Source organism: Microbulbifer sp. MKSA007 (assembly GCA_032615215.1).
GTDB lineage: Bacteria > Pseudomonadota > Gammaproteobacteria > Pseudomonadales > Cellvibrionaceae > Microbulbifer.
In genome coordinates, this window is record CP128433.1 from 3,826,416 (window position 1) to 3,941,758 (window position 115,343).

Here is a 115,343-nt window from a genome sequence, read left to right on the forward strand (position 1 = left end):
GGGTTGTAGTGCAGGATGGAGTCGAACACAGACAAACGCGCGAACGGCTTGGAGAAGTCGTAGCTGCTGTCCTGGTATTCCACAGTGGTGGAGCCCAGTACATCTTCACAGATACCGCGCAGCATCTTCTCGGTGAGGTCCATCAGGTCATTGTAGTCCGCGTACGCCTGGTAGAACTCAAGCATGGTGAATTCGGGGTTGTGGCGCGTGGATAGGCCCTCGTTGCGGAAGTTGCGGTTGATCTCGTAAACCCGCTCAAAACCACCCACGACCAGACGCTTCAGGTACAGCTCCGGGGCAATACGCAGGTACATATCGATATCCAGCGCATTGTGGTGGGTAACGAACGGACGCGCGCTGGCACCGCCGGGAATAACTTGCAGCATGGGCGTTTCCACTTCCATAAACTGCTGGCCGTTGAGGAAGTCGCGGATGTACTCGATCACTTTGGAGCGCACGCGGAACACTTCACGGGCTTCCGGCGTGGCGATCAGGTCCACGTAGCGCTGGCGATAACGCATTTCCTGATCGGCGATGCCGTGGAATTTTTCCGGCAGCGGGCGCAGTGCTTTGGTTAGCAGGCTGTACTCTTCACAGTTGACGTAGAGGTCGCCCTTGCCGGATTTGTGCAGCGTGCCTTTTACGCCGACAATATCACCGATATCCCAGGCACCGAAGCGCTCTTTAATATCTTTCTGTGCCGCTTTATCGGCGTATAGCTGGATGCGGTCAGACACATCCTGGATCACCATAAAGGGTCCGCGTTTAGCCAGGATTCGCCCTGCTACGCACGCCCGTTTACCCAGTTCTTCCAGCTCCTCTTTCTGTTTATCGCCAAACTCAGCTTGCAGGTCGGCAGCGAGGTTCTCGCGGCGAAAACTGTTGGGGAAAGCATTGCCCTTCTCGCGCAGAGCGGAAAGCTTGGTGCGGCGCTCGGCGATCAGTTTGTTTTCGTCTTGCTGGATATCAGTCATGGTGATCTATCAGTTTTGTGATTGATATTGCCCCTCATCGACGAGGGGCGCGGTGAGAGTGGAGACTTTAAATCAGAGGCCGGCTTTTAGGCTGGCTTCGATAAATTGGTCCAGGTCTCCGTCCAGTACTGCCTGGCAGTTGCTGGTCTGGACATTGGTGCGCAGGTCCTTGATACGCTGGTCGTCCAACACGTAAGAGCGGATCTGGCTGCCCCAACCGATGTCGGCCTTGCTGTCTTCCATGGCCTGCTTCTCTGCGTTGCGCTTGAGCATTTCCTGCTCGTACATTTTTGCGCGCAGCATTTTCCAGGCTTTATCGCGGTTCTGGTGCTGGGAGCGCTCGCTCTGGCACTGCACGACGATACCGGATTCTGTGTGGGTCAAACGCACCGCAGAATCGGTTTTGTTCACGTGCTGACCACCGGCGCCGGACGCGCGGTAGGTGTCTTCACGCACCTGGGACTTGTCGATTTCAATCTCGATATTGTCATCGATTTCCGGTGACACAAATACCGAGCTAAAAGAAGTGTGACGGCGGTTGCCGGAATCAAACGGCGATTTGCGCACCAGGCGGTGTACACCGGTTTCTGTGCGCAGCCATCCGAACGCGTGGTCGCCGGCGAAATGCACAGTGGCACTTTTGATACCGGCCACTTCCCCCGCGGAGACCTCTTCCAGGGTGGTCTTGAAGCCGTGGGCCTCACCCCAGCGCAGGTACATACGCAGGATCATTTCCGCCCAGTCCTGGGCCTCGGTACCGCCGGAGCCGGCCTGGATATCCAGATAGGCGTTGTTCTCGTCGTTCTCGCCGGAGAACATACGGCGGAATTCCAGAATCCCCAGCTGCTGCTGGAGACCTTCGATCTCAGTGGAGACCTCCCCTACGGAGTCCTCATCATTTTCCTCGACGGCCATTTCCAACAGTTCGCGGCAATCGGCGATGCCGGAGTCGAGGTTTTCGATGGTGTTGACCACCGTTTCCAGGGAGGAGCGCTCGCGCCCCAGTTCCTGTGCGCGGCTGGGGTCGTCCCAAACACTCGGCTCAGCCAGCTCCAGCTCTACTTCGGTAAGGCGTTCTTTCTTGCTGGCGTAGTCAAAGATACCCCCTAAGAACGTCGGTGCGCTCTTCGAGGTCTTTCAATTGATTGATGATGGGATTGATTTCCATGAACTTTCGGTGTCCGGACAAAATAAAAAGCGGCGCGCATTCTACCGCAGCGCGCGGGGGTCCTTCCAGTCAGATAGGGGCTGATATGGCGGCAAATCCTCTACTAGGCGGTCTGTCCCGAGAGCTTTTCCAGAATTGCGCAGTCTGGGGACTCATTGCCGGCGCAGCTATCGGCAAAGGCCCGCAAGGTTGCGCGCATCCCCAGCAGGGTCTGCAACTGCTCTTCGAGCTGCCCGAGCTTGTGATTGACTAGGTCTTTGGTCTCACGGCTGTGGCGCTCCGGGTTATCCCGCAACCCCAGCAGCGCCCGGACCTCCTCAGTGGTAAAGCCACAGGCCCGCGCGCGGCGCACGAAGCAGAGGGTTTCAACATCGGCAGTGGAGTAATCCCGATAGCCATTAGCAGAGCGGCCGGGCACCACCAGGCCAATATTTTCGTAATGCCGCAGGGCTTTTGCACTGAGGCCCGAATTCTCTGCGGCCTGGGAAATGTTCACGATTACCCCACTTCAGGTTTCAACTCAGGCACTGTTGTCCCGACAGGCAGCAAACTGATACTGCACTTTCTCGGCGGGGCTATATCCCAGCTCAATTGAGGCATCCAGGGCATCCATACCGATCAGGTGCATCAGGATATCTCCTGTGGGTGCGCCACATACGGAGGGGAACATCCTATCGGTGCGGACTCCACAGCGGGACTCCTGCACCTTCACCCCATTGTCACTCAACTTCGCCTGACTCTGCTGAAGGGTCATACCACCCCCTTCGCACTGCTTGCTGCCACTGCCGCGGTAAATCCACACCATTTCCCCTGGCCTCATAGTCGCTGCAGGAGGCGTGGGTGCAACTTCGGGTTCCGCCGCGCCGGGTGTGTTCTCAACCTCGTTCTCCATCGCTTTCTCCTCCCTCGACTGGCCGCAAGCCGCCACCGAGATAATCAGGGCCCATACCCATAAGAATGACAACCATTTTTTCAGCACAGAACATCCTCCATAAAGCGATAAATAGCCGTGTCAGGATAACGCCAACCAGACTCCCACCGATAGCATCAAAGTACCAGAAATCCGATTAACCAAACGCACATTTTCAGACCGCTCCAGTAAACGACTCAGGGCCTGGCCGCCACTGGCATAAATCAGCAGGCACAACGCCTCCAAAAGCAGCAATATCGCCAGCAAGACTGAGAGCTGGGGTACCAGGGGTTTGGTATCGTTAATAAATGGCGGTAATAACGCAATAAAAAACGCCCAACCCTTGGGATTGGCCACAGCTGTAACAAAACCCTGTAGTGCCAGCGCTCTTCGCGATGGTCGGCTAGCATCGACCGTATCACCCTGATCCATCAGAGCCAGCTGCCCCCGGGAGCGCCACATCTGCACGCCTATCCAGGCCAAATAGGCGGCCCCGCAGTATTTAAACAGCTGAAATAAAGTCGGATACTGAACCATCAATACCGCAGCACCGAGTGCAGAGGTAATCGCCACCGACGCAACACCGATCAACTCTCCCACCATCATCCACAGAGTCTGGCGCACGCCCAGGGTAATTCCCAGGCTGAGCGATAGCATCATGCAGAGCCCCGGTGTGACCGAGGCAAAGAAGCTTGCGGGAACAAAGAGTGCCAGTGTCGATAATTCCATTGATATTCCTAGTGGTGAGTACCGCTGTGGTTGCCGTAATGACTGACCAGCATCCCCGCCAGCATCAAACCACAACCAATTAACTCCGTGGTATTGAGCATTTCATTGAGGAATAGCCAGCCCGCCGCCAGGGCAAAAACTGCCTCCAGGCTCATAATTACGGTAGCGTGAGAAGGCGCGGCGTAGCGTTGGGCCAAGAGCTGGAAAGTAAACGCCAGTGCCGTGGAGAAAATCATCATATAGGCGATAGGCCAAGCCGCATCGATCGCCGATTGCAGTGTCGCCTCTTCGGTAAATAGCGAAGCTACGGCGGACAAAAGGCCACACACCAGGAACTGGATACAGGCGAGTCGCAAAGCGTCGTAGCGTTTTACCAGTCGATCTGCCGTCAATACCTGGATGGCAAAAACAAAGGCACTGGCAAATACCATTAAGTCGCCCACCAGCTGGGATTCTTCACTGAAGTCCGCCAACCAATAGAGACCGAACAAAGCGAGACCAATTCCCATCCAGGTCCAGCGATTGGTTTTATGCCCCAGGGACAAACCGATTACAGGCACCAGCAGTAAATAAAAACCGGTAATAAATCCGGCGCGGCCGGCAGTGGTATACAGCAGGCTCACCTGTTGCAGTGCCGCGCCTAGAAACAGCCAAAAACCCAACAGTGCGCCACCGGGCAGGCAGGCCCGCCAGGTGTGATTCACCGATTGCCCTTCGGCTTCACCGGGCTGGGCATCGCGACGGGAGGACAACCAGTAAACGATGGGGATCAGGATTAAACCGCCGAGAATAAAACGCCATGCGTTAAATGCCAGCGGCTCAATATCCGCCATGGCAATCTTTTGTGGCACAAAGGCAACGCCCCAGAAGAGAGCGGCTAATAACAGTAGGACTTCGGCCTGGACTTGTTTACGTTTCACTACTTTTTACTTCCAAACAACTTAGGAGCTGTTGCAAAAAACTCCGTGTTTTTCCCAACAGCCAAATACAAAGTGCGCCCTATACCGCTTCTAACAGGCTCACCATTAATTGCAGGGATTCCCGCCCGCGAAATTCATTAACATCGAGCTTAAAAGCCAAGCGCACTCTTTCCGTGGGCTGCGGCCACTGCTCGGTGTCCACATTAAAAGCAATAGCATCCAGCGCCAGTTGCGGCGCCTGGGGCGGCGCCACCACCATTTTTAAATGGCGCTCGCCGACGATGCGCTGTTGCAGCAACAGGAATTCACCGTCGAATACCGGCTCTGGAAACGCCTGTCCCCAGGGCGCACAAGCGCGCAACATGGCTGCCGTGTGCAAAGTGTAATCCCCAGATTCCAACTCACCGTCAGAGTCGATAACCGCGTGCAGCTGGTTTTCATTCAGGCGGTTGCGCACCACCTGCTCAAAAGCCTTGCGGAAAGCCTCCAGGTTTTCCTGGGGTAAGCTCAGCCCCGCCGCCATGGCGTGGCCACCGAACTTGCTGATCAGGTCCGGGTGAGAGGCGGCTACGTCACTCAGGGCATCGCGAATATGCAGCCCGGGAATCGAACGCGCAGAGCCCTTCACCAGGCCGTTATCACCCTCAGCAAATGCGATCACCGGGCGGTGGAATTTCTCTTTGATGCGGCTGGCCAAAATACCCACCACACCTTGATGCCAGTTGGCATCGTACAGACACAAACTCCAGGGAATTTCGCCCTCCAGGCGCAACTCATCCAGGGCCGCCATTGCCTCCCGCTGCATCCCCTGCTCGATCGCTTTGCGATCCCGGTTCAGGGCATCCAGCTCGCCGGCCAGCTCCCGCGCTTCACTGGGATCGCGGGTGAGCAGGCAGCGGATACCGGTGCCGATATCGTCGAGACGACCAGCCGCATTAATTCGCGGCCCCAAAATAAAACCAATATCTGTGGTAGAGAGCCTGCGCTGGTCGCGCCCGGCAACCTCCATCAGGGCGGCAATACCGGGCCGGCAGTGGCCGGCACGGATACGGGCGATGCCCTGATGAACCAGAATCCGGTTGTTGTGATCCAGCGGGACCAGGTCGGCCACAGTACCCAAGGCGACCAAATCCAGGTATTCGGCCATATTGGGCGGGGCGATACCGCTCTGCTCAAACCACCCACTCTGCTGTAGGGCCGTGCGCAAACGGCTGAGCAGATAAAAGATCACCCCCACCCCAGCGAGGTTCTTGCTGGGAAAGTCACAGTCCGGCTGGTTCGGGTTTACGATGGCATCCGCCTGCGGCAGCTCACTGCCGGGCAGGTGGTGATCCGTCACAATCACTTTCATACCAGCAGCTTTTGCCGCTGCCACGCCCTCGATACTGCTAATACCGTTATCTACGGTGATCAGCAGATCGGGCTGATAATCTTTGGCTACCTCGACAATTTCTGGAGTCAGCCCGTAGCCGAAGTCAAAGCGATTCGGCACCAGGTACTCCACTCCCGGCGCGCCCATTGCACCCAGGGCCAACACCCCCAAGGTGCTACTGGTGGCTCCATCCGCATCGAAATCCCCCACGATAAGGATTTTCTTTTGCCCGTGGATAGCATCCACCAGCAAGGCAACGGCAGCCTCCAGCCCTCGCATACTCTGCGGGCTCTGTAATTGAGAGAGGCTGTGATCCAGCGCTTCTTCGCTGACAATTCCCCGCCCCAACAGGACACGCTGCAATATTTTTGGTGTTTCAGAAGCAAAACGGCCAGTAGACAAATCCACTGGCCGCCGCTGAATTTTTGTACTCAATGTATTTCTCAGCAAACTAATAGCTAATCGGTTGCCGCTTATTGCACGACAGTGTGCCGATTAACTGCCTTCTGACAGCATCGTCGCCATATAGTCGTGTACTTGGGACAAGTTATTGGGCAATACCTTGAAGCGCTCCTCCCGCTGCCAGAGATCCTGCATATGACTCGGCAGGGGAATCTCTTTTTCTGGCAGGGCCTGGGCCACGGCATCGGGGAATTTTGCCGGGTGTGCGGTAGATAAGCAAACCATAGGCTGTTCGGTGGAGTGACCCACCTGTCGTGCGGCTTCAACCCCGATAGCTGTATGCGGATCAAGTAGATATTCACAGGAGCGGAAGGTCTCGCCAATCACTTCAACCGTGCGCTTGTCATCCACCCGGCTGGAGGAGAAAACTTCTCTCGCTTTGCCCAGGGCCGATTCACTCAAATGCATGGGCTGGCTGCGATCCGCGAGCAATTCAGCAACCGTCGCACCATCGCGACCGTAGAGATCAAACAGCAATCGCTCAAAGTTGCTCGACACCATAATATCCATACTGGGAGACAAGCTGTGCACCAGTGGTTTGGGAGTGTGGTCATTGCCGCTGATGCAGCGATGCAGAATATCGTTGGCATTGGTCGCAATTACCAATTGGTCGATAGGCAATCCCATCTGCCTCGCCAGGTAACCGGCAAAAATATCGCCAAAATTACCGGTGGGCACGGAGAAATTAACGGTTTTATCCGGCGCCCCCAGGCGCAGGGCAGCATAAAAGTAATAGACGATCTGCGCCATAATCCGCGCCCAGTTAATGGAGTTAACCGCTACCAGGCGGCGTCCATCGGGCAGGAATGATTGATCGGCAAAACTCGCTTTCACCATATTCTGGCAATCGTCGAAATTACCTTCGAGAGCGATATTAAATACGTTGTCCGACTGCACTGTGGTCATCTGGCGTCGCTGGACTTCAGATACACGGTTATGGGGGTGCAGAATAAAAATATCGATATTGTCGCAATGGCGGCAACCTTCGATCGCAGCCGAACCGGTATCCCCAGAAGTTGCCCCCATAACCACCACTCTCTCACCGCGCTTTTTCAGCAGGTGATCAAAGAGTTGGCCGAGGAACTGCAAGGCAAAATCTTTGAATGCCAGGGTGGGCCCGTGAAACAACTCGAGCACCCACTCATTGGTGTCTGTCTGCACCAGCGGGGCAATAGCCTTGTGGCGGAAGTGCTTGTAGGAACGTCCGATAATACCGCTCAGCTCTTCATCACTGAGATCACCCCCCACAAACGGCTGGATAATGCGAAAGGCCAGCTGCTCGTAATCAAGCCCCGCCATAGAGGCAATTTCCTCGCGAGAAAACTTCGGCAAATTCTCGGGAACATAGAGGCCTCCATCGCTGGCAAGGCCTGTTAGTACGGTATCGGCGAAGGAGAGAGACGGCGCGCTGCCGCGTGTGCTGACAAATTTCACAGTATTTCTTGGCTCTTATCGCTGGCTGGGGAGTTAATTGATTGGAGCACCGAGCCCGGGGTTATGTCACTCGGCGCCCGCGGGGTTTATCCGAGGCTCTCGACACGAATCCTGACGACTTCACCTTCGACCGTTTCCAAAGCCTCTATTTGTGCAACCGCTTGGCGGAGGCTGGCTTCATCAGCTCGACTGGTCAAAATCACCACCGGGACAAGTGCTTCACCTTCAACCGGTTCGTGCTGGATCAGAGCCTCGATGCTGATGCCCTGATCACTGCAAATGGTGGCCACCTGAGACATAACTCCGGGCTTGTCGTGGGCGGCGATGCGCAGATAGTAACTGGTGATAACATCCTCTTCCGGCAACACCTGGGTACCCCCCTGCTCTGCCAGGGCGACACCTGCTGCCGGTACTCGGTGCTCCGGCTTGGCCTCAAGAGTGCGGGCCACATCAACAAGATCGGCGATCACTGCCGATGCCGTGGCTTCATCGCCCGCACCAGCGCCGTAATACAGGGTTGGTCCCACAGCATCGCCGCTGACCAGCACCGCATTCATAACGCCGTTTACGTTGGCGATCAGGCGGCGCTGGGGGATTAAAGTCGGGTGCACCCGCAACTCCACGCCCTTGTCAGTGCGACGCGCAATCCCCAGATGCTTGATACGGTATCCCAGCTCATCAGCGTAGCGAATATCTTCACTACAGATCCGGCTGATGCCTTCGGTGTACACCTTGTCAAAAGCGAGCGGCATAGCAAATGCCAGGGAGGCCATAATTACCAGTTTGTGAGCAGCATCGATACCTTCCACGTCAAAAGTGGGGTCAGCTTCCGCATACCCTAAAGCTTGGGCCTGGGCCAGTGCTTCATCAAAACTTCGCCCTTTCTCACGCATTTCAGTGAGGATGTAATTGCCGGTGCCGTTAATAATTCCGGCGAGCCACTGCACCTGGTTGCCCACCAACCCTTCGCGCAGGGATTTAATAATAGGAATACCGCCAGCTACTGCCGCCTCATAAGCAATGGTGACATTGTGCTTTGCGGCCAGCTCAAACAGCTCGTTGCCGTGTTCGGCAATCAACGCCTTGTTAGCGGTGACAATATGCTTGCCATTTTCAATCGCTGTGCGCACCAGCTCCTTGGCTACCGTAGTACCACCGATAAGCTCCACCAAAATATCCACGTTGGGATTATTGGCGACATCGAAAATTTCCCGGGTAACGTTTATCTGGCTGGTATCACAGTGTGCGTTATCGCGGCGCGCACCTATTTGCTCAATGACCAGGGCGCGACCGCAACGGGCTGCAATTTCCCGCCCATTGCGCGCCAATACATTCACCGTTCCACTGCCGACAGTACCCAGGCCACAGATACCGATCCGCACGGCACGGGGTGCCTTTTTTACAACCACCTGAGCCTCCGCCTCCGCAGTCTCTTCCACTGTTGCGCTCACAATGTTCCTCCGCGCAACTATAAGGGCAGCGAACCAGACCGGGATCTACCCCGATTACATAGAAAGTGCCACCACAGGAAGTCGCGCAATAAATGCAAATAAAATTGACAAAAGATCATCAACCTTACCGAGCGGAACGTAAAAAAGTCAATATAATTGCGCCATAAAGGCACCGCTTCCAGCTAGAGTAGAGTCGAAACTTCTGTCACCCAAAATCACCTCTTGAAACCAACAGCGTCCTCAGTAGATGCTATAGAAGCATCTACTAGCATCAGGTAACAGCAACCTGCGAAATTGCATCCACCGCGCCTTTGCACAAAATAGGGGCGTACTGAATCCGGACTCAGATAGTGGTCGAGTAATGAAGAAAACCCTAATCCTTTATACAGGCGGAACCCTGGGAATGCGCCGAAGCGAATCGGGCTATGTGCCTGACGCCGACCTGGAAGGCGCACTGGGCCGCCTCTTACAAGATGTTATCGGCCAGCTTCCACAATACGATTTCCAGGCACTCGACCCACTGCTGGATAGCGCCAATATGCGACCAAAGGACTGGTATCACATTGCCAGCCTGATACGCGACAACTATAGCCAGTACTCAGGCTTTTTGGTGCTGCACGGCACCGACACCATGGCCTACACCGCCTCAGCACTGTCCTTTGCCCTACAAGGCATAGAAAAGCCCGTGGTCGTCACCGGTTCCCAGATTCCCTTGCGGGAGATGCGTAGCGACGCCTATAACAACTTAATTGCGGCGCTATTATTAAGCGGCTCCGACGATATCAGGGAGGTTTGCCTCTACTTCAACGGCAAACTTCTACGCGGCAACCGTGCAGTGAAGGTCAGTTCTGGCTCACTGGATGCTTTTAGCAGCCCCAATTACCCCTGTCTCGGGGAAGTGGGTATCCAGGTCAATATCGACCACAACGCCCTGCTGGTGCCCACCGGTGAACCGCAGTTTCAGATTCCCGCCAATGCCAATGGCGGAGTGATTTTACTGAAACTATTCCCCGGTATATCTCCCTCACTGATTGAAAAAATTTTAGAGAGCCGCCCCAAGGGCCTGATTATTGAAACATACGGCACCGGCAATGCACCGACTGACGACAGCGCATTTACCGAGCAGCTTGAGAAGGCCTCAAAGCTCGGCACTATTTGTGTAGCAGTGTCCCAGTGTTTGGAGCACCAGGTGGATCTGGGTAAATACGCTGCGGGCTCCGCACTGCTTGATGCCGGTGTTATAGGTGGTCTGGATATGACCAGCGAAGCCTGTTTTGTAAAGCTCAACCACCTGTTGGCAATGGGCCATTCCGATACGGAAATTAAAACCCTATTACAGCGCCCGTTGTGCGGTGAGTGCAATCACCCCAACTGATAAAAACTGAAACTATTGGCGAGGCCATATGGCTTCGCCTTTAAAAAGGCGATCGAGTGATTAACAGGGATTGAAGGGATAACCTCTATCCAGAAGCAAAATACCGATGAGCAACGATTTTTCGCAAAACCTCCGCCTTCTGTGCAGCTTCTACCCATCCATAGCCGAGGTGTGCCGGCGAATTGGGGTGAACCGTGCCCAGTTCAATAAATATCTCAACGGTAACACTCAACCCTCCCAGTATACCCTGGGAAAGATATGTCATTTTTTTGGCGTAGAGCCCCATGAAATCGTGATGCCCCACGAGCAATTCAGCCAAATTGTTCGCGTACGCAACGCGCCCGTCTCCGACAGCCTCCCCGCCAGGCCCTACAATCGCGATATTGATATTCTGATGCGGGAGTCCCAGGGGCGGGCCGATAAATATTTAGGCTTCTATTTCGAGTACCACTACTCCATGACCTTCTCCGACCATATTATTCGCAGCCTGCTGCATATTGAGTCAGATGGTGATGGGTATTATTTTCAGCGCTTCGAACGAATGCGCTACCCGGACAGGGATGAGTGGTATAAATCCCGCTATAAAGGCATGCTGCTCTTTCTTGCCGATCGTATTTTTCTGGTTGGCTATGAATCACTGACTCACAATGAAATCGCACAAACTATTTTATACCCTACTTATAAAAGCCGAGTCAGCTATCTATCCGGATTAAAGCTGGGAGCATCCGCCAGTGACAGGCGTGAGCCCGTCTGCACAAAAGTAGTTCTCGAATCTCTCGGTCACAACATCAGCATAAAAAATGCACTGAAATTATGTGGTGTTTTTGGTCCTGAGTCCGAAGAGATAAACAAAAACATCCGCGAGAATATTCGCGCAACCTCTACAGAAGGGCCGCAGAGTTTCTTTGCGACACCACTCTAAAAAATACTTCCCAATTAATTACTAAATTACCCCAACACGAGGCTTGCGGGAGGTGGAGATATTACCCCACCCCACACAGGCCCATACGATGAAGAGAAGAGAAACTGATGACCAACGATTTCCACACACTCAAACCAATGCCGGTTTTTAGTGCAGGTGCAGAAACCCGCTTGGAGAAAGACTTATTGGGTGAGCGCGAAGTACCGGCCGATGTCTATTTTGGCATTCAAACTTTACGCGCTTTGGAAAATTTCCAGATTACCGGAATTACCCTGAATCACTTCCCCAATCTGGTAAAAGCACTGGCGATGGTAAAAAAAGCTGCGGCCAGCGCCAATGGACAGCTCGGCTACCTGGAGCCCAAACTGCAAGATGCCATTGCCACTGCCTGTGACGAGATTATCGATGGCAAACTGCACGATCAATTTTTGGTAGATATGATTCAGGGCGGCGCCGGTACTTCTACCAATATGAATGCCAATGAGGTGATTGCCAACCGCGCGCTGGAATTACTCGGTCACAACAAAGCCGAGTACAAAAAAGTACACCCAAACAACCATGTAAACCTGTCGCAATCTACCAATGATGTTTATCCAACCTCGATAAACCTGGCCATTCTGCTCAGCTACAGCGACCTGGTTCAGTCCATGGAGAGCTTGTGCGTTGAGTTCGACAAGAAGGCCAAAGAGTTTGCCTCAGTAATTAAAATGGGGCGCACCCAGCTGCAAGATGCGGTACCTATGACTCTGGGCCAGGAGTTTGCCGCCTTCGCCGCTACTGTGCGCGAAGATGTCGACAGAGTTAAAGAGCTGGTCGCTCTATTCAAAGAGATCAATATGGGGGGCACCGCGATCGGAACCGGCATTAATACGGACCCGGAATATCGCCAGCTGGTTGTTAACGCGCTGTCAGAGATTTCCGCCATCGACTTTGTCTGCGCAGAAAACCTGGTGGAAGCCACTTCCGACATGGGCGCCTTCGTGATGTTCTCCGGCGTAATGAAACGCATCGCCGTTAAGATCTCGAAAATTTGCAGCGATTTACGCCTGATTTCCAGCGGCCCTCGCGCTGGCCTCAATGAAATTAACCTGCCGCCGATGCAACCCGGCTCATCCATTATGCCCGGCAAGGTCAACCCGGTTATTCCCGAAGTGGTTAACCAGGTTGCCTACCAGGTGATCGGCAACGACCTCACGATTACCCTGGCTGCTGAATCCGGCCAGTTGCAGCTCAATGTAATGGAGCCAGTAATCGCCTTTAACCTGCTACAGTCCATGCGCCTGATGACCCAAGCCATGACCACGCTTGCGGATCGTTGTGTGAGCGGCATCACTGCCAACGAAGAGCACTGCCTGCAACTGGTTGAGAACAGCATCGGCCTGATTACTGCGGTAAACCCGTTTATTGGCTATGAAAATGCCACCCGCATCGCCAAGCAGGCACTAATTACCGGTGCCAGTGTGAAGCAGTTAATCCTTGATGAGGGGTTACTGAGTGAGGAGGAACTGAACGATATCCTCGCGCCGGAGAATATGACCCAGCCGAGAAAAGTAGAAATTAAAAACCCTGCTTGAAAACAAAAACCGGCGGCCTCTCGGCTGCCGGTTTTTTAGCTATCAGCCGGGCTTAAATTCCCAGCTCTTTAAGCAGGCGATCCGGTGGTAAGTAACCGGGAACAACCCGACCATCTTCCATCACGATAGTCGGCGTACCGCGCACATCGATAGCCTCGTTGCCCAGCTTGTATTGAGCTGCCACCGGGTTTGTCTTACAGACATCCAAAGGCACATTTTCACGGTTCTTAAGTGCAGTCAGCGTCTTGTTGCTGTCTTCCGCACACCATGCAGTTGCCAGCTTGCGATACCCCAGGGAATTCAGGCCACCGCGCGGGAATGCCAGGTAGCGCACTTCGATACCGCGCTTGTTCAGCTCGGGCACATCCTGGTGCAGCTTGCGGCAGTAACCGCAGTCCACATCGGTAAATACATAAACGCTTGCCTTGGTTTCACCTTTTGGGGAGAAGACAATCATATCTTCTGTATCAAGGGCGCCCATAACCGCAGCGCGGCGCGTCGCTCTACGCTGCTCGGAAAGGTTGGCAACACCGCCAGCCTTCACCTGATAGAGATCGCCGTAAACAAAGTGATTACCATCAGCAGAGACGAACAGGGTCGTGTTGCCATCATCGACATCCACTTCGTAAAGCCCCTCAATTGGACTCTCCCGCACCTCTCCATAGGTTGCTTTGGGATTACTCGCCTCAAGGCGTGTCTTGATGGTTTTTACAACGTTGGTATCGACTTCTGCCAACGCTGCAGAGCCCACCAGACTGAGTAGCGCGCCAGCGATTGCCAGCGGCTTCTTGATAAGCGTCATTACCAATTGCTCCTTAAATTCTCATTGGGCTTCGACTTAATCATCGGCCTTCAGTTCCAGCCAGTATGGCAGCTCTTTGCCGCTGCGAACCTAATTGGCACGTTTTAACATATCCAGTCACCTTGGACTACGCAAAACACCGCAAGACGTGAGCGCTTTAGCGAAATTGACTGTATCCCCGCGCCAGGGGAAGCGCGTGTCCATTTATGTCAGTTAAGGCAAGCAGACCCAATCTGGGACACCAAATAAGCTGCTCCTAACCCACATACAAAAAAGGCCGAAGCGTACGCTTCGGCCTTTTTCTGCGATCAAGGAGAGCTTAATTGAGCTTCTCTTTGATACGTGCAGCTTTACCAGTCAGGCTGCGGAGGTAGTACAGCTTGGCCTGACGCACGTCACCGCGACGCTTAACCTTGAGGCTGTCAACCATCGGACTGTGAGTCTGGAAAGTACGCTCAACGCCAACACCGTGGGAAATTTTACGCACGGTGAAGGAGGAGTTCAGACCACGGTTGCGCTTACCGATAACCACGCCTTCGAACGCCTGCAGACGCTCACGGTTGCCCTCTTTTACTTTTACCTGAACGATTACAGTGTCGCCCGGTGCGAAGGGAGGTACTTCGCTCTTCAGCTGTTCCTGCTCCAGCTGCTGGATAATTTTGTTAGTCATTTGGATCGCTCCCAAATACAGATTGTGTAGCTTCTCAGCTAGTTCACCGAACTACTCGCGCCTCCCGGCGAATTCGGCCTCAATTTTCTTCGAGCTTCTGTTCCCGCTGGATCTCATCCAGCAACAACTTCTGCTCATCGCTCAGCTCCAACCCTTGCAATAAGTCCGGGCGTCGCTGTTGCGTGCGCGCCAATGCCTGTTTCAGGCGCCAGCGGCGTATTCTTTCATGGTTGCCGGAAAGCAAAACTTCCGGTACCGCTACTCCCCGATATTGTTCCGGTCGGGTGTAGTGTGGGCAGTCCAGCAGGCCAGAGGAGAAAGAGTCCTCAACCGCCGATTGGTTGTGTCCAAGTGCGCCGGGAATCAAGCGGGTAATAGCATCCACCATCACCATAGCAGCCAGTTCGCCACCGCTGAGGACATAGTCACCAATGGACCACTCCTCGTCGATCATAGATTCGACGATACGCTCATCCACACCTTCATAGCGCCCCGCCAACAACACCAGGTTGCCAGCTGCAGACAGCTGCTCCACTCCACCCTGATCGAGCTGTCGACCCTGGGGAGACATGTAGATACTGCGTACAGATTCACCATCTTCACCAGCCCAAGCTCGAGCAGCCTCGAGAGCCTGGTAAAGGGGCTCAGCTAACATCACCATTCCCGGTCCGCCGCCGTAAGGGCGATCGTCCACAGTCCGGTGCCTGTCACTGGTAAAGTCCCGAGGATTCCAACAGCGAACTTCTAAAAGGCCATCTTTCACAGCCCGTCCACTGACGCCATACTCGGTCAATGCGGCAAACATCTCCGGAAAAATGCTTACCAGAGCGATTCGTTTTGTCATCGCTCCTACGCCTTAAAAAGCCGGGTCCCAGTCGACGGTTATTACACCGACTTCCAGGTCAATATTGGTAATAAACTGATCAGGTAGATAGGGAATCAAGCGCTCGCGCTTATCCGCTCCACCGCGCACCACCATTACATCGTTGGCACCAGTTTCCATCATGCGAGCAACGGTACCAAAGTCGTGATCTTCGCCATCGAAATGGCTGACAACCTTCAACCCTTCGAGCTGGTGCCAGTAATACTCACCATGCTCAAGCTCAGGCATCAGTTCACGAGCTACAGCAATATCGCGCTGGCAAAGTCGAGCCGCCAAATCGCGGTCATCAATGCCTTTCACATGTACAATCAAGCCCTTGCCGTGACGCTTACCAGCGTCAATTTCGAGAGCTTCCCAACCTTTCGGCCCCTGCAAGCGCCAATTAGGGAACTGCAGGATGTTGTCCATCGGCTCGGTATAGGAGTGAACCTTGACCCAGCCGCGCACACCATAAACGGTAGTAACGCGCCCAACCGTGACCAACTCTTCGGAAGGTTTTCCGTTATCTGTCACAGGAGCACCACTTACGCGCAAATTAAGCAGATTCTTTCAGAAGCTTGCCGACGCGGTCAGAAACCTGTGCGCCACGACCCAGCCAGAAATCAACACGCTCGCGATCAACACGCAGACGCTCTTCCTGACCACGGGCAACCGGGTTGAAGAAACCAACACGCTCAATAAAACGACCGTCGCGAGATTTGCGGCTGTCGGTAACGGTCAGATGATAAAACGGGCGCTTTTTAGCACCACCACGGGCCAAACGAATGGTTACCATGTAACTTTCCTATAGGTTCAACACTAGGCAACCGCACTAAGCAGTCACCACAACAACTTTGCACCGGCAGCAGGGCCGGCAGAAAGGCGGCGTATTCTAATGTACCACCCCAGATTTGTATAGGGTCGCCAGGCCGCCCGGAGAACTGCGGTTCCCTACTTCTTTTTGAGGCCCGGTGGCAGGCCTCCGGGCATACCGCCCATACCGCCCATACCGCCAGGCATACCACCGCCCATACCGGGCAGGCCGCCGAGGCCGCGCATCATTTTACCCATGCCCCCGCCTTTGAGCTTCTTCATCATCTTGCCCATCTGCTTATGCTGCTTGAGCAGGCGATTCAAGTCCTGTAGCTGGGTGCCGGAACCGGCAACGATGCGGCGCTTGCGCGAACCGTTAAGAAGGTCAGGATTGCGGCGTTCGGCCGGCGTCATGGAGGAAATCAATGCGTCCATACGCTTAAATTCTTTGCCCATATCGGCCTGTTGTGCAGCCTGCGCTACACCGCCCATGCCGGGCATTTTCTCCAACAGGGAGCCAAAGCCACCCATATTTTGCATTTGCTGCAACTGATCGCGCAGGTCTTCCAGGTCAAAGCCTTTACCCTTCTGGACCTTTTTAACCAGCTTTTCGGCTTTCTCTTTATCAATCTTCTGCTCTGCTTCTTCAATCAGAGACAGAATGTCACCCATACCCAGGATACGGGAGGCGATACGATCCGGGTGGAAGGTTTCCAGAGCGTCGGTCTTTTCACCAACACCGATAAACTTGATTGGCTTACCGGTGACGTGACGCACGGAGAGAGCGGCACCACCACGGGCATCGCCATCGGCCTTGGTGAGAATCACACCGGTCAGCGGCAGCGCATCATTAAAGGCACTTGCGGTATTTACCGCATCCTGACCGATCATTGCGTCGATCACGAACAGGGTTTCCGCCGGGTCCAACTCGCTGTGCAGCTCACGGATTTCATCCATCAACTCGGAGTCCACATGCAGTCGACCAGCAGTATCCACAATCAGCACATCGGCAAATTGTTTGCGGGCAGCGTCCACAGCACCCTTGGCAATATCCAGCGGTTTCTGCTCAGCTGTAGAGGGGTAAAACTGTGCCCCCACTTCACCGGCCAAGGTCTCCAGCTGTTTAATAGCGGCAGGGCGGTAGACGTCCGCACTCACCACCATGACTTTTTTCTTTTCACGCTCCTGCAGGTATTTGGCCAGCTTGGCCACACTGGTGGTTTTACCAGCACCCTGGAGGCCCGCCATCAGGATTACCGCCGGAGGTTGCACGGCGAGGTTGAGAGGCTCTGCAGCCGCACCCATCACCTTAACCAGCTCATCCTGAACAATCTTGACGAACTGCTGGCCCGGGTTGAGAGCCTTGCTAACCTTCTGTCCTACCGCAGCGGTGCGCACTTGCTGAACAAATGCCTTAACCACTGGCAGAGCGACATCCGCCTCCAACAGCGCCTTGCGCACTTCGCGCAAAGTATCGCGGATATTGTCATCCGTAAGGCGCGCTTTACCGGTAACTTTCTTTAAGGCCGCCGATAAGCGGTCACTCAGGTTATCGAACATAAATTCGTCTCGATCTCTCCGTTTACGGACTCAACCCCAGTGCGGAGGGGCGCGAAATTAGGGGGAGCAAACTGCAACTCCCTCTCTGAGGCGCGGCAGTATAGCCCAGGTCTCGCCACAGCCGAAATATCGCAAGTCTTCCTTGTTTCAACTGGCTATGACACACTCCTGCCCTAACGCAATAATGAAGACACGGATTTACCCATGGCGGCTTTCGCCCACTGGACAGCTATCGCTCTCTACCTGGCCACAACCATAGTTGCAGGTGCGGCTCTGGCCCAAAAACAACAGCCGAATTCCAAACTGCTTCTCAGCCTTTTGGCGGGTGCACTTGTCACCCACGGAATATCCCTGGGACACGTTCTCTTTTCACCCGAAGGCTATCGCTTCGACCTGCTGGCAATGCTCTCGCTGATTTCCTGGGTAGTTAACTTTCTATTATTGATCCTGGCCGTTGGCCGGCCACTTACTCTACTTATTCTTATTTTCGCACCAGTGGGAGCCGCCACTGAATTTGCTGCATCCCATATTTGGGGCACCGTAACGCCACATCAACAGATCTCTGCCGGCATTGCGGTACATGCTCTACTGTCTATTTCTGCCTATTCACTGCTGACCCTGGCTACCCTTCAGGCGATCTATCTCTATTACCTTAACCAGCAACTGCACAACCACAGGCCGGTAGGCGCCACCCGTCTTCTGCCACCATTGCAGAGCATGGAGTCACTGCTGTTTGGCCTGATCACTTTCGGGCAACTACTGCTCACCGCCTCCCTGCTGACCGGTTTCGTCTTTGTTGGCAATTTGTTTGAAGAGGGGCCAATACACAAAACCATCCTCTCTATGGTCGCCTGGGTTCTCTACACCATACTCCTATGGGGACACTGGAGGTTGGGCTGGAGAGGCAATACCGCTGTGCGTTGGACCTTAAGCGCTTTCGCCGCCCTACTACTTGCCTATTTTGGTAGTAAGCTGGTTATGGAAGTCATTCTCCAGCGCGGGTAATCGAATATACGACTGCAAAGCTTGCGGAGGTCGGCAATATGTTCCAATATCTCCGCTTGGAAATAAAAAGAGTTCTCCCTTGAACGAGATGCCCACGGGCCTGCTATTCGGTTTGCTGGCCCTATTGATACTGATATCCGCCTTCTTCTCCAGCTCCGAAACCAGCATGATGGCGCTTAACCGCTATCGTCTGCGGCACCAAGCCAAAAGCGGGCACCGCGGGGCAAAGCGCGCCACCGAGCTACTCGCACGCCCGGACAAGCTGATCGGCTCAATTCTAATCGGCAACAATCTCGTTAACGTTCTTGTATCCGTAATCGCCGGCTCGGTATTCGCGCAAATTTACGGAGAAATACTCACCACCATAGTCTTGACTCTTGCCCTACTGATTTTTGCTGAGGTCACACCAAAGACTATTGCCGCTCTACACCCGGAAAAAATTGCTTTCCCCGCCTCATTTATTTTGCGCCCACTGCAATGGCTGCTCACTCCCCTGGTGCTGTTGATTGGTGGCATATCCAACGGCCTGGCGCGTATGTTGGGAGTCGAAACAAAAGCGAATAGCGAAGCGGAACACCTGGCCCCCGAAGAACTCCGAACCGTTGTATTCGAATCAGGCGCCCTGCTTCCCAGCAAGCACAAAGGCATGTTGCTCAACGTGCTGGACCTGGACCAGGCAACCGTTGAAGACATCATGATTCCGCGCAATGAAGTCATGGGCGTTGACCTGGAAAACAGCGCCGAAGAGATCCTGCAGCAGCTAGCGGAAAGTTCCTACACTCGCCTCCCCGTATATCGCGGTGACATCAATCGAGTAGTAGGCATACTTCACCTGCGAAAAGCGGCGCAAATACTGCGGGACGGACCAAAAAATTTAACGGCAGAGCGGCTCAACTCCTTCACTGATGAGCCTTACTTCGTACCCGAGGCAACACCACTCCCCACACTGCTGATGAACTTCCAGAAAACCAAGCGCCGCATGGGGCTGGTAGTTGATGAGTACGGAGAGGTAATGGGTATCGTTACCCTGGAAGATCTGCTGGAGGAAATTGTCGGCGACTTCACCGCAAGTCCAGTACCCAGCGATGACGAGGAGATAGTCGCTATAGAAGATGGCTGGTACATGATCGAGGGCGGCACTTCTATTCGCGATATTAATCGCACCCTTGGCTGGGAACTGCCCACTGACGGGCCAAAAACTTTTAACGGCCTGGCAATGGAACACCTGGAGAGTATCCCCGACGGCAATATCAGCCTGTACATCCTCAATTACCTGGTGGAAATTGAGGAGGTCTCAGACAAGATGATTACCCGGGCCAGAATCAAGCGAATCGACAAGTAACGCTACAGCCGTTAATCACTCAACTTCTTCTAGCAAGCGCCTTACCGGTGCAAAGCTGGTGCGGTGTATTGGAGTGGGACCCTGCAATTGTAAAGCTTCCATATGCGCCTTGGTGGGATACCCTTTATGACCTGCAAGGCCGTAACCGGGATATTCAGAGTCCAGCACTACCATTTCCCTATCACGGGTCACCTTAGCCAAAATAGATGCCGCCCCAATTGCAGCGACACGACCATCGCCCTTTACAACGGTATCGCAAGGGTAATCCCAGTTCGGTTTTTTATTGCCATCCACCAACACAAATTCAGGCTGCACGGATAGCCGTGCAACTGCACGATACATCGCCAGTAAACTTGCCTGCAAAATATTTAGCTGGTCAATTTCCTCAACTGTTGCACGAGCTATGGAGTAACTGAGCGCTCGCTCACAAATCTCATCAAATAACTGCTCGCGCTTTTTTTCAGTCAGCTTTTTGGAGTCGGCAAGCCCGGCAATTGGCTTGTTAGGATCAAGAATCACGGCTGCGGCAACCACATCACCAGCTAAGGGGCCGCGCCCAACCTCATCGACACCTGCAATCAAATCACCCTTGAAAGGGCAAACATAGGGGGGCAATTCTGTTTTACGACTCATAACTTATACTACTCGGCAGATTCGGGCTTAGCGTCCAGTAGCCCCACCACGGCATCGGCAGCCCGCTCAGAAGCATTGCGCCTCAACTGTTGATGCATTTCGAAAAACTCGCGCTCTAAATGATCCCCAAGAAGCGGATCTTCAAAGTACTGCATCACCGCCGCACCAAGATTCTCCGGAATAGCATCATTCTGCAAAATTTCCGGTACCAGTTCTTTTTGGGCAAGTAAATTTGGTAGCGAAACCCATGGGGTATGCAGCATCCGCGAGACGATCATAGACGTCAATCTGCCCAGCTTGTAGGTAACGACCATGGGCTTTTTAAGCAACATCGTTTCAAGGGTTGCTGTACCCGATGCAATGAGCACACAGTCTGCCGCAGAAACGGCCCGTCTCGATTGTCCCTCAAGTAAAGTGATAGGGAGTTCAGGGTAATCTTTAAGCTGCTCTTGAATCTCATCCATACGCTGCTTATTGGCAGCGGGAATAACAAATTTAATATCCGAGTGACGCTGGTGGCACCATCGGGCCGTTTGCAGAAACAACGGCCCCAGCATGCGAACCTCACCTCCACGGCTGCCTGGCAAAAGGGCAATTACCCGGTCGTCTTTCTCAAAGCCCAATGCTTTGCGTTCGCCGGCGATATCCACTTGCAGGGGAATTTCATCAGCCAAAGGGTGGCCAACAAAGGTCACCGGTACTTGGTTATCTCGGTAGAAATTCGCTTCAAATGGAAGCAGGGTCAACATGTGGTCGACAGCCCGCGCAATCTTTTTAATTCGACCCTGCCGCCAGGCCCAAACCGAAGGACTGACATAATGGACGGTGGGGATACCCTCAGCCTTGAGTGCAGCCTCAAGAGTCAATGTAAAGTCCGGGGAATCGATACCAATAAATAGATCGGGAGGGTTATCAGTAAAGTGGCGACGGAGAGATCTGCGGATTTTCAACAGTTCCGGAAGGCGCTTCAAAGGCTCTACCAGTCCCATTACCGACAGCCGCTCCATAGGAAATAAACTTTTAGCACCCAGTTCCAGCATGCGCGGCCCGGCAATCCCCTCAAACTCTACATTGGGAAGCCGAGTTTTTAATGCGGCCATTAAACCAAAACCGAGGATATCTCCTGACGCCTCACCGACAACGATACCAATTCGTATCGGCTTATTTTTTTCTGACACGCCTATATCCCTCCTCTTGGGGAGCTGTTTATGTTGGAATTAATTGGGAGTTGCATAAAGTGCAATCGGAGCTGCACCAAACAGCTCCAAAGAGAAGTGAATTAGCGAACAATGCCGCGGGTGGAAGATTGCAAAGACTCTATCCACGGCTGAATAACTGGAGATTGTTCGCGCAACTCCATCAAGGCCTGCAGCGCCTCTTGCATAGTAAGACCGCGACGATAAACGGTCTTGTAAGCTTTATTGATCAGGGCAATATCTTCTCTAGAAAAGCCCCGTCTGCGCAGCCCTTCTGAGTTAATGGTCTTTGCTTCGGCAGGGTTTCCGGCAACCATAACATAAGCAGGGACGTCTTTACCGATAGCAGCGCCCATTCCCAGGAAAGCATGCTCTCCCACAGTACAGTTCTGGTGAACCAAACTATAACCACTCAGAATCGCCCAGTCCTTAACAACAACATGACCGGCCAAACCACAGTTATTCACCATAATAGTGTGATTGCCAACAACACTATCGTGGCCAATATGGGCATAGGCCATGATCAGGTTTTCGTCACCAATAGTGGTCTCACCTCGGTCCTGAACGGTACCACGGTGGATCGTAACCCCCTCGCGAATCACGTTATTGTCGCCAATAACGAGTGTCGTCTCTTCACCACGATACTTTTTGTCCGGGGTATCCTGCCCTACGGAAGCAAACTGGTAGATTCGGTTGTTCTTCCCCAGTTTGGTCGGCCCACTAAGCACCACATGAGAGGCAATATCACAGCCATCACCTATCTCTACGCCGGCTCCAACAATGGTGTAAGCACCAATACTCACCCCGGAACCAATTACTGCCGTAGAGTCGACAATAGCTGTAGGGTGGATACTTGTCTGCATTCTGGGATCTACTCCTCGGCATTAATCGTACTGGGTAACCTGTACCCTTAAAACAAAGGCTACCCGGAAAATCCTGAATCTAACTCTCCAGCGAGCTTTACAGAATTACTGAACCTTTTTGACGGCACATAGGATATCAACAGAAGCTGCCAGCTCGCCATCAACACTGGCTTTACAAGCGAACTTCCAGATATTTCTGCGAACAGATACCGCTTCAGACTCGAGCTCAAGGCGATCACCTGGGATCACCTGACGCTTAAAGCGCGCCTTATCAACCCCACCGAACAGATACAGATATCCATCTTCCGGTTTTTTGCCAAACGTTTTAAAGCCGAGGATTCCCGAGACCTGGGCCAGGGCTTCAACAATCATCACTCCCGGGAAAATAGGCATTTCCGGAAAGTGGCCATTAAAAACTTCTTCATTTCCAGAAATGTTTTTATAGCCTTTTATATACTTCCCTTCTTCGAGTTCTACTACACGATCCACCAACAAAAAAGGATAACGGTGCGGCAGATACTCGCGAATTTCACGTACATCCATCATTCCAAATGCCCCCAGAAACCACTTCGGGGCGTAAAACGCCCCGAAAACAACAAAGCCAAATTAATTAATAACTAAAGTTCAATCGTCTGTCCCACTCTTTTGGGACAGTGCCTGAACCTGTTTTTCCAAATCTTTCAATCTGCGCGCCATTTGATCCAACTGACCAAAACGCACAGCATTACGACGCCAGGTAGAACTATCGGCAAAGGATAACGCTCCAGAGTAGCTACCAGTATCCTTTATCGACTTAGTAACAAACGTGTTACCCGACACCTGACTGCCATCTGCAATCGTTATGTGTCCGTTAATACGGCTACAGCCACCGAGAAGACAATGTTTCCCTATCTCTGCACTACCGGCAATTACGGCACACCCGGCTATGGCCGTGTAGTCACCAATCTTCACATTGTGCGCGATTTGGACCAGATTGTCGATCTTGACTCCTCGCCCAATCACCGTATCACCCAAAGCCCCACGGTCTATACAGGTATTGGCTCCAATTTCCACATCTTCGCCAATTTGCACTCCACCAAGCTGGTGAATTTTCACCCAGCTGCCTTTATTAGGCGCAAACCCGAAGCCATCGGCTCCAATAACCGTCTGGCTGTGAATAATACCGTGTGCACCGATAGAGCAGTTATGATGAAAAACAACGCCGGCATACAGGCGTGTTCCTGCACCGACTAAACTGCCCTCGCCAACATAGCAGTTAGCACCAACAATCGCTCCAGGCTCCAATTTTGCGTAGGCCTCGACCACAGAGCCGGGCCCCACACTGACACCAGCACCAATCTCTGCCGTGGGGTGAACTACTGCAGAGGGGTGAATACCAATAGGTGCTTCAGGAGTTGTATCGAACAGGGCTGTTGCTCGAGCAAAGGCCAAGTAGGGGTCCGCAACACATAAAGCCGTTACCGGGCACTCTTCAGCAAACTCTTCCGATACCAGCACTGCGGCAGCTTTGGTCGTTTTCAGAAAGCGTCGATAATTAGGGCTTGCAAGGAAAGCCAAGTGCTCTGCACCAGCATCCTGCAGTGTATTTAAACCCTGAACTTTTTGATTGGAATCTGAACCGGGCGCCAACCGCAAGTCGGCCCCCAGCTCTTGCGCCAACTGGGCAAGAGAAAAGCTATCTTTCATATAAGACTATCGACTTACTTGGCTGCGTTCATACGCTTAACAACAGCCTCTGTCAGGTCGACGCTGGGACTTACATAGTAGGCAGTATTGGAATCCAGCACTACGTCAAGCTTCTGCTCTTTAATCAGTGCGTCCAGGGCATCCCTGGCCTTTGGTCCCATAGAAGCCTGGATCTCTTGACCCACTTGAGCTTCCATTGCACGCAATTTTTTCACCGTTGTCTCAAAATCTGAGCGCTGGAAATTCATCTTGCGCTGGTACTCAGTCTTTTGCTCATCGGACCAGGTCACACTATTTTTCTTGGCATCTTCAGCCATTTTTTGCAGTTCAGAACGAATTGACTCGGCACTGCTCTGCAGCTTCGAATATTCAGAGCTGGTCTTCAAGGAGTTAACCTTGGTTTTCGCTGCATCTGTGCTCATGATCGCAGCTTGTAGGTTAAGTACTGCAACCTTGGTTTGCGCCAGCGCTGCGCCGGATAAGGTCATACCTGCAAGTAATACTGCAACAATTTTTACATTCTTAAGCACGTCGGTCTCTCCAATAGATTTTATTTTAATTGCGCTGATATACGCCTAATTCATTTTATCTGACAAATTTAGAAGCTGTTACCCAGAGTGAACTGGAATACTTCCACATCATCATCATCATTTTTCTTAAGAGCTTTCGCCAAGCTAAATGTCAGCGGGCCAAAACCGGTAATCCAGGTCAAGCCTATCCCCGCAGAGACATTCATCTTACCAAAGTCCACATCGTAACAGTTGATCTGGGTATCACCACAGCTGGTATCGAATACATTACCCGCGTCCACAAAGAAAGCGGTTTGTAAGGAACGCTGATCTTTAACAAAGGGCAATGGGAAGATTACCTCTGCACTGCCTTCGATCAGGATATTACCGCCAAATGGATCGGCATCATCGTAGGAGCTAACTACCAAATCGCCATCATCATCGACAAAATAACAATACTCAGTTATCTCCCCGCCCTCAGTGGCACAGCCAAGATCCGTATAAAATTCATAAGGCGTGGAACGAGGGCCTAGAGTGTTACGCTCAAATCCGCGTACGGAGCCAAAACCACCTGCGTAAAAGTTTTCAAAGAAAGGCAATTCATCAAGATCACCAAACCCATCGCCATAGCCCAATCGGGTACGCAGGCGCAAAGTCAGACTCTTAGTTAATGGTCGGAAGTACTGTCCGGTGTAAACCAGCTTGTAATATTCGAGGTCACTACCGGGAACGGTAAATTCCAAAGAGAGATTCTGTGAGGCCCCTCGAGTCGCTAAAACTCCCCTGTTCAAGGTAGAACGAGCGTAGGATGCTGTTAAGGCAACGTTATCAAACGAGTCTCCGTAACGATCGATAAATCCGTCAAAGGTAGTATTAAACTGACTATCGTCAATATCCATCGCAAGATCGAGGGTCTCATCTTCCGCAAGAGCTTCCAGAATCAAATCATAGTTATCTTCTGTAATTCCCTTCCGGGCGACACCATCAATAAGGCTTGGGCTTGATGCAATCTCCTGAACAGTACCTGAGCGGGTAGATAATTCGAGGTGGTTAAAGCTCACATTAAGGCCGACACGAGATATTTCCGACATCGGGTAACCAAAACTAACTCCACCACCATAAGTCGTGGTGTTGTAGTCAGAGAGGTTGACCTCGGAGTAATCATTCTCTGTGTAGAAGACATTAAAGCCGCGGCTCACACCATCCGGTGTGAAGTAAGGGTCAAGGTAAGAGAAATTCACAGAAGTCTGGTAGGTGGAGGCATTCATCCCAATACCTACGGATTTACCGGTACCTAACCAGTTGTTCTCCTGGATATTGGCTCCCAGCACCAAGCCACTGCTCTGAGCCCAGCCTATAGTGCCGCCGATCGACCCTGAAGGCTGCTCTTCAACCGTGTATTCAACATCAATCTGATCGGATGTACCCGGTACTTCTGAGGTTTCCACCTCAACTTCTTTGAAGTAGCCCAGGCGTTCAAGGCGGACTTTAGACTGCTCTATACGGGCAGAGGAAGCAGAAGCTGACTCCATCTGACGCATCTCGCGGCGCAAAACCTCATCTGTGGTGCGAGTATTACCTCGGAAGTTAATTCGACGAACGTAAGCCCGCTTGCCGGGGTTGATAAAGAAGGTAATTTTTACCGTTTTCTCTTCTTTATTCGGCTCAGGGATACCATTAACCTCAGCAAAGGTATAACCCTCATTCCCCAGGCGCTTGGTAATATAATCCGAGGTTGTTGTCATCCGAACCTGGGAGAAGGTCTGCCCTTCCCGTACCAGCAGCAAGCGCTTAACTTCTTCCTCTGGGACTACAGGATCACCCGCCAGGTCCACTTCACTAATGGTGTAAACATCGCCTTCATATACATTGACGGTGATAAATACACTCTCTTTATCGGGACTCAGGGATACCTGGGTGGAGTCAATTTTAAAATCCAGGTACCCACGATCCAGGTAGTAGGATTCGAGACGCTCCAGGTCGCCGGTCAATTTTTCGCGGGAATACTTGTCATCACTGCGCAACCACGACAACCAGCCGGTGGTTTGCAGCTCAAAAATCTCTCCAAGCTCTTCATCGGAGAACGCTTTATTGCCGACAATATTGATGTGCTTAATTGCGGCTACTGAGCCTTCATCAACAATTACGCGAAGCTCAACCTGGTTGCGCGGCAACTCTTTTACTTCAGTTTTAACACTGGCGTCATAGCGTCCCTGGCCAACATATTGACGCTGCAGCTCCTGAGCCAACCCCTCAAGGGTTGCGCGCTTGAAGATCTGCCCCTCTGAAAGGCCATTCTCCTGCATGCCTTTCAACAAGTCTTCTGTTGCAATCGCCTTGTTACCCGTAATTTCAATCTTGGAAATTGCAGGTCGCTCGCGCACAGTGATAACCAGGACACCATTCTCCTGGCCAATTTGAATATCCTCAAAGTAACCAGTGCGAAACAGCGCCCGAGTGGCACTCTGAATTTCCAGAGTCTCCACCTCATCCCCCACTCGCACAGGGAGAGCTGAGAATACGGTACCGGCAGAGACGCGCTGCAGCCCTTCCACACGGATGTCATCAACTACAAATGACTGTGCTAAAGCACTGAGAGGCAGTGCCAGACTAAGAGAAGCCGCTTTCAGGAAATGTTTCATCTACTAATTCCAGGTGTTTTTATTCGCAATCCAGGAGTTACAGCGCCAACTAGCGCCCCGCTCCCCCAGAATCAGAGGGTTGCCCCTCTACCATGTAATCAACATCGGGCCGGTCTGAGGTGCCGGACACCTTAGTTGTTTCAACTTTCACTACCTTCAAGTATCCAAGGCGCTCAAGACGCACTTTGGATTGCTCTATACGCGCAGAGGAAGCCAAAGCTGACTCCATCTGGCGCAGTTCACGCCGCAAGACTTCATCTGCGGTGCGAGTGTTCCCGCGAAAACTAATACGTCGCACATAAGTGCGCTTTCCCGGATCAATAAAGAAGGTAATTTTTACTGTACTCTCGTCTTCATTGGCCTCAGGAACACCATTCACTTCGGCAAAAGCGTAACCTTTGTTGCCCAAGCGTTTAGCAATATAGTCTGAAGTGGTCGTCACCCTCGCTTGGGAAAACCGCTGACCTTCTCGCACCAATAGCAGGCGGTTGATTTCCTCCTCCGCTACTATCGGGTTTCCAGCAATTTCCACCTCACTAACCGTGTAAACACCACCCTCAACCACGTTAATAGTAATGAATACACTCTTCTTGTCCGGCCCTAGAGATACCTGAGCCGAATCAATCTGGAAACCAAGATATCCACGATCCAGGTAATAGGACTTTAAGCGCTCCAAATCACCAGTGAGTTTCTCACTAGAATACTTATCATCGCTGCGCAACCAAGAGAGCCAGCCAGTAGTTTTAAGCTCAAAAATCTCTTCCAGCTCTTTATCAGAAAAGGCTCGATTTCCTACGATATTAATATGTTTTATCGCAGCAACAGCCCCTTCATCGACAGCAACCCGTAGTTCAACCTGGTTGCGTGGCAGCTCCTTGAGCTCCGCTTTAACACTGGCGCCATATCGACCCTGCGCCACGTACTGGCGTTCAAACTCCTGGGTCAACCCCCTGAGGGTCGAACGCTTTAGGATCTGGCCTTCGGCGAGACCGTATTCCTTCATCGCCTTCAGTAGATCCTCAGTGGCAATCGCCTTGTTCCCGGATATATCTATCTTTGATATAGCCGGTCGTTCTCTCACGGTAATAACAAGAACGCTGTTTTCGTGGCCAATCTGAATATCTTCAAAAAAACCAGTGCGAAACAATACTCGGGTTGCATCCTGAATCTCGCCAGGCTCAACTTCGTCGCCTACCCGAATCGGAAGCGCTGAAAAAACTGTACCTGCAGAAACCCGCTGTAACCCGTCTACTCGGATATCGCTGAGAACGAACGACTGTGCCAAAGCGCTGAGAGGCAGCACCAGGCCCAGAAAGATCGCTTTCAGCAAATACTTCATACCGCTTCCGAGTCGCTTTTACTCACAACACAATCGTGCCAAGACAAAACGTCTCACACGTATAAAAATCTCACTCACATTATCAGCCCGGAAAAAAGCCAATCCAGGGCACTACAAACGTAAAATATCGTTGTACAGAGCCAACCCCATAATGCAGAGCACCAGGGCCATGCCCACCTGTAAACCAATCACCTGCACCCTCTCTGACACAGGGGACCCCTTGATCGCCTCAATACCGTAGTAAAGGAGGTGACCACCATCGAGTACCGGGATAGGCAACAGATTGAGTACACCAAGACTAATACTGAGCAACGCCAGCAATGACAGGAAAGACTGCCATCCCGCTTCCGCGGAAGTACCCGCCACTTTAGCAATGGTAATGGGGCCACTCAAGTTTTTGGTCGAAAGTTGACCAAATAATAGTTTCTTCAAGCTATTCAGGGTAAAGACTGTTTTATCCCAGGTCTCCTGCAAGCCCTTTACTAAAGCGCCGCCCACCCCATAGTGGTAAATCCGTACTCGATCATCGGGCCAAGTCTCTGATACCGGCTGCACTCCGACCTGCCCTATGGTTTCACCGCTGTCCAGCTTGATCTCCGCCGGTGTTACGGACACCGTCAGCGGTTCGCCTCCACGCTCGACAGTGATATCCATTGGAACACCAGCGCGGGCTCTCACATAATCGGTCCAGCTTTGAAAAGATGAAAAGTCACGGCCATCGGTCGAGACAATCTTGTCTCCAGCCTTGAGTCCAGCTGAGGCTGCCGGACTCCCCTCCACTACATTATGAAGAGTCATACTCACCGGTGGAGTCCAGAGCTGCAGTCCAATCTCCCCGAGCGGATCGGGAACTTCACGGCCGGCAAGCCAGCGATTGATATCCGCCACCATATGGTATTCGAGGTTGGAATCCGAATAGCGCACAGAGAATTCTATGGTGCCACTATCACCCAGGCGGTTTGCCAGGCGCCAATTGAGGGCCTGCCAAGTGGGGGTAGCCTCACCATCAACAGCAACAATTTCCTGCCCGGACTCAAGGCCTGCCGACGCAGCAATACTCCCGGGCTCAACGGATTTCACAATAGGAACCGGGCCCGCTGTTCCACCGAGGAACACAGCCCAGAAAAAGACTACCGCCAAAAGAAAGTTAGCGGCAGGGCCGGCAGCGGCAATCGCCATCCTCGCCCATACGCTCTTGCGGTTAAACGCCTGATCCAGCTCTTCAGCCGCTACAGGCCCCTCGCGCTCATCGAGCATTTTTACGTAACCACCGAGGGGGATAGCGGAAATAGTGAATTCGGTACCGTGGCGATCATAGCGGGAGATCAACCGGCGGCCGAACCCCACAGAAAAGCGCAGCACCTTAACACCACACAGACGTGCTACAAGAAAGTGCCCAAACTCGTGGAAAGATACCAGTACACCGAGAGCCACCAAGGCCCAGATTACCGTCTGAATTAGATCCATACTCAGCTACAACTTCTTGTCATACGCAATTTAGCGGCCATTATACGCCGGGCAATGTGTTTAGAGGGCGGCAAGCGCCTGCTTGGCCAGTTCTCGCGCATTGAAATCAATGGCTTCGACTGCCTCGAGTCCCGACAGTTCAACAACGGGAGCCCTATTCATCACTTTTTCTATCACCAATGCAATATCAGTAAATGCTAAACGCCCCTCCAGGAAGGCTTCTACTGCAATTTCATTCGCTGCATTTAAGACTGTTGGAGCACTTTTTCCCTCATTAACAGCCTCTCGCGCCAAACGCAGACAAGGAAAACGATTAAAATCCGGGGCCTCAAAATCCAGCCTGCCTTGCGCAATCAGATCCAAAGCTGGCACCCCTGCATCAATGCGCTGGGGAAAAGCCAGGGCATGGGCAATAGGCGTGCGCATATCCGGATTACCCATCTGCGCCAGTAAAGAGCCATCCCGGTACTGTACCATCGAGTGAATAATACTCTGGGGGTGCACGACTATCTCAATCTGCTCAGGGCGCGCATTAAACAAATAGCACGCTTCTATAAACTCGAGCCCTTTATTCATCATTGTGGCGGAGTCAACAGAGATCTTCCGGCCCATCGACCAATTGGGGTGTGCACAAGCTTCATCCGGCGTCACCGCCCCCAACTCATTCGCAGCCCGTGTGCGAAATGGCCCGCCCGAACCCGTAAGCAGTATTTTTTCCACGCCCGCAGCTTCGAGATCCTCACAGGGGAATGGCAAACATTGAAAGATTGCATTGTGCTCACTATCAATCGGCAACAGTTGCGCGCCACTCTTATTCAAGGCCCTCTGAAATATTGGGCCCGCCATAACAAGCGCTTCCTTGTTCGCCAGTAACACTTTCTTGCCCGCATCTACTGCCGCCAAGGTTGGGCGCAATCCCGCAGCTCCTACGATCGCCGCCATGACTGTATCGACCAGAGTATCGGAGGCAACACGACACAAACCCTCCACCCCACTTAGGACTTCCGTATCCACTTCATCGCCAAGCAGTACTCGCAACTCTTCAGCTCGCGCCTCATCGACAACAACAGCATATTGAGGCTTAAACCGCCGACACTGCTGAGCAAGATCGGCAACCCTTTCACGGGCGGTAAGGGCAAAAACAGAATATTTTTCCGGGTGTCGCGCCAACACATCCAGAGTGCTCACGCCGATCGAACCAGTGGAGCCGAGAACGGTAATTTGTTGCGGGGGAATTACTTGCATAGGCCCTTTTCGTACCTCTGATAGCAATATTGCTGCCACCAAACAATTGCACGCCCAGCATTAAGCTGGGCGCTAGCGAATAAAACACAAAACTGGAGCGGAAACGCCTCTACAGGTATTTCGGCAGCTCGCTCGCTAGTGCGGCCATCGTAAACACTGGAAGAGCCGCGGAAAGGCTATCTATCCGATCGAGGATGCCACCGTGCCCCGGTAACATATGACTACTGTCCTTAATCCCTCTGTGCCTCTTAAACATGCTCTCCACCAGGTCCCCAATAACTGACGCCAGTGCAGTAACCAAGACACCAAAAGTGAACAAGACAGTATTTTTCAGTGGAAGCTCAAATAGGTAGGAAGTTACGAGAGCCAAAATCAAGCAAGCACCCAAGCCACCGAAAAAGCCCTCCCAGGACTTGCCCGGACTAACTTCTCTAGCCAACTTCCGCTTACCAAACTTGCGGCCTACAAAATAAGCACCGACATCCGCCGCTGCAACGATCGCCACCACATAAAGAACCAGCCAGGCTCCGTGATCCAAGCCTCGCAAAACTACCAGTGACAACCAGGTTGGAACTAACACAACAAGGCCTATCAGGCCTCGTACCCATCGGTTGCCCCACAGAGCAGCACTGGACGGGTAGCTTTGCACCCACAAGAAAGCGAGCGCCCACCAACCACAGGCTACAGCCAGAATCTGGCGGCCACGATCGATATCTGGATCATCAAAATTCATTGAAAAGACGTATTGAGCCGTGACCATTAGGGTTAACCCCAGTGCGGCCAAAAAAACGACGCGCAAGGCTCGATTCAAATTCGAGAGGTTGGCCCACTCCCAGCCCGCCAGCAAGATAACCGCCACAAATATCAGTGAAAACCACTGCATTGGAAGTAAAAACAATACCCCCATGAACAGTGCCAATAGCACCAAAGCAGTAATTATTCTTTGTTTTAGCACCGCAAACCCCTTTGTTAGTAACTTGACCACTCTGTCTGGATACTCTGTACAGATCAAGAGCGTGTCGGCAAAGATTTCCAACCAATTTGTATCGCAAGCCTAGCGCCGCAGACTTGCCCGGATCACGCCTGAGCGATCGCGTCATCCCCTCCGCGCGACCGCCGAAGCGGCGATCACGTAACTCATATTCTGCGATAGCCTTATCCAGTTCGGCTTCGTCAAAGTCGGGCCAAAGCGTATCAGTAAAATAGAATTCACTGTAAGCGGCCTGCCAGAGGATAAAGTTGCTAATACGCTGCTCACCGCTGGAGCGGATCAAAAGGTCTACCGGTGGCAGTTCTTGAAGCCGTACGTACTTACCAAGTACATCCTCAGTAATCGACTCTGGGGAGCGCGTACCATCGGCAACCTCTTGAGCCAATCTACGGGCCGCCTGAGCTATATCCCAGCGCCCGCCGTAATCAGCAGCAATTATCAGGTCGCCCTCAGTCCCTTCGCGGGTGATATCTTCCGCTTCGGCTATAGCGCGCTGCAAGCGAGGAGAAAATCGGTCCCGTCGACCAATAACTCTCAGGCGAACCCCTCCTCCCGCATCCGCCGGGCCTCTTTGCGCAAATAGGAATTAAACAGGCTCATCAACAGCTCGACCTCCTTCGGAGGGCGCTGCCAGTTCTCGCTGGAGAAGGCGAACAGAGTAAGCGCTTTAACGCCGCGAGCTTTACAAGCTGAAAGCAGGTCGCGGATACGCTCGACACCGGCCTTGTGGCCGGCTGAAGGGGAAAGGCCCTTTCGGGCAGCCCAGCGCCCATTGCCATCCATAATAATGGCGATGTGACGTGGGCCGGGAGCATGTAGCTCGGTACCACCGATGCTCATTAAATTTCCATCAGATCTTTTTCTTTCGCTGCCAGTGCTTTGTCCACATCAGCGACAAACTGATCGGTAATTTTCTGAATGTCGTCACTTGCGCGACGCTCATCGTCCTCAGAAATTTCCTTGTCCTTGACCAGTGACTTCACGTCCGCCAGCGCATCGCGACGAATATTGCGAATGGAAACCCGCGCCGTCTCTGCCTCACTTTTTGCCTGGCGAGTGAAGTTCTTGCGGGTCTCTTCGGTCAGCATAGGCATTGGAATACGGATAACCGCACCAGCTGTGCTGGGGTTGAGGCCCAAATCGGACTTCATAATGGCCTTTTCGATATCCGGGACCAGGTTTTTCTCCCAGGGAGTTACGGAAAGAGTGCGCGCATCCTCAACAGTAACATTGGCAACCTGAGATAACGGAGTATCAGAACCGTAATAGGAGACGTGGATGCCATCGAGAATACTCGGGTGTGCACGGCCGGTGCGAATCTTGTTGAAATTTCCAGCCAGGGCATCAAGTGCCTTACCCATACGAGCTTTCGCGTCTGTTTTTATATCTTCAATCACGATTTCACTTCCTCTTCAATTAAGGTGCCTTCCACGCCGCCAACCACAATATTTAACAGCGCTCCGCTTTTATCCATGCGGAATACACGTACAGGCATATTGTGTTCGCGACACAGGCAGATAGCGGTCAAATCCATCACGCCGAGCTTCTTGTCGAGAACCTCATCGTAAGTCAACTGGTCATAGCGAGTTGCTGTCGGGTCGAGTTTGGGATCAGCAGAGTAGACGCCATCGACCTTGGTCGCCTTCAAAACCAATTCGGCTTCAATTTCGATACCGCGCAGACAAGCTGCAGAATCAGTGGTAAAGAAAGGGTTGCCGGTACCGGCAGCAAAAATCAGAACTTCGCCACGCTCCAGGTAGCGAATAGCCGCACGGCGATCGTAGTGATCGACAATACCGCTCATTTGAATCGAAGACATCACTCTCGAGGAGATGTCAGATCTTTCCAGGGCATCGCGCAGTGCCAGGGCGTTCATTACCGTGGCCAGCATTCCCATGTGATCACCGGTCACACGGTCGAGACCTGCAGCGCTCAACGCAGCCCCACGGAACAGGTTGCCGCCGCCAACAACCAAACCCACCTGGACCCCAATACCGACCAGCTGCCCAATCTCCAGGGCCATTTTGTCCAGCACCTTGGGACTGATACCGAAACCCTGATCACCCATCAGCTCTTCGCCGCTGAGCTTTAACAAAATTCTCTTATACTTGCGGTCTTTAATACCGGGCATTCGTTAGTCCCCTTCAATGTACCTGTTAGTGGCCAGGCCTTGCCGCTGAACATTACAACAATTTCAGTCATTTACACAGAGGGGTGCTCCACTGTGGGTAAGAAACCCCAGCGGAAGCACCCCACTGCGATTGAGCGCCCGAGGGCACCCAATAATATGCGATTAAGAAGAGGACTTAACCTGGGCCGCAACTTCCGCTGCGAAATCCACCTCTTCCTTCTCGATACCTTCACCCACTTCGTAGCGAACAAAGGAAACCACATCGGCACCGGCATCTTTAACCAGTTTGCCAATGCTTACGTCCGGGTTCTTAACAAAAGGCTGCTCTACCAAGCTGTTCTCTTTCAGGAACTTCTTGATGCGGCCACCCATCATTTTCTCTACGATTTCAGCCGGCTTGCCTTCCATATCCGGCTGAGCCTTGATGATGTCCTTTTCTTTTTCCAGGACGTCAGCAGGCATATCTTCCGGCTTGTTCACCTGCGGGTTAACCGCAGTCACGTGCATGGCAACATCTTTGGCCAGCTCGATCTCTCCACCGCTCAGAGCTACCAGGGCAGCGATGCGGTTGTTGGAGTGAACGTAAGCACCTACAACTGGGGCTTCAACCAGCTCGATACGACGCACGCCGATGTTCTCACCGATTTTCTGAACCAGTGCTTCACGAGCAGTTTCCAGCTCGCCTTCCATCAGGGCAGCTACGTCTTGCTGGCGATCGGCAAATGCCTTCTCCACAACCTTGGCAACAAACGCCTGGAAGTTTTCATCGCGAGCAACGAAGTCAGTCTCGGAGTTCACTTCAACCAGTACGCCGTAGCTGCCGTCTTCTGCAACTTTAGCGGCAACAACGCCGTCAGCAGCGGTGCGGCCAGCTTTCTTAGCGGCCTTCAGGCCGGAGGCTTTGCGCAGGTCTTCAATCGCCTTTTCGATGTCGCCATCAGCAGCCGTCAGAGCTTTCTTACACTCCATCATCGGCAGGCCGGTACGCTCGCGCAGTTCTTTTACCATAGACGCGGTAATCGCCATGATTCAATCCTCGGGGTTCTGTCACTAAAAATTAGAAAAAAGGGGCCGTAATTCGGGCCCCTTTTTGAGTTCGTAGTGTAAAACGACTGTGTTACACCACTTAGCCCTGCAAATTACTCTGCAGCGGCTTCGTCATCGTTAGCTTCGACGTACTCGTCCTTCGCAACGGTGTTACCAGCTTCTGCAGCGCCAGCAAGTACTGCGTCGGCTACAGCTGTGGTGTACAGCTTGATTGCGCGGATAGCGTCGTCGTTACCGGGGATCACGTAATCAACACCAGCGGGATCGCTGTTGGTGTCGACAACACCGATTACGGGGATACCCAGCTTGTTAGCTTCCTGGATAGCAATGCGCTCGTGCTCAACGTCGATTACGAAGATCGCGTCAGGCAGGCCACCCATATCCTTGATACCACCGATGGAGCGCTCAAGCTTATCCATGGCACGGGTACGCATCAGAGCTTCTTTCTTGGTCAGCTTCTCGAAAGTACCGTCCTGAGACTGGGCTTCCAGCTCACGGAAACGCTTGATGGAAGCGCGGATGGTTTTGTAGTTGGTGAGCATACCACCCAGCCAGCGGTTGCTGACGTAAGGCTGGCCACAACGCTCTGCCTGCTCTTTGATAGACTTCTGTGCAGCACGCTTGGTGCCAACAAACATAATCTTTTTCTTTTGAGCAGTCATGCCCTTGATGATCTGCAGGGCTTCGTTGAAAGCCGGTACAGTGTGCTCAAGGTTGATGATGTGAATCTTGTTGCGGGCACCAAAGATGAATTGACCCATCTTCGGGTTCCAGTAGCGGGTCTGGTGACCAAAGTGAACACCAGCCTGCAGCATATCGCGCATACTTACTTGCGGCATAATAAACCTCTATATATACGGGTTAGTCCTCCACGTATCCCATGCGTCAACCCCTTTCAGGGCACCCAGACACATGTGTCGATGCGTGTGCGGCTTTTACTCGCCCAGGGAGTATCCCCAGGCGGCGCGCTTTATACCACAAGTGCACCCCATAGTGAAGAATTGGCACCGATTTCGCGCAAATGATCACGCCTCAATACTATTGGCGGGACGCCTGGGCCACGCTTGCGCCAATAGCGGCAAAATGTGTCCTACAGCCAGCAATCCGCTACAATAGCCCGCCTCTTGGGCGCTACCCGCCCCAACCCAGAAACAAAGGATACGCATGACCTCAGCCATTAAGACCCCAGAACAAATCGCCAAGATGCGCACCGCAGGCCGCCTCGCCGCAGAGGTGCTGGAAATGATTGGCGAGTATGTCGTTCCAGGAGTCACTACCGAAGAACTGGATCGACGCTGCCACGAACACATCGTGAAGGTACAGAAAGCGATCCCGGCCTGCCTCGGTTATCGCGGCTTCCCAAAATCTATATGCACTTCCGTCAACGAAGTGGTGTGTCACGGTATCCCCTCCGAGAGCAAAATTCTCAAGAAGGGCGACATCATTAATATCGATGTGACCGTTATCAAAGATGGCTGGTACGGTGACACCAGCAAGATGTTCTTTGCCGGCAAGCCCGCCGCCCACGCTGAACGCCTGGTACAAATCACCCAGGAGTGCATGTACAAGGCCATCGAAATTGTCCGCCCCGGCACTACCCTCGGCGATATTGGCCACGTCATCCAGCAGCACGCTGAGAAAAACTATTACTCAGTGGTACGCGACTTCTGCGGACACGGCATCGGCGACGTCTTCCATGAAGACCCACAAATTCTTCACTACGGTCAGCCGGGAACTGGTGAAGTGCTCAAAGAGGGCATGACCTTCACCATTGAACCCATGATTAACGCAGGCAAAGCGGCCACGCGCGTGCTGGGAGATGGCTGGACTGCGGTAACCAAGGACCGCCGTCTCTCCGCCCAATGGGAACACACCATGGCAGTGACTAGCGACGGGGTAGAAGTACTCACAGCACGTAGCGAGGAGAACTTCTAAAGCCGTACTGACAGTGCCGCGAGGAATAATTGCAATACTCGCGGCACCACAGTAGCGAATCTCCGCAAACCGAACCCAAGCCGCCCCCACCTGCGGCAGCCCAAGAGCAAAACGGACTTCCCATGCAGCCAGTCAGCCCTCCCTACTTTGAACGCCCCCTGTTTTTCTTTGATCAGTCTCGTTTTCGCAGGGATTTAAGCTTCGGTGACAAACCCACTCTGGAGATATTCAAAGATGCTGTCGGCGCAGCCGAACGGCAAATGGCAGAGCGCTTTCGCGAAGGAGAGGACGTTGTCACACTGGTACACGAGCGCGCCCTGTTTGTGGACTGCCTTCTGCATTACGCCTGGCACCAGTTCGAGTGGAGAGACGGTATCGGGCTTCTCGCTGTGGGCGGATACGGGCGCGGAGAGCTGCACCCCCACTCCGATATCGATTTACTCATCCTCTCCAGCGATCACCCAACCCCGGATACCATCGACAACATAGAGCGCCTGGTAGCCTTTTTATGGGACCTGGGCTTGGATATCGGCCACTCTGTACGAAACATCGAGGAGTGCCTGGAGTTGGCCGCGAAGGACATCACCGTGGCCACCAACCTCACCGAATCTCGCACAGTTGTCGGCGACAGCACTGTTGGCGAGCAACTAACTGCACAAATGGAACACAAAAGGCTCTGGCCCACCGAAGAATTCTTCAAGGCCAAGCTCGCCGAACAGAAAAAGCGGCACAGCAATCAGCAGGCTGCTGAATATATTCTCGAGCCCAATATTAAGAACTCTCCCGGGGGCCTGCGGGATATCCAGACAATTGCCTGGGTTGCCAAATATTTTTTCCAGGTGCGCACCCTGAAGCAACTGCAGGGAAAGGCATTTTTTACCGAGGAAGAGTTCGCCATATTACAGTCCGGGGAAACCTTCCTCTGGCGTGTGCGCTACGGCTTGCACCTGCTCGCCGGCCGCGCGGAAGAGCGACTATTGTTTGACTACCAAAGAGAACTGGCGAAGCAATTCGGTTATGTAGATAGCGACACCCAGCTCGCCGTTGAGCAGTTTATGCACAACTACTACCGCATCGTGATGGCACTGCAGGAATTGAACGATGTACTTCTCCAATATCTCGGCGAAGCCATCCTTCAGCGCAAAGGCAGCCAGCTGGTCATTCCGCTAAATGAGCGATTCCAGCTGCGCGACGGCAATATTGAGGTTACCCACCCCCAGGTATTTAACCAGGAGCCCTCGGCCCTGCTCGAGATCTTCGTGCTGATGGCCAACAACCCGGATATTAGTGGGGTACGTGCCTCCACCATCCGCCTGATTCGCGAGCACCGACACCTGATCGACGACCAGTTCCGCGCAGATCCGAAAAATACCCAGTTGTTTATGCAGCTGCTTCGCTCACCCCGGGGCTTGTCGACACAGCTATCCCGAATGACCCGCTACCGCATTCTCGGGCGATACCTACCAGAATTTGGGCAGGTAACCGGGCAAATGCAGCACGACTTATTCCATATCTACACCGTGGATGCCCACACCTTGCAAGTTGTGCGCAATATGCGCAGCTTCCGGAGCCCCGAGGCGCGGGAAAAATTCCCGATTGCAGCGGACATTCTCGAGCGCATGCGCCAACCGGAACTGCTGTATATCGCCGGCCTCTACCACGATATCGCCAAAGGGCGCGGTGGCGACCACTCCAAACTGGGCGTTGTGGATGCAGCGGAATTCTGCCAGCGCCACCACCTGCCCGCCCGCGACCGGCGTCTGGTTTGCTGGCTTGTAGAAAAGCATCTATTGATGAGCCAGGTTTCTCAGAAGCAGGACATCAGTGATCCCGAAGTCGTGCACGCATTCGCCCGCGAGATGGGTGACCGCGAACACCTGGACTACCTGTACGCCCTCACTGTCGCAGATATCAATGCCACCAACCCGGAGCTCTGGAACAGCTGGCGGGCCAGTTTGATGCGCCAGCTCTACCAGGCCACCCGGCACGCCCTGCGCCGAGGCCTGGAAAACCCCATCGACCGGGAAGAAATCATCGAGGAAACCCGCTGCCAGGCAATGGAAAAACTGGACGCTATGGGACTTCCGCAAGCTTCGGTGGAAAATATCTGGGCACAAATGGGGGATGACTATTTTGTTCGCGAGACCGCTGACAATATCACCTGGCACACTTCAGCCATCCACGAACTGCACAGCAGCCCCGACACCAGCCAAAAAGACACCCTGGTTTTAACGCGAAACTCGGGGCCCGGCGAGCACGATGGCGCTACCCAGGTTTTTGTCTACACGCCTGATAGAGCCAACGTATTTGCCGCAGCGGTTACCGGGCTGGATATGCTCAACCTGAACGTTCACGATGCGCGCCTGTACAATTCTGCCTCTGGTTATACGCTGGATACTTTTTACGTGCTGGATGAAGCGGGCCAACCGCTACTGGACGAACCCCAGCGCCTAGCGCAGATTCGCGACACTCTACAGCAGGAGTTGGCCCTGGTTGAGGACTACTCAAAGATCATTCAGCGACGTACGCCCCGCCGCCTTAAAATGTTTGAATTGAAGAGCCAGGCTCATCTCTCCACTGAGCCCGGCGATCATTACAGCACCCTGGAAATTACCAGTGCCGACAGACCCGGCTTGCTGGCCCGCATCGCGCGTATTTTTATTTCCCACGATCTGCGCCTGCACAATGCAAAAATTTCGACACTCGGCGAACGAGTCGAAGATATTTTTCACATTACCGACGCCGAGGGATCACCACTTACCGACATCGAGGCCAACGGCGCACTGGAAAAAGCCATTTGCCTGGAACTGAACAACCAAGACGCCTAACCGAAAAAACGCCCGAGGCCCGCTCACGACCATGAACCCAAATCTGGAACAGCTGCAGCCCTATCCATTTACCAAGCTGCAAGCCCTGAAAGAGGGCCTCCAAGCGGCGGACAAACCGCATATTGCACTATCCATCGGTGAGCCCAAGCATGCGCCACCGGAGTTTGTCAGTGCAGAGCTTGTTCGACACCTGGACAAGCTTGCCGCCTACCCACTGACCAAGGGAATAGAGCCCCTGCGGCAGGCGATCGCCAATTGGCTGAGCCAGCGTTTTCAGCTATCCAATGTGAGCACAGATAGCCAGGTGCTGCCGGTCAACGGGACCCGGGAAGCACTTTTTGCATTCGCCCAGGCGACCGTTTCCGCAGGCAGCAAAGTCCTGATGCCCAATCCCTTCTACCAGATCTATGAGGGCGCGGCCCTTCTCGCCGGGGCGCAGCCGCACTTTATTAACTGTGTAGCAGAAAACCAATTCAAACCAGATTTCACCTCGGTGCCGGAATCGGTTTGGCAGCAATGCGAATTGCTTTACCTCTGCTCTCCCGGCAACCCCACCGGCGCTCTTCTCGAAGCTGAAGATTTTAAACAGCTGATAGAGAAGGCAGACCGCTACGATTTCACCATCGCCTCCGATGAATGTTATTCGGAGCTGTATTTTGACGAGTCATCACCGCCGGTAGGATTATTACAGGCCTGCGAGGAAATGGGGCGAACAGACTTTCGCCGCTGTGTAGTATTCCACAGCCTATCAAAGCGCTCGAACTTACCCGGGCTTCGCTCGGGCTTCGTCGCCGGTGATGCCGATCTGCTGCAAAAGTTTTTGCTCTATCGAACTTACCACGGCTGCGCCATGCCGCTGCCCAATCAATATGCTTCGATCGCAGCCTGGCAGGATGAGGAACACGTCCGCCAGAATCGCGCGCTTTACAGTGAAAAGTTTTCTTCAGTTCTCGAAATTCTCGACGGCTGCCTAGAGGTACAACAGCCACAGGCAAGCTTTTACCTATGGCCCAAGGTCGGGGATGGTGAGCGTTTTGCCAAGGAACTCTACGAGGCGCAAAATATCACGGTACTTCCCGGTGCATTTCTCGCCCGCGATAGCATCGGCTTGAACCCCGGTCGCGAGTATGTGCGTCTGGCACTGGTAGCGACACTGCAAGAGTGCATCGACGCAGCGCACCGTATAAAGGCATTTTGCAGGTAAGGCCAACTCACTTTTCAAGAACAACTGACAACTCGAGCACATACAGGAACTCCACGCCCAGGCATATCTTAACAATGGCAGTAAAAAATCTACTCAAGCAAGAGCGCGTTACTTATATTTTGCAGCGCCTGGAGGAACTCTACCCGGAAACTCCCGTTCCTCTCGATCACAAAGACTCCTATACCCTGTTGGTTGCGGTACTCCTATCCGCGCAATGCACCGATGAGCGTGTCAACCAGATAACCCCTGCGCTCTGGCAGCTGGCAGACAACCCCAGGGATATGGCGCAGGTCCCAGTAGAGGAGATCCAGAAAGTCATTCGCCCCTGTGGCCTCTCACCGCAAAAATCCAAAGCCATCAGCAAGCTCTCGCAGATCCTGATCAACGAATACCACGGCGAAGTGCCCGAGAATATGGCCGCACTGGAGACCCTGCCCGGGGTCGGACACAAGACGGCGAGCGTGGTTATGTCACAGGCTTTTGGGCACCCGGCGTTTCCCGTCGATACTCACATTCACAGATTGGCCCAGCGCTGGGGCCTGACGAATGGCAAAAATGTCACCCAGACGGAAAAAGACCTGAAGCGGCTGTTCCCAAGAGACAAGTGGAATAAATTGCACCTGCAGATTATTTTCTACGGTCGCGAGTTCTGCTCTGCGCGAGGCTGCGACGGCACCGTCTGTGAAATCTGCACAACCTGCTACCCCAACCGTAAAAACCCCAAGAAAACCAAAAAGGCGTAACCGTGATTACTCTGTACGGCATTAAAAACTGTGACACCGTAAAAAAAGCCCGCAAATGGCTGGAGAAAAATGGAGTCGATTATCGCTTTCACGATTTTCGCGTAGACGGCATGGAAGATGTTCCCCTACAAGCATGGCTGGATAAATTTGGCTGGCAGGAGGTCCTGAATCGCCGCTCAACGAGCTGGCGTGAACTGAGCGATGAACAGAAAAACAAAATGGACAATGCACTCGCCTTAGATCTGGCCAGTGCGACCCCTACCTTAATCAAACGCCCGGTCACCACCACCTCAAAGGAAACCCTTTTCGGTTTTAAAGAGGCGACCTTCGAACAACTGCAAAGCTAGTCGAATTAGGAGATAACCACCATGAGCAATATTTACAGCATCGGTTTTGGTGTCGGCACTTGTAACAGCAAGGGCGACTGGCTCGAAGTTTACTACCCCAAACCCCTGTTTAAACCCAGCGCAGAAATCGCTAACGCAGTTACTGAAACTCTGGGCGTGGCAGAGGGAAATCACAGCCTGCCTCTGGACTCCACCCAGCTACAGAAATTAGCCGATGCTCTCCACAGTGCAGGCGCCGCTGACCAGGCGGAAATCCTGCAGCAATTCGCCAATTCCCAAAGACCACTCGCAGTAGTTATTTTGGCTACTGACGAAGCCCCGCAGTCAGTGCCCGAGGCCTACCTAAAGCTACATCTTCTCTCCCACCGTCTGGTAAAACCCCACGAGACCAAACTCAATGGTATTTTTGGCAAGCTGGTTAATGTCGCTTGGACCAACCAGGGGGCCATCGATCTCGAGGAATTACCGCAGCGACAACTGGATGCAAGACTCAAAGGCGAGTACCTGGATGTCTCCTGCGTTGATAAATTCCCCAAAATGACCAACTACGTAGTACCGGCTGGGGTTCGTATCGCACACACCGCTCGAGTGCGCCTGGGCGCATACCTTGGGGAAGGCACCACAATCATGCACGAGGGCTTTGTTAACTTTAATGCTGGCACCGAAGGGCCCGGCATGATTGAAGGCCGTATTTCCGCCGGGGTATTTGTCGGCGCAGGTTCCGATCTCGGTGGCAGCAGCTCCACCATGGGCACGCTTTCCGGCGGCGGAAATATCGTTATCTCGGTAGGCGATAACTGCCTGCTCGGCGCTAATGCCGGCATCGGCATTCCCCTTGGCGACCGCTGCACTGTCGAGGCAGGGCTCTACATTACCGCTGGAACCAAAATCGCCCTGCTGGATGACAGCGGCAAGCTGGTAGAGCACATCAAGGCCAGAGATCTGGCCGGAAAATCCGATTTACTATTCCGCCGCAACTCCACTAATGGTGCAGTGGAATGTCTCACCAACAAGAGTGCTATCGAGCTCAATGAAGCTCTACACAGCAATTAAAATTGCACGGTGCGGAACTTCAGTTCTGCACCGATGCACCCCACCCCTCTAGCCGCTTCTTTGCGGCCCATCTCCCTATACAAGGAAAGCCCAAGTGACTCCCACCCTCCAACTCGCTTTCGACCTGATTTGCCGCCGCTCTGTCACCCCCGAAGATGCGGGGTGTATGGACCTTATGATCCAGCGCCTGGAAAAAATAGGATTCCAGGTAACAAAATTGCGCAGAGGTGACACCGATAATTTTTGGGCAGTACGCGATGGCTCTAGTGAAGGCTCCCTACTCGCCTTTGCCGGGCACACCGATGTCGTACCCACAGGCCCAGAAGAAAACTGGAGCTCCCCCCGTTCGAACCTGAAATTCGTGACGGTTTTCTATATGGCCGCGGTGCGGCGGACATGAAGGGTTCCCTGGCAGCCATGGTGGTTGCCTGTGAGGAGTTCGTTGCGGCACACCCAGACCACAGTGGTCGCATAGCATTTCTGATCACCAGCGACGAGGAGGGCCCCGCAATAAACGGCACCGTTAAGGTTGTCGAGTGGCTAGAGGAACAGGGAGAAAAGATTGACTGCTGTATCGTCGGCGAGCCATCCAGTAGTGAACGGGTTGGCGATATCATCAAAAATGGGCGCAGAGGCTCACTCGGCCTGGAACTAAAAGTTCTCGGCACCCAAGGCCATGTAGCCTACCCTCACTTAGCCGAGAATCCGATTCATACCCTGGCCCCTGCTCTCGCTGAACTCGCTGCCGAAGAGTGGGACCAGGGGAACAAATTCTTCCCCGCAACCAGCTTCCAGGTTTCCAATATCAATGGCGGCACCGGCGCAACCAATGTTATTCCCGGCGAAGTGGATTTACTCTGCAACTGGCGTTTTTCCACTGAATTAACCGCCGAAGACCTTGAGACTCGGGCCCGCGCAATCCTGGATAAGCATAACCTCAAGTACGAGGCGAATTTTAAATTATCCGGATTGCCTTTTCTCACTGCCGCAGGCCCACTGGTTCAGGCAACTCAGCAGGCAATTCTCACCATCACTGGGGAAAAAACGGAGCTATCGACCGCCGGTGGCACTTCCGATGGCCGCTTTATTGCCCCTACCGGAGCCCAGGTCGTAGAACTGGGACCAGTAAATGCCACTATCCATAAAGTGGACGAAAGGGTTGAGGCCGACCACTTGGATATCCTTAAAGATATTTATCGGGAAGTCTTAAAAGAGTTACTCACTTAAATTAATCCGACTCAACCTAGAGGCTCATAAGGGCGAAAGCTCAAAGTATTCTTTTGAGAGGCCCCGGCTTTCATGGCTGGGGCAGTAAAACTCCAGTAGGTTTATCTTGCCAAAAACTGGCTACCTCTTGAATATTACTATTCAGCGTATTTGCCAACTCTGCCAATACAACATCCCATTGCTCCAGACCGTGCAGGGTGGCTCGGGCCGACACAATTTATCGAGAGCAACATCTATCGCCAAGTTGGATTAGACTACTAAATGAGTTGCGGCAGAGATACTTAGTGAATCGCGCCGACGACCACCAACCGCTCACTGATTCTCGAGTCGCGCGGCTCCTGCCACCAACTCGAGCCCTCGAGAAAGACGCCATGAAAAGCGTAATCAAGTTGGACCCGCACAACCCAAGTGGCGAAGGCCTTGAGTCCTGGGCTGTCATCCCTCCCTCTTTTCTTACCGGCCCGACACCTATCCAGCGAGGGTATAAAGCCTTTGAGCGCAACGGCCTCTGCACTGGGACCTGGGATTGCTCTGGCGGAAGCAGCACAGGGCTCAATCCCTATCCACTCTTTGAGTTCATGCTTCTGATCGAGGGCCACGTCGGCATTATCGACGAAACAGGACACAAAGAAGTTATCTCTGCTGGAGAGCCGTTTTTCCTCCCGCAAGGCCTTAATTGCGCATGGGACATGCCGGTATACTACCGCAAGTACTTTATCAATTTATTCAATGATGAGTATCCTGCAGAGACTGATCCGTCTAAGCTGAGAGTCGTGCGCCCGCTTCCAAACATTTCAGAAGACGACTGCAAAGAGACCAGTCTCAGCACTCTAGAGCCACACCAAGCCCGGCATCTGGCATACGAGTCTGGTGATGGCAGGATCCAGGTCGGCACATTAATATCCGGCCCTTGTCGTTGCGATATCACAGATTTCAGTCGGAGCGAGCTGATATGTATGCTGGAGGGGTCGGTACGGGTCACAACGTCAAACGGCGAGGAGGCCTTCCACGCCGGCGACAGCTTCTTCGCACCATTGAATGCCCCGGTAGGGTGGCACGCCGACAAACCTTTTCGCGCATTCTTTTGCGCAGTCTGGCCCTGAGCATCATCAATGGATCACATCGATGACTGTCCTCATCTTTGGCGGCTCAGGAAACGTCGGCCGGGCCCTCATTCCGATCTTATATGCGAGTGGAGCAAAGATCCGGGTCGCCACACGATCGACTGCCTATGCCGCAAGTCTCCCCGATGATATTGATACAGTCATTGCCGATATGGACGATCCTTCCACCCTGAGGTCCGCATTTAAGGGAGTTGAGAGTGTCTTTCTTCTCATCGCAAATAGTCCCAAGGAGACTCATCAAGGCCTCTCCACACTGGCGATCGCCGCTGAATCACCCCCAGGCACATCGTTTATCTATCGAGCGATCTTGCAGTTCGCGCACCGATGATTCCCCATGCGGGTGGAAAATTCGCCATTGAAACAGCGCTGCGAGCAAGTGGGATCGCGCACACGATACTACGGCCCACCTACTTCGCTCAGAATGATCTTGTTCAGAAGGATGTGATCACTGCAGGAGCTTATGCAACGCCGTTGGGGGCCCACCCGGTTGCACGCATCGATACCCGTGATGTTGCGCTCGCAGCAGCGTCAGCACTCTTAGACATAAGGGCGAAGAACGAAGTATTTCTTTTGTCGAGTTTGGATGCCCCTAACGGCAATGAAACCGCTGCACTCTGGTCCATAGCACTTGGTCGCGCCGTCATCTACCCTGACCTAACGCCGGAAGACTTTGCCAACAGCATCGAAACCATGGTGCCTCCATGGCTGAATTTCGATCTTCTGATCATGCATCGCTGGTTCAAAACAAACGGCCATCCAGTCAATCAGGAAGATCTCGAGGCTCAGGCCGCACTTTTACCACAGGGTCCGCGAAGCTATCGAAGTTTCGTAGAGGAAACGGCCAACACATGGCAGAGTGAAACCTAAAGCCACCAAGTACCGTAGCTCACCTCCTTTTCAATACAGCCGCTATTATCGTAGTGGTAGGTCACCCCTTGTTCCGTTAGCCCAATACACACCCAGGTCCCATTAGAACCGTGCCCACCAGAATTGTGGTTACCGAATTAGAACCCGAAAACTACTATTCACACAGTGTGACGAAATGGTTGGGATCGACCAGTTTGATACTCTCAAAGATATTTATCGGAAAGTATTAACATAGCTACTATTTCGATTAATCTGGCTTATTTTACAGGCTCAAAAAAGACGAAAGCACCAAGTTTAATTTTGATCTGCCCCGGCTTTCCTTTTGAGAAAGTAAAACTCCAAAAGGTTTATCCGCCAAATAAACTGACTATCCCTTCAATACTACACTTCAGCGTATTTATCCCCTCTGTTGACACCCCTTCGGTATGCTGTATCTAACAATAAAAAGGAGCTCACGGGCCATGGATAGGTTTATAAAGTTTATTGCTGCGGCAGTTATTGCAAGCCCGGCATTTTCCACCCACGCAAATACAAATGAACATTCACCCAATTTTAGCTACGAGGATATTTTCGACCTGGAGTACGCCAGCGACCCACAGTTTGGCACTAACGATAAAAATATTTATTACGTGCGCAACTCCCTGAACAAAATGGCAGATACCACAAGGGCAAACCTCTGGTATATCAGCGATGATGGCAAAGATCATCGCCCCCTAACCTCGGGAGATTTTCACGATCACTCGCCACATCTATCTCCAGATGGAAAAACCATTGCCTTTATCAGCGACAGGAGTGGAAAGCCCCAGATACATTTGTTGTGGCTAGACAATGGTAAAAGTGAGCAAATTTCCCATCTACCCAAAGCCCCATCAAATATCCAGTGGTCCCACGATGGTCAGCATATAGCCTTCACCATGTTCGTGCCCGAGAACAAACCGCTGCCAGTGGAGCTTCCCACACCACCAGAAGGGGGCGAGTGGGAGGAAACACCTAAGTTTATCGACAAGAGCTTGTATCGCATTGAGGGCCAGGGATACTTAGAGCAGGGTAATTCACAGGTTTTCATGATTTCCCGTGAAGGAGGCACTCCCCGTCAGCTCACCAGTGGGGACTACGAGCACAACAGCCAGCTCAGCTGGGGCAAAAATAATAAGGCCATTTACTTTTCAGCAAATCGCCACCCAAATCATGAAATTGAACTGCTGGATTCAGAAATTTACAAGGTAAATATCAACGATGGAAATATTGAGCAAGTAACCGAGAGATTTGGCCCCGATTTTCAACCTCAAATCTCACCCGACGGAAGAAAGCTGGCATATTTAGGCTATGAAGATCAGCGGTTTTCCTACCACCAAAACACTTTGCGAGTGATCGACCTCGCTAGTGGAAAAAACCAGCTAATAAAAACTGCCAGCGATCGTAGCGTTTCCGATTTTCAGTGGCTCGCTGACAGTAAGCGTATTGCTTACAGCTATGACGATCATGGCTCAACCAAAATTGCCATTAAGAAAATTGGCGGAAAGGAAACCTTGATAGCGGATGACGCTGGTGGACTGACACTAGGCGCGCCCTATAGTTTTTCAGATTTTGCTGTCTCCAAACTTGGAAACGTAGTTTATACCCGAACCACACCTCAAATTCCCGCAGAACTTGCAATTTCTCGTGGCGGTAAGATAAAAATTCTCACGGCGATCAACAGTGATTTGATACCTCTACGCAATATGGCCCATGTGGAAGAGATCAACTATAAATCCAGCTTCGATGGTCGCAATATCCAGGGCTGGATCGCCTACCCCCCAAATTTCGACCCCCAAAATAAATACCCCCTGTTACTTGAGATTCACGGTGGCCCACTATCTAACTACGGCCCGCGCTTTTCTGCCGAAATGCAACTATTTGCCGCCGCAGGCTATGTCGTGCTCTACACTAACCCTCGTGGCTCTACCAGCTACGGCAATGAGTTTGCCAACCTGATCCATCACAACTTCCCTAGCCAGGATTACGATGACCTAATGGCAGGTGTCGATGCAGTTATCGCCCAAGGCTATATCGATGAGGATCAATTATTTGTCACAGGTGGGAGTGCCGGCGGCACACTGACGGCCTGGATTATTGGTAAAACTGAACGATTCAGGGCTGCGGTAGTTGTCGCACCGGTAATCAATTGGGAGAGCTTTGTTCTAACCGCCGATTACTCCAAAATATTTACTCGCTACTGGTTTTCCGGGATGCCTTGGGAGGCCCCCGGGGAGTATCGACGCCGCTCTCCACTCACATATATTGGCAATGTCACTACACCGACCATGCTATTGACTGGAGAAAACGATTATCGCACCCCGATATCTGAGACCGAGCAGTTTTACCAAGCACTAAAGTTAAATGATGTAGAGGCAGCTATGGTGCGCCTTCCAAACACATCCCATAACTTTTCCGATAGACCCAGCAAGAGAATCTCTAAAGTAGCTTCGACCCTCTACTGGTTTGATCAACACAAACCCGATAGAGAAAATGAAAGCGAGGATTTGGCAACCAACTAATTCAAAATTTTACAGGTATATTCGGCCAAATAACGGAGTAGCAGGTCAGCCACCCTGTTGCTCCATCACGGATTATCCCGTCGAGCACACCAGTCAACGGATCACTCCCTTTGTCCCCCCTTCCTCAGGTATCCTCTAGGAAACAAGAAGGAGGAGCCTAAAGATCATGAACCGGCTAATAAAAATTGTCGCAGCGATGTTTATCGCCAGCCCTGCGCTCGCTGATAACCAACTACCCAATTTTAGTTACGAGGATGTATTTAACCTCGAATACGCGAGTAGCCCTCAGTTCAGCAGTGACGGGAAAAGTATTTATTACGTCCGCAACTCAATGAACAAAATGAAAGACGGCAAGCGCGCGAACCTTTGGCGTATCGGTACCGATGGCAAAGATCACCGCCCTCTGACCTCTGGAGACTACTCCGATTACTCCCCACAGCTATCTCCAGACGGGAAGACCATCGCTTTTATCAGCACCCGCAGTGGCAGCCCGCAGATCCACCTGCTGTGGTTAGATAATGGCCAGAATCTGCAGATTACTCACCTGCCAAAATCCCCCTCCAATATCCAGTGGTCACGGGATGGTAAGCAAATAGCTTTCACTATGTTCGTACCGGAAAGCAAACCTCTGCCAGTACAGCTCCCCAGTGCCCCGGAAGGCGCAGAGTGGGCTAAGCCACCACAGTTTATCGACAGCAGTATTTATCGTTCAGATGGCATGGGCTATTTAAAGCAGGGGCATGTACAGGTTTTTGTGATCCCTCGAGAGGGCGGTACCCCTCGCCAGCTTACCGAAGGCGAGTACGATCATCACAGCAGTCTCGCCTGGAGTAAAAATAACGATGCAATTTACTTCTCAGCCAATCGTCATCCCGATCACGAAATCGAGCTGATGAACTCGGAAATTTACAAGGTGAGCCTACAAAACGGCAGTATCGAGCAAATTACCGAACGTTATGGTCCCGACCATCACCCGCAGATGTCTCCAGATGGTACGAAGCTGGCCTATTTAGGCTTTGAGGATCAAAAGCTCGGATACCAACAACATACTCTGCGCGTCCTGGATCTCAATAGCGGGAAGTCCCGTAAAATAAAAACTGCCAAGGATCGCAGCATCTCCAACTTCCACTGGCTGGGCGATAGCAAGCGAATTGCCTATAGCTACGACGATCACGGCTCCACCAAAATTGCCATCAAGAAAATTGGTTCCAGCGAAACCCTAATGGCCAGCGACGCTGGAGGCCTTTCGCTGGGACGCCCATACTCCGGTGCCAATTTTGCAGTCTCCAAACGCGGGGACATCGCCTACACACAAACAACCCCTCAAAATCCCGCCGAACTGGCTCTAGCGCGCAACGGCAAAACCCAGGCACTCACCGAGCTCAATGGCGACCTGATGCCACTGCGCGAGATGGCAAATATTGAGGAGATCAACTACAAATCGAGCTTTGATGGCCGAGATGTTCAGGGCTGGGTCGCTTACCCACCCAATTTCGATCCCGAGAAGAAATATCCCCTTCTATTGGAAATTCACGGTGGCCCCTTCTCTAATTACGGCCCCAGATTTGCCGCCGAAGTCCAGTTATTTGCCGCTGCTGGGTACGTTGTTCTGTACACTAACCCCCGCGGCTCCACCAGCTACGGCCATGAATTTGCCAACTTAATTCACCATAACTACCCGAGCCAGGATTACGACGACCTGATCTCTGGCGTCGACGCTGTAATTTCTCAAGGTTATATTGATGAAGAGCAGTTATTTGTTACTGGTGGCAGCGGCGGAGGCACGTTGACAGCCTGGATCATTGGTAAAACTGACCGTTTTAGGGCCGCTGTTGTCGCCAAGCCTGTCATCAACTGGGAAAGCTTTGTCTTAACTGCCGATTATTCCAGATTCTTTACCAGCTATTGGTTCTCAGGGATGCCCTGGGAGAAACCTGAGGAATACCGGCGTCGCTCACCGCTCACCTATGTCGGAAACGTTACCACTCCCACTATGCTCTTAACCGGGGAAGAGGACTACCGCACACCGATGTCGGAAACAGAGCAGTTTTATCAAGCACTAAAACTTAATGACGTTGATGCTGCCATGGTTCGCATTCCGGGGGCATCCCACAGTATCGCTGCCAGGCCAAGCCAGCTAGTGGCAAAAGTTGCATCGATTTTATATTGGTTTGATAAACATAATCCCAACCAAGAAAGCGAAGACCTTGTAGCAAGATAAATAACCATTCAATTTGTTATATTTTGACACTTTATTTTCAGTGGGCTCTTTGAGCCCACTGAGTAATCTTGTTACTAGTGTCATTTGTACCGCATAATCTCTTAAGCAACAGACATGGACGAGATCATGCGCAAACTAATATTTCTACTATTTCTCTGGCCCACCTTAGTCCTCTCTAGTCAAATTCCCTTAAATGACTTAATACGTCATGCTGATATAGAAGAAGTTAAAATCTCACCAACAGGTACACATATAGCAATACGAAAACTCCACGAAGGTGAGAGAGTGCTTATTTTCATGTCTTTGGAAACAAGGAAAGTTACAGGTCTTTTACGTTTTCGCGGTGAGGAAGAGGTAGGAGATTTTTTCTGGGCCAACCATGAGCGGGTTGTTGCTGAGATAGTGTCCAGACAAACCTCACTGGAAACTCCTGTCACTTATGGTTCGCTTTATGCAGTCAATTACGACAATACGAAAGCCAAAAATATTTTTGGTCACTCAAGTGGTGAAATGCAAACTGGCACTCGCTTTAAAAAAGCTAAAGCCACATATGCACACGCTGACTTGGTAGATCCTCTAATCCATAAAGATAAAAAGATACTGATATCCACACGCCCATGGGCTCAAAACCAAGAAGCTATTGGAGAGATTTTAGAGCTAGATATCTACAGTGGTATCAAGAAAAAAGTAGCTCGACTTCCAGAGGTTGACGGGGTTGTTCACACAGATAATGCAGGTAATATAGTATTTGCCACTGGCACACATGAAGAAGGTTATCAGCAGCTTTATCAAATGACTGATAATGGTTGGAAGTTAGTAGACCAACCTGTATTAAAAAATGGCACCCCTGTTGGTTCAGACTCAACAACCAATGAGTTCTACCTATCGATATATCACAGTGACAACACTGAACAACTTATTAAATTAGATACCAAGTCAATGGAATTCAAGTCTGTATTCCAGCATGAAATTTCAGATATCGAAGGCATCATTTATAACCCCAAAGATTTAAGACCACTTGGAGTGTATCTCCACCCAGACTACCCTGAGGAATATTTCTTTGATGATGGCGATGGATTTTCTGCATATTTCCGCGGCCTAAAAAAGGCCTTTGATGGATACAACCTTCTATTTACAAGCTTTACAACTGACGGTTCCTTAGGGGTATTAAGAGTATATGGCGACAGGCTTCCTGGAGATTATTTCTTAGTTAATACTAAAACCAAAAAAGTTGACTTCCTAATTTCCTCATCAGAGTGGCTAGACCCACAAGCACTCAATCCAATGGTTGCAGATTCATTTATAACTGACGACAAGCTTCGCATTGGCACCTACTTAACATTCCCCAAGAAGAGAAAAGAAAGACTGCCAATGGTCGTAATTCCTCACGGCGGGCCGCACTCTCGTGATTATTGGAATTACAACCAAACCGCTCAAATATTGTCTATGAACGGTTACTTGGTTCTGCAAATGAATTTTCGAGGCTCAACGGGATACGGTGGAGGGTTCTATACCGCTGGAGAGAAGGAATGGGGCAATAAGATTCAACAGGATATTGCCGATTCAGTAATGTGGGCGATAGAAAAAGGTTACGCTGATCCTGAGCGTATATGTATCTATGGTGCAAGCTTCGGTGGCTACTCGGCACTTATGAATCCAATTCGCCACCCCAGTCTCTACAAGTGTGCGGCAGGTTATGTTGGTATATATAACTTAGAAATGATGTATACAAAAGGGGATATCAAGCAGAGGGATCGCGGAATTGCTTACTTAAACCGAGAACTCAGCAGGGATAAAAATTTCCTCAATGAAAACTCCCCCTTTACAGCTTGGAAAAGCTTAATTTGCCGATATTTTTGATTCATGGTGAAGAAGACCAAAGGGCTCCCTTTGAACACGCAAAAGCCATGGTGAAAGAGTTCAAAAAAATGAACAAGCCTGTTAAAACTTTATTTGTGAAAAGAGAAGGCCACGGGTTCTACACAGAAGAAAATAATATGAAACTCTATACAGAACTTCTTGAGTTTTTAGACGAGCATATAGGTGTTGGAGCGGCCGAAAAACAGCCCAGCAGAGGGTAGAGTATTAAACTGATAATGTAGCCCCAATCAACCAGGGGCTACATGTTCTCTATTTCGCGATCACCTAAAAAGACTCTCACTCAACCATGATCGCGATACGCCTTCCACTTCTTCATATGACGATCCTTTTTTTCAGCCTTCAGGGTTTCCAGCTTGGCGAGCTGCTCATCTGTTAATACAGACTCAAATTGAGTACGCATCTGGTTGCGGCTCTGCATTTTAGCGACTTCCAGTTTGCCAATCTCCGCCCCCAGGCTTGCCAGTGTTTGCTGATCGGCACCGGAACGAATTGCTTCACGCAACTCTTCATACGCTTTGTGCATTTCTTCGCGCTTAGCTATTTTTCCTTCACGGTTGGACTTGCGAAGCTCCTTCAGTTGATCCTTTTGAGCTTCCGTCAGGTCCAGCTCTTTAGCAATTTTTTCTGGTCCATGGCCGCGACCTTCCATACGTCCTTTACCATCACATGCCATGCCAACGGCTGGTACTGCTACAACGCCAGCCAAAGCCAAACTACCTACTACAGTTTTCCAGTTTTTCATCGTTCAACCCTCTCGTTTGCATTCAGTAAGTACATAGTAAGTGGGCGCCGTGTAAACGGGGGATAACTGTGGTAAACCTTTGTTAAGAGCTCACAACAAGCGCTTTTTATAATAAATACAGCTTACAAAATGCACCGACTGTAAAAAAATTTTCAAATTAATGGTTGTGAAGGGAAATAAAAGAGAGGGGTAGAATTTAAATTAGAAATTTAATCCGGAAGTTACAAAGGGCTGACCAGTATAACTTCCACAACATCGAAATGTTTTTAATGGAGAGCGGCTGAGGAGGGATTTTGTTTCGTATCCACATCTTCCAGTGAGTGAGTCAGAACAAAGTAATAAACAACCTGCTCGCGCCCCTGGACTTCTGCTACCAGGTCAAAGTTGTACTCTCCCCGCTCCCCGGGAGAAATACGCACAGCGGCTATATGTTCAGGCTCAATAAACAGCTCGGCGACGGGTCATTTACCGCGCATTACCTGAACCAACTTGGTACGGGCATCTTCAGCGGTGAAGCGCCAGTGGTAGTCATCATCATCGTATACTACCGAATCACTACTTCCGGCCCTGACGATGCAATTTGTATGCTCTGCCAGCCAGGGCCAAAACTCGCTGAACAACAGAGAGCTTTTCATAACGAATCAGTCATCCAACTCAAGAACATCACTATCAAGCGCAAGCTCTTCAGCTATTTGCAGACACCAGCGATTCAGCCGCTCTGTGGTCATCTCTTCCTGCTGGTCTTCATCAATAGCCAGGCCGACAAACTTTGCTCCACCTTCGACTTCAGCTTTTGAGGCTTCATACTCGTAGCCTTCAGTGGACCAGTGACCGACTATAGTGGCTCCTTTTTCCACAATAACATCGTGGAGCATGCCCATCGCATCCAGGAAATAGTCGCCGTACCCAAATTGGTCTCCCAGGCCAAATAAAGCGACGGTCTTTCCGCTAAAATCGATTTCCTGCACATCCTCCCAGAACTCTTCCCAGTCAGATTGAATCTGACCAAAGTCCCAGGTAGGGATTCCAAAGATAAGATACTGATAATTAGCAATATCCAACTGGGTGACATCGGCAATATCAAACAGGTCTACATTGTCTTCGCCAAGGCGGGCGCGGATGCGCAAAGCTACAGACTCGGTATTACCCTCATCACTGCCATAGAACAAGCCGATTTTACTCACAGTCAACCCTCTCCGCCCAATCCGGGCCGCTACATACTAAATTACAAGGCGGCGTATTCTCCCAGCAATAACCGGGCTCAGCAAGTTACCTATCTGATCAGGTTTCGGCAGGAATAAAGAAAAATGCCCCCGGGGCAGCGGGGGCTAAGGGTTATGAACCTGCTGGGCCTTGGGGAAGGGTGCACCCAGCGGATCGCACAAGGAGTCTTTGGTTGGGGGGCCTAGGACTCTGAATCCTGGCTTGCAGAGCTTTCATCGCGCCGTTTCATTTGGCGCGCTTTGCGCTCACTCTTTAGCTGCTCTAGCTTGGCCTTCTGCTCATCAGTCAGAATGGCCTTAAACTGTTCTTTCATTTCGTTGCGGTTCTGCATCTCCTGAAGCTTTAGCTTGCCTAGCTCTTCGCCCAATTGATCCAGTGTCGCCTGGTCAGCGCCCGACTCAATCGCCGCATTTAATTCCTTGCGCAGCTCGATCATTTGCTCGCGCTGTGCCATTCTCGCCTCGCGGTTGCTCTCCCGGTTGGCCTTTAACTGTGCCTGCTGGCCTTCGGTCAACTCAAGCTGGCGGACCATATATTCAAATCCACGCCCCTGACCACCTTCACCACCGCCGAAAGCAAGTGCCGCAGGGGCAACCAGAACACCTACCAAGGCCAAGCTTCCCATTGCTTGTTTCCAGTGTTTCATTCCTACGTCCTCATGTTCGCGTTCAGTGACTACATAGTAAGCCCAGCTTGTGTAAACGGGGGAAAACACCGGTAAACATTTGTTAAGAACGGTAAAAAGCCCTATCGCCGGCGGTAACCAGCGCCAGCGCTTTGCATATAATGGCCACACAGAAACTGAGAGAACGCCATGAGCCGCATCCTTTTAATCGACGATGACACCGAACTCACCGACTTGCTAAGGGAGTACCTTACCGGAGAGGGTTTTCAGGTAACCGCAGCCAATGATGGTGGCCGGGGACTAGAGCTCGCCCAGAACGAGAGCTTTGACGCTCTGGTTCTGGACGTCATGCTGCCCGTTCACAATGGCTTTGAAGTACTGCGTAAACTTAGGGAGGAGGCGTCAGCAGCAAGCCGCTCCCTACCGGTTTTGATGCTTACTGCAAAGGGGGACACTGTGGATCGTATCGTCGGCCTGGAAATGGGTGCCGACGACTACCTGCCCAAACCCTGCAATCCCAGGGAATTGGCGGCCCGACTGCGCGCAGTACTCCGCCGCGGCCGAGTCGAAGCTGAAGAGAGCGACGACACTCTTAGCAGCGGCCAGATTCGACTACTGCCTGCAGAGCATCAGGGTTATTGGAACGATCAGGCTTTGGCTCTGACTGGCGCAGAGTTCGCCGTGCTCAAGGTACTGGTTCAGCATGCCGGCGAAGTGGTTGGCAAAGAGGTTCTCACTGAAAGTGCCCTTGGCCGTAAGCTGATGCCCTACGACCGCTCCATTGATGTCCATGTCAGTAACATTCGCAAGAAGCTCGCGGATAAAGGTGCCAGCCGCGACCTAATTATCAATATCCGAGGTTCCGGATACATGCTCACCCAGAGCAAGCAGTAGGTTTTCCACGATGCGCAGTCTCTTCTGGAAAATGTTCTTTGGGGCCTGGATCACCGCCATGGTGATGGTTGTAGCCGCCATTTACATTACCCACTTCGGTGAATTCGGCGATCCCCGACAAGAGGAACGCTGGGAGGGCCCCGCCCTTTTTCGCGAGGTCATGCGAAATATGCGAATCGCCCGCCGTCACGGTCCCGAACAATTCCAGCACTGGCTCGAGAAAGCCCCCAAAAAAGTCAAACGGCGGGTTTATGCGGTTGATCAACAAGGCAACGACATCCTCGGTCGCGAAGTGCCATCAAATATGGGCTCGTTGATCGACAGTCTTGATTACCGCAATCGCGAAGCTCACAAACTGGTAAATAACAAGCCCACTGTAGGCTTCTTCCTGCCGCTGCGCACCGGAGACCCCTTGCGTATCGTCGTCGTTGCTGGGGATAGCAAGGAAGGCCTATTGCTGCGCTTCCTGTGGCGCAATTTCTGGCCGATGTTGCTGCTCTCCATGATTGCCTCGGGTCTAGCCTGCTACTGGCTGGCCCGCTACCTGAGCCGCCCACTGGAACAGCTGAGCGCCGCCACCAAGCGCGTCGCTGCCGGCGAACTGGACTACCGCGTGACCCCGTCCCTAAAGTCTCGAAATGATGAACTGACTGACCTGGCCCTGGACTTCGACTCCATGACCGCCCAGCTTCAAGAATCGATGTCCGAGCAGCGCCGCCTGATCAAGGATGTCTCCCACGAACTGCGCTCGCCACTAGCGCGCCTGCAAGTGGCACTGGCCATCGCCCGCCAAAAGCAAATAAACGGGCTCGACACAGAACTGGATAAAATCGGCAAGGCAGCGGACTACCTGGAAGATATTATTGCCGACGTGCTATCACTTCCTATTAGCAGCCAGGAACAGCGCCCCCTGGATGACGTAGTGGAAGTGAATGCCCTGATAAGCGCCCTGACGGAAGACCTCCACAGCGAAGCTGCTGACAAAGAGCTATCCTTTGAAATTCGCTCCGAAGGGGAAGAGCTCCTTGTCGCAACCCGGGGCAGCTCCCTGACCGCTGCCCTGGAGAACATCCTGCGCAACGCAATCAAGTACAGCCCCGAGCACGGCCGGGTCAAGGTGTCGATTAAAGAATCCTCAGATTCCTGCACCATCTCAGTCATTGACTCAGGTTCCGGCGTGGCAGATGAGGAATTGGAGGCTATTTTCCGCCCCTTCTATCGCACAGATAGTGCACGCACCCGGGAAAGTGGTGGCTTTGGACTGGGACTCGCTATCGCCCAGCGCACCATCCTGCATCACCAGGGAAGCATCAGCGCCAAAAACAGCCGGGATGCGGGCCTGTGTGTTGAGATTAAGCTCCCCCTGCTACATATTGCCGACGATTAAGCATCGCAGCAGCTAATATAAGCATCTCTACCGCCAGAGTTTTCTGGCGGTTGCTTCCTTGCACCCGCAAATAGCAAAGGAACCCGCTATGCGCTGGATTATTTATATTCTTATTGCCCTGGTAATTCTCGTGCTCGCGGGATACTTATTCCCACGCGAAGTCACTGTTCATCGCAGCGTATTTATCAACAAACCACCACAAGTGGTTTTCCCCTACGTTAATAATTTCCACAAATTCAACGAGTGGTCCCCATGGCGCCATATCGACCCCTCGGTACTCTATGAGTACAGCGGTCCCCAGGAAGGCGTCGGCGCCAAAATGAGTTGGCGCGGCGAAAACTCCAAAGCCGGAAGCGGTAGTCAAACTATCTTCGCCAGCAAGCGAGATTCTGTAGTCGCCACCAAGCTGGATTTTGGTGATGGCAGCCAGGCCACGGCAGAATTCCAGCTGGAACCAAAGGATGGCGGCACCCTTCTTACCTGGAACTTCCACAGCGATACCGGCGGTGGTCCCAGAGAACGCTGGATGGGCCTTGCAGTGAAAAAAATGGTGGGAGAGTCTTATGAACAAGGGTTGGAAAAACTTAAAAACCTGGTTGAAACAGCACCGGAAAATAGCACCTCCGACGGAACCTCCACCGATTCAGTTTCAGATATTCCATCCGATGTAGATGATGCAATGGGTGATGGCCCTCAGGGTGTCCCCAGTGAACTGCGAGACCAGAATGAAGAGGAAGCAGGAGAAACACAGGAAAACCAGCAGTAACACTCAGCAATTAAGAGTAGCGATTACTGAAATACAAAAAAGCCCGCAATTTGCGGGCTTTTTCTGTTTAAACCGACTTCGGTCGATTGCGCCGAGCAGCCGGTGCTGGCGACTTGCGCAACTTCCTGCGCTGGCGCTCCAGGTTTTGTTTCTCACCCTGGGTCAATGGGCGCTGGCCCAGTTTCGGCATTCCCGCCGTTACGCAGAGGTCATCGATCTCGCGGGGCTCCATCTCAATCCACTGCCCGACGCGCACATGGGAGGGAATAAAGACGCTGCCGTAGCGCACACGCTTCAAGCGGCTAACTCTAACTCCCTGGGACTCCCACAGACGACGCACCTCGCGGTTGCGGCCCTCCATCACTACACAGTAGAACCAGCGGTTTTTACCTTCACCACCACTCTCTACGATGTCGGTAAAGCGCGCCGACCCATCATCCAACAACACGCCCTTGAGCAGACGCCGCCTCATTTCCTCATCCACATCACCCTGGATTCGAACCAAGTATTCGCGGTCGATTACCGAGGAGGGATGCATTAATTTATTGGCCAGCTCTCCGCTATTGGTAAACAGCAGCAAACCACTGGTATTGAAATCCAGGCGCCCAACAGAAATCCAGCGGCCGGTTTTCAGTCTCGGCAGGCGATCGTAGACCGTCGGGCGGCCTTCCGGGTCGTGGCGGGAGCATATTTCTCCAACCGGTTTGTTGTAGAGTATTACCCGGCAGCGATTCTGCTCTGCCGAAGGCAGCCGGCTACCATCAAACTCGATATGATCCGCGTCAGTTACGCGCTCGCCAAGCTCCGCCACTTTTCCATTTACGGTTACGCGGCCCGCATCAATTGCGCGCTCCATTTCACGGCGCGAACCGAGGCCGGTGCGCGCTAATACTTTCTGTAATTTCTCGCCTGCTGGCGGGGTACCATCACTCATGGGGTGGTGCTTTCCACTTGTACTACTTCTTTGGAATCTTCATCGACATCAGCATTTGCCTCCACCGACTCCTCGGCGACCTCTTCAACTGTGTCGTCTTCGGCAAACATACTGCTGGGTGGTAACGTTGCCGTTAGAGAGTTCTCGCTCTCTTCTTCTACTTGCAGCGATTCAACGCTGCTTCCCTCATCACTGTGAAGTTCACTCTCTTCACTTAGATCAACATTTACATCCAACTCCGAATTACCTTCAGAGTCTTCCTGCTCCATTTCCCACTGGATCTCTGCTGCCGCAGTTTCCACTGGATCTTCCTCTGCATCCGTCTCGGCGGGCACTGCATCGGCATCTACTCCGGACTCAGACTCGGTCTCGGCACCTGATGCTTCAGCAGCAACTTCCTCAGCCAAAGCCTCTACCAGGGCATCGTCTATATCTTCGTGTTCAGCCGCAGGGGCTTTAGTAGAGGATTCTGCCTCGGTGTCTTGCTCTGACTCAGAATCTTCCAAAGCACCATTGTCCACCTCGGACTCTCCCTCCTCTGGAACCGGCTCTGGGGGCAAACCTTCCTGTTCCAGAATCTGGTTCAGACTCTCGATATCGCGGATCTCCGCCAGAGTCGGCAAATCATCCAGGGTGCTCAAATTAAAATAATCGAGAAACTCCCGGGTTGTTGCGTAGAGAGACGGCTTACCGGGCACGTCCCGCTGCCCCACAACTTTAATCCAACCGCGCTCCAGCAGGGTTTTAACAATATGCGAACTCACCGCAACGCCGCGGATATCCTCGATATCACCACGGGTTACCGGCTGTCGATAAGCGATAATGGCGAGGGTCTCCAAGGTTGCACGGGAATACCGTTGCGCCTTTTCCTCCCACAGCCGATTCACCCATGGAGCCAGGTCTTCCGGCACTTGAAAACGCCAACCACTCGCGACTTTCTTCAGTTCAAACCCTCGGTCAGCACAACTCTGGGCGATTTCTTCAAGCACATCTCTCAGGGTAGTCTTGGAGGGTTGCTCTTCCTCGTCCAGCAAAGACAACAGTTTTTCTTCACTGAGAGGCTGACCAGCAGCCAACAGGGCGCCTTCGACGATTTTGCGCAGTAATTCGGGGGCGATTGTCATCTTCTATTTTCTAACTCGAATACATTTCCGACGCTTTATCCGAGGCCTCTACAGCGTCCTCTAGATCTTCAACCTCTTCGAGAGTCTGATCCTCAAGCTCGCTATCAGCACCGTCTTCGCTTTCACTGCTGTGGGTAGCAGCGCGAGCTCGCACGTGGATCGGGCCAAAAGCTTCATTCTGCACCAGCTCCACCAGAGACTCTTTTACCAGCTCCATCACTGCCAGGAAGGTCACTACGACACCGAGGCGACCCTCCTCAACGGTAAACAGGCTGACAAAGGGCACAAACTGGCCGTGGCGGATCTTATCCAGCACCTGGGTCATACGCTCGCGGGTGGACAGCTTCTCCCGCTCAACCTGGTGGCTCTCAAACATATCCGCACGCCGCAGCACATCAGCCAAGGCGACCAGGACTTCTTTCAAGTCAATTTCAGGATCGGGGCGTGTGATACTGCGATCGGGAGCCTCTGCATTGGCCTGATGGACATCCCGGCCAACACGGGGGATTTCATCGAGATCCTCAGCCGCAGTTTTGAAACGCTCATACTCCTGCAAACGGCGAATCAGAGCCGCCCGGGGGTCCTCGCCTTCTTCCTCCTCCGCTTCAGGCGGTCGCGGCAACAGCATCCGCGACTTTATTTCCGCCAACATAGCGGCCATTACCAGATACTCGGCGGCCAAGTCAAAGCGAATTGCCGTCATCATCTCCACATACGCCATATATTGATGGGTAATGTCGGAGACGTTGATCTCGAGAATATCCAGGTTTTGGCGGCGAATCAGGTATAGCAGGAGATCCAGAGGCCCCTCGAAAGCCTCCAGAACAACTTCCAAAGCATCTGGTGGAATAAAGAGATCCTGCGGGAGGTCGTTAAAGATTTCGCCCTGCACCAAAGCCAGGGGGGAATCCTCATCCGAGTCCTGGCCCTGCGATTCCGCATCGCCAGCCTGGGCAGGAGCTTCATCATCGCTCGCCGCAACCTCGGCCAGCACTTGCTCCTCGACCTCTGCTAGTAACTCATCACTGGACACCCTGCCCCACCCTCAATCGTGCAAACGCGCGATTATACACGGCGCCGCAGCTTTCAGCCGAGTATTTCGTCAGTTGCCCCACATCCCTGACGAATCAGTTGGGGCTCATCACCCGTCAGGTCGATCACGGTGGTGGGCTCCAACCCGCAGAAACCGCCATCGATAACCAATTCCACCTGGTGCTCCAGGGTATCGCGGATATCGTAAGGTTCGGTTAGGGGCTGTTCTTCGCCGGGCATAATCAGGCTACAGCTCATCAACGGCTCGCCCAATTCTTCAATCAGGGCCAGGGCGATGGGATTATCCGGCACGCGAATACCGATGGTCTTGCGCTTCGGATGAATTAACCTGCGCGGCACTTCGGCGGTCGCCGGCATAATAAAGGTATAGGAACCCGGCGTATGATTCTTTAACAGCCTAAACATCTGGTTGTCGACCTTGGCATAGGTCGCCAGCTCCGATAGGTCTCGGCACATCAATGTGAAGTTGTGCTGCTTGTCCAGCTGGCGCACTCCTCGAATGCGCTCAACCGCCAGCTTCTCTCCCAGTCGACAGCCTATGGCGTAAGCTGAATCGGTGGGAAAAACAATAACGCCCCCTTGGGCGACGATCTCTGCTGCCTGAGTGATCAGGCGGCCTTGAGGATTATCCGGATGAATCTGAAAAAACTGCGCCACAAAGCCCCCCAAAAGCCTTACCGATTGAAAATACCTCACTGCCATCCACCAGGCTTAAAGCCGGGCGATGGCCCCCAATTCACAAGCCGGAATCAGGGCAGCGAAACGTGACCCCGCTGTTCCCGGTGCAGAGTGTGCCACAGATTCCACACCGGCTCGACGTCTGCGGGCAACCTGACACAACCCAATTCACGCCAGGGCTGCTCCGGCTGGTGAAAATCGCTGCCTAGAGAGCAATATGGCATCGACTTGCCCGCTGCTTCCGCAGCCGAGAGTAACAATTTCTTTAACTCTCGGGTCTGTGTCGGGTTTTGCCGACCGCACAGCAGCTCTACCGCATCCCCATTTTCTTCAAGAAAAGCTCCCAGCAGTCGCAATAACTGGGTGCGCGTCAATCCGTACTTAAGCGGGTGGGCTAATACCGCACAACCACCAGCACTGTGAATAGTGGCGATGGTCTCACTCAACTGGGGCCACTCAACTCTCACATCTCCTACTTTGCCAGCCCCCAGGTAACGCTTAAACGCCTTACCGGTATCGTCTATATGCCCAGCTTCCACCAGCCATCGTGCGAAATGGGGCCTACCCAGTACCGAGTCGCCCGCCAGGGCACGCCCACCCTCCAAGGCACCGCTAAAACCACGCTTTTCCAGCTTCTCCGCGATACGCTCTGCCCGTTCCTCGCGCAACTGCTCACGCAGCTGAATGGCTTCTTGCAGAGGCCCCGATTCGGGATTGATGTTCAGGCCTACAATATGTACGGGTCTGCGCCCCCAAAGACTGGAGAACTCAATCCCCGCAACTACATCTACGCCCAAACAGTCACCTTCCTGTTGAGCCTCAGGCACACCATCCACCGTATCGTGGTCGGTCAGGGCGAGCATCGTCACACCTTGGGATTTCGCTCTCGACACCAGCTGCGCAGGACTTAAAATACCGTCAGACGCGGTACTGTGGCAGTGCAGATCTACCAGGTCTGTATTCAAATCGGCTGAAAGGGTCTTCAACAACAGGCTCTCACTCAGTTCGACGATGAAAAAGATCGCCATATCCGTCTTTTCAGGAACAATCGCCCTATTGCGCTGTCTATGCGGCACTCGGCGTTTTCAGGGATAAGGCCCGAACTAGCAGTCACTCACAGGTGACTCGCCAGGGCCGAAGTCTGACAGTAGTTTTGTCAGCGGGGAAATTGAACGGGCTATCAGCCCCATCAGTTTCCAGCGGGCATTATCACCGGAATTGAGTATGACCGAAACGAATTCGACCACGACATCTCCCGAGAAGCCTAAAAAGGAAGGGTTTCTCAGCAATATCGCCTTCAATGTCATTATTCCGACATTGATACTGACCAAACTTTCCGGGGATGACTGGTTGGGCCCAACCTGGGCATTGATAGTGGCCCTGGCCTTCCCACTGGGTTATGGCCTTCGCGACCTGCTGCGCCTAGGCAAGGTCAATTTCTTCTCAGCCCTCGGGTTTATTGGCATCCTGCTCACTGGCGGCATCAGCTTGCTCAAGCTGGACCCGCAGTATATTGCGATTAAGGAAGCTGCAATCCCTGGCCTACTGGGTGTTGCCACGGCACTATCCGTTTATACCCGCTGGCCGCTGGTCAAAACCCTGCTGTACAACGATCAAATCCTGAATACGACAAAGATCGCCGAGTCATTACAGGCCAATGGTAACCAGCCAGCCTTCGACCGCACCTTGCGCCAGACTTCATGGATCGTTGCCGGATCATTCTTTTTCTCCTCGGCACTGAATTACATTCTCGCCAAAATGATCGTCACCAGCCCGCCGGGCACCGAGGCCTATAACACCGAACTTGGCGAAATGACCGCCTATGGATATCTGGTTATTGCGATCCCATCAACCCTGATTCTGATGGGTGCACTCTTTTTCCTGTTCTCCCGTATCGGCAAGCTGACCGGGTTGAAACTGGAAGAAGTGATGGTTGCGCAATAACACCTTAAAAAAACTAACAAGAGCATTAAAAACAATGTGGTACGCAATCATCAGTGAAGATGTTAGCGATAGTCTCCCTTTACGCAAAAAAGCCCGCGCCGGTCATTTGGCCCGACTCAACCTTCTAAAAGATGAAGGCCGTCTCCTGGCCGCCGGCCCAAATCCCAGCATCGACAGTGAAGAGCCCGGTGAAGCCGGCTTTACCGGTAGCCTGGTAATTGCTGAGTTCCCCTCTTTGGAAGAGGCCAAAGCCTGGGCTGACAGTGACCCCTATATCGAAGCAGGCGTCTATGCATCGGTTACAGTCAAGCCCTACAAGCTTGTACTGCCCTGATAAAAACTCTAACTAACAAGCTGCATCACAATGAAGAAATTACTGTCCGGTGTGCTCGCTGTAGCGCTGTTGAACTCAGCACCAGCGGCACTTGCAGCGGAGACCCGCTATATTACCGACCAACTTCACGTGCCCATGCGCTCCGGCAAAGGCAATGAATTCCGGATTCTGCACCGCGGCCTGGCCAGCGGTACCGAACTGGCCCTGCTCGAAGATGCCGCCTCGGACGGCTGGGCAAAAGTGCGCACCCCCAACGGCACTGAGGGCTGGATCAGACGCCAATACCTTGTCAGTGAGCCCGTGGCAAAACTAAAGCTGGCAACCGCAGAAGCCAACTTGGCCCGCTTTGAAAAAATGGAAGGCAACCTGGGGGAGAAGTTCGCCGGTTGGAGACAGAAAACGGCGAATTGAATAGCGCCCTGACTTCTGCCCAGCAGCAGAGCCAGGAATTGGCCGCCGAACTCAAGAGCCTGAAGTCCCTTTCTGCCGACGCAATTTCGCTCAACGATCGCCACCAAAAGCTCCTGCATCAGTACGAGTTGCTGAAACAGGAAAAAAGCATGGCGGAGGCGGAAATTCAGCGCCTGTCCGGTAGCGATGCCCGCAAGTGGCAAGTGTACGGTGCCCTATCCGTTGTATTAGGCGCTATTCTGGCGATGATTGCCCCCCATGTGCGCCCGCGCAAACGCAATTCCGAATGGGCCAACTGATCTCCCTCGCTACAACCAAAATCGCTTACTATACGCCTGTGGGAATGCTGAAAAGCATCCCTCAGGCAGCGATATTCAAATACTTTCTCTCTACCTATAACCATTCGCTGGCACAGTAGTAAACCGATTACCCCCGGACACTCAAAGGACACGGATGATGCGTAAATTAGTTATTTTTCTTTTCTGTACTCTATTCAGCCTTCCGCTATTTGCCCAAAACCCTCAGGTGAAACTAGAAACTGATCTTGGGGTTATTCGTATCGAGCTATATGCCAAGCAAGCACCAGTCACCGTAGAGAACTTCCTCGCTTATACCGATAGCGGCTTCTACGATGGAATTATCTTTCACCGTGTTGTGCCTGGATTTGTCGTCCAAGCCGGTGGTTTCACTTTTGATTTCCAAAGAAAAGAAACTCGCGAGGCTATCGCCAACGAGTCAGCTAACGGACTCCAAAACCTGCGTGGCACTCTCTCCATGGCACGCACAAATGATCCCGATAGTGCCACGTCCCAGTTTTTTATTAACTTGGTCGATAACACCCGCCTGGATGCCAGCGAGGATAAGCCTGGCTACGCAGTTTTTGGCAAGGTTATCGAGGGAATGGATATCATAGAAAAAATTGAGCGGGAACCCCGAGGCCTTTATCGCAGGCACCCAGAGGCTCCCAATACTCCGATTCGGATTCTTTCCGCAAAACGAATTACAGCCAGCGACAACACAGTCGCTGAACACAGCAAGGGAGAATAAGCATTGATCGCTCTCAGCGTAAACCTCAATAAAATTGCCTTAATCCGCAACTCCCGCGAGGGCAACTTTCCCGACGTAATCGCCCACGGGCGCACTTGCCTCGACGCCGGGGCCCAAGGTTTGACCGTACACCCCCGTCCAGACCAACGACATATTCGCCCCGGCGACGTGCGCGACCTGGCAGAACTCTGCGCCAGCCGCAAAAACATAGAGTTCAACGTTGAAGGCAACCCCTTCGCCGCTCCCCTGGGGGACTACCCCGGCCTAATACCACTGGTTTTGGAAACCAAACCAGACCAATGCACTTTGGTTCCCGACACCAGTGATCAGCTCACGTCTGATCACGGCTTTGACCTCAAACAAGATGGAGATCGATTAGTTCCGATAATTGATCAACTTAAAAATGCCGGAATACGTGTCAGCCTGTTTATGGATCCAGACCTGGACCAAATCAGCCTGGCCAAACAGGTCGGGGCTGACCGTATTGAGCTCTACACCGGCCCCTATGCCGAAGCCGTAACCAAACAGAGCCCAGAGCTGGAAACAATTTTCTCTGCCCACTGTGCCGCCGCTGAGCACGCACATCAGCTGGGACTGGGGATTAATGCCGGCCATGACCTCAACCTGGTTAACCTACCGCGCTATCGCACATTACCGGGCTTGCAGGAAGTCTCCATAGGCCACGCCTTTACTGTCGATGCTATCAGCATGGGCCTGGAGAATGCCGTTAACGCCTACGTCGACTGCCTCGCTGGTAGCTGATGCAAAGCCTCAATATTATTGGCGCGGGCCGCCTTGGAAAAACCCTGGGGCGGCTGTGGCAGGAGAGCGGTGTATTTGGGATACAGTCAATTTATAACCGCAGCCTCGAAAGTGGACAAAGTGCCTGTCGATTTATCGGTGCAGGCAATGCTGTCGATTCCCTCTCGGCAATGCCTTCAGCAGACCTATGGCTGATTGGCTGTATCGATAGTGAAATCGCTATATTTGCGCAGAAACTTGCCGATAGCGGGCTGGTCGACGAGCGCACTATTATATTCCACTGCAGTGGCGCTCTCAGCTCTAAAGAACTAGCCCCCTTGAGACCCGCCCTGATTGCCAGCGCTCACCCGGTTCACAGTTTTGCCGAACCGGAAACCTCGCTGCAAACATTTGCCAAAACCAGTGTCGCTGTCGAAGGGGATAGCCATGCAGTAGAGGTTATTTCTGTGGCTTTTGCAGCCATTGGCTGTGAAACACTGGCTATTGATCCCCTTAACAAGTCTCTGTACCACGCTGGGTCAGTGATCGCCTCCAACTACCTCACCACCCTAATGGACCTGAGTTTACAAAGCTTTTCAGCCGCCGGCATAGAGCGGGACAGTGCCCTTCGCCTGTTGGCGCCGATTGTTTCACAGACTCTGCAAAACAATTTGGAGCTGGGACCAGAGAGGTCGCTGACAGGTCCCATTGCCAGGGGGGATGTGGAAACCGTTGGCGCCCAGGTGGAAAGCCTAGCTTCAGTAGATAGCCAACTGGCACTTTGCTATCGCCATCTGGGCCTCGCCTGTGTAGAGTTGGCGCGGCGCGGCTCGCTCTCACCTGAGAGCGCAGCCAGATTGATCGAACTGCTGAGTGAGCCAACGCGGTGAAAGACTCCTCCGAATACCTGGAAAAAAAGCCTTCTTCGATAGCCTCCTTACAATTTATGGGCGCAAGCCTGTACTCGAGGCTCTCGAGGATTTATCTGTACCCGTCCATAAATTACATCTGGCCAGCAGCAACCGGCGCGACCAGCTAATCCAGCGAATGGAAACCCTGGCCGAAGAGCGTCAGATTGAAATTGCTTACTGGGATCGCAAGGGCCTGTCCCGGATTTCGAAGAATTCCCGTCAGGACCAAGGTGTAGCCCTCGACCTGGCCCTGCCGCACTACGGCAGAGCGGAGGACTTTTTACAGAAGGTTGCAGCCCCAGAGCACAAAAACACCTATGAACTTCTGGCCCTGGATGGCATAACCAACCCTCAAAACCTGGGCATGATTATTCGCTCAGCCTGTGCCGGCGGCATTGATGGAATCATCCTGCCAAAGAAAGGCTGTGCACAGATAGACCCCCTCGTTATCAAAGCCAGCACAGGCACCCTGTTTAAAACCCGGGTTTTGCGCTGTGACAAATTGGCAGCCACCCTGGGGGAGTTCCGCGAAGCGGGGGCTCAGGTTTGCGGGCTGTCATCCCACGCCCGGACGACCCTGAAAGAGGTCTCCAGTAACGTCTCCACAATTTTTGTGCTGGGCAATGAAACCCACGGTGTTAGCGATGCCGTCGCAGCTCAGTGCAATGAACTGGTGCGTATCCCCATGCAAAACGATGTGGAAAGCTTGAATGTGGCGGTCACGGCCGCACTAATTAGCTTCCGTCGAGAAATCTAACTCTGCCCCTGTGGGAGGTGCCCGCCTCCCACTCCCTCAACTTATCCCACGAGTTCAACCCCAATCTAACCAGGATTATCCACTACCCACAGATTCTGTGGATATCTCTGTGACTAACTTAGAGTAGTATGCCGCAAAGGCCCGCCATTTGGTCTTTGTGACAATATGAAGAAAAAATAAACAACCCGGGAAACGCTCAAAAAATCAACGAGTTAGCGAAGTCTTAGCTGAGCGTTTAGCGACAATCCGTACCAATTAAAGATCGAATAGAGAGAAGGGGCCGCTGTGGAAAATGAGACGCGAAGCCCAAAACAAAAAAAGAAAGGGGTGCTAAGCACCCCCTCTCGATTCGGCAGTTACTCCCACTCAATTGTCGCGGGAGGCTTGCTGGAAACGTCGTAGACCACACGAGAGATGTGCTCTATCTCATTGATAATGCGGTTGGAAACCTTCTCAATCAGCTCATAGGGGAGATGCGCCCAGCGCGCTGTCATAAAGTCCACAGTCTCTACCGCGCGAAGAGCAACCACGTATTCATATCGACGGCCATCACCAACAACACCCACAGATTTTACCGGAAGGAATACGGCAAAGGCCTGGCTGGTCTTGTGATACCAATCGGCGTTGTGCAGCTCCTCGATAAAGATCGCATCTGCCTCTCGCAGAATATCGGCATACTCCCGCTTTACCTCACCGAGAATCCGCACGCCCAGACCCGGTCCCGGGAAGGGGTGGCGGTAAACCATGTCGTAAGGCAGGCCCAGCTCCAGGCCGATCTTACGAACCTCGTCTTTGAACAGTTCACGCAGGGGCTCTACCAGCTCAAACTGCATATCCTCCGGTAAGCCGCCCACATTATGATGAGACTTAATCACATGTGCCTTGCCGGTTTTTGCGGCGGCGGACTCAATAACGTCTGGGTAGATAGTGCCCTGGGCCAGGAATTTCACGTCCTGTAACTTGGAAGCTTCGCGATCAAAAATCTCAATAAAGGTATTACCAATGATTTTGCGCTTGGCCTCAGGGTCTTTTTCACCTTGGAGGCGCCCAAGGAAATCCTCTTCCGCATCAGAACGGATAACGCGGACGCCCATATTGTCGGCGAACATCTGCATTACCTGGTCGCCTTCGTTTTTACGCAGAAGGCCATTATCTACAAATACGCAGGTCAGCTGATCGCCAATAGCCTTGTGCAGCAAAGCGGCGACCACAGAGCTGTCGACACCACCGGATAAACCGAGCAGCACCTTGCCCTCGCCCACTTGATCGCGGACTTTAGCAATAGAGTCTTCAATAATGTTCGCGGGAGTCCAGAGTTTCTCACACCCGCAAATATCAATCACAAAGTGCTCATAAATACGCATGCCTTGCAGGGTATGAGTCACTTCCGGGTGGAACTGTACACCGAAGAAATTCTTCTCGGCGTGGTACATACCGGCAATTGGGCAGGAATCAGTGGAAGCCAACAGCTCAAAGCCCTCTGGCATCGCCACTACCTTGTCGCCGTGACTCATCCAAACATCCAGTAGGGAACTGCCATCATCAGCGATATGATCTTTGATATCGCTCAACAAGTTGGATTGGCCTTCAACTTTTACCTGGGCATAGCCAAATTCGCGAATATCGCTGCCCTGTACGGTGCCTCCAAGCTGATGAGCCATGGTCTGCATGCCATAGCAAATGCCCAGTACCGGCACGCCCAGGTTATAAACCGCTTCCGGCGCGCGCGGGGAGCCCTCTTCCGGTACCGACTCGGGGCCACCGGCGAGAATAATGCCCTTGGGCTGATACTCACGAATTTCCTCTTCGGTCATATCGAAAGCGCGAATTTCAGAAAATACGCCCAGCTCGCGGACACGGCGGGCAATCAATTGTGTGTACTGGGACCCGAAGTCGAGAATGAGTATTCGGCTGGAATGGATATCTTGGCTCATGACTTACTCGATAACTGGATTAAATAACGGCAAACGGACCTTGAAGGTCCGTTTGCTGCTTGTTCCGTCTAAATTTTTTCACCTGGAGAAGGTCGAAGGCTTAGCGTCGGCCCACCGGGTAGTTGGGGGCTTCTTTAGTAATTTGAACGTCGTGGACATGGGACTCACCCATACCGGCTGCCGTGACCCGCACAAACTCAGGACGAGTGCGCATGGTCTCGACATCGACACTGCCGGTGTAACCCATAGCTGAACGCAAACCACCCATCATCTGATGAACAATGGCTGACAGCGGGCCTTTATAAGGCACTCGACCTTCGATACCTTCCGGTACCAGTTTTTCAGCGCCCTTGCTCGCATCCTGGAAATAGCGATCGGAAGAACCCTGGGTGCGGGACATAGCACCGAGAGAACCCATCCCACGATAGGACTTGTAAGTACGGCCCTGATAGAGCTCAACTTCGCCCGGCGCCTCTTCGGTACCGGCGAACATGGAACCCATCATGACTGATGAGGCGCCGGCAACAATTGCCTTGGAGATATCTCCGGAGTAACGGATACCACCGTCGGCGATCATGGGCACACCAAATTCTTTAAGGGCTGTGGCAACCTCTGCAATTGCCGTCACCTGGGGTACGCCGATACCTGTTACGATGCGGGTGGTACAGATAGAACCGGGGCCGATACCCACTTTAACCGCATCCGCACCGGCCTCAACCAGTGCACGCGCTGCGTCAGCCGTAGCGATGTTGCCACCGATCACATCCACCTGGGGGTGCATTTCCTTAATGCGGCGCACTCGCTCAATCACGTTGCGGGAGTGGCCGTGAGCGGTATCCACAACCAGTACATCAACGCCGGCTTCTACCAATGCGGCTACACGATCATCGGTGTCCGGGCTGGTGCCCACCGACGCGCCCACACGCAGGCGACCGTCGGAATCCTTACAGGAGTTCGGGTACTGCTCTGCTTTGTTAAAGTCTTTAACAGTGATCAGGCCGCGCAACTCAAAGTTGTCGTTAACCACCAGTACCTTTTCGATACGGTGTTTATGCAGCAGTTCGCGTACTTCGTCGGGGCTCGCATCTTCGTGGGCCGTCACCAGACGCTCTTTCGGCGTCATGATGCTGGCGACACTGACGTCGAGATCAGTTAAGAAGCGAACGTCGCGGCTGGTAACGATACCTACCAAATCGCCACGATCCATTACCGGCACACCGGAAATATTGTGGTGACTGGTCAGCGCGATCAACTCGCGCACAGTGGCATCGGACTCAATAGTAATAGGATCTTTTACAACACCGGCTTCAAACTTCTTCACCGCGCGAACGGCAAGAGCTTGCTCTTCTATCGACATACTCTTGTGAATAATGCCGATACCCCCTTCCTGGGCCAACGCAATGGCCAGGCGAGCTTCCGTCACCGTATCCATAGCAGCGGACACAATGGGGATGTTCAGGGTAATGTTGCGGGAGAGTTGGGTTTTTAAACTCACATCCTTGGCCGTGACCTCGGAATATCCGGGCACAAGTAGGACGTCGTCAAAAGTGAGGGCTTCGCGCGCGATGCGCAGATTGGATTCAGACATTGTTGACACTCAAACCTCGAATAGGCGGGATTGGGTATCGGCGCGATTATACCTCTACGCGCCCAAAGCGCAAACATCAATTTGCAGAAAAACGGATTTGTACAGTAAAGCTCTTTACCTATAAGGGCGATACTGCAATATTGCTCCGCCCAATACGCCCGACGAGATTCACCGATGCAGACAATTCCCCCTAGTCAAAATGCCAAGCGCAGCGTGCTGTCGGTCAGTGACCTGAATCGGGAAGTTAAACATCTTCTGGAAAGCAGTGTACCCCTTCTATGGATCAGTGGAGAGATTTCCAATTTTTCCATACCCAGCTCCGGGCACTGGTATTTTAGCCTTAAAGATGCGCGGGCCCAGGTGCGCTGCGCCATGTTTCGCGGTCGCAATCGCAGTGTCACCTTTCGGCCGCAAAATGGTCGCGAGGTTTTAATCCGGGCCAGGGTGAGCCTGTACGAAGGGCGCGGAGAATTTCAGCTAATCGTTGAGCATATGGAGGAGGCCGGCTTTGGCGCCCTGATGCGCCAGCTGGAACAGCTCAAAGCAAAACTGAATGCTGAGGGCCTGTTCGAAACAAGCAGAAAACGCTCTCTTCCGTTTTTGCCAACCAATATCGGCATTGTCACTTCGCCGACAGGCGCGGCAATACGGGATATGATTCACGTATTGGGCAGGAGACACCCTTCTGCACAAATTGAAATCTGGCCCGTAGCCGTTCAAGGTCAGGGTGCCGCTCAGCAAATCGCGGCAGCGATTGAAAAAGCGGGCCGCAGTGGTCGCCACGATTTATTAATTGTCGGTCGCGGCGGAGGCTCCCTGGAAGACCTGTGGTCTTTTAATGAAGAAATTGTCGCCCGCGCACTGGCCGCAAGCCCTATTCCCACTATTTCTGCAGTCGGCCACGAAACCGATACGACTATTGCAGATTTAGCCGCAGACCTGCGCGCACCCACCCCTTCTGCCGCGGCGGAAATAGCCAGCGCCAATGCTGCAGAAATTTTACAGCGGCTTGACCAGGTCCAGCGCAGATTGCACCGCGCCATGGACAACCAGCTAAAGCATTTATCTCAACAGGTTCAATTGCGACGCAACCGTTTGCGCCATCCCAAGGAGCAGCTCCTCAACCAAGCCCAGCGCCTGGATCATTTGGAGATGCGCCTGGTGGCAGCTTGCCAACAACAAATCCAAAGTCGCAAATCCCAATTGGATTCCGCCTCCAGAGCTTTTGCCCACAACCTGCCGACACGCCGACTCGACAACAGTCGAAAGCAGTTAATCCAACTCAAGGGAAACCTGGAGCGTGCGATGCAACTGATATTACAGCGCGGCAGTGACAAACTCTCCCACGGGGCCCAATTACTACAAAACATCAGTCCCCTGGCAGTATTGCAGCGAGGCTACGCCATTGTTCTGGATTCAGAAAATCGCGCAATTCGCGATAGTGCAGAATTGGAAACCGACCAGCAAGTCCATATTAAGCTGGCCAAAGGGAACTTCACTGCAAAAGTTAATACCATCGAAAACTGATTTCTTTAACAATTAAAGAGCGCAAATCAAGCGACACTATAATGGTTGAGGTAGAGTGCCTTCGGAGCAATATATGGATAGTGAATCTACTGCTATCCACCTCAACCAGTGGACCTTGATACTACTTTCAGTACTACTGCTTGCCCTTGCAGCCTGCACGGAACCAGATCGTGAATCTGGAGTAGCCGAATCAGTCACCATGTCAGCTGCCGAAGCGCAGGATGCCGACAAGCGATCAGGGCAACTGCCTGAAGTAACCCCCGCTAAAGAACAGCAAGTCAACTACATCGAAACCGGTGACCTTAGGGACATAAGAAAACACGGCACAATTCGGTTCGTTAATTTAACCGGTGCTTCCGAGGACCTGTTACCTCGTGACGATGTGGTGAGTCTCCGTCACTTCGAACTTGCCAACAAACTGGCCAAACAGTTAAAGCTGGAACCCAAGTGGATAAAAGCTGAAACACCCGATGACGCGGTGCAAATGCTGATCGATGGCCAGGCAGATGTAATCGCCTATAACCTGACTGTCACTAACGCCCGTGAAGAAATTATTGACTTTACGGTTCCTCTTCGCCATTCGCGGTTAGTACTCGTCACTGGCCCTGAAGGTCCAGATATTTCAGATGCGAGCAAATTAAAGGACCTGGAATTTATTATCCCCGCCGGCTCCTCTATTAAAGAAACTGCAGAGCAACTTGTTGCCGAAAATCCAAACTCAAACCTAACTATTCGAGAAATTGATATTAATGGTAACCGAGATACGCTGTTGGATATCATTAATGGCCAAAAGAACCGTGTTGCTATTTTGGAAGATTTTTCAGCCCAAGATTTGCGCAATTACCGCGATGACATGCGGATTGGTGCAGACGTATCTGAAGTGCAAAATATTGCCTGGGGCGTACGCAAAGACTCCAAACGCCTACATACCACTCTCGATAATTTTTTGACCCGCAACCTGGTTAAATCCCAGGAAGAACGCATTACCGATTGGAAGGGTATTAAAAAATCGGGAGTAATCAGGCTACTCACTTACAATGGGCCGACAACCTATTTCTTATGGAAAGGGGTATTAATGGGGTTTGACTACGACCTGGCCCAGGCTTTTGCCAATAAGCACAAACTCCAACTCCAGGTTATTGTTGTCCCCTACGAAGAAGACCTTGCCGACTGGCTGAGGGCGGGTCGCGGTGACTTTGCCGGGGCCGAACTCAATATTACCAGTGCCCGTGAAGACCAGGGCATGGTATTCACCAAGCCCTATGTCGAATCCACAGACCAGATCGTCAGTGGTAAAGACAGCCCCCCTATTACCCAGATTCAGGATCTTAATGGCCGTAAATTAACTCTACGCGCCTATTCATCATTTATTGAAACCGCTGAAACACTGAAAGAAGCAGGTATTGATGTCGATATCCGTGTGGCGCCGCCAGATATTTCCCAGTCACAAATCTTCTCATTAATCGCCGACGGGCTGGTAGATGCGACTATATCCCACTCCGGTCGAGCCAAGATTGAGGCATCCGTTCAGCCACAACTGGTACTCGGAACTCTTATCGGTGACCCGCGTCCACAGGGCTGGATGGTATTAAGACAAAATTGGCACCTGTTACAGAACTTGAATAAGTTTTTGAAAAATTACAGAAAAACGAGCCAATACCAGAAGCAATACCAGGCTTATTTTGAGCCGAACAAACGATTTACCCAGCGAGTAAGTTCCCGGGTAATACCGGGAGAAAACCTCTCTCCTTACGATGAGTTGGTGAAGGAATCCGCCTTTAAATACGATTTTGATTGGCGCATGATCGTCGCGCAAATGTGGCAGGAGAGCAATTTCAACCCTAAAGCCGTATCTCCAGTTGGAGCGCAGGGATTGATGCAGGTGATGCCTGCCACAGCCGAGGAAATGGGATTTCCTCCGCCGCTGTTCGAACCTGAAAGAGGTATTAAAGCGGGGGTAAAATATATGGATTGGGTGCGCGATCGCTTTAATCCCGCTTTGCCAACCGTAAATAAACTCTGGTTTACTCTCGCTTCCTACAATGCAGGATACGGCCACTTACTCGATGCCCAGCGGCTGGCTAAAGAACTGGGACTGGATCCCAATGTGTGGTTCGACAATGTGGAAGTCGCCATGCTGAAACTGGCCCAGCCCCAGTACTTTAAACGGGCTAGATACGGCTATGTGAGAGGCTCCGAGCCCGTGCAGTATGTACGCAATATCAGCAATCTATACAAAGCCTATGTGGAAATGATGAGCGATGATGTGACAGTCCGCCCACCTCTCCAGCGCCTGCCCGGCAAAATCTATTGTGAACCCGGGGATGTGCCTGAGGGCGTTATTCAGCGGATGCCCAGTTACTCCTCGCCCTAGGCAGCCACAAGTCCTTACAAGGTTAAAACTATTTTCCCGGTGATAGTACCGGACTCCAGTAATTTATGGGCCTCAACCGCCTGATGCAGAGGAAATTCAGCGGCTAGTTGCGGCCGCACTTTACCCGCTTCAATCAGCGGCCAAACCTTCTGTTCCAGCGATTTCGCAATACCGGCTTTAACTTCTGGCGAGCGAACCCTCAGAGTTGAGCCGGTCAATGTAAGTCGTTTCAACATCACCGGCATCATATTTACTTCTACTTTAGCGCCAGCCAGGTAGGCAATATTCACGATTCTGCCGTCGTTAGCGGCCACACGAATATTGCTATTGATATAGCTACCGCCCACCATATCCAAGATAACATCAGCTCCGTGATCATCTGTCATCTCGCGCACAACGGAGACAAAATCTTCATCCCGATAGTTGACCGCCTTCTCCGCCCCCAAAGCCACACAGGCTGCGCATTTATCTTCTGTTCCCGCAGTAGTGAAAACCCGGGCTCCCAAATGATGGGCCAGCTGGATCGCCGTGGTACCAATGCCGGAGGAACCACCATGGATTAAAATCACCTCGCCCGGTTTTAAACCGGCGCGGTCAAATACATTAGTCCATACGGTGAAAAAAGTTTCCGGCAATGCAGCTGCCTCAACAAGACTAAGGCCTGCGGGAACCGGGAGGCATTGTCCCTCTGGAGCTACTGCAAACTCTGCGTAACCTCCACCATTGGTCAGGGCACAAACTTTATCTCCCACTTGCCAGCGCACAACTTTTTCCCCGACTTCAACAACCTCACCAGCCACCTCCAATCCCAATACCGGCGATGCTCCGGGAGGTGCCGGATAATGCCCTTGGCGCTGCACAATATCAGGGCGATTAACCCCAGCTGCGGCTACACGGATAAGGACTTCGTCTGCGCCGGGAGCAGGCTTATCCATCTCCTGCAATTGCATGACTTCAGGCCCACCAAATGTAGGCAGATCAATAAACCGCATATTTTTCCCCTTTATAGGTTCACTTTTATTGCCACGCTAACAAAACAAGAGTATCAAAAATCATCAAGCAGTTTTTATTCAACACGCAGCCCAATAAAAAACGGCCAGCCCCATCACAACTTTTAATTGCGAAAAGGAACTGGCCGTTTTGAAGTCTGCTGACTTAAAAAATATTTTCTCTAAGCAGCAAATTCTCAGCCGAGATTAGAGTTCGTAAATAAACTCAATCCCCATAACACGACCTTTATTCAGCGGGGTAAAGCTGGCACCGATACCACCAAGGGTAACTGGTAGCTGCGTGTCATTACCCTCAGTAACTTCATCAAGCATATTTTTGCCGAATACAGAAACTGTATATTGGCCGCTATCCGCAGTATAACCAATACTAAAGTCCACCATTTCCACTTCAGACAACATGCCTCTGTTGTCATCCGTATAAGGTGCTTCATCGCGATGATTGTAGTTAATGCGGGAGGTGATTGTTCCGTAGGAACCCAGAGACAAATCGTGCACTAACCCTATACCATAAGTCCATGGCGCCAAGCGTGGGATCTCGAGACCCAGGTCTTCATCATCCACAAGGCCGTCACCATTCAGGTCACCGAGTACCTTATCGTAATCGCCATCTACATAGCCCACGTTGAAGGTAAGCAGCAGGTTTTCACTGAGCGCAGCCATGGTCTCCAGTTCAGCACCACGAATTGTCGCATCTGCGGTGTTTCGAATGATTTGCGCTACACCGGTCACTGCGTCAGCGAGATTCTCCTCCCGCTGCATATCATCAATAGTGTTGTGGAATACCGCCATATTGGTACGAACACGGCCATCGAGCCAGTCTACCTTAGCCCCAATTTCGAAGCTGCTCTGCTCTTCCTGGTCCGTTGCCTGCGGGGTATAAGGCATTCCTGTGGTCGGATCTATACCTGCGTTGCGGAAGTTGTACCCTCCACTGCGGAAACCCTTGGTCCAGAATGTGTAGAGCTGCGTCTCGTCTGAAACAGTCCACTGCAAGCCAACTTTGGGTGTGAAGGCATTCCAGCTTTCGCTATCTTCAAAGTCGTAGGCAGCACAGCCGTCCAGTGTGCAGAGGTTCAGGGGAATAGAGGCAATCTTCGCGTCTTTCTCCTCGCTCGAGTAACGTCCACCCAGGGTCAACACCCAGGCCTCGTTCAGGTCGATATCAGCCTGGGTAAAGAATCCATAAGTGCTGTGATCCTGCACACCACCACCGGTCCAATCGATAATGCCGCCCTCACCGTCGGCCAGCAAACGATTTTCCAGGTAGGTTACATCCTGAGAGAACCAATAGGCACCGGCAGTGATGGCCGTGCGACCGAAACGGCCGGCATAGCGCAACTCGTTACTCAACTGGCTCTGATCCACACTTGAGTCCGCATGGAAACCAACAAAAGGCAGGGAATCAATATCCCCTAAGCCCCGCGCCTCATATTCACGCCAAGCCAGGATATTTGTGATAGTGCCATCACCGAACTCAACATCTTTATTGAACTCAGTAATGATCTGGGACCACTCGTCTTTTTGATAACCCTCTTCGTCCTGGGCTACCTCAAAAGAATCTTCACTGTTGTCCCAATCAGGAATACCGAAAGCCTCAGCAATCTGGGTTGCACTCGGGTAGGCAACAATACCGTTCTCAGTGGTAACTATATAAGGTTCATTACCACGGTTTTGCGCAACCACCCCATCGGAGTCCATGCGCCCGTGCTCCATCCGCACAAGCAGCTCTGCCGTTTCATTGAGTTGAACACTAAAGCTTGGGCGAATAAACCAGCTGTCAGAGGCACCGGCATTATCATTGCCGGTGGCAACATTTTCGAACCAGCCACGGTCATCGTTGTAGTAAACGGTCAGACGGCCGTTAACATCGTCAGAGATGGCACCATTAATTGAACCCGCAGTCACCACATCCAGATTATCCGTTGTGGACACCTTGACGCGAGCAGAGAATTCATCAGTTGGGCGCGCTGTTTTAACTACGACAGCACCACCGGTAACATTACGACCAAATAGCAGGCCCTGCGGACCACGGAGAACTTCGATACCCTCCAGGTCAAACACATCGGTAACAACACCCGCATTCACACCGAGGTACATACCATCGACAAAGACCCCTACTGTGGGATCAATTGATGGAATAGAGCTATTCACTCCAAGACCGCGCACAGTGAAGTTTGCCGTATTTTTTACGGTACCCACATCCTCCAGCTGGACGTTGGGCATTTTGAAAGAAAGGCTTTGTAAATCCCTAGTTTGCAGAGCCTCCAGTTGGTCACCGGAATAAGCGGTTGCCGCTACCGGAACATCCTGAAGTAATTCTGCGTCTGCACGCTTACGGGCTGTTACCTGCACTTCTTCCATAAGGGTGCCGACTGCTCCCTCTGCGGCATAACTGGGGCTAATACCACTGGCTAACCAAAGAGTTGCTACGGAACAGGCGGAAAGCAGAGCAGAGTGCTGCTTGGGTTTTGACGGACTTCCCATGTTTTCTCTCCATTGTTTTATTTTTTTTATGTACAACAACGGACTTATCGCAATCGGTACTGCCTGGCTCCACCGCTCTACCTCTATAAAGAGGCTCCGACTAAGTGAAGCTCCGATTCAAGACCGCGCTGATAAAGAGGCACAGATTTCGTAGTGAATCTGTGACATGGACAGGTTACAGGCTCACAACCGTGTGTGGAAGTCTATTTAACGTAAATGTCTGTAAAAATAACTCAATTAGTCTGGAAAGTTCTTTCAACTTGAAGAAAAAAATTAAAGGGAATGGAAAAAATAAAATTATGCACTGTTTAAGGGCGATACCCTAAGTTGCCCTTTTACATAGAAAATTGATTATTTTCAAAAAAGCCAATGACAATATGTATCTAAACCACCCAAAAAACACAAAACTTTTTGTCTATTTTAAATTGATACGCTCTCAGCTCTTTTAGAACAGCCTGGAAGTGCCCTTCGATATTTCAGGTTACCGGCAATTCAAAACTAATAAACTCAATTAACCTGGTACATTCAAACACATTAAATTTGACCAATGGGTCCGCCTGAAAAATAAATTTCCATTAAAGCCAGGAGCTATTTCGGCGCAATAGATGTGTCATCACCACCCGCAGCCACATGGGAAAGAATTTCATTTATTTCCGCTGCATCGAGGGTTTCTTTTTCCAAAAGGGCCCCAGCCAATGCATCCAATTTCTTGCGATTTTTTGTCAGCAACTGATCTACTTTCATCTCAATACCGCTGATCAACGCAATAATTTCGTCATCAATAATCTCTGAGGTGTGTTCGCTGAAGTCCTTCTGCTGGGCCATCTCGCGCCCCAGGAATATATGCTCCTCTCCCCGGCGGAAAGCAACGGGGCCTAATTTTTCACTCATCCCCCAATGCGTCACCATGTGACGGGCCAGTCGCGTCGCCTGCTTTAAATCTGCCTCAGCACCAGTGCTCACCTCCTTGAACACCACCCGCTCAGCGACCCTCCCCCCAAGCATTACGCCGATACGATCGCGGAGATAACTAACCTGCATACTGTGATGTTCTTCCGTGGGGATCTGCTCGGTAGCGCCGAGACTGTGCCCCCTGGGGATAATAGTTGCCTTCTCCAAAGGGTCTGCATTGGGTAATAGCGTTGCTACCAACGCGTGTCCCGCTTCGTGATAGGCGATAATCCGCTTATCCTCCTCACCGATAACCATTTCGCGCTCGCCACCGAGAACCACTTTATCCCTCGCCCTCAACAAACAATCCATATCCACTGCGGACTTATCTTCTCGCCCCGCCAACAGTGCGGCCTCATTAATCAGGTTTTCCAGATCCGCTCCGGCAAAACCTGCAGTAAGAGCCGCGAGCCGCTCCAGATCCACCTTGCCGTGCAATGGGACATCGCGGGAATGAATCTCAAGAATTTCCTTGCGTGCGGCCTTGTCTGGAAGGTCCAGAGTAATTTTTCGGTCAAAGCGCCCCGGTCTTAGCAGCGCCGCATCGAGAACGTCGGGCCTGTTGGTTGCCGCAACTACCACCACCGCCTCCTGGGGGTCAAAGCCGTCCATCTCACCAAGGATCTGATTGAGCGTCTGCTCCCGCTCATCGTGTCCGCCACCAACACCCGTCCCCCTCGCCCGACCGACGGAGTCAATCTCATCGATAAAAATAATTGAAGGGGCATCTTTCTTGGCTTCGGCAAACATATCCCGCACACGGGAAGCCCCCACTCCTACAAACATCTCAATAAACTCAGAGCCACTAATACTGAAAAATGGCGCTTCACTCTCACCGGCCAGCGCTTTCGCCATCAGGGTTTTACCCGTACCGGGGGGCCCCATTAGCAAAATTCCCCGGGGGATCTTCGCTCCGAGCTTGCGATAGTGCTCCGGGTTCTTGAGGTACCCCGCCACTTCTTGCAGGTCTTTCTTCGCATTTGCCAACCCGGCCACATCATCGAAAGTCACTTGAGACTCACTGCGCTCAAACCGCTTTGCTGGTGATCGAGCAAAACCGAAGGGACTGCCGGGAGCCCCACTGGCCATCTTTTCCTGCATTCGCCGCCCCATCCAAACCAGGAGCCCAATAATCAGTATCCAGGGCAGAAGCAGAATCAACATTCGCTGCATAAAGCCCCCTCCCGGGGACTCCGCCAGGATTTCCACCTTCTCCTTTTCCAGAAGGGGCAGCAGTTCGGGGTCTTGAACGGAAGGTAAAATGGTTGTGAAGTGCTCCGGCGGTGGAGCCTTTTTTTCTTTCTCGCCAGTGTTTGACGCCGGCAGCTTGCCCGCCTCCGGCTTAAAAGTGCCGCTGACTCTATCCCCCTCGATAACCACGCTGGCAACTTTGCCTTCGGCGACTTCTTTCTTGAAGTCACTGTAAGCTAACTCAGTCCGCTTACCGGAAAGCTGCCCGTTAGTGCAGTACTGTACAGTCAGTATTAAAAGGAAAATCCATAGGAAGTACTGGAGCCAATTCAGCGGCCCTTGCGGAACCGGCTTTCCCGATGGCGGTGAAGGAGACTCCCCTGCGGCAGCTTTCGCTCTTGGTCCTGCTCGTCCGCCATATATTCTCACTATATCTCTGGAGAAGCCTGCCGCCGGAAGATAGGCCGGACCTGGCAATGGGCAATGGAAAAGGTGCGAATCATCGGAATCCCGGTAGAGTAATGAGTATAGTTCGCCGCCAATCACACCGAGGAATTTAATGCCTCGCCCCTGGATAACTGGCGCAATCGGTACTCAAGGCAGTATTTTTCAAAGTAAGGCTTGCAAATTGAGGAGAGGCACGGCAGAATTCGCGCCCTGTCGAGACTGGTCGACCGCTCCCAGAGGGGCCCAGAAACTCGATAAGTTGCGGATTTTTAAGGATTTTTTCCAAAAAGAGGTTGACGGCAACGAATCAACTCTCTATAGTTCGCACCCATAACGACGCGCTCGTAGCTCAGCTGGATAGAGTACCTGGCTACGAACCAGGCGGTCGGAGGTTCGAATCCTCCCGAGCGCGCCATACAAAGAAAAGGGCTTACGTCTCACGACGTAAGCCCTTTTTTGTTGCAGAGTAGCTAATGCCAAACTGCTCTTTGCACAATTTATTCTTCGCGGCCTCGCCCCCCCAGCAACTCCTATTCACTTTAAGCAATCACAAACAGCTTGAATGACCCAACAGGGTTAGAAGCAATCTCTTCATTCGTTCCATACAGCGGATAGATATACGCACATCAGTCAGCGGGAGCAATTGCACCAACTGTGCAACCTCCAGATACGTTAATCCATTTTCATCTCACTAGGGTCCTGTGCTCGACCAGAGATTTCGACACACAAAAGAAAGTTAGGAGTTAATACTCTTCACTTGGGCCCGATCGCACTTGGAAAAGGATTGAAGCCCCCTTCCACTTTTGCAGCTGCACCTACGCCAAGATAGCAATCGATAGACTGCAATTCATTGATGCCTCAGAGAAGAAAACTTCCACCCACGCAGAGCAACAGCAGGGCAAACAAACGCTTGAGCAATCGCGGAGATAACTTGTGGGCCAGTCGCGCTCCAAAACGGGCGAAAAACATGCTGGTGATGGCGATACCGACCATGGCTGGCAGGTAGATAAAACCAAAACTCCACTGGGGCAGTTCAGGTTGCTGCCAACCAATAACCATAAAGCTCAGAGCGCCGACGGCAGCAATCGGCATACCACAGGCTGAGGAAGTTGCCACTGCTTGCTGCATCGGCACGCTGCGCCAGGTCAGAAAGGGAACCGTCAGTGTGCCACCGCCGATGCCAAAGATGGCAGAGGCCCAGCCTGTTACCCCGCCGGCCGCTGTCAGCCCCAACTTGCCGGGAACAGCGCGGCTGGCCTTGGGCTTGAGTTCCAGTCCCATTTGAATGGCAATGGTGATAGCAAATACACCAATAACCTTTTGTAGCATCGGCCCCTGGATAGCTGCCGCTGTGAAGGAGCCAAGACTTGCACCGAGAAGAATACCCAGGCTCATCCAGGCAAAAGTCGGCCATAGCACCGCGCCTTTGCGCTGATGCTCCAGAACCGAGTTAATCGAAGTAAAGACAATAGTCGCTAGCGAAGTGCCCACCGCCAAGTGGGTCAGCACATGCGGATCGATACCCTGGGCAGTAAAACTGAATACCAGCACGGGTACGATAATGATGCCACCACCAACGCCAAACAAGCCGGCCAGCACCCCAGCCACAGCTCCTAGCAGCAGGTAGAGTAGAAATTCCATAAATCCCTCGAACTAATTCATGCGGGTTTCTTCTAGAAGCAGGCGATGGGGCTGCAAGTCCGCAACCCGTTGCTCACATGTATTACCCGGCTGGGGACACCGCAGTAAGGTTGCGATATTGGCCTTTGAAATACAGAAGTGGCTGCCTTGCAGCAGCTTTTTGTAGGTTTAACGCCTTTACCTCACCAATCACGATCAGGTGATCTCCGGCGGCGTGTTCAGCATGAATTTCACAATCAAGCCAGTGTAAGCTGCCGGCGATAATGGGATTCCCCAGCGGCGATTCCTGCCATTCGACTTCGCTCCATTTGTCCGCGCCTTGACGAGCAAACTGGTTGGAAATCGTAACCTGATCATCCGACAGGATATTGACCGAAAATCGACCTGCCTGACGAATTTTGGGATAGCTATACGAACTCGACATAACGCTGAACGACACTAATGGCGGGCTCGTCGATACGCTATAAAACGACTGGCAGGTAAAGCCTATCGGCTCACCCTCACGGCGCGATGCGATCACGGTAATACCGGAAGCGTAATGCCCCAGTGCCTCGCGAAAGCGCAACGGTTCTATGGCTGTACTGGAAAGTGACATGGGAGCACCTAAATATTGTAGACAGCTAAACCGAGAGCTCTCTTCGAACAATTTCTGCACCTGCACTTAACGCATTGAGCTTACGGTTCGCAACTTGACGGGATAGAGGCGCCATACCACAGTTCGTACAGGGATAGAGATCCTTAGCATCCACATACTTGAGTGTTTTTCGCAAGGTATCGGCGACTTCCTCCGGTGTTTCAATCGTGTTGCTTGCCACATCAATAGCGCCCACCATCACTTTTTTACCACGAATAAGCTCAAGGAGATCCATTGGAACATGGGAGTTGTGGCATTCGAGCGAAATTAGATCAATATTGGATTTTTGCAGTTTTGGAAACGCTTCTTCATATTGTCTCCATTCTGACCCCAGAGTTTTCTTCCAGTCTGTATTGGCTTTGATACCGTAGCCATAGCAAATATGTACGGCAGTTTGGCATTTCAGCCCCTCGATGGCTTTTTCTAAAGTGGCAATCCCCCAGTCATTCACCTCATCAAAAAAAACATTAAATGCAGGCTCATCAAATTGAATAATATCAACACCCGCAGCCTCTAACTCACGCGCTTCCTGATTGAGAATTTTGGCAAATTCCCAGGCGAGCTTTTCGCGGCTTTTGTAGTGGCTATCGTAGAGAGTATCAATCATTGTCATGGGGCCAGGTAATGCCCACTTAATAGCTTGACTGGTTTGCTTGCGCAAAAACCTGGCATCTTGAACAAATACTGGTTGTTGCCTAGATACTTCGCCAACAACTGACGGCACGCTCGCTTCATAGCGATTGCGGATTTTAACGGTTTCCCGCTTCTCGAAGTCAACGCCGTTGAGGTGCTCAATAAATGTAGTCACAAAATGTTGGCGGGTCTGTTCCCCGTCACTAACGATATCGATACCGGCTTGTTGTTGCTCTTGTAATGTCAGGCGCAAGGCATCCTGTTTACCTTCTTGTAATTGATCCCCCTGTAATTTCCAGGGAGACCAAAGTTTTTCGGACTCTGCGAGCCAGGATGGTTTAGGCAAGCTTCCAGCGCTTGAAGTTGGCAATAGGCGATTCATGAAAAATAATCTTATCTGTATTTGTTAATTAAAGCGCGTAATTAGCGGCCCACTGATCAAGGATGCTTCTGTATGGCTTGATAAATTGTTCTTCAGTAAATTTTCCTTGCTTTATAGCCAGCTGGCTACGCTCTTCCCGGTCATAAACAATTTTAGTGAGTGAATAATCTTGGTGCTTCAAACTGGGCTGATAGCAGGTCCCCGCTACAGAATTTGCATTGTATATTTCAGGCCGATATATCTTTTGGAAGGTCTCCATCGTGCTGATAGTGCCGATAAGCTCAAGATTCGTATAATCACCAAGCAAATCACCTTGAAAGTAAAAAGCCAAAGGGGCAACACTATCCGGCGGCATAAAATAGCGAACCTGCAAACCCATTTTCTCAAAATACTCGTCAGTTAAAGAGTATTCGTCCTGCCGATACTCAACACCGAGTACGGGGTGCTGATTTTCAGTTCGATGATAAGTCTTACTGCTCGATACACTCAGACAAATAACAGGGGGCTTGCTGAAGTTATCCTTGTAGGCACTTGAATTCAGGAACGATTGAAAAATTTTCCCGTGAAGATCGCCATAACCTTCAGGAAGGCTAAACTTGTCTTGCTTCTTGTTATGCTCCAACAACAACACGCTGAAATCATAATCCCGCACATATGAAGAAAAGTTGTTTCCTACTATGCCCTCAATCCGTTGATTGTTTTTATGATCAACAATATTCGTCTTCAATACTTCAATGGTAGGAAAGGCTTCTCCGTTGCCTTCAATATCAATATCAACGGAAATAATATCCAGCTCTACAGAGTAACGATCTGCACTAGGGTTGTCCCAATGCGCCAAGGCATTGAAACGACGATCAATCATTCTCAAGGTGTTGAGCAAGTTATCCCGACGGCTCTCCCCTCTCGCCAAGTTCGCAAAATTGGTGGTGATCCGCGTGCTATCCGCTGGACGATAGTTTTCATCAAAGCGTAAGTTCTTGATGCTGAATGCAAACTCTTTATTCATTGCGGCCTGGTATCCTGATTCCTAAGGCAAAAACTGAGTTCTTTGCTTGGTGATTGACATTGCCAGGCAGGATAAGCTTCTTTATAAATGAACAAAAATGGTATATTTTCAACTATCCATTAAATTTATTCATGGATTGCTCGGTTACAGCTATGCTAGAGCGCACGCACTTAACAATAATCCAGGCCGTAGACCATCACGGTTCGCTAACCGCAGCGGCCAAGCACCTTTGCCTAACCCAGTCGGCGCTGAGCCATACTGTGCGCAAGTTGGAACAGAACCTCGGGGCCCCTATCTGGTTGCGTGAGGGCCGCAGCTTGCGCTTGACCCAGACCGGTGAGTATCTGCTTGGATTGGCCAATCGAGTCCTGCCACAACTGGAACACGCTGAGAGCAAGCTAAAGCAAATGGCTCAAGGTGAGCGCGGTACCCTGCGTATCGGTATGGAATGCCACCCCTGCTATCAGTGGTTACTGAAAGTCGTGTCGCCATTTCTGGAAGATTGGCCGGACGTGGATGTGGATGTTAAGCAGAAATTTCAGTTCGGAGGTCTCGGCGCTTTACTGGGTTACGAAATCGACCTGCTAGTTACACCTGACCCTTTCTATAAAGCCGGACTGCGCTTCGATCCTGTATTTGACTACGAGCAGGTGCTGGTAGTCCCTCGAGATCACCCGATGGCAAAGCGAAAGTACCTGACAGCAGAAGACCTACGGGATCAGGTGTTGTTAACTTACCCCGTGCCGCCGGACCGCCTGGATATCTATACCCAGTTTCTCAACCCTGCGGGCGTGGTGCCACTGCGCCACAAGACCAGTGAAACTACCGATATCATGCTTCAAATGGTGGCCAGCGGCCGCGGGGTCGCGGCCCTGCCACGCTGGCTTGCAGAGGAGTACTCTACCAAGCTGGCACTATCGGTGGTGCGCCTCGGGCGACAAGGTATTGCCAAACAAATTTTCTTAGGAACTCGTGAAGACGACAGCGAAGTTGAATACCTGAGCGCTTTTATTAAACTGGCCAGAGGTTATGAGCACTCAAAAACTGGGACCTAAGACCGATAAGATTTATCGATAGCCCCGCAAGAATTCATTAAGCAGCAAGTTTCTATTTGCCGACAACGAACTAGGTGCAGTAGGTCCGACCCCGCCCCACTACACCAAACAAGAAAGGCCTAAATCACAAGATCCAGGCCCCTTCTTTCTCGATTAATTGTTCCGCAGTTTCAGGCTATCTACTTACAAATATCCTGCTTTTGCACCACATCGTATTTCTGCAATAGGGCTTTGTAGCGGCCACTGCTGCACAGCTCTGCCAGCCCGCGATTAAAGTCATCTCGCACTTTTTCATCGCGGAAACCGACTCGAAAGTCTGTCATCATCGGGAATATCTGGAATAGGTCAACCTGAGCCATGGTATGACCCATTTTATTGCTGTAGTACTTAAATAGCTCCATATCCACCACGGCGACCGCATCTGGCATTTTCCAGAATTGGGCAACCAGGTCACGAGCTGTTGGCGCCTGCATAACATTCTGTTTCTGGGTGCCATTGGGCCCAAACATTTTTTCAAATTCGGGCCCAAGATCCATGGGAGCTCCCTGCCAAGTGATCACTTTCTTACCCGCAAGATCTGCAATACTGCCAATCTTCATTTCTGCACTGGCTTTGGCAATGGCATAGTTGGCAAAGCTGATCATATTGTTCGAGTAAAATAGGCCATCATTCTTCTTGAGTACATTCACCGCTGCCTGAACCATACCCTGCTCAAGTGCTGGAGCCGTCTCCGCAAACCCCATCTGTACGAACTCCAACTTATAGCCAGGGAGAGCTTGCCGAACGATATCTATTTCCAAACCACTGGTCGCACCGTCAATCACATAGGGCGGAGCATCCCCGGCGATCGCCACTTTTAACGGGGTTTCACCGGACTGGGCCAGCACCTGGGTACAGACTCCAAACATCAAGATAAGAAGGGCCAATAGCGAACGCATAAGCTTCTCCACAGTGACAGGAAAATCACCCAGACGCTCTAAGTGTTGGCAGACATCCCCCATTTATCAAGCTTCGCTTCCGCATAACTCTATCCATCCGAAACCTTGAATTCGGCAGTAAACTCCCCATTCTAAAACCAGGCAAATAGTAATTTGCTGCAACTGGGGCATACCGGGTAAAACAGTGATACATGAGATTGCCGATATTCTGATTGAGAATGAAACAAAGCTGCATCAATTCGAGATACGCAAAGACCCTGAAGTCATTAGCAAGCTACTAAGCCCTGATTTTATAGAGGTAGGGAAATCCGGGCGGACCTTTGATTTCAAAGCAATAGTGCGGTCAATGCAACAGGAGGAAAATACGGGCTGGGAAATTCACAGCCAAAGCTATGAATGCATTCCTCTCTCTGACACAGTCATTATGCTGTTGTATAAATCTGCACGGCGAGGCCAGCAAGGGGAGTACAAGGGGTTTTGTAAACGATCATCTATTTGGGTTAGAAGTAAAGGGCAGTGGCAAATGAAATTTCACCAGGGGACTCCCTGCCAAGAATTTAAGCTGGAAGATAATATCTCACGCAAACAACCGGCGTTTAAGCTGTGAGCGCTTTTATCGCAATTATCCTGCTGGCCCTGGCGATATGGCTGGTTCCCCACTTCTACCGGCAGTGGCGCATTTTTTACCTGCGCTCAAAACCTTTAACGCGGGAACAGCTACAACTCATTAGGGAAAATCTTCCTCTCTATCACTACCTTAACTCCAATCAACAGCAAGAGTTATGCAGTAATATCGCCCTGTTTCTCCACGGCAAAGAGTTTGTCGGTTGCGAGGGGCTTCAAGTCAATGAACGCATGAAGGTGGCCATCGCTGCCCATGCCTGCTTACTTCTATTGGGCCGCAAGAATGAATGCTACCCCAACCTTTACAGCCTGTTGCTCTACCCGGACACCTATGTCGCCCACGAAACACGTCGGGAAGGCTATATAGAAACAGCCAGACACAGTGCCCGTGAAGGGGAGGCTCATTATCGTGGACCCGTAGTCCTCTCCTGGGGTGACCTGGAGAAAGATTTACAATCGCCTGAACGGGGCCACAATGTCGCCCTGCACGAGTTCGCCCACAAAGTCGATGAAGAGGATGGTTACTTTGATGGCCGCCCTCTATTTGAAAGCAGTGATGAAGGGGCCACCTGGGCTGAGGTTATGAGCCGGGAATTCCACCGTTTGAGACAAAGAGCCGAATTCGGTGAGTTTCCTGGTGATACACCCTCTGTGCTCGATTTATACGGCGCCCAGTCTCCCGCTGAGTTCTTTGCTGTAGCAACAGAAAGTTTCTATACGATCCCAACGGCTATGCACGCCTTACACCCGGAACTCTATAAGGAGTTAAGTCATTTCTATCGAATTGATCCCGCCGAATTAATACGCGGAAAAAGTACTGTGGCCTGACAAATACGCTACCAGTCTGGTTTCTGTCTTCCTGCTATGCTTATTTCGTGCACCAGCGGAGTTGGAATAGTGGCCAATACGCATTGTTTAAGATTCGCTCTTGTGGGACTGGTTGTTCTTTTGGCCATGACTCAACCGGCCACAGCAGATATCGCCACAAACCAACAGGATGCAAAGGCTCTGATAGAGCGCCTTGAAAAACTGTATCTCAAGGGCCCTACTCCTGTCTTTGTTCTACAGCTGGAAAAAAATACTCTACCGGACGCTAAGTTACAGGCTTTTGCAATGGAGCAACGCCTTATTAACTTATCGGACTTGAGAAGTAATGCGCTATCTCTGCATCGTTTTGGTGGCTTACCGGGACATAGTACGAGAGCATTTTTTACTCGAATTACAACAGCAGAAATTCAAGCTAATACCCTGTTACCTAATCTAATTCAAGCATTGGGTATCTCACCCGAGCAGATCGCACAATACCAACCACTCGCAGGTGCCCAAGCCTACCCAGCCTACACTACCTGGCTAGCCAACTACGCTACACCCGCCGAAATTGCCGCTGCCCTGTTAATCAACTTTCAGAGTTTTGGCAAAAATGCTGAGCGCGTTGCAAAAGCTCTCAAACAAAATAAGCGCTTTACCAATGAACAGCTCAGTTTCTTAATGACTTTTAGCCAACTTCCAGAAGGATTCAGGGAACAGGCTATCGATATAATTGCAAGAGGACTAGCTTCAGGTGTTCGAGAAAATGATATTGCCATTCGCGTGCGGTTAATCCAAACCTATGAGCGGGAGTTTTGGCGGGCATTTGAGGCAAAAATAAATACCAACTAGATTTCTTTATCTCATCTTACTTCTAAAGCTAACATACATCCCTCTGCACAACAAAGAATGTGAGAATAAATCGTTTACCATTTGTAAGGCTCCGAGTATTAGTTCTCCGACACCTAAAGAGCGGTGTATTATTATCAGTAAAGCTCTTATATTGATCTATCAGTTGTTGCTTGCGAAATCTCAATAAAACCAGGTCAAATTTCACTGGAGAAGAATGATAATTAATACTGAAAACCACTTTGAGGTGGGAAATAGGGCAATGTCATCTGTACTGTTGCTTTACTACCACATGATTGATGAAGGTGGGTTCGCCAACGGACAAACTGCTTATATCAACTATGATGATTTTAATGGGTACGAATATATTAAAGTCAAATTAATCGAGGAAAACGGGGAGAGTCTTGGTATTAATGAACACCTATTACAACAGGGCGCCACCATCTGGATTTTATGTATTCTTCATAATCATTTCACTGAAGATGATGCCTACCGCCCTTCACGAGATAATAGATTGGTAAAGCTACTTGAGGAGTACGGCACTCGGCATATACCAGAAATATATGACTATCTTAACTGTATACTGCCACCTACAACTCCGTTTGAGTTCCAAATTTATTCAGATGTCCTAACCACGATTTATGAAAAGTATGTCAAGGGATTCTTTATAGACCATATTTCTCATGCTTAAATCACACTGGCAAGGCAGCCTTCCTTGTAATTTATCTAGACAGATCAATTAATCAAAAAAAATGGAATATCAGCATAGACTAAAGTAGAACGATTGTTCCAAGATTGAAATACAATAATGCCAAGGTGTTACAAACCTCACATTGCAATTGGACACTGATGCTACTTTAGCACGTATAAAATATGGAACTGATTTAAAAAATGCTACTCTATAGTCCGCACCAGATCACATCAGCAAGGATTAGTTTGTGAAGCGTATAATTTCTTTAGCATCAGCCTCGATCATTTGTGCCTCATGCGCCACGGTAAAAACCGTTAACCCAAAAGATAACCAAGTAGATATCGCTCATCGAGGCCAAAAGAGCTACTGTGAAAGCATTCCAAGAGTATATAGCGGTACCTCCTACTCCTTTTGTCTAATGAATAGCGAGCCCAGCCAGACTGTAAACACTGGATCAACACTCAACCATATTCCGCTGGAAGCTATAGATGCGGTCTTTTCTGTGGCAGCAGATACGATTGTTTTACCTTATACGGTAATGACCCAAGCAAAGCATGGCAATATCAAAGTAAACTGAGAATACTCAATGCAACCTTAAGATTTCGGGGTTACTAACTATTACTATTCTAAGAGTAACTCTGGCTAAAAAACAGGAATATCTCTTTTACTTACCGAAAAACCTTTACACTGATAATAGGCCGAGATCATATATTCTAACTCATCATTAAATGTCTGATCCGGCCACTAGCAAGCTAAAAGCTGAAGCAAAAAGATAATAATATCGGCTATCTTATGGCAGAGATAAGTTTGAATAGTTAAAGATTAACCTACTTGCACCATCGTTCTTCCATTACCATGCCAGACGACTAAAAATCAATTGGTTGCCTAAAAAATATATGTACAATATTGAAGGAAGCCAGCTCCCGCTTATCCTTAAATGAAAATGGATAACGATAGAGATAGATTACAAATCCCCTTGATCACCTTTCGGCCGACCAAATTTCAAGGTAGTAAAACCTCATTGAGGATCCAACACTATAAAGTTCACTAACTTTGGAGATAACAAATTGCGATATCCAGCAATAGACATCACTAGAGGTATATTAGTAATTATTATGGCCCTCGATCATACTCGAGATTATTGGACTTCGACCCAGTTTGACCCATTGGACCTATCCCAATCGTCCATCGCTTTGTTTTTAACTCGTTGGATCACGCATATATGTGCCCCTGGATTTATATTTCTTACAGGATTGAGTGCCTACTTTCACGGTAAAAAACTTAACTCCAAGCCGGAGTTGGCAAAATTCTTAATACTTCGAGGGTTAGTACTAGTTATCCTCGAACTAACCTTGGTAAACCTCTCTTGGCAGTTTGCTTATAATTACGCTTTTGTACAGGTAATCTGGGCCCTGGGCGTATCCATGATCATACTGGCGGGCTTAATCTATTTGCCAATGATATGGACCACCATCGTTTGCCTGGCCGTAATATCCTTACATGGATACCTGAATGATGACTTCATGCGCCAGCTATTAGGTGGCTATGAATGGCTTTGGATTCTTGCGCATGTACGCACTAGTTTTAGACTTTTCGAGTTCAACACCGGGATTTTTGCTGCTTACAATATTATTCCCCTCTTTGCTCTTATGTACCTAGGTTATGTATTTGGGCCTCTTTACGAGATGGCAAACAAGCAACGAGTGCGTCTACTAATAACAACAGCAACTGCGCTATCGATTATATTTATTGCGGTTAGACTAATAGGCTTTGGCGACCCCAATGATTGGATTTCACAGCAGGGGCTTCTGGGCTTTATCAACACCGCCAAATACCCAATGTCGTTCAGCTATATCCTTATGACAATGAGTATAGTTTTCCTGATCATGGCTACCGTTGAAAATCGACAAAACCGAATACTGGATGTATTGCTCCTCTTTGGGCAGGCCTCATTGTTCTTCTATTTACTCCATGTCCCAGTGATCAATCTGTCCGCACATCTATGGAGCTACTTAGAGTTTGGAGTAGCAACCAACTTCTTCAACGGCTCCAAAGTATGGCCTGAAGGCTACACACCTAATTTACTGAGAACCTATGCCTACTGGATTGCTCTGATTGCGATACTTTACTATCCCTGTAAGAAATATCTTCAAAAGAAAAAAGAAAGTGGATCGGTGATATACTCCTACGTATAACTCTCAGCACAACTTTATTTCGTATATTGAAAATTCTGTTCTGGGGTGAGCAAAGCCCCAGAGTTGCCTCCCAATCAGGACGATATAGATGTTGCAAAAAATAGACCATTGGATTGATCAAACACTGATAGACTTCAAAGAAGAGAGACAATCTTGCGCAAGGTTCACAGAGAAGTTTTCAGGGTATTATACAGAAGAATTTCTTAGCAAAAGCTACTTTGTAGTGGTTGATAATATTCCAAAACCGAGGTTTCCCGAGCTCTACCAGGCTGGTCTGGGTGACTTTGTCGACATGGAAGTAGCCGGAATCACTTACAAAGATACCTACTTTGTCAAAACACCTTTTGCTGCGGACATTTCCCTCCATTTCCATGAGTTAATCCATGTCCACCAATGGTCTCTCTTGGGAGCAGAGTCATTTATCAAACGTTATATCAGTGAAATTCAGACCTACGGCTACAACGGTGCACCTCTGGAAAAAATGGCCTACAGCCTGCAAGATAGATTTATGGACAATTGCACTCCAACGGATGTTTTAAGTTACGTTCAGAATCATTTGTAAGCACCCTATGAACGTTGGACTTCATCTAAACCAAGGTTACCTTTTGGATAAGTGAAGGTGGCCTTTCTACTACCAGCCAAACTTCATCTTATTGACAGGCTAAACATTTCTACTAAAGCCTGATCATCAAGACACAAACTATACTTTATTGAGATTTATAGTTTGCAAGCCCCGCACCATGCTACAAGCAACCCGACTCTTCCTGATCTTTGCTGCCCTATCCACCTTAAATCTGGCATCAGCAACAACATGTAAGCCCAAATTCAATCATCAAGATGACAAAGTGGCCAAGAACAATCGTTGCACTAAAATCAGCTTTCAACCAAGCAATACGGAAGGGTCCGCTGTTATTATTATGGATGGGGACACCAAAGGCTCCTGCGCTTATACATCTGCGGTTCTATGCGGGAATACCGAGATTAGAATGAAAGATATTTCTGCAATTGACTTTAAGGTTGACGTGCCTCCAGGTAAGTGTGGTGCTAAAGAGTGGATTGCCGTTTATATGTTTCCCTGGTGTGAACAACCCGGTGGATGTTGGGCCGGGGGGCAGCGGGAAGTCGATTTTGTAGAAACAACAGGCTCTAATGGTCCGGGAGGTTTCGCTTCCAATTGGGGAGGGCTTCCCAAACAGGCGGCGTGGACAAGCCAAACAGGTCCCCTACAGGTGAAGAGTGGTGCCCAACAGCATATAACTTTTACATCCCGAAAAATCATATCGGGTGAAGCTAGTGGAACCTATCGATGGGATATAAGAGTGTGTGGAGCATCTGCGTCTAAGTGCGATGATTCAAATCAGCTTTGGCATGCCTACCGGGAAAAGGGGTCTGCAATTTTTGATGAATCCATGATGATCGTGATCGACAACTGGGGCGTCAACAATCCACCCCAGCCAGGTTGCACGTTAAAAATAACGGATATGCTGATCACCAAATATTAGCGATGCTTCTTACAACGATAGGGGGTTAGTGGCGAAAACCCTAATAATCTTTTTTCCACTGTAACTCTACACTACCGGAACCGCTGTCACCGTCATCGGCACTTTTAAACTCCAGGTTGAGGTTATCCCTAAGTTCTATTTGCATCTCCGCCTGCCATGGACTGAGAGGATCGGTACTTCTCTGTAATTCCACATAAATTCGATTGGTAATATATTTGCCCAAGCTCAATGCGTACTCATCACCTTCATCTCCCTCCTCCTGCTCAATATTGAGTGTATCCAGGTGCAACAGCTCGCGTGTCTTGGCGATAGGGTCCAATACCGCTCGACCCGACTGCAAACTGCGTACGACACTAACCAAACGAACAGCTTGTAAAGGTGAAATATCTGATAATGACTTCCCAAAAAGCAACTGCGCCAAAATTTCATCCTGAGAGGCCGAGGGGTCAGAGGTAAATGTAATATCCAAGTCCGCAGCAGTGCCTGATATCTGCGCGGTTATTTCTCCATCGCTATATTCATAGACACCTTCAACCAGGATAGCGACCTCATTATTCTCGAAGCGAATTTCGCCATCTTCCAGATCAAATTTCTTACCGAATAAATCAAAGCTGCCGCGAACAATTGTTAATTCGCCGGAGGCTTTTGGCTTATCTGCGGTGCCTCGAATATCCACCACGCCGCGCAATTGAGAATTTAAGCCAAGTCCGCGCACATAGGATTGTTGGTCCAAAACAATCTCTACATCCAATCCAATTTTGCTAAACAGGGAGAAGATCGCTGCACCTGTGGGCCATCGACCTGAACTTCCACCACCTGGATTTCCGGAACACTGCTGCCAATCCATTGCTCAATCTGTACGGCCAGCGGCTTCAAAGTGAATCGCCCGGTAATTTCTGCATCCTGGGTTGAGCCCGACAAACGGGCATCACCGGATATTGCACCGCGTACTCCAGGTGAGTTCAGCAAGTGGGCCCGACTGAGGCTTAATACGATATCAAAACTGGGCGAGCTATCCGGAGGTAAAAAGACCGCCCCTCCCAGGTTTATCCGCCCACCATCACCATCGGTAGCGCTTCCTCGTACAATCCGCCACTCCTCAGGAGACAGCTGCGCGTAGAAGTTAATATCCGCAATGCGAGTATGGCTCGGTCGGTGCTCATAACGACCATTACTCAATTCGATATCACCGGTTAATAGAGGACGCTGCCAATTTCCGGTACCGTCAACATTGAAACTGAGCAAGCCGCGCATACGGTGGACACGGGGATCAATATATTCCGCAATCACTGACAAATCGGCCGTACCGCGCCCCTGCAATTGGAAGGGCACATTTCGCAGGCCACCAGTTTGATTATTCTCAGCAAATAATTGTTCGAAGATCGGCGCAATCAAGACACTTACTTGGCTATTTACTGCGTTGCTACCGCCGTGTTGGGCAATCAGGGATGCATCCAGCTCTCCATTCTCTGTCTGCCAATCCAACACTATCGAAAGCGGTTGAACCTGAATTCCGCGCTGCCCTAGCCCCAGGGCTTCTCCTGTAGCGCGCAACTCCCCTTGGAATTCAGGCTGCTTGGGACTTCCACCAATACTGGCATAAAGGCTGACATCACCATTACCCGCCCTACCGCTGGAAAAACTATTCGCCAAATCCGATAGATCACCCTGGCCGCGCAACTCTAAATCCAGTCGCTCTGCATTCAAGCTACCCAGTATCGATAATTGGTTGCGACCCGCCCAGAGCAGCTCGATACCATCAGTTACCAGACTCCTGTCTGCATAGTCCAAAGTACCCTGTAAATGCCAGGGCTCCAGATGAAACTCTCCCTGGGCGATCAGGTTGGTTTTAATCTGCGGGTTTGAAATAGCCCCATCAACCCTGCCATCCAAGCTCAACTCCCCTTCAAGGGAGTTAGGGAGAGAGAGACCGACGAGATCTACCAGGAACAGCGGTAGATTGCGCGCGCCCATATCAATTTGTAATCGGTCTTGCCTAGGTTCGATAGAGCCATCGGCCTGCAACAATGCCACCCCCACCCGACCCAACTGCTGGGCATCCTCAGCGAGGGCTGTCAGGCGGCTTTGGCTCTGTAGGGGCTCCGGCTCCCCTTTATCAAAACCTGAGGCAATCACGGGGGACTGAGGGCCTCTGCTTGAGGATGAACCAAACTGGTTGCCATTGCCGTTGGTAAATAACTCCAATCGCAGGTCACTGACCTCTATCAGGTCCATATCGCCACTGGCTTCCCCTTTTAAGTTAAAGGGGTAATCCTGCGCGACGCCATTGGAATCCAGTAAAATACTTACCTGGGGATTACTCCACTCTCCCCGGACTGTTACTTCGGAAGTCCCCCTAGACTTACCCCCTGCCTCGGTAACTCCAAGGTCATCGCGCAAGCTGATATTTTTGCCGTCGATCTGCCCGTGTAAATCCAGCTGCTTCTGTTCAATATCAAGCTGACCGATTACTTCCAGATTTAGCTTCTCACCAGTAAACACCAATTCATCAATGGTCAGCGCGTGCAGGTTTCCACTTATCGCCGCCGACAACTCACCCTGTAAGTCGTGGTAAGCACTCACTGCACTCAGAGACAAATTGAGGTTTGGGTTTTTCCATGAGCCGATTGCCTCCACACGCAACTGGTGCAAGGTGCCGGATAAAGCAGTGGGAATAACTACCCTATCAGCCTGGGGTAGCGAAGCTGCAAGCAGGCGAATTTCTTCAACACCCAACTCATCAATCTCTCCCACCAAATCCAGTGCTTTCAAATTCGTATCTACAGTACCGAGCACTTCGATCCGTGCACCGGCAAAGTGCAAAGACAAGGCTTGCAAGTCAATCACACCTGCCTGGGTATCGACCCGGCCTTCCAATTGCAGGGGCTGCTGCCGATAGCTGCTTTCCACTTGTAAGCTGCCATTAATATTCGGCTGTTGCAGGGAGCCCTGCACCGAAAAATCTGCGCTGAGCCAACCACTGTCCAGGATATCCTGCCAAGGGCGGGAAAGTGTTAGCGGGATTTGATTGAGGTTAACTGTCCCATTGACACCGTCCGCGCTAATGTTGCCTTTAATCGTACTGCGCCGCTCATCCACTCGCAGCCAAATCCCCGTTGAAGATAAGCGCCAGGGATTGATATCGGCTTCGATTCTTCCTGTCAGATCCAGTTGATGTTCTGCTAGAGGAGCTGCGATCGAATTAATATCCAGCAGCAGTTTTTCACCCTGCTTACGTAGGGATAATTCACCGCGAGCATCCAATACCTGATTTTCCGGCAGATGCAGCTGTCGACTGACAAACCCCTGGCCCACCTCACTGGTAGAGAAATCGATTACAAAGCGCTCGCCCTGCATCCGGCCATTTACAGTGAGATTAAACTCGGAACCATTCAGCTCACTCACTTCGATAAATAGCTGCGCCGGTTTACCCTGCCAGCGGTATTGGGCGTTAGCCTGAATAGCAACAGGGGGAATCCCCTTCAACCGGCTGTCCACCAATTGCAGGCGAGCTATATCCAGCTGCGCCAAGCGAAACCCGGGAACTAGCAACTCCCAAGTAGTCGATGGCTGCTCCTCACTGACAACTTCAACCTCCTCTTCGCCGGAATCTACCAACGCAGAGAGAAGTTCATTGAGGATATTCAGGTTGAGCAGTAAATCTTTGGCCCCCACTCGCTCGATATCGATGGGATTTCGGGACAAGCTGTTGAGATTAACTTCCAGGTCCTGGGCTTCGGCAAGCGTATTAGCTCGATAGTCAATTCTCAGTCGCTCGAAAAACCAAAATCCTAATTTTTCACTGCGAATTCCCTCTGCCTCAATTTCGAGGTCGTCCACCAGTTGCTCGGCAGCGTAAAAAGCCCCACGAGTAAGGCCGACGCGCCCCGGTTCCGTGCTGAGGAAATAGATAGCGGACATCAGGAGGAACAGACAAATGCCTGTTACCAGGGAACCCCCAGCACCCAGAGAGCGCCAGAGCCCACGCAGGAAAGCACCCACCCAGTGGGCAACGCCCAGCGCAAACAGGCCCAACCAGCGCATCAGAATGCCTGCCCCAAGCTCACATACACCTGATAGCGATCATCGATGCCCTCACGGCGATCGAGAGGAAAGGCGATGTCCATGCGGATAGGGGCAAAGGAGGTGATATAGCGCACGCCAAAACCCGTTCCCCAAAACAGGTCGGAAAACTTGGGCGCTGCGTCCTCATAGGCATTGCCGCCATCGAGAAAAATCACACCTCCCCAGGTATCCGTAAAACGAAAACGGCCCTCAAAAGAAATCTCGCTAAGTCCCCGACCACCGATAGCATCGGAGAGGGTTTCCTCACCCTCATCATTAATCTCAATAAGTCGCGGACCCAACTCCTGGTAACCATAACCCCGCACGGAGCCACCGCCACCGGCATAAAAGCGCTCATCCGCAGGCAGCTCAAGATTCGACTCTCCTGTAATTGCCCCGGCTTTCAACCTTATTGCCAAGGTGGGCTTATAACGCCAGTCATCGGCTGTTTTATACGCAGTGAGCTGTAGGGTATTTTTAATAAAGGTGGTGTTGGTATTTCTAAGATCGATATAGGGTTTTACTTCCAACGCAGAAGTGGCGCCACGGCGGGCATCCAGGGGTTTGTCTGTCGTGTTTAATTTAAAGCCCAAGGGGAAAGCTAACAGCGTGTAGTTTTCATCGGGATCATCTGCTTCAACTGCCCCTTCCACCTTCTCGTCCACTTCACTGAATTTCAGCTCAGCGCCACCACTCAGCGTGCGATGCTTACTGATTTTTCTCGATACCAGTGCACTGAATGTCAGGGACTCTGAACGGTAGGAATCAACATCCTCTCCTTCCAAAGCAATACTGGCGGTCAAGCGTTGCTTGTCATGGAAGAAACGGGGAATAGTTAGCTTGCCTTCCAGGGTTTGCTTTACCTCGTTCAGCTTACTTTCGACTTCAATTTTTTCCCCACGATGGAAAACATTGCGATGTTCCCAGGCTGCTGAAATACCGGCTCCCTCATCAGAGGTGTACCCCACCCCCAAGGTTATGGTGCGGTGATTGCGCTCCTGAATAACAAAAGTAACATCCACCAACCCATCGTAGGGTTCAGAAACTTCAGTATTTACATTGGCAATTAAGTTGGTGCGCAGCAGGCGCAACTGCGCAGCATCCAGTTTACTGCGGCTGAAGCAATCCCCGGATTTAATCTTGACCTTATCCAACAGGTAGTCCTCTTCGATAGAGGTGACTCCTTCAATGCGGACTTGGCCAACATGGACTTCGGGGCTGGGGGCCACCCGATATTCCAGTCTCGCAGCAGCTTCCCGGTGAATCACCGTTGCCTGGTAGCTGACATCCACATTCAACAGACAGGCATTTTCATTGAGGTACTTGGTAATTTTTTCTACGCCCTCAAGTACCTTGCTGGCAATCAGGGGATCTCCAACATGGATAGGCAAACCACTAAAGCCTGCCCGCAAACCGGCCGGCATAATAATATCCAGGCTCTTGATATGGTACTGGGGGCCGGGAGTGACACTATAGAAAATTTGGTTGCCAGAAACAGACTCATACACAGTGGCATCATAATATCCCTGCGCACGCAGTAATTTTTCCAGGTTACCCCGCTCATAGTGCGCAATATCCGCCGGATCATCGTAGTTTTCCAGCGCACTACTGTTCTTGCGCAACTCGTTGAGTTCGGAGGTCAATTTTTCCTGCAGCTGGGGATCGCCCTGCACCAGCAGGGTAAAACCCGGCAAGCGATCAAAAAATGGGATGGCTGCTGCCAGCTGCATTGGCAGCGCTAGAAGGGCAACAAGTAGGGAGACAAAGAGAATTCGCAAGATCTTTATCCAATGTCAGTAGCGGCTACTCCGCAAAAAATCCGGGTATCCGTTCCCTCCGTAGGCTGGAATATCCAGCTGATGACAACAGCTGGGATAATTAAATCGACTTATTGAGCAGCCAATAAGCCGATTCGGCGTTTGGGACTTCTATGGCTGTGTGCCTTGGCTGGGCATTAAGGGATTACAATCCTGGATAATCACCCGCCCTTCCAGAATATTTCCTTTGGAATACTCCGTGAAAATACACTGGTTAGTCTTGGGGTTATAATTCTCGATCCACAAATTATCTTCTTTCCAGGTGGCGCCGATATGGCGGTACCCATCGGGCACAGAGATACGCATGACCCCGCCAAAACGCTTCACGAAAACCTGCTCATAGTGAAAGTAGTAGGCAAGCCAGCCGCCAACAAAGAAAACCGCAGCCACGATTGCGCCGATCTTAAGGCTGCCCAGGCGACTGCCGATAAAAAGAGAAGCAATAACCAGGGCAATCACCGCTGCCCAGTACAAATAAGTAACCATGACTGTTTTTCTACCGTAAATTATTGGTGTTTATAAAGTGAAGGGTAGCGCAGAACCGCAGCAAACTAAATGGCGCCGGGTTACGCTCCCTTACTCCTAACTAAACTTTACTCCTCTGCCAACTCCGGCAGCTTTTCAAATAGCGATAAGGCTTCAGGGTTGGCCAGGGCCTCCTTATTTTTAACCGGTTTACCCTCCACCACATTGCGCACAGCCAGTTCCACAATCTTACCGCTGATAGTTTTAGGAATATCCGCCACCTGGATCACCTTGGCCGGCACATGGCGAGGCGTGGTATTGGCGCGAATCGTGGAGCGGATTTTCTGGGTCAGATCCTCGTCCAGTACAACACCCTCTCGCAATACTACAAACAGCACTACCCGTACATCGTCGTGCCAGGGCTGGCCGATACAGATACTATCGAGCACCTCCTCGACTTTCTCCACCTGGCGGTAAATCTCTGCGGTTCCGATACGCACACCGCCGGGATTAAGTACTGCATCGGAGCGGCCATAGATCACAACACCACCGTGTGTCGTAATCTCGGCATAGTCCCCATGCGCCCAAACACCAGGCCAATTTTCAAAATAAGCACCGCGGTACTTGGCTCCATCTGGATCGTTCCAGAAGCCAACCGGCATACAGGGGAAGGATTTGGAGCAAACCAGCTCCCCTTTCTCTTCAACCACTGCACTGCCTGTATCATTCCAGACTTCCACCGCCATACCCAAGCCACGACACTGCAATTCACCGGCATAGACCGGTAGAGTTGGGTTGCCAAGGGCAAAGCAAGACACAATATCGGTGCCGCCGGAAATAGAGGATAAGCAGAGATCTGCTTTTATATCTCTGTAGACATAGCGGAAGCCTTCGTGGGCCAGCGGAGAGCCTGTGGAGAGCACCGCACGCAAGTTCACCAGTTTGTGGGTCTCCCGGGGTTTGCAGCCACTCTTCTCCAGCGCAGCAATATATTTGGCACTGGTGCCAAACACACTGATTCCCTCTTCATCGGTCATATCCCATAGACTTTGGGATGAAGGGTAGAAAGGTGAGCCATCAAACAGCACTAGAGTCGCCCCACAAGCCAGGCCACTCACCAGCCAGTTCCACATCATCCAGCCACAGGTGGTGAAGTAGAAAAGTGTATCCTCACGGCGCAGATCGCCATGCAAGCGATGCTCCTTCAGGTGCTGGAGCAAAGTGCCCCCCACTCCGTGGACGATGCACTTGGGTACACCAGTAGTACCTGAGGAGTACATGATGTACAGGGGGTGATTAAATTCTGTTTGTACAAAGGAGAGTTCGCGAGCGGGCGCCGCAGCTTCAAAAGCTTGCAGTAGTACCGCCTTACCCAGCGGCTCTGCCGCTAGTACCTGAGCAGTTTCCTCTTCTGAGCGCGCAACCGGTACCACTACCAAAGTTTCTATGGATTCGATTCGCTGCATGATCTCGCGCAGACGCGGCAATGAATCAATAACCTTACCGTTATAGAAGTATCCTTCACAGGCAAATAGCACTTTCGGCTGCACCTGGCCAAAGCGGTCAAATACTCCATTGATACCAAAGTCTGGTGAGCAGGAGGTCCAGATAGCACCGAGGCTCGTGGTGGCCAACATGGCTACTACGGTATCGATCACATTGGGCATAAAGCCCGCTACCCGATCTCCCTCAACAACGCCTTGGGCAACGAGGGCCGCTGACAGGCGCTCCACCCGATCGTACAGCTCCTTGTAGCTCAGCTCGCGGCGGCTACCGTTCTCCAGGCGCTCGACCAGGGCAGCCTTGTCATCGCGATATCGCAGCAGGTTCTCAGCAAAGTTCAGGCGTGCCTGTGGAAACCACTGCGCACCGGGCATGGAATCGTTACCGAGTGTCTCATCACCCTTATCTGCAGCAATAACTCCGGTGTAATCCCACAACTCCCGCCAGAAAGCTTCGCGATTATCTACTGACCACTGGTATAAGGCCGCGTAATCATTGAGATCCAGCTGGTATTGCTGGTTGACCCTGCGACGAAATTCATCCATCTGGGTGGCGGCAATAGCCTCTGCGCTGGGTTGCCAGAGCGGTTGGGAGTTGTCCTTCATTTCAACAGACCTTGTAGCTCATTATTGTGTTTTCGAATCGCCCTCTCGGGCACAAGGGGAGCAATCATGCCCTGCCCCACCACTTAAAACTATTTTAATCTTTTTTAGATTTGTTAAATAAAAGTTAACATAGCCAAATCTATCAATTCCCCAGGAAGTAGCCGCTGTGAGTGCCACGATCAAACAACTACGCGCCTTTGTCACAGTGGCCCGCAGCCGCAGTCTGGCCCAGGCCAGCGCTCAGCTGCACACTTCCCAGCCAGCCCTGTCCATTGCCATCCGCAATCTGGAGGATGCGACTGGCGGCCCGCTTTTCAGTCGAGAAGCCCGCCAACTCACTCTCACCCCGGAGGGCGAGGAATTCCTCTCCCGCGCCGAACAACTACTGCACAACTGGGATCAATCCCTGGATGCGGTACAGCAGGCCTTTCGTCTGGAGCGTGGGCAGTTGCGCCTGGCAGTAATTCCCGCCTATGCGCTCAACCAACTCCCCCAATTATTAGCCAATTTTCACCGCCAGCACCCACAAATCAATATCCTGTTGGAAGATGTGGTGATGGAACGAGTAACCCAAGCGGTGCAGGATGGCCGGGCAGAGCTGGGCATCAGTTTTCGCCCCGAGGATTTAGGTGGGCTTGAGTTTGTGCCCCTACACCGGGATCGTTTTATCGCAGTCATACCACCCCAGCACCCCCTCAGCGAAAAAGGAAAAGTGCGCTGGAGTGACCTGGCCGGTTTTCCTTTTATTGCAATGAACCGCGGCTCAGCGGTGAGGCGCTGGACCGATGAGGCCTTCGGGCAAAGTGGCAAAGGCGTTCACTATATCTGCGAAGCTAATCAATTAAGCACAATCGGCCAGTTAGTACGTGCGGGAATGGGCATTAGTGCTGTACCGAGCTTGTGCGAAACACAGGTTCGGGAATATGGGTTGGAATGCCTGCCGCTATCGGCGCCAGTAGTGAGTCAGGAGGTGGGGATATTATTAAAGAGCCGAGGCACCTTGTCGGCACCAGCAACCGCGTTTTTATCCGCGATTACTGGTTGAGGTCTATAAAAGTGCCTCTACTTATTTGAGCGACTAGTGGCTGCTGGTTGCGCGCAGCATCCAAGCCGTTTTCTCGTGAACTCTCATACGATCAGATACCAGGGCAACTGTGGATTCATCTTCTCCCGCCTGGGCATCTTTTAAAACTTCACGACAGGTTTTGATCACCTGCTCATGCCCTTTAGTGAGAATTTTTACCATTTCTTCCGCCGGTGGTACCTCAACAACTTCTTTGATGGAGCTGAGTTGAGCAAAAGCCTGGTAAGTGCCGGGAGCGGAAACCCCGAGGGTACGAATGCGCTCGGCAATATCATCCACCGCAGTGGCCAGCTCGGTGTAATGCTCTTCAAACATCAGGTGTAATTCGCGGAACAGAGGCCCAGTAACATTCCAGTGGAAGTTGTGGGTTTGCAGGTAAAGGGTGTAGCTATCTGCCAACAAATGTTTCAAACCGGCAGCAATCTTTTCCCGATCCTTTTCACTGATACCAATATCGATTTTTTTCATAATACAAATCCCTCTTCCAAAAACTGTTGTCACCGAAATGGTTATAAGGCCATTTTGGTACCTTTATTCACTTCTCACAAGCTATCGAGCCAATAGCTTATTTATATAGACAAGTAAGATTTATAAGGTACAAAAATGGCGTGAATTTTAACCCGGCTATTGGAGGAAAATTTTGCGACAAGACATTGCCAATAAGGGACTCTCCAAATAAAACTATTTATCGAGCCCCCTGCTGGCAACACAAGAAATCAGGCACTACAAACCGGGCAATTACTATGGCTCGGCAGCTGCAAAGTTTGCAGGGCTAAGGTTTCTGTCTCGATTAAGTGCAATTTATTCAAGCTTGATACCGGCAAATCCATCAGGTATTTCATGGCCTCCAGAGCCTGCATGCTACCAACCACACCCAGCGCCGGACCGATCACACCTGCAGTAGAGCAGTTCTGCACTTCAGCCTGCTCCTGAGGCGGAAACAGGCAGGCATAACAGGGGCCTTTTCCTTCAGAAAAATCAAAACTAATCAGCTGGCCGGAAAACCCCTGCACCGATGCCATTACTACCGGACACCCTGCCTGATAACAAACCCGGTTGATCGTATGGCGGATTTCCAGGTTATCGGTGCAGTCCAACACCAGATCCACCTGTTTTACCTGCTCGCGCAGCCAGGATTCATTCGCCATTTGGCTGTGGGGGTGAATGCGAATAGTTGGATTGGCTGCAGCCAATTGTTGTGCAGCCACCATGGCTTTGGATTTTCCCTGGTGATTGGTTTTGTACAAAATCTGGCGCTGTAAATTGGAGAGATCGATATGATCACCATCCACCAGGTGCAACTCTCCAATACCGGCTGCGGCCAGATACATCGCTGCCGGGCTGCCGAGCCCACCTAAACCAACAATCATAATTCGCGCAGAAGACAGTTTTTTCTGCCCTTCTTCACCCACCTGGGGCAACATTATCTGGCGACTGTAACGCTGTAATTCCTTACTACTTAACATGGCTCTACTTCCGCATGCTTACCTTTCAACAGGACATTAAAATCGGCAACCGCCTGCTTGTAATCTTTTGCTTTAGTAATAGCGCTGACCACGGCGATACTGCCAACGCCGCTAGCGATAACCTCACTGGCTCGCTGCATATTAATACCACCAATTGCCACGAGTGGATAATCGGGCAATAGTGCTGCCATTCGCGCAAGTTTATGCACACCCTGCAACTGATCCGACATATCCTTGGTGTTGGTCGCATAAATTGCACCAATGGCCAAGTAGCTGGGGCGATAACGGTAGGCCAACAGTAATTCATAGAAGCCGTGGGTACTGATACCCAGCTTCAATCCTGCCGCTTGAATTGCCCTCAGATCAGCAGACTGCAAATCCTCCTGGCCCAAATGCACACCGTAGGCGCCGCACTCAATCGCCAACTGCCAGTAATCATTGATAAACAGGCGCAGGTTATACGTCCTGCCAATAGCCACTGCGCGCTCAATCTGTGCGCGCAGGTCCTCACCCGGATTCTTTATTCGCAGCTGTAAAGTACGCACCCCCAGCTCAGCCAGGCGCTGCAACCACTCCACTGTATCCACAACCGGATATAAACCCAATGCTTGAGAGTCTGTTTGGGCAAACCCATGAACAAGAGGTTGGGCCACACCAAAACCATAATCCAGCGCACGCTCTTCTCCCGACACTAAAATCTCCGGGAAGTCGATTAAATCCAGGGGCCAGCCACAGTGGCCTACAGGTCCAGCACCAGCGCCGATATGTGCATTATTTCCCCGGCGCAAGCCCCGCTGTACATAGGCTTTACCCACAACGCAGGCATCTCGCAACGGGTAGCCCAAAGCGCGACAAGCGGTAATAGCGGAGGACAGAGTGCAGCCAGTGCCATGTGTGCCTGCACTGGACACTTCCCGACCAATAAACCAATCGGCCTTTTCACCATCCCACAGTAAGTCGGAAACTTCTCCCGCACGCAATTGCGTATGGCCGCCGGTAACTAAAATTGCAGTACCGCCGTGGGCGTGCAACTGACGCGCAGCTTGCACAATAGATTCCGCACCAGTGACACTGGCTCCGGTAAGCCATTCCAATTCATGTAAATTGGGAGTAACCAGATCACACTGTGGCATCAACTGAGCCAACACCGTTGCGGTAATATTCCCTTCGGTGAGCCCGACTCCGTTGGTAGCAACAGCAACCGGGTCGTAAATAACCGGAACCGGTTGCACCGCTTTCAGCTGGCGCAGGAAATCTGCCACCGCAACAACTTGTTCAGCATTCGCTAGCAGACCGATTTTAATTGCGGCAGGAAATAGATCCCGCTGTAAAGCCTGTAACTGAGAACCCAAGACCTCTAGGGAAACTGCATTAATTGCAGTAACTTCCACCGTATTCTGTGCAGTATTGGCCGTGATAGCACTGCAACCATGGCAGCCGAGGTCGGCAAAAGTCAGCAGGTCCGCCTGAATGCCGGCGCCACCGCCGGAGTCACTGCCGGCAATGGTCCAGACAATTGGCTTTTTCAATTGGAGTTGATCGCGCATAAAAATACTAATCCTGCAATATGCTCTCTGCCTGCTGCCAGAAAGGCATATCCAGGGTGGGGGTGCTGGGGCTGGCAGTTTGACGCCTGAGCATCAAGCCGGCATTAAAGGCGGCGCGCCCGGATTCCACAGCCAGTTTAAAAGCATTAGCCATCAGTACCGGATCCTGGGCTTTTGCAATCGCGGTATTCAATAACACCGCATCAAAGCCCATCTCCAGTGCTTCTGCCGCCTGTGATGGCGCACCGATTCCGGCGTCAATAATAAGCGGTACATCACTCAGACGCTCGCGCAGTGTTTGTAGGTTATATTTATTGAGCAGCCCCTGTCCGGTACCGATGGGAGCCCCCCAGGGCATTAATACCTCGCAGCCCACATCCAAAAGTTTTCGACACAGCACCAGGTCATCTGTGCAATAAGGCAAAACCTTGAAGCCTAACTGAATTAATTCCCGTGCAGCTTCTACCAGACCAAAGGGGTCTGGCTGCAAATTGTAATCATCACCAATCACTTCCAGCTTGAGCCAATCGGTCTGGAAAATTTCCTGGGACATTTTTGCCAGCTCCACCGCTTCTCGCGGCGATTTACAACCGGCGGTATTGGGCAACAACTGACAACCGGACTCGCGAATATAATCCCAAAATCGATTGTCTTGCTGCTGTGCCGGATTTTGCCGGCGCAGAGACAAAGTAATAATTTCCGAAGCTGAGGCTTGCACGGATTCGCGCATAATCGCTGGGGAGGGATACAGGGCGGTGCCCACCAAAAGCCGGCTGTTAAATGTTCTTCCGTAAAGTGTTAATAGATCGCTCACCTTTACCCCCCACTACCGGAGCAACAATATCCAGGCTATCGTCGTTATTTATCTCAGTATTGCTATATTCCGTACGGGGAATAAATCCACCGTTGACCGCAACGGCAAACGTTTCTCCGCGATAGCCGAGCTGCTGTAAAAGCGCAGAGAGTTTTAGCGGGGATTCAAGGCTCTGTGTTTCCCCATTAATTAGTACCTGCATCAAACCACCTGTAACAGTTGTTGTGCCACTTGATTCTCCACTTGCTCCACTACTGCCGGCGCTAAAAGATAACCGTGACGGTAAAGGCCATTCACCCTAATCAGCCCGTCCTCGCTGTGGATATAAGGCATATTATCCATAGTGGCGGGGCGACAATTTACGCGGGTCTCAACAATACGAGCCTCGGCAAAAGCCGGGTTGAGGGAGTAAAGCGCGGAAGACAATTCCATACTGGAGCGCACGGAAATGGGCGACTGGTCTTCACTCTCAATTTCCGTGGCGCCAATTACTGTGCGTCCATCGCTGCGTGGTACAGCATAGAGCTTATAGCGCGGGTGGAGCAGACGCACTGGACGCTGCAAAACCACTTCCCGGGATTCCACCACCATCACCTCACCACGGACACCGCGTAAGCCTTCAATCTGCCCCTTGGCACCGAGACCACGGCAGTCGATCACGCAATCAAATTGTTCGCGCTCCGAGTTCACAGAGATATACCCGACTTCGCAATTTACCTTGCTGTGCTCTCGCAGAGTGACAGCTCCTCGGTGCAATACGCTGAGTAACGCAGGCAATAAGCGGTGATTATTGATATCCGCCTCACCCCGCAGGTAAAGCCCCTGTTCAAAGCCGTGTAAGGAGGGCTCTAATTTCGCTAAAGTATTACTATCGAGTGGCTGCACCTGCTTCCTGGCAGATTCACCCAACTTGCCCTGTAACTCCCGCAGGAATTGCAGCAGCTCACTTTTATCCTTGCCGTGAGCAACCAGCACTGAGCCCGCCCTGCGGTATTCCACGTCCTGCCCACTCCGCTCCTCCAGCTGCCGGGCCCACTCAGACCAAAGCTCAAGGCTTTTCAGCCCCAGGTTGTAAATCTGTTTATCGCTGTGCACCAATTCCGATAGTGGTGAGATCATTCCAGCTGCCGTCCAGCAAGCTCCCCGACTGGTGCCGACAGGTCACCCGCTTCAAACAGGGTAATATCCAGTTCCCGTTGGCAGAGCCGCCAGGCGAGCAAGCGACCTAACAGGCCGCCACCGGCAATAGCTACTTTGGCTTTGGTTTCGCTTGTCACAGACCACCTATCTTCGCAAATCCAAATCGACACCCAGCGATATGCGCTATGCATTCGCCATACTTTTGCTATCCGATTCTTGGGGGAGAGGACTCTCCCCCAAAATACTCATCAGCCCTTGTGATAAATCTCGCTACCCATGTCCTTAAATTTAATCGACATTTCCTCCATGCCCTGTGCCGCTTCCTGCTTGGCCGCATAATCGCGCACATCCTGGGTAATTTTCATGGAGCAGAATTTCGGGCCGCACATGGAGCAGAAGTGAGCTACCTTGCCGGATTCCTTTGGCAAGGTTTCATCGTGATAGGTGCGTGCCCGCTCCGGGTCCAAGCCGAGATTGAACTGGTCTTCCCAACGGAATTCAAAGCGGGCTTTTGACAGGGCGTCATCGCGCTTCTGTGCCCGTGGATGCCCTTTGGCCAAGTCTGCGGCATGAGCCGCAATCTTATAGGCCATAAGGCCCTCTTTAACATCCTCTTTATTGGGTAGACCCAGGTGCTCTTTGGGGGTCACATAGCAGAGCATGGCGCAACCGTAGGTGCCGATAAGTGCAGCGCCTATGCCGGAAGTAATGTGGTCGTAGCCGGGAGCAATATCCGTGGTCAATGGACCCAGAGTGTAGAAAGGTGCGCCGTGGCAGTGCTTCAGCTGCTCATCCATATTTTCTTTGATCTTATGGATAGCCACATGACCGGGGCCTTCGATCATCGTCTGAACATCGTGCTTCCAGGCAATTTCAGTCAGCTCGCCAAGCGTGTGCAGCTCGCCAAACTGGGCTTCATCGTTAGCATCCGCAATTGAGCCCGGACGCAGGCCATCACCGAGACTAAAGCTCACATCGTAAGCCTTCATAATCTCGCAGATTTCCTCGAAGTGGATGTAGAGGAAATTCTCTTGGTGATGGGCGAGACACCATTTGGCCATAATGGAACCACCGCGAGAGACAATCCCGGTCATACGTTTGGCAGTGAGCGGCACATAGCGCAAAAGCACGCCAGCATGAATAGTGAAGTAATCCACCCCCTGCTCCGCCTGCTCAATCAAGGTGTCGCGGAACACATCCCAGTTAAGATCTTCAGCAATTCCGTTTACTTTCTCCAGCGCCTGGTAAATCGGCACAGTACCGATGGGCACTGGCGAGTTTCGCAGAATCCACTCGCGGGTTTCGTGGATATTGGCACCGGTAGACAGATCCATCACCGTGTCCGCGCCCCACTTGGTAGACCAAACCAGTTTCTCCACTTCCTCTTCAATGGAAGAAGTCACAGCAGAATTACCAATATTTGCATTCACCTTGCACAGGAAGTTGCGCCCGATAATCATCGGCTCCACTTCCGGGTGATTAATATTCGCCGGGATAATTGCCCGCCCTTCTGCAACTTCCCGGCGCACAAATTCCGGCGTGATTTGCTCGGGGATGTAAATACCATCACGTGCCTTCTGGTATTCACTTTCACTCATTTCCGCTGCCAACTTGGCTCGCCCCATATTTTCGCGCACTGCGATAAATTCCATCTCTGGGGTAATAATGCCGCGGCGGGCATAGTGCATCTGAGATACATTCTGTCCCGGTTTGGCCCGGCGAGGGCTGGGAAGGTTTTCAAAGCGGATATGATCCAGCCCCTGGTCCGCCATACGCTTCTGGCTGTAGGCCGCTTGGCGAGAGTCCAGCAGTTCAGTATCTCTGCGGGCCTCTATCCAGCCCTGGCGCAATTTGGGCAACCCTTCCCGTACGTCCACTTTAAAATTGGGCTCGGAATAGGGGCCCGAAGTGTCGTAAATGGTTAGGGGCTCATTGGGTTCAAACACCGGATTCTCTGCATCCCCCCTACCAAACTATCTCCCAAACAGATCTGACGAGCACCAACCTGAATGTCGGGAGTTTCACCGGGCAAATACACCTTGCTCGAGTTGGGGAAAGATTGAACCGTGAGATTTTCAAGAAATTCTTTAGCGGAATCGCGACTGGCAGCGCGGGAGGACTTTCCGGCTTTACCGGATTGTTCAATGATCTCAGACATGCGTAACCTTAAAACTTGGAAATTTAAAGGTCGCAGCATCCAGGGCACATACAAAGAGAAAAGACGCCAAACTGTAACAAAACAGGCGACTTCAGATCTTGTTCCCTACGCGGGGGTTACCCCGATCAGGTTCAACGGATCTCGCAACAGCGATCTCAGCCCACAGGCACTCCGACAAGTAGAGCGCAGTATAGTGGAAGCACCAGAAGAAAAACAGATGGCATAAAACTGTGCCAGAAAAACTAAAGCTTTGAAACGCCAATAAAGTAATCAATGCTCTCGGCGACAAAACTCCAACAGACTTCAATTTATTGATAACTGACCAAAGGGTCTCAAGCATTCACCACTCACAATATCTGAGTGCGTCCTACACTCCTTCTCGTTTACCGGAGCAGTGAATAAAACGATAACAACTTACGGCGAAAGTCGGTGTGGGAGAAAATACAATGTTGAATAAATATGGAGTTCTAGTAACACTCTGTTTGAGCATCTTGTCGATACAGCCAGCAATGGCAGCCCCCTCCAAGTCTGTTGCTGCGGGTGACAGTATTACCATGGCATTCGGTGCAGACTGTACCCGCAATAAGTATTTCTGGGACCTGTTTTGTCTTCTCGGCGGGGACCAACCCGAGCATTCCTGGTTTGACGGCGACGACAATTCAGTGGAGAGTGTTCACGATAAGTATAAAGTTAACTACCCCAATATGGCTGCCAATAAAAGCGCAGCGGAATCCGGTGCTGAGATGCGTAGTGGAGGCGACAATTTCTCCACTCAAGCCGATCGGATTCTATCCCAAAGTAATTTACCTGATCATGTCGAGGTAGTATTGGGCGGTAATGACATCTGTAACCGGGATTGCGTCGATCCAGCCAACTGTAACGATCCACTCTATACCGATAGCGAGTGGCGCTCGGCAGTTCAAGCTGGACTGGACAAATTAGTCGATGGTCTCCCTAACGGCTCAACGATAGTACTCGGCTCAGTACCGCGAGTACACGATCTCCGGGCAGCTGGTCTGGATAAGCAAAGCGGTAATTCCCGCGTAGATTGCGAGAGTGTCTGGTCGACTTTCGGAATTTGCCGAATTGCAACAAATGGCGGCTCGATGAATGGAGAGAGCTTTGCTACTCGTTATAACGGAATAGCCGCAGCCCAACAACGTTATAATGAAATCCTTGTTGAGGAAGCAGAAAGTTACAACGGTATGAATGGGGTAGAAGTTGTTGCTGAATATACCGGTGAGGATGAGTTAAATGCCGGGACTTTTCAGTTTAATAAAGATGATATTGATGGTGGGGACTGTTTCCACCCAAGCATTCAAGGACAAAATATTGTTGCTGATCTACTGTGGCAAGGAAATCCGGATAAATAAGTAACTTTTACTGCTCGGTAAATTCAGGGCCCGCAATAATATACTGCGGGCCCTAATCAATTCACTTACCTAAATCCTCATCAAAGTAACCATTCTCTTCAACCACATACTGCAATCTATGCGGCAAACCTTTTCTCATAAAGGCGACATCAATTACTTTTCCACTGGTAAGAGCATTCCACAGCTCATTCTGACCACTGTGGACCCAACTGTCATTGACTCTCAACAGCACATCGTTTTCCTCGAACCCAAGTGCAGTAAAAAACTCATTGTTAGCCACACCCTCCAAGCGCATCAAATGGTGGCCCTCAACTTCCAGCTCCGCCTCAATAAATTTAGCCTCCAAGAATTCTCGTTGTTCGAGTTGCTTCGCCAACCACTCTTGCCCAAGAGTCAAGACACCAGCCGGCTCGATTAGTTTTTTACCGTTTTCTCCCTGAGGCTGTTCAATACGTTTGCGCAGCTCCTCATCGTGCTGATGGGACAAAGTTAAAGGGATAATATTACCTTCTTCACCTTGCAATAGCAGACGCTCCAGGGAGCCCTGATTATCAATAACGGCATAGTGCCCTTTCAAACGCTTCAGAAAGACATCTTTAAGAACAGACTGCCCCAGTGAAAAATTCTGTGTCTTCTGCCCATTTACTTCTATTAAAGCTTTGGACTTATTCTCTATACTCGATTCACTAACTCCTACCAGGGCAAGAGGTAGATCCGTAACAGGTAATTGATTTTCAGTATCTTTTTGTTGTTTCCATGTATATTTTTGCTGAGGATCTATATCAAGCCTGATTAGTTCCTTTTCTATCCAGTAAGAATATTGCTCAAATGATCGTGCGCCCTTTAGATACAAACCGTTTATAAAAACAACCGGCACATTTGTAAGGCCAAGCCCTAAAGCAATTTCCTGATCCCCAAGAACAACTTCTTTATAATTCATATCTCCAATACAGGTTTTAAATTGCTTGTCATCGATCAGTAAACTGCTTGCGGTCTGGGAGTAAGATTTCTCACCAAGGTTTGGAGTTTTTGCGTATAAGGCGTCGTGATATTCCCAAAAAATATTGTGCTCACCAGCGCACTTAGCCGAAATAGCAGCTTTGATACCCTCCCGATGGAACTTAAGGGGAAAATCAAAATTTACCTGGCGAACCCAACCAGAATAGTCACTCAACAAACGCCTCAAGGTTGGCTGAAAGGATTTACAGTG

102 protein-coding genes, 1 tRNA gene, 5 pseudogenes and 1 riboswitch (2 of these 109 cut by a window edge) are annotated in these 115,343 nt (G+C 51.4%); of the genes and pseudogenes, 42 read left to right on the forward strand and 66 right to left on the reverse strand.

Annotation, left to right across the window (positions count from 1 at the left end):
- From lysS to QT397_19915, 9 genes are all read right to left on the reverse strand, one after another.
- Positions 1-974: the 5' portion of a lysine--tRNA ligase gene (gene lysS, locus QT397_19875; GenBank protein WNZ55110.1), read on the reverse strand. It extends 511 nt beyond the left edge of the window; the window shows 974 of its 1,485 coding nt (coding positions 1-974); it begins with the start codon at positions 972-974; its stop codon lies beyond the left edge, outside the window.
- Positions 975-1,046: 72 nt separating this feature from the next.
- A protein-coding gene (prfB, locus tag QT397_19880; protein ID WNZ55111.1) for a peptide chain release factor 2 occupies positions 1,047-2,142 on the reverse strand; the annotation gives its coding sequence in 2 pieces (ribosomal slippage) (positions 1,047-2,069 and positions 2,071-2,142; 1,095 coding nt in all).
- A 103-nt stretch (positions 2,143-2,245) separates the two neighbouring features.
- Positions 2,246-2,638 carry a MerR family transcriptional regulator gene (locus QT397_19885; protein WNZ55112.1) on the reverse strand — a complete coding sequence of 131 codons (393 nt, stop codon included), beginning with the start codon at positions 2,636-2,638 and terminating at the stop codon, positions 2,246-2,248.
- A gap of 24 nt (positions 2,639-2,662) precedes the next feature.
- Positions 2,663-3,121, reverse strand: coding sequence for a hypothetical protein (locus tag QT397_19890; GenBank protein WNZ55113.1), 459 nt, complete (start codon positions 3,119-3,121; stop codon positions 2,663-2,665).
- A 33-nt stretch (positions 3,122-3,154) separates the two neighbouring features.
- Positions 3,155-3,781: a LysE family translocator gene (locus QT397_19895; GenBank protein WNZ55114.1), complete on the reverse strand. Its 627-nt coding sequence runs from the start codon at positions 3,779-3,781 to the stop codon at positions 3,155-3,157.
- An 8-nt stretch (positions 3,782-3,789) separates the two neighbouring features.
- A complete protein-coding gene (locus QT397_19900; protein WNZ55115.1) occupies positions 3,790-4,701 on the reverse strand; it encodes a DMT family transporter in 912 nt (303 codons plus the stop codon).
- A 79-nt stretch (positions 4,702-4,780) separates the two neighbouring features.
- Complete coding sequence (recJ, locus tag QT397_19905; GenBank protein WNZ55116.1) at positions 4,781-6,508, reverse strand: single-stranded-DNA-specific exonuclease RecJ; 1,728 nt, start codon at positions 6,506-6,508, stop codon at positions 4,781-4,783.
- Between the two features lie 60 nt (positions 6,509-6,568).
- On the reverse strand, positions 6,569-7,969 hold the full coding sequence (gene thrC, locus QT397_19910; protein WNZ55117.1) for a threonine synthase: 1,401 nt from the start codon (positions 7,967-7,969) through the stop codon (positions 6,569-6,571).
- Between the two features lie 86 nt (positions 7,970-8,055).
- Positions 8,056-9,378, reverse strand: coding sequence for a homoserine dehydrogenase (locus QT397_19915; protein ID WNZ58569.1), 1,323 nt, complete (start codon positions 9,376-9,378; stop codon positions 8,056-8,058).
- Between the two features lie 403 nt (positions 9,379-9,781).
- Between QT397_19915 and QT397_19920 the strand changes: the two genes are divergently transcribed.
- From QT397_19920 to aspA, 3 genes are all read left to right on the forward strand, one after another.
- On the forward strand, positions 9,782-10,795 hold the full coding sequence (locus QT397_19920) for an asparaginase (protein ID WNZ55118.1): 1,014 nt from the start codon (positions 9,782-9,784) through the stop codon (positions 10,793-10,795).
- A 106-nt stretch (positions 10,796-10,901) separates the two neighbouring features.
- Positions 10,902-11,717 carry a helix-turn-helix transcriptional regulator gene (locus QT397_19925; protein WNZ55119.1) on the forward strand — a complete coding sequence of 272 codons (816 nt, stop codon included), beginning with the start codon at positions 10,902-10,904 and terminating at the stop codon, positions 11,715-11,717.
- Between the two features lie 107 nt (positions 11,718-11,824).
- Positions 11,825-13,291: an aspartate ammonia-lyase gene (gene aspA / locus QT397_19930; protein ID WNZ55120.1), complete on the forward strand. Its 1,467-nt coding sequence runs from the start codon at positions 11,825-11,827 to the stop codon at positions 13,289-13,291.
- Positions 13,292-13,343: 52 nt separating this feature from the next.
- Here aspA and QT397_19935 read toward each other — a convergent pair whose 3' ends face one another.
- The 6 genes from QT397_19935 to ffh all read right to left on the reverse strand — a co-directional run bounded on the left by QT397_19935 (position 13,344) and on the right by ffh (position 17,998).
- The gene (locus tag QT397_19935) at positions 13,344-14,093 is read right to left on the reverse strand and encodes a DsbC family protein (protein WNZ55121.1); all 750 of its coding nucleotides are present in this window, start codon (positions 14,091-14,093) and stop codon (positions 13,344-13,346) included.
- A gap of 319 nt (positions 14,094-14,412) precedes the next feature.
- Positions 14,413-14,769: a 50S ribosomal protein L19 gene (gene rplS, locus QT397_19940; GenBank protein WNZ58570.1), complete on the reverse strand. Its 357-nt coding sequence runs from the start codon at positions 14,767-14,769 to the stop codon at positions 14,413-14,415.
- Positions 14,770-14,842: 73 nt separating this feature from the next.
- Positions 14,843-15,607 (reverse strand): tRNA (guanosine(37)-N1)-methyltransferase TrmD, encoded by a 765-nt coding sequence (trmD, locus tag QT397_19945; GenBank protein WNZ55122.1) that lies wholly within the window; start codon positions 15,605-15,607, stop codon positions 14,843-14,845.
- 12 nt (positions 15,608-15,619) lie between these two features.
- On the reverse strand, positions 15,620-16,159 hold the full coding sequence (rimM, locus tag QT397_19950) for a ribosome maturation factor RimM (GenBank protein ID WNZ55123.1): 540 nt from the start codon (positions 16,157-16,159) through the stop codon (positions 15,620-15,622).
- Positions 16,160-16,181: 22 nt separating this feature from the next.
- A complete protein-coding gene (rpsP, locus tag QT397_19955) occupies positions 16,182-16,421 on the reverse strand; it encodes a 30S ribosomal protein S16 (GenBank protein ID WNZ55124.1) in 240 nt (79 codons plus the stop codon).
- 155 nt (positions 16,422-16,576) lie between these two features.
- Positions 16,577-17,998, reverse strand: coding sequence for a signal recognition particle protein (gene ffh, locus QT397_19960; protein ID WNZ55125.1), 1,422 nt, complete (start codon positions 17,996-17,998; stop codon positions 16,577-16,579).
- A 204-nt stretch (positions 17,999-18,202) separates the two neighbouring features.
- Between ffh and ccsA the strand changes: the two genes are divergently transcribed.
- Together ccsA and QT397_19970 are read left to right on the forward strand one after the other, a co-directional pair.
- Complete coding sequence (ccsA, locus tag QT397_19965) at positions 18,203-19,003, forward strand: cytochrome c biogenesis protein CcsA (protein ID WNZ55126.1); 801 nt, start codon at positions 18,203-18,205, stop codon at positions 19,001-19,003.
- 79 nt (positions 19,004-19,082) lie between these two features.
- The gene (locus QT397_19970) at positions 19,083-20,345 is read left to right on the forward strand and encodes an HlyC/CorC family transporter (protein WNZ55127.1); all 1,263 of its coding nucleotides are present in this window, start codon (positions 19,083-19,085) and stop codon (positions 20,343-20,345) included.
- Between the two features lie 15 nt (positions 20,346-20,360).
- Here QT397_19970 and rnhB read toward each other — a convergent pair whose 3' ends face one another.
- The 16 genes and pseudogenes from rnhB to rpsB form a co-directional block, all read right to left on the reverse strand.
- Positions 20,361-20,978 (reverse strand): ribonuclease HII, encoded by a 618-nt coding sequence (gene rnhB, locus QT397_19975; GenBank protein WNZ55128.1) that lies wholly within the window; start codon positions 20,976-20,978, stop codon positions 20,361-20,363.
- A gap of 8 nt (positions 20,979-20,986) precedes the next feature.
- Entirely contained in the window at positions 20,987-22,156 is a 1,170-nt protein-coding gene (gene lpxB / locus QT397_19980) for a lipid-A-disaccharide synthase (protein WNZ55129.1), read from the reverse strand.
- A 101-nt stretch (positions 22,157-22,257) separates the two neighbouring features.
- The gene (gene lpxA, locus QT397_19985; GenBank protein WNZ55130.1) at positions 22,258-23,037 is read right to left on the reverse strand and encodes an acyl-ACP--UDP-N-acetylglucosamine O-acyltransferase; all 780 of its coding nucleotides are present in this window, start codon (positions 23,035-23,037) and stop codon (positions 22,258-22,260) included.
- A 105-nt stretch (positions 23,038-23,142) separates the two neighbouring features.
- Positions 23,143-23,583: a 3-hydroxyacyl-ACP dehydratase FabZ gene (gene fabZ / locus QT397_19990; GenBank protein ID WNZ55131.1), complete on the reverse strand. Its 441-nt coding sequence runs from the start codon at positions 23,581-23,583 to the stop codon at positions 23,143-23,145.
- A gap of 78 nt (positions 23,584-23,661) precedes the next feature.
- Positions 23,662-24,723: a UDP-3-O-(3-hydroxymyristoyl)glucosamine N-acyltransferase gene (gene lpxD, locus QT397_19995; protein WNZ55132.1), complete on the reverse strand. Its 1,062-nt coding sequence runs from the start codon at positions 24,721-24,723 to the stop codon at positions 23,662-23,664.
- Positions 24,724-24,737: 14 nt separating this feature from the next.
- Positions 24,738-25,253, reverse strand: a complete 516-nt coding sequence (locus tag QT397_20000) for an OmpH family outer membrane protein (protein WNZ55133.1) — start codon at positions 25,251-25,253, stop codon at positions 24,738-24,740.
- Between the two features lie 68 nt (positions 25,254-25,321).
- A complete protein-coding gene (bamA, locus tag QT397_20005) occupies positions 25,322-27,874 on the reverse strand; it encodes an outer membrane protein assembly factor BamA (GenBank protein ID WNZ55134.1) in 2,553 nt (850 codons plus the stop codon).
- 49 nt (positions 27,875-27,923) lie between these two features.
- Entirely contained in the window at positions 27,924-29,213 is a 1,290-nt protein-coding gene (bamA, locus tag QT397_20010; protein ID WNZ55135.1) for an outer membrane protein assembly factor BamA, read from the reverse strand.
- Between the two features lie 111 nt (positions 29,214-29,324).
- The gene (rseP, locus tag QT397_20015; protein WNZ55136.1) at positions 29,325-30,680 is read right to left on the reverse strand and encodes an RIP metalloprotease RseP; all 1,356 of its coding nucleotides are present in this window, start codon (positions 30,678-30,680) and stop codon (positions 29,325-29,327) included.
- Positions 30,681-30,740: 60 nt separating this feature from the next.
- Positions 30,741-31,925 (reverse strand): 1-deoxy-D-xylulose-5-phosphate reductoisomerase, encoded by a 1,185-nt coding sequence (ispC, locus tag QT397_20020; protein ID WNZ55137.1) that lies wholly within the window; start codon positions 31,923-31,925, stop codon positions 30,741-30,743.
- A gap of 109 nt (positions 31,926-32,034) precedes the next feature.
- Complete coding sequence (locus QT397_20025; protein ID WNZ55138.1) at positions 32,035-32,880, reverse strand: phosphatidate cytidylyltransferase; 846 nt, start codon at positions 32,878-32,880, stop codon at positions 32,035-32,037.
- Positions 32,881-33,040: 160 nt separating this feature from the next.
- Positions 33,041-33,756: pseudogene (gene uppS, locus QT397_20030) on the reverse strand (polyprenyl diphosphate synthase).
- Positions 33,756-34,313: a ribosome recycling factor gene (gene frr, locus QT397_20035; protein ID WNZ55139.1), complete on the reverse strand. Its 558-nt coding sequence runs from the start codon at positions 34,311-34,313 to the stop codon at positions 33,756-33,758. Before frr ends, uppS begins: the two are co-directional and overlap by 1 nt.
- A complete protein-coding gene (gene pyrH, locus QT397_20040; GenBank protein ID WNZ55140.1) occupies positions 34,310-35,047 on the reverse strand; it encodes a UMP kinase in 738 nt (245 codons plus the stop codon). The genes frr and pyrH overlap by 4 nt, the downstream gene beginning before the upstream one ends.
- A gap of 162 nt (positions 35,048-35,209) precedes the next feature.
- The gene (gene tsf / locus QT397_20045) at positions 35,210-36,073 is read right to left on the reverse strand and encodes a translation elongation factor Ts (protein ID WNZ55141.1); all 864 of its coding nucleotides are present in this window, start codon (positions 36,071-36,073) and stop codon (positions 35,210-35,212) included.
- 113 nt (positions 36,074-36,186) lie between these two features.
- Positions 36,187-36,933: a 30S ribosomal protein S2 gene (gene rpsB, locus QT397_20050; GenBank protein WNZ55142.1), complete on the reverse strand. Its 747-nt coding sequence runs from the start codon at positions 36,931-36,933 to the stop codon at positions 36,187-36,189.
- Positions 36,934-37,258: 325 nt separating this feature from the next.
- Here rpsB and map point away from each other — a divergent pair, with 325 nt between their 5' ends.
- From map to dapE, 7 genes and pseudogenes are all read left to right on the forward strand, one after another.
- A complete protein-coding gene (gene map, locus QT397_20055) occupies positions 37,259-38,029 on the forward strand; it encodes a type I methionyl aminopeptidase (protein ID WNZ55143.1) in 771 nt (256 codons plus the stop codon).
- Between the two features lie 122 nt (positions 38,030-38,151).
- Positions 38,152-40,857, forward strand: a complete 2,706-nt coding sequence (locus tag QT397_20060; protein ID WNZ58571.1) for a [protein-PII] uridylyltransferase — start codon at positions 38,152-38,154, stop codon at positions 40,855-40,857.
- Between the two features lie 31 nt (positions 40,858-40,888).
- A complete protein-coding gene (gene dapC / locus QT397_20065) occupies positions 40,889-42,061 on the forward strand; it encodes a succinyldiaminopimelate transaminase (GenBank protein ID WNZ55144.1) in 1,173 nt (390 codons plus the stop codon).
- 74 nt (positions 42,062-42,135) lie between these two features.
- A complete protein-coding gene (nth, locus tag QT397_20070) occupies positions 42,136-42,804 on the forward strand; it encodes an endonuclease III (GenBank protein WNZ55145.1) in 669 nt (222 codons plus the stop codon).
- A 2-nt stretch (positions 42,805-42,806) separates the two neighbouring features.
- Complete coding sequence (locus tag QT397_20075; GenBank protein WNZ55146.1) at positions 42,807-43,151, forward strand: ArsC family reductase; 345 nt, start codon at positions 42,807-42,809, stop codon at positions 43,149-43,151.
- Positions 43,152-43,172: 21 nt separating this feature from the next.
- Positions 43,173-44,204 carry a 2,3,4,5-tetrahydropyridine-2,6-dicarboxylate N-succinyltransferase gene (dapD, locus tag QT397_20080; protein WNZ55147.1) on the forward strand — a complete coding sequence of 344 codons (1,032 nt, stop codon included), beginning with the start codon at positions 43,173-43,175 and terminating at the stop codon, positions 44,202-44,204.
- A 94-nt stretch (positions 44,205-44,298) separates the two neighbouring features.
- Positions 44,299-45,431, forward strand: a pseudogene (gene dapE / locus QT397_20085) (succinyl-diaminopimelate desuccinylase).
- Positions 45,432-45,501: 70 nt separating this feature from the next.
- Here the strand turns inward: dapE and QT397_20090 are convergent.
- Entirely contained in the window at positions 45,502-45,645 is a 144-nt protein-coding gene (locus QT397_20090; GenBank protein ID WNZ55148.1) for a hypothetical protein, read from the reverse strand.
- Between the two features lie 70 nt (positions 45,646-45,715).
- On the opposite strand from QT397_20090, the gene QT397_20095 reads away from it, so the two are divergent.
- The 6 genes from QT397_20095 to QT397_20120 all read left to right on the forward strand — a co-directional run bounded on the left by QT397_20095 (position 45,716) and on the right by QT397_20120 (position 54,261).
- Positions 45,716-46,534 (forward strand): cupin domain-containing protein, encoded by an 819-nt coding sequence (locus QT397_20095; GenBank protein WNZ55149.1) that lies wholly within the window; start codon positions 45,716-45,718, stop codon positions 46,532-46,534.
- A gap of 345 nt (positions 46,535-46,879) precedes the next feature.
- Positions 46,880-47,422 (forward strand): NmrA family NAD(P)-binding protein, encoded by a 543-nt coding sequence (locus tag QT397_20100; GenBank protein ID WNZ55150.1) that lies wholly within the window; start codon positions 46,880-46,882, stop codon positions 47,420-47,422.
- Between the two features lie 461 nt (positions 47,423-47,883).
- Positions 47,884-49,959: a S9 family peptidase gene (locus QT397_20105; GenBank protein WNZ55151.1), complete on the forward strand. Its 2,076-nt coding sequence runs from the start codon at positions 47,884-47,886 to the stop codon at positions 49,957-49,959.
- A gap of 166 nt (positions 49,960-50,125) precedes the next feature.
- Positions 50,126-52,180, forward strand: coding sequence for a S9 family peptidase (locus QT397_20110; protein WNZ55152.1), 2,055 nt, complete (start codon positions 50,126-50,128; stop codon positions 52,178-52,180).
- Positions 52,181-52,306: 126 nt separating this feature from the next.
- Positions 52,307-54,040 carry a prolyl oligopeptidase family serine peptidase gene (locus QT397_20115; protein WNZ55153.1) on the forward strand — a complete coding sequence of 578 codons (1,734 nt, stop codon included), beginning with the start codon at positions 52,307-52,309 and terminating at the stop codon, positions 54,038-54,040.
- Positions 54,025-54,261: a prolyl oligopeptidase family serine peptidase gene (locus QT397_20120; protein ID WNZ55154.1), complete on the forward strand. Its 237-nt coding sequence runs from the start codon at positions 54,025-54,027 to the stop codon at positions 54,259-54,261. Before QT397_20115 ends, QT397_20120 begins: the two co-directional genes overlap by 16 nt.
- Before the next feature lie 80 nt (positions 54,262-54,341).
- Here the strand turns inward: QT397_20120 and QT397_20125 are convergent, their stop codons facing one another.
- The 5 genes from QT397_20125 to QT397_20145 form a co-directional block, all read right to left on the reverse strand.
- On the reverse strand, positions 54,342-54,803 hold the full coding sequence (locus tag QT397_20125) for a Spy/CpxP family protein refolding chaperone (protein WNZ55155.1): 462 nt from the start codon (positions 54,801-54,803) through the stop codon (positions 54,342-54,344).
- Between the two features lie 266 nt (positions 54,804-55,069).
- Positions 55,070-55,222: a hypothetical protein gene (locus tag QT397_20130; protein ID WNZ55156.1), complete on the reverse strand. Its 153-nt coding sequence runs from the start codon at positions 55,220-55,222 to the stop codon at positions 55,070-55,072.
- 42 nt (positions 55,223-55,264) lie between these two features.
- Positions 55,265-55,438: a hypothetical protein gene (locus QT397_20135; protein WNZ55157.1), complete on the reverse strand. Its 174-nt coding sequence runs from the start codon at positions 55,436-55,438 to the stop codon at positions 55,265-55,267.
- A 6-nt stretch (positions 55,439-55,444) separates the two neighbouring features.
- Complete coding sequence (locus QT397_20140; protein ID WNZ55158.1) at positions 55,445-55,987, reverse strand: flavodoxin; 543 nt, start codon at positions 55,985-55,987, stop codon at positions 55,445-55,447.
- Positions 55,988-56,208: 221 nt separating this feature from the next.
- Positions 56,209-56,673, reverse strand: coding sequence for a Spy/CpxP family protein refolding chaperone (locus QT397_20145; GenBank protein WNZ55159.1), 465 nt, complete (start codon positions 56,671-56,673; stop codon positions 56,209-56,211).
- A gap of 168 nt (positions 56,674-56,841) precedes the next feature.
- Between QT397_20145 and QT397_20150 the strand changes: the two genes are divergently transcribed.
- The 3 genes from QT397_20150 to QT397_20160 all read left to right on the forward strand — a co-directional run bounded on the left by QT397_20150 (position 56,842) and on the right by QT397_20160 (position 59,699).
- Positions 56,842-57,546: a response regulator transcription factor gene (locus QT397_20150; protein WNZ55160.1), complete on the forward strand. Its 705-nt coding sequence runs from the start codon at positions 56,842-56,844 to the stop codon at positions 57,544-57,546.
- 10 nt (positions 57,547-57,556) lie between these two features.
- On the forward strand, positions 57,557-58,933 hold the full coding sequence (locus QT397_20155; GenBank protein ID WNZ55161.1) for an ATP-binding protein: 1,377 nt from the start codon (positions 57,557-57,559) through the stop codon (positions 58,931-58,933).
- Positions 58,934-59,021: 88 nt separating this feature from the next.
- On the forward strand, positions 59,022-59,699 hold the full coding sequence (locus QT397_20160; protein ID WNZ55162.1) for an SRPBCC family protein: 678 nt from the start codon (positions 59,022-59,024) through the stop codon (positions 59,697-59,699).
- 67 nt (positions 59,700-59,766) lie between these two features.
- Here the strand turns inward: QT397_20160 and QT397_20165 are convergent, their stop codons facing one another.
- From QT397_20165 to QT397_20185, 5 genes are all read right to left on the reverse strand, one after another.
- Positions 59,767-60,633, reverse strand: a complete 867-nt coding sequence (locus QT397_20165) for a pseudouridine synthase (GenBank protein WNZ55163.1) — start codon at positions 60,631-60,633, stop codon at positions 59,767-59,769.
- Positions 60,630-61,757: an SMC-Scp complex subunit ScpB gene (gene scpB / locus QT397_20170; GenBank protein ID WNZ55164.1), complete on the reverse strand. Its 1,128-nt coding sequence runs from the start codon at positions 61,755-61,757 to the stop codon at positions 60,630-60,632. The genes QT397_20165 and scpB overlap by 4 nt, the downstream gene beginning before the upstream one ends.
- A gap of 10 nt (positions 61,758-61,767) precedes the next feature.
- Positions 61,768-62,790 (reverse strand): ScpA family protein, encoded by a 1,023-nt coding sequence (locus tag QT397_20175; GenBank protein ID WNZ55165.1) that lies wholly within the window; start codon positions 62,788-62,790, stop codon positions 61,768-61,770.
- 53 nt (positions 62,791-62,843) lie between these two features.
- A complete protein-coding gene (locus QT397_20180) occupies positions 62,844-63,467 on the reverse strand; it encodes an L-threonylcarbamoyladenylate synthase (GenBank protein ID WNZ55166.1) in 624 nt (207 codons plus the stop codon).
- Between the two features lie 92 nt (positions 63,468-63,559).
- Positions 63,560-64,564: a PHP domain-containing protein gene (locus QT397_20185; GenBank protein WNZ55167.1), complete on the reverse strand. Its 1,005-nt coding sequence runs from the start codon at positions 64,562-64,564 to the stop codon at positions 63,560-63,562.
- A gap of 148 nt (positions 64,565-64,712) precedes the next feature.
- Here QT397_20185 and QT397_20190 point away from each other — a divergent pair, with 148 nt between their 5' ends.
- The 7 genes and pseudogenes from QT397_20190 to rlmB all read left to right on the forward strand — a co-directional run bounded on the left by QT397_20190 (position 64,713) and on the right by rlmB (position 69,633).
- On the forward strand, positions 64,713-65,432 hold the full coding sequence (locus QT397_20190; protein WNZ55168.1) for a VC0807 family protein: 720 nt from the start codon (positions 64,713-64,715) through the stop codon (positions 65,430-65,432).
- Positions 65,433-65,466: 34 nt separating this feature from the next.
- Positions 65,467-65,766: a YciI family protein gene (locus QT397_20195; protein WNZ55169.1), complete on the forward strand. Its 300-nt coding sequence runs from the start codon at positions 65,467-65,469 to the stop codon at positions 65,764-65,766.
- Between the two features lie 135 nt (positions 65,767-65,901).
- Positions 65,902-66,476, forward strand: a pseudogene (locus QT397_20200) (TIGR04211 family SH3 domain-containing protein).
- A gap of 157 nt (positions 66,477-66,633) precedes the next feature.
- Complete coding sequence (locus tag QT397_20205; GenBank protein WNZ58572.1) at positions 66,634-67,224, forward strand: peptidylprolyl isomerase; 591 nt, start codon at positions 66,634-66,636, stop codon at positions 67,222-67,224.
- Between the two features lie 3 nt (positions 67,225-67,227).
- On the forward strand, positions 67,228-67,986 hold the full coding sequence (locus tag QT397_20210; protein WNZ55170.1) for a pyridoxine 5'-phosphate synthase: 759 nt from the start codon (positions 67,228-67,230) through the stop codon (positions 67,984-67,986).
- Positions 67,986-68,855: a DUF2520 domain-containing protein gene (locus QT397_20215; protein ID WNZ55171.1), complete on the forward strand. Its 870-nt coding sequence runs from the start codon at positions 67,986-67,988 to the stop codon at positions 68,853-68,855. Before QT397_20210 ends, QT397_20215 begins: the two co-directional genes overlap by 1 nt.
- Positions 68,852-69,633 (forward strand): annotated as a pseudogene (rlmB, locus tag QT397_20220) (23S rRNA (guanosine(2251)-2'-O)-methyltransferase RlmB). The gene QT397_20215 and the pseudogene rlmB overlap by 4 nt, the downstream one beginning before the upstream one ends.
- A 356-nt stretch (positions 69,634-69,989) precedes the next feature.
- On the opposite strand, the gene guaA reads toward rlmB, so the two are convergent.
- Together guaA and guaB are read right to left on the reverse strand one after the other, a co-directional pair.
- On the reverse strand, positions 69,990-71,567 hold the full coding sequence (gene guaA, locus QT397_20225; protein WNZ55172.1) for a glutamine-hydrolyzing GMP synthase: 1,578 nt from the start codon (positions 71,565-71,567) through the stop codon (positions 69,990-69,992).
- 100 nt (positions 71,568-71,667) lie between these two features.
- A complete protein-coding gene (gene guaB / locus QT397_20230) occupies positions 71,668-73,155 on the reverse strand; it encodes an IMP dehydrogenase (GenBank protein WNZ55173.1) in 1,488 nt (495 codons plus the stop codon).
- A 174-nt stretch (positions 73,156-73,329) separates the two neighbouring features.
- Here guaB and xseA point away from each other — a divergent pair, with 174 nt between their 5' ends.
- Positions 73,330-74,682: an exodeoxyribonuclease VII large subunit gene (gene xseA, locus QT397_20235; protein ID WNZ55174.1), complete on the forward strand. Its 1,353-nt coding sequence runs from the start codon at positions 73,330-73,332 to the stop codon at positions 74,680-74,682.
- Positions 74,683-74,755: 73 nt separating this feature from the next.
- Positions 74,756-77,056: a transporter substrate-binding domain-containing protein gene (locus QT397_20240; protein ID WNZ55175.1), complete on the forward strand. Its 2,301-nt coding sequence runs from the start codon at positions 74,756-74,758 to the stop codon at positions 77,054-77,056.
- A 14-nt stretch (positions 77,057-77,070) separates the two neighbouring features.
- Here QT397_20240 and QT397_20245 read toward each other — a convergent pair whose 3' ends face one another.
- The 3 genes from QT397_20245 to ftsH all read right to left on the reverse strand — a co-directional run bounded on the left by QT397_20245 (position 77,071) and on the right by ftsH (position 83,121).
- Positions 77,071-78,048, reverse strand: a complete 978-nt coding sequence (locus QT397_20245; protein ID WNZ55176.1) for an NAD(P)H-quinone oxidoreductase — start codon at positions 78,046-78,048, stop codon at positions 77,071-77,073.
- 204 nt (positions 78,049-78,252) lie between these two features.
- Positions 78,253-80,550 carry a TonB-dependent receptor gene (locus QT397_20250; GenBank protein ID WNZ55177.1) on the reverse strand — a complete coding sequence of 766 codons (2,298 nt, stop codon included), beginning with the start codon at positions 80,548-80,550 and terminating at the stop codon, positions 78,253-78,255.
- 588 nt (positions 80,551-81,138) lie between these two features.
- Entirely contained in the window at positions 81,139-83,121 is a 1,983-nt protein-coding gene (gene ftsH, locus QT397_20255) for an ATP-dependent zinc metalloprotease FtsH (protein WNZ55178.1), read from the reverse strand.
- A 356-nt stretch (positions 83,122-83,477) separates the two neighbouring features.
- Between ftsH and QT397_20260 the strand changes: the two genes are divergently transcribed.
- A tRNA-Arg gene (locus QT397_20260) sits at positions 83,478-83,554 on the forward strand.
- A 443-nt stretch (positions 83,555-83,997) separates the two neighbouring features.
- Here the strand turns inward: QT397_20260 and QT397_20265 are convergent.
- From QT397_20265 to QT397_20280, 4 genes are all read right to left on the reverse strand, one after another.
- Positions 83,998-84,780 (reverse strand): sulfite exporter TauE/SafE family protein, encoded by a 783-nt coding sequence (locus QT397_20265; GenBank protein ID WNZ55179.1) that lies wholly within the window; start codon positions 84,778-84,780, stop codon positions 83,998-84,000.
- A gap of 82 nt (positions 84,781-84,862) precedes the next feature.
- Positions 84,863-85,375 (reverse strand): flavin reductase family protein, encoded by a 513-nt coding sequence (locus QT397_20270; GenBank protein ID WNZ55180.1) that lies wholly within the window; start codon positions 85,373-85,375, stop codon positions 84,863-84,865.
- A gap of 25 nt (positions 85,376-85,400) precedes the next feature.
- The gene (locus QT397_20275) at positions 85,401-86,429 is read right to left on the reverse strand and encodes a methionine synthase (GenBank protein ID WNZ55181.1); all 1,029 of its coding nucleotides are present in this window, start codon (positions 86,427-86,429) and stop codon (positions 85,401-85,403) included.
- Between the two features lie 28 nt (positions 86,430-86,457).
- On the reverse strand, positions 86,458-87,435 hold the full coding sequence (locus tag QT397_20280) for a DUF1852 domain-containing protein (GenBank protein ID WNZ55182.1): 978 nt from the start codon (positions 87,433-87,435) through the stop codon (positions 86,458-86,460).
- A gap of 152 nt (positions 87,436-87,587) precedes the next feature.
- Between QT397_20280 and QT397_20285 the strand changes: the two genes are divergently transcribed.
- Entirely contained in the window at positions 87,588-88,490 is a 903-nt protein-coding gene (locus QT397_20285; protein WNZ55183.1) for a LysR family transcriptional regulator, read from the forward strand.
- A 179-nt stretch (positions 88,491-88,669) separates the two neighbouring features.
- On the opposite strand, the gene QT397_20290 is transcribed toward QT397_20285, so the two are convergent.
- Entirely contained in the window at positions 88,670-89,428 is a 759-nt protein-coding gene (locus QT397_20290; protein ID WNZ55184.1) for a transporter substrate-binding domain-containing protein, read from the reverse strand.
- 184 nt (positions 89,429-89,612) lie between these two features.
- Here QT397_20290 and QT397_20295 point away from each other — a divergent pair, with 184 nt between their 5' ends.
- The 8 genes from QT397_20295 (at position 89,613) to QT397_20330 (ending at position 96,096) form a co-directional block, all read left to right on the forward strand.
- Complete coding sequence (locus QT397_20295; protein WNZ55185.1) at positions 89,613-90,035, forward strand: nuclear transport factor 2 family protein; 423 nt, start codon at positions 89,613-89,615, stop codon at positions 90,033-90,035.
- Positions 90,032-90,880, forward strand: coding sequence for a zinc-dependent peptidase (locus QT397_20300; protein WNZ55186.1), 849 nt, complete (start codon positions 90,032-90,034; stop codon positions 90,878-90,880). Before QT397_20295 ends, QT397_20300 begins: the two co-directional genes overlap by 4 nt.
- Before the next feature lie 102 nt (positions 90,881-90,982).
- Complete coding sequence (locus QT397_20305; GenBank protein WNZ55187.1) at positions 90,983-91,711, forward strand: hypothetical protein; 729 nt, start codon at positions 90,983-90,985, stop codon at positions 91,709-91,711.
- Positions 91,712-91,970: 259 nt separating this feature from the next.
- Positions 91,971-92,399, forward strand: coding sequence for a hypothetical protein (locus QT397_20310; GenBank protein ID WNZ55188.1), 429 nt, complete (start codon positions 91,971-91,973; stop codon positions 92,397-92,399).
- 247 nt (positions 92,400-92,646) lie between these two features.
- Positions 92,647-92,976 carry a YceK/YidQ family lipoprotein gene (locus tag QT397_20315; protein ID WNZ55189.1) on the forward strand — a complete coding sequence of 110 codons (330 nt, stop codon included), beginning with the start codon at positions 92,647-92,649 and terminating at the stop codon, positions 92,974-92,976.
- A 490-nt stretch (positions 92,977-93,466) separates the two neighbouring features.
- Positions 93,467-94,594, forward strand: a complete 1,128-nt coding sequence (locus QT397_20320; protein ID WNZ55190.1) for a heparan-alpha-glucosaminide N-acetyltransferase domain-containing protein — start codon at positions 93,467-93,469, stop codon at positions 94,592-94,594.
- A gap of 88 nt (positions 94,595-94,682) precedes the next feature.
- Positions 94,683-95,156 carry a hypothetical protein gene (locus tag QT397_20325; protein WNZ55191.1) on the forward strand — a complete coding sequence of 158 codons (474 nt, stop codon included), beginning with the start codon at positions 94,683-94,685 and terminating at the stop codon, positions 95,154-95,156.
- A gap of 178 nt (positions 95,157-95,334) precedes the next feature.
- Entirely contained in the window at positions 95,335-96,096 is a 762-nt protein-coding gene (locus QT397_20330; protein WNZ55192.1) for a hypothetical protein, read from the forward strand.
- Between the two features lie 40 nt (positions 96,097-96,136).
- Here QT397_20330 and QT397_20335 read toward each other — a convergent pair whose 3' ends face one another.
- The 5 genes from QT397_20335 to QT397_20355 all read right to left on the reverse strand — a co-directional run bounded on the left by QT397_20335 (position 96,137) and on the right by QT397_20355 (position 104,551).
- Entirely contained in the window at positions 96,137-96,943 is an 807-nt protein-coding gene (locus QT397_20335) for a translocation/assembly module TamB domain-containing protein (GenBank protein ID WNZ55193.1), read from the reverse strand.
- On the reverse strand, positions 96,838-100,140 hold the full coding sequence (locus QT397_20340; protein ID WNZ55194.1) for a translocation/assembly module TamB domain-containing protein: 3,303 nt from the start codon (positions 100,138-100,140) through the stop codon (positions 96,838-96,840). Before QT397_20340 ends, QT397_20335 begins: the two co-directional genes overlap by 106 nt.
- Entirely contained in the window at positions 100,140-101,939 is a 1,800-nt protein-coding gene (locus QT397_20345; GenBank protein WNZ55195.1) for a BamA/TamA family outer membrane protein, read from the reverse strand. The genes QT397_20340 and QT397_20345 overlap by 1 nt, the downstream gene beginning before the upstream one ends.
- 150 nt (positions 101,940-102,089) lie before the next feature.
- A complete protein-coding gene (locus QT397_20350) occupies positions 102,090-102,464 on the reverse strand; it encodes a hypothetical protein (GenBank protein WNZ55196.1) in 375 nt (124 codons plus the stop codon).
- A 107-nt stretch (positions 102,465-102,571) separates the two neighbouring features.
- Positions 102,572-104,551 (reverse strand): acetoacetate--CoA ligase, encoded by a 1,980-nt coding sequence (locus QT397_20355; GenBank protein ID WNZ55197.1) that lies wholly within the window; start codon positions 104,549-104,551, stop codon positions 102,572-102,574.
- 166 nt (positions 104,552-104,717) lie between these two features.
- Here QT397_20355 and QT397_20360 point away from each other — a divergent pair, with 166 nt between their 5' ends.
- On the forward strand, positions 104,718-105,596 hold the full coding sequence (locus tag QT397_20360; protein ID WNZ55198.1) for a LysR substrate-binding domain-containing protein: 879 nt from the start codon (positions 104,718-104,720) through the stop codon (positions 105,594-105,596).
- Between the two features lie 33 nt (positions 105,597-105,629).
- Here the strand turns inward: QT397_20360 and QT397_20365 are convergent, their stop codons facing one another.
- The 8 genes and pseudogenes from QT397_20365 to thiC all read right to left on the reverse strand — a co-directional run bounded on the left by QT397_20365 (position 105,630) and on the right by thiC (position 112,760).
- Positions 105,630-106,103 (reverse strand): Dps family protein, encoded by a 474-nt coding sequence (locus QT397_20365; GenBank protein WNZ55199.1) that lies wholly within the window; start codon positions 106,101-106,103, stop codon positions 105,630-105,632.
- A 248-nt stretch (positions 106,104-106,351) separates the two neighbouring features.
- The gene (locus tag QT397_20370) at positions 106,352-107,101 is read right to left on the reverse strand and encodes a HesA/MoeB/ThiF family protein (protein ID WNZ55200.1); all 750 of its coding nucleotides are present in this window, start codon (positions 107,099-107,101) and stop codon (positions 106,352-106,354) included.
- Complete coding sequence (gene thiE / locus QT397_20375) at positions 107,095-108,648, reverse strand: thiamine phosphate synthase (protein ID WNZ55201.1); 1,554 nt, start codon at positions 108,646-108,648, stop codon at positions 107,095-107,097. Before thiE ends, QT397_20370 begins: the two co-directional genes overlap by 7 nt.
- A gap of 7 nt (positions 108,649-108,655) precedes the next feature.
- The gene (locus tag QT397_20380) at positions 108,656-109,462 is read right to left on the reverse strand and encodes a thiazole synthase (GenBank protein WNZ55202.1); all 807 of its coding nucleotides are present in this window, start codon (positions 109,460-109,462) and stop codon (positions 108,656-108,658) included.
- Positions 109,425-109,664, reverse strand: a complete 240-nt coding sequence (gene thiS, locus QT397_20385) for a sulfur carrier protein ThiS (GenBank protein ID WNZ55203.1) — start codon at positions 109,662-109,664, stop codon at positions 109,425-109,427. Before thiS ends, QT397_20380 begins: the two co-directional genes overlap by 38 nt.
- The gene (locus tag QT397_20390) at positions 109,664-110,581 is read right to left on the reverse strand and encodes an FAD-dependent oxidoreductase (GenBank protein ID WNZ55204.1); all 918 of its coding nucleotides are present in this window, start codon (positions 110,579-110,581) and stop codon (positions 109,664-109,666) included. The genes thiS and QT397_20390 overlap by 1 nt, the downstream gene beginning before the upstream one ends.
- The gene (locus QT397_20395) at positions 110,578-110,739 is read right to left on the reverse strand and encodes a hypothetical protein (protein WNZ55205.1); all 162 of its coding nucleotides are present in this window, start codon (positions 110,737-110,739) and stop codon (positions 110,578-110,580) included. The genes QT397_20390 and QT397_20395 overlap by 4 nt, the downstream gene beginning before the upstream one ends.
- A 111-nt stretch (positions 110,740-110,850) precedes the next feature.
- Positions 110,851-112,760: pseudogene (thiC, locus tag QT397_20400) on the reverse strand (phosphomethylpyrimidine synthase ThiC).
- A gap of 85 nt (positions 112,761-112,845) precedes the next feature.
- A riboswitch (TPP riboswitch) is annotated at positions 112,846-112,944 on the reverse strand.
- A gap of 262 nt (positions 112,945-113,206) precedes the next feature.
- On the opposite strand from thiC, the gene QT397_20405 reads away from it, so the two are divergent.
- Positions 113,207-114,133 carry an SGNH/GDSL hydrolase family protein gene (locus tag QT397_20405; GenBank protein WNZ55206.1) on the forward strand — a complete coding sequence of 309 codons (927 nt, stop codon included), beginning with the start codon at positions 113,207-113,209 and terminating at the stop codon, positions 114,131-114,133.
- Positions 114,134-114,194: 61 nt separating this feature from the next.
- Here QT397_20405 and QT397_20410 read toward each other — a convergent pair whose 3' ends face one another.
- On the reverse strand, positions 114,195-115,343 hold the 3' portion of the coding sequence (locus QT397_20410) for a thioredoxin domain-containing protein (protein ID WNZ55207.1). The gene runs 426 nt beyond the window's last position; the window shows 1,149 of its 1,575 coding nt (coding positions 427-1,575); its start codon lies off the right edge, out of view; the stop codon is at positions 114,195-114,197.

Bases quoted from the DNA above. Each gene is read 5' to 3' on its own strand.
- QT397_20145 (WNZ55159.1), bottom strand. From the start codon at position 56,673: ATGAAACACTGGAAACAAGCAATGGGAAGCTTGGCCTTGGTAGGTGTT.
- xseA (WNZ55174.1), top strand. From the start codon at position 73,330: ATGCAGACAATTCCCCCTAGTCAAAATGCCAAGCGCAGCGTGCTGTCG.
- QT397_20280 (WNZ55182.1), bottom strand. From the start codon at position 87,435: ATGAATAAAGAGTTTGCATTCAGCATCAAGAACTTACGCTTTGATGAA.
- guaA (WNZ55172.1), bottom strand. From the start codon at position 71,567: ATGAGCCAAGATATCCATTCCAGCCGAATACTCATTCTCGACTTCGGG.
- QT397_20265 (WNZ55179.1), bottom strand. From the start codon at position 84,780: ATGGAATTTCTACTCTACCTGCTGCTAGGAGCTGTGGCTGGGGTGCTG.
- QT397_20205 (WNZ58572.1), top strand. From the start codon at position 66,634: ATGCGTAAATTAGTTATTTTTCTTTTCTGTACTCTATTCAGCCTTCCG.
- QT397_20340 (WNZ55194.1), bottom strand. From the start codon at position 100,140: ATGCGCTGGTTGGGCCTGTTTGCGCTGGGCGTTGCCCACTGGGTGGGT.
- QT397_20325 (WNZ55191.1), top strand. From the start codon at position 94,683: ATGTTGCAAAAAATAGACCATTGGATTGATCAAACACTGATAGACTTC.
- QT397_20135 (WNZ55157.1), bottom strand. From the start codon at position 55,438: ATGAAAAGCTCTCTGTTGTTCAGCGAGTTTTGGCCCTGGCTGGCAGAG.
- thiS (WNZ55203.1), bottom strand. From the start codon at position 109,664: ATGCAGGTACTAATTAATGGGGAAACACAGAGCCTTGAATCCCCGCTA.
- QT397_20310 (WNZ55188.1), top strand. From the start codon at position 91,971: ATGTCATCTGTACTGTTGCTTTACTACCACATGATTGATGAAGGTGGG.
- QT397_20355 (WNZ55197.1), bottom strand. From the start codon at position 104,551: ATGAAGGACAACTCCCAACCGCTCTGGCAACCCAGCGCAGAGGCTATT.
- QT397_20115 (WNZ55153.1), top strand. From the start codon at position 52,307: ATGCGCAAACTAATATTTCTACTATTTCTCTGGCCCACCTTAGTCCTC.
- QT397_20270 (WNZ55180.1), bottom strand. From the start codon at position 85,375: ATGTCACTTTCCAGTACAGCCATAGAACCGTTGCGCTTTCGCGAGGCA.
- QT397_20330 (WNZ55192.1), top strand. From the start codon at position 95,335: ATGCTACAAGCAACCCGACTCTTCCTGATCTTTGCTGCCCTATCCACC.
- lpxD (WNZ55132.1), bottom strand. From the start codon at position 24,723: ATGAAAGATAGCTTTTCTCTTGCCCAGTTGGCGCAAGAGCTGGGGGCC.
- QT397_20250 (WNZ55177.1), bottom strand. From the start codon at position 80,550: ATGGGAAGTCCGTCAAAACCCAAGCAGCACTCTGCTCTGCTTTCCGCC.
- QT397_20105 (WNZ55151.1), top strand. From the start codon at position 47,884: ATGGATAGGTTTATAAAGTTTATTGCTGCGGCAGTTATTGCAAGCCCG.
- QT397_20285 (WNZ55183.1), top strand. From the start codon at position 87,588: ATGCTAGAGCGCACGCACTTAACAATAATCCAGGCCGTAGACCATCAC.
- QT397_20190 (WNZ55168.1), top strand. From the start codon at position 64,713: ATGACCGAAACGAATTCGACCACGACATCTCCCGAGAAGCCTAAAAAG.
- QT397_19895 (WNZ55114.1), bottom strand. From the start codon at position 3,781: ATGGAATTATCGACACTGGCACTCTTTGTTCCCGCAAGCTTCTTTGCC.
- QT397_20125 (WNZ55155.1), bottom strand. From the start codon at position 54,803: ATGAAAAACTGGAAAACTGTAGTAGGTAGTTTGGCTTTGGCTGGCGTT.
- ffh (WNZ55125.1), bottom strand. From the start codon at position 17,998: ATGTTCGATAACCTGAGTGACCGCTTATCGGCGGCCTTAAAGAAAGTT.
- QT397_20335 (WNZ55193.1), bottom strand. From the start codon at position 96,943: ATGGATTGGCAGCAGTGTTCCGGAAATCCAGGTGGTGGAAGTTCAGGT.
- QT397_20405 (WNZ55206.1), top strand. From the start codon at position 113,207: ATGTTGAATAAATATGGAGTTCTAGTAACACTCTGTTTGAGCATCTTG.
- QT397_19925 (WNZ55119.1), top strand. From the start codon at position 10,902: ATGAGCAACGATTTTTCGCAAAACCTCCGCCTTCTGTGCAGCTTCTAC.
- bamA (WNZ55134.1), bottom strand. From the start codon at position 27,874: ATGAAACATTTCCTGAAAGCGGCTTCTCTTAGTCTGGCACTGCCTCTC.
- QT397_20365 (WNZ55199.1), bottom strand. From the start codon at position 106,103: ATGAAAAAAATCGATATTGGTATCAGTGAAAAGGATCGGGAAAAGATT.
- nth (WNZ55145.1), top strand. From the start codon at position 42,136: ATGGCAGTAAAAAATCTACTCAAGCAAGAGCGCGTTACTTATATTTTG.
- fabZ (WNZ55131.1), bottom strand. From the start codon at position 23,583: ATGATGGATGTACGTGAAATTCGCGAGTATCTGCCGCACCGTTATCCT.
- QT397_20160 (WNZ55162.1), top strand. From the start codon at position 59,022: ATGCGCTGGATTATTTATATTCTTATTGCCCTGGTAATTCTCGTGCTC.
- QT397_19920 (WNZ55118.1), top strand. From the start codon at position 9,782: ATGAAGAAAACCCTAATCCTTTATACAGGCGGAACCCTGGGAATGCGC.
- thiE (WNZ55201.1), bottom strand. From the start codon at position 108,648: ATGCGCGATCAACTCCAATTGAAAAAGCCAATTGTCTGGACCATTGCC.
- lpxA (WNZ55130.1), bottom strand. From the start codon at position 23,037: ATGCAGACAAGTATCCACCCTACAGCTATTGTCGACTCTACGGCAGTA.
- aspA (WNZ55120.1), top strand. From the start codon at position 11,825: ATGACCAACGATTTCCACACACTCAAACCAATGCCGGTTTTTAGTGCA.
- QT397_20165 (WNZ55163.1), bottom strand. From the start codon at position 60,633: ATGAGTGATGGTACCCCGCCAGCAGGCGAGAAATTACAGAAAGTATTA.
- QT397_20195 (WNZ55169.1), top strand. From the start codon at position 65,467: ATGTGGTACGCAATCATCAGTGAAGATGTTAGCGATAGTCTCCCTTTA.
- QT397_20245 (WNZ55176.1), bottom strand. From the start codon at position 78,048: ATGCGGTTTATTGATCTGCCTACATTTGGTGGGCCTGAAGTCATGCAA.
- rpsB (WNZ55142.1), bottom strand. From the start codon at position 36,933: ATGCCGCAAGTAAGTATGCGCGATATGCTGCAGGCTGGTGTTCACTTT.
- QT397_20150 (WNZ55160.1), top strand. From the start codon at position 56,842: ATGAGCCGCATCCTTTTAATCGACGATGACACCGAACTCACCGACTTG.
- rseP (WNZ55136.1), bottom strand. From the start codon at position 30,680: ATGGATCTAATTCAGACGGTAATCTGGGCCTTGGTGGCTCTCGGTGTA.
- rnhB (WNZ55128.1), bottom strand. From the start codon at position 20,978: ATGAGTCGTAAAACAGAATTGCCCCCCTATGTTTGCCCTTTCAAGGGT.
- ispC (WNZ55137.1), bottom strand. From the start codon at position 31,925: ATGCAAGTAATTCCCCCGCAACAAATTACCGTTCTCGGCTCCACTGGT.
- QT397_20370 (WNZ55200.1), bottom strand. From the start codon at position 107,101: ATGTTAAGTAGTAAGGAATTACAGCGTTACAGTCGCCAGATAATGTTG.
- QT397_20215 (WNZ55171.1), top strand. From the start codon at position 67,986: ATGCAAAGCCTCAATATTATTGGCGCGGGCCGCCTTGGAAAAACCCTG.
- guaB (WNZ55173.1), bottom strand. From the start codon at position 73,155: ATGTCTGAATCCAATCTGCGCATCGCGCGCGAAGCCCTCACTTTTGAC.
- QT397_20350 (WNZ55196.1), bottom strand. From the start codon at position 102,464: ATGGTTACTTATTTGTACTGGGCAGCGGTGATTGCCCTGGTTATTGCT.
- QT397_20290 (WNZ55184.1), bottom strand. From the start codon at position 89,428: ATGCGTTCGCTATTGGCCCTTCTTATCTTGATGTTTGGAGTCTGTACC.
- pyrH (WNZ55140.1), bottom strand. From the start codon at position 35,047: ATGCCCGGTATTAAAGACCGCAAGTATAAGAGAATTTTGTTAAAGCTC.
- QT397_19935 (WNZ55121.1), bottom strand. From the start codon at position 14,093: ATGACGCTTATCAAGAAGCCGCTGGCAATCGCTGGCGCGCTACTCAGT.
- scpB (WNZ55164.1), bottom strand. From the start codon at position 61,757: ATGACAATCGCCCCCGAATTACTGCGCAAAATCGTCGAAGGCGCCCTG.
- QT397_20390 (WNZ55204.1), bottom strand. From the start codon at position 110,581: ATGATCTCACCACTATCGGAATTGGTGCACAGCGATAAACAGATTTAC.
- trmD (WNZ55122.1), bottom strand. From the start codon at position 15,607: ATGACAAAACGAATCGCTCTGGTAAGCATTTTTCCGGAGATGTTTGCC.
- ccsA (WNZ55126.1), top strand. From the start codon at position 18,203: ATGGCGGCTTTCGCCCACTGGACAGCTATCGCTCTCTACCTGGCCACA.
- QT397_20100 (WNZ55150.1), top strand. From the start codon at position 46,880: ATGATTCCCCATGCGGGTGGAAAATTCGCCATTGAAACAGCGCTGCGA.
- QT397_20110 (WNZ55152.1), top strand. From the start codon at position 50,126: ATGAACCGGCTAATAAAAATTGTCGCAGCGATGTTTATCGCCAGCCCT.
- dapD (WNZ55147.1), top strand. From the start codon at position 43,173: ATGAGCAATATTTACAGCATCGGTTTTGGTGTCGGCACTTGTAACAGC.
- QT397_20155 (WNZ55161.1), top strand. From the start codon at position 57,557: ATGCGCAGTCTCTTCTGGAAAATGTTCTTTGGGGCCTGGATCACCGCC.
- map (WNZ55143.1), top strand. From the start codon at position 37,259: ATGACCTCAGCCATTAAGACCCCAGAACAAATCGCCAAGATGCGCACC.
- QT397_20240 (WNZ55175.1), top strand. From the start codon at position 74,756: ATGGATAGTGAATCTACTGCTATCCACCTCAACCAGTGGACCTTGATA.
- bamA (WNZ55135.1), bottom strand. From the start codon at position 29,213: ATGAAGTATTTGCTGAAAGCGATCTTTCTGGGCCTGGTGCTGCCTCTC.
- dapC (WNZ55144.1), top strand. From the start codon at position 40,889: ATGAACCCAAATCTGGAACAGCTGCAGCCCTATCCATTTACCAAGCTG.
- QT397_20275 (WNZ55181.1), bottom strand. From the start codon at position 86,429: ATGAATCGCCTATTGCCAACTTCAAGCGCTGGAAGCTTGCCTAAACCA.
- QT397_20060 (WNZ58571.1), top strand. From the start codon at position 38,152: ATGCAGCCAGTCAGCCCTCCCTACTTTGAACGCCCCCTGTTTTTCTTT.
- tsf (WNZ55141.1), bottom strand. From the start codon at position 36,073: ATGGCGATTACCGCGTCTATGGTAAAAGAACTGCGCGAGCGTACCGGC.
- rpsP (WNZ55124.1), bottom strand. From the start codon at position 16,421: ATGGTAACCATTCGTTTGGCCCGTGGTGGTGCTAAAAAGCGCCCGTTT.